This window comes from Streptomyces sp. NPDC007896 (assembly GCF_042959425.1).
Lineage (GTDB): Bacteria > Actinomycetota > Actinomycetes > Streptomycetales > Streptomycetaceae > Streptomyces.
Genome location: NZ_JBIBKX010000015.1, coordinates 113,511 through 228,447 on the forward strand (window position 1 = coordinate 113,511; position 114,937 = coordinate 228,447).

General features: G+C 71.6%; 92 protein-coding genes and 3 pseudogenes (2 of these 95 only partly in view). 48 read left to right on the top strand and 47 right to left on the bottom strand.

The window, feature by feature from the left end; all coding sequences use genetic code 11:
- Positions 1–861, top strand: the 3' portion of a protein-coding gene (locus ACFZDJ_RS38760; protein ID WP_391066149.1) for a DUF6986 family protein. It extends 444 nt beyond the left edge of the window; only the last 861 of its 1,305 coding nucleotides appear in the window; its start codon lies beyond the left edge, outside the window; its stop codon occupies positions 859–861.
- Positions 862–959: 98 nt separating this feature from the next.
- Here ACFZDJ_RS38760 and ACFZDJ_RS38765 read toward each other — a convergent pair whose 3' ends face one another.
- Positions 960–1,640, bottom strand: coding sequence for a hypothetical protein (locus ACFZDJ_RS38765; RefSeq protein ID WP_391066471.1), 681 nt, complete (start codon positions 1,638–1,640; stop codon positions 960–962).
- 255 nt (positions 1,641–1,895) lie between these two features.
- A complete protein-coding gene (locus ACFZDJ_RS38770) occupies positions 1,896–2,960 on the bottom strand; it encodes a LacI family DNA-binding transcriptional regulator (RefSeq protein WP_168489631.1) in 1,065 nt (354 codons plus the stop codon).
- 220 nt (positions 2,961–3,180) lie between these two features.
- Between ACFZDJ_RS38770 and ACFZDJ_RS38775 the strand changes: the two genes are divergently transcribed.
- Entirely contained in the window at positions 3,181–4,140 is a 960-nt protein-coding gene (locus tag ACFZDJ_RS38775; RefSeq protein ID WP_391066152.1) for an ROK family protein, read from the top strand.
- A 233-nt stretch (positions 4,141–4,373) separates the two neighbouring features.
- Here ACFZDJ_RS38775 and ACFZDJ_RS38780 read toward each other — a convergent pair whose 3' ends face one another.
- Positions 4,374–6,404, bottom strand: coding sequence for an NPCBM/NEW2 domain-containing protein (locus ACFZDJ_RS38780; protein ID WP_391066154.1), 2,031 nt, complete (start codon positions 6,402–6,404; stop codon positions 4,374–4,376).
- A gap of 267 nt (positions 6,405–6,671) precedes the next feature.
- Between ACFZDJ_RS38780 and ACFZDJ_RS38785 the strand changes: the two genes are divergently transcribed.
- Genes ACFZDJ_RS38785 through ACFZDJ_RS38795 form a run of 3 tightly spaced genes read left to right on the top strand, consistent with a single transcriptional unit; the run spans position 6,672 to position 9,801 of the window.
- Positions 6,672–7,940, top strand: coding sequence for an ABC transporter substrate-binding protein (locus ACFZDJ_RS38785; protein WP_389606059.1), 1,269 nt, complete (start codon positions 6,672–6,674; stop codon positions 7,938–7,940).
- A 20-nt stretch (positions 7,941–7,960) separates the two neighbouring features.
- Positions 7,961–8,875, top strand: coding sequence for a carbohydrate ABC transporter permease (locus tag ACFZDJ_RS38790; protein WP_168506408.1), 915 nt, complete (start codon positions 7,961–7,963; stop codon positions 8,873–8,875).
- Positions 8,872–9,801: a carbohydrate ABC transporter permease gene (locus ACFZDJ_RS38795; protein WP_384919470.1), complete on the top strand. Its 930-nt coding sequence runs from the start codon at positions 8,872–8,874 to the stop codon at positions 9,799–9,801. Before ACFZDJ_RS38790 ends, ACFZDJ_RS38795 begins: the two co-directional genes overlap by 4 nt.
- Positions 9,802–9,935: 134 nt before the next feature.
- Here ACFZDJ_RS38795 and ACFZDJ_RS38800 read toward each other — a convergent pair whose 3' ends face one another.
- Positions 9,936–10,157 carry a hypothetical protein gene (locus ACFZDJ_RS38800; RefSeq protein ID WP_095856185.1) on the bottom strand — a complete coding sequence of 74 codons (222 nt, stop codon included), beginning with the start codon at positions 10,155–10,157 and terminating at the stop codon, positions 9,936–9,938.
- Positions 10,158–10,273: 116 nt separating this feature from the next.
- Here ACFZDJ_RS38800 and ACFZDJ_RS38805 point away from each other — a divergent pair.
- Positions 10,274–10,483, top strand: a pseudogene (locus tag ACFZDJ_RS38805) (Ku protein); the annotation flags it as partial.
- A 390-nt stretch (positions 10,484–10,873) separates the two neighbouring features.
- Here the strand turns inward: ACFZDJ_RS38805 and ACFZDJ_RS38810 are convergent.
- Positions 10,874–11,329: an excalibur calcium-binding domain-containing protein gene (locus tag ACFZDJ_RS38810; protein ID WP_390931497.1), complete on the bottom strand. Its 456-nt coding sequence runs from the start codon at positions 11,327–11,329 to the stop codon at positions 10,874–10,876.
- Between the two features lie 121 nt (positions 11,330–11,450).
- Here ACFZDJ_RS38810 and ACFZDJ_RS38815 point away from each other — a divergent pair, with 121 nt between their 5' ends.
- Positions 11,451–11,645, top strand: coding sequence for a hypothetical protein (locus ACFZDJ_RS38815; protein ID WP_390931499.1), 195 nt, complete (start codon positions 11,451–11,453; stop codon positions 11,643–11,645).
- 140 nt (positions 11,646–11,785) lie between these two features.
- On the top strand, positions 11,786–12,826 hold the full coding sequence (locus ACFZDJ_RS38820; protein ID WP_384919464.1) for an NUDIX domain-containing protein: 1,041 nt from the start codon (positions 11,786–11,788) through the stop codon (positions 12,824–12,826).
- A 266-nt stretch (positions 12,827–13,092) separates the two neighbouring features.
- On the opposite strand, the gene ACFZDJ_RS38825 is transcribed toward ACFZDJ_RS38820, so the two are convergent.
- A complete protein-coding gene (locus tag ACFZDJ_RS38825) occupies positions 13,093–14,448 on the bottom strand; it encodes a M20/M25/M40 family metallo-hydrolase (RefSeq protein WP_390931501.1) in 1,356 nt (451 codons plus the stop codon).
- A 184-nt stretch (positions 14,449–14,632) separates the two neighbouring features.
- Between ACFZDJ_RS38825 and ACFZDJ_RS38830 the strand changes: the two genes are divergently transcribed.
- Complete coding sequence (locus ACFZDJ_RS38830; RefSeq protein ID WP_390931503.1) at positions 14,633–15,889, top strand: geranylgeranyl reductase family protein; 1,257 nt, start codon at positions 14,633–14,635, stop codon at positions 15,887–15,889.
- Positions 15,890–16,033: 144 nt separating this feature from the next.
- Here ACFZDJ_RS38830 and ACFZDJ_RS38835 read toward each other — a convergent pair whose 3' ends face one another.
- A complete protein-coding gene (locus tag ACFZDJ_RS38835) occupies positions 16,034–16,483 on the bottom strand; it encodes a nitroreductase family deazaflavin-dependent oxidoreductase (protein WP_391066157.1) in 450 nt (149 codons plus the stop codon).
- A 186-nt stretch (positions 16,484–16,669) separates the two neighbouring features.
- Between ACFZDJ_RS38835 and ACFZDJ_RS38840 the strand changes: the two genes are divergently transcribed.
- The 3 genes from ACFZDJ_RS38840 to ACFZDJ_RS38850 all read left to right on the top strand — a co-directional run bounded on the left by ACFZDJ_RS38840 (position 16,670) and on the right by ACFZDJ_RS38850 (position 19,558).
- Positions 16,670–17,407, top strand: a complete 738-nt coding sequence (locus tag ACFZDJ_RS38840; RefSeq protein WP_384919455.1) for a TetR/AcrR family transcriptional regulator — start codon at positions 16,670–16,672, stop codon at positions 17,405–17,407.
- A gap of 113 nt (positions 17,408–17,520) precedes the next feature.
- Positions 17,521–18,792, top strand: a complete 1,272-nt coding sequence (locus ACFZDJ_RS38845) for a histidine kinase (protein ID WP_391066160.1) — start codon at positions 17,521–17,523, stop codon at positions 18,790–18,792.
- 100 nt (positions 18,793–18,892) lie between these two features.
- Positions 18,893–19,558, top strand: coding sequence for a response regulator transcription factor (locus ACFZDJ_RS38850; RefSeq protein ID WP_168506376.1), 666 nt, complete (start codon positions 18,893–18,895; stop codon positions 19,556–19,558).
- Here the strand turns inward: ACFZDJ_RS38850 and ACFZDJ_RS38855 are convergent.
- Positions 19,519–19,797, bottom strand: a complete 279-nt coding sequence (locus tag ACFZDJ_RS38855; RefSeq protein ID WP_101407540.1) for a DUF6332 family protein — start codon at positions 19,795–19,797, stop codon at positions 19,519–19,521. The genes ACFZDJ_RS38850 and ACFZDJ_RS38855 overlap by 40 nt on opposite strands.
- A 123-nt stretch (positions 19,798–19,920) precedes the next feature.
- Positions 19,921–21,444: an MFS transporter gene (locus ACFZDJ_RS38860; RefSeq protein ID WP_390931511.1), complete on the bottom strand. Its 1,524-nt coding sequence runs from the start codon at positions 21,442–21,444 to the stop codon at positions 19,921–19,923.
- A gap of 85 nt (positions 21,445–21,529) precedes the next feature.
- Between ACFZDJ_RS38860 and ACFZDJ_RS38865 the strand changes: the two genes are divergently transcribed.
- Positions 21,530–21,940, top strand: a complete 411-nt coding sequence (locus tag ACFZDJ_RS38865) for a MarR family transcriptional regulator (protein WP_390931513.1) — start codon at positions 21,530–21,532, stop codon at positions 21,938–21,940.
- Positions 21,941–22,051: 111 nt separating this feature from the next.
- On the opposite strand, the gene ACFZDJ_RS38870 is transcribed toward ACFZDJ_RS38865, so the two are convergent.
- Positions 22,052–22,795 carry a maleylpyruvate isomerase family mycothiol-dependent enzyme gene (locus ACFZDJ_RS38870; RefSeq protein ID WP_391066163.1) on the bottom strand — a complete coding sequence of 248 codons (744 nt, stop codon included), beginning with the start codon at positions 22,793–22,795 and terminating at the stop codon, positions 22,052–22,054.
- Between the two features lie 368 nt (positions 22,796–23,163).
- Positions 23,164–24,360 carry an MFS transporter gene (locus tag ACFZDJ_RS38875; RefSeq protein ID WP_391066166.1) on the bottom strand — a complete coding sequence of 399 codons (1,197 nt, stop codon included), beginning with the start codon at positions 24,358–24,360 and terminating at the stop codon, positions 23,164–23,166.
- Between the two features lie 497 nt (positions 24,361–24,857).
- Between ACFZDJ_RS38875 and ACFZDJ_RS38880 the strand changes: the two genes are divergently transcribed.
- Both ACFZDJ_RS38880 and ACFZDJ_RS38885 read left to right on the top strand, forming a co-directional pair.
- Positions 24,858–25,973, top strand: coding sequence for a GNAT family N-acetyltransferase (locus tag ACFZDJ_RS38880; protein ID WP_168506366.1), 1,116 nt, complete (start codon positions 24,858–24,860; stop codon positions 25,971–25,973).
- 251 nt (positions 25,974–26,224) lie between these two features.
- Positions 26,225–27,529: a chloride channel protein gene (locus ACFZDJ_RS38885; protein WP_391066169.1), complete on the top strand. Its 1,305-nt coding sequence runs from the start codon at positions 26,225–26,227 to the stop codon at positions 27,527–27,529.
- Here ACFZDJ_RS38885 and ACFZDJ_RS38890 read toward each other — a convergent pair.
- From ACFZDJ_RS38890 to ACFZDJ_RS38905, 4 genes and pseudogenes are all read right to left on the bottom strand, one after another.
- The gene (locus ACFZDJ_RS38890; protein ID WP_391066173.1) at positions 27,480–29,312 is read right to left on the bottom strand and encodes a glycoside hydrolase family 15 protein; all 1,833 of its coding nucleotides are present in this window, start codon (positions 29,310–29,312) and stop codon (positions 27,480–27,482) included. The two genes, ACFZDJ_RS38885 and ACFZDJ_RS38890, sit on opposite strands and share 50 nt — an antisense overlap.
- 22 nt (positions 29,313–29,334) lie before the next feature.
- Positions 29,335–29,847: pseudogene (locus ACFZDJ_RS38895) on the bottom strand (DUF2252 family protein); the annotation flags it as partial.
- Positions 29,848–30,053: 206 nt separating this feature from the next.
- Positions 30,054–31,646, bottom strand: a complete 1,593-nt coding sequence (locus ACFZDJ_RS38900) for a GMC oxidoreductase (protein WP_391066176.1) — start codon at positions 31,644–31,646, stop codon at positions 30,054–30,056.
- Positions 31,647–31,729: 83 nt separating this feature from the next.
- Positions 31,730–32,623 (bottom strand): YhjD/YihY/BrkB family envelope integrity protein, encoded by an 894-nt coding sequence (locus ACFZDJ_RS38905; RefSeq protein WP_391066179.1) that lies wholly within the window; start codon positions 32,621–32,623, stop codon positions 31,730–31,732.
- Between the two features lie 238 nt (positions 32,624–32,861).
- On the opposite strand from ACFZDJ_RS38905, the gene ACFZDJ_RS38910 reads away from it, so the two are divergent.
- Complete coding sequence (locus ACFZDJ_RS38910) at positions 32,862–33,512, top strand: GAP family protein (RefSeq protein WP_391066183.1); 651 nt, start codon at positions 32,862–32,864, stop codon at positions 33,510–33,512.
- A gap of 60 nt (positions 33,513–33,572) precedes the next feature.
- Here the strand turns inward: ACFZDJ_RS38910 and ACFZDJ_RS38915 are convergent, their stop codons facing one another.
- Positions 33,573–34,505 carry a cyclase family protein gene (locus tag ACFZDJ_RS38915; protein WP_384919409.1) on the bottom strand — a complete coding sequence of 311 codons (933 nt, stop codon included), beginning with the start codon at positions 34,503–34,505 and terminating at the stop codon, positions 33,573–33,575.
- Positions 34,506–34,634: 129 nt separating this feature from the next.
- Here ACFZDJ_RS38915 and ACFZDJ_RS38920 point away from each other — a divergent pair, with 129 nt between their 5' ends.
- Complete coding sequence (locus ACFZDJ_RS38920) at positions 34,635–35,597, top strand: DUF389 domain-containing protein (protein ID WP_391066186.1); 963 nt, start codon at positions 34,635–34,637, stop codon at positions 35,595–35,597.
- On the opposite strand, the gene ACFZDJ_RS38925 is transcribed toward ACFZDJ_RS38920, so the two are convergent.
- Entirely contained in the window at positions 35,581–36,984 is a 1,404-nt protein-coding gene (locus ACFZDJ_RS38925; protein ID WP_390931530.1) for a hypothetical protein, read from the bottom strand. The two genes, ACFZDJ_RS38920 and ACFZDJ_RS38925, sit on opposite strands and share 17 nt — an antisense overlap.
- A 207-nt stretch (positions 36,985–37,191) precedes the next feature.
- Between ACFZDJ_RS38925 and ACFZDJ_RS38930 the strand changes: the two genes are divergently transcribed.
- Complete coding sequence (locus tag ACFZDJ_RS38930) at positions 37,192–37,605, top strand: DUF6325 family protein (RefSeq protein ID WP_168506354.1); 414 nt, start codon at positions 37,192–37,194, stop codon at positions 37,603–37,605.
- A 62-nt stretch (positions 37,606–37,667) separates the two neighbouring features.
- Here ACFZDJ_RS38930 and ACFZDJ_RS38935 read toward each other — a convergent pair whose 3' ends face one another.
- The 5 genes from ACFZDJ_RS38935 to ACFZDJ_RS38955 all read right to left on the bottom strand — a co-directional run bounded on the left by ACFZDJ_RS38935 (position 37,668) and on the right by ACFZDJ_RS38955 (position 42,232).
- Entirely contained in the window at positions 37,668–38,234 is a 567-nt protein-coding gene (locus ACFZDJ_RS38935) for a gluconokinase, GntK/IdnK-type (protein ID WP_391066190.1), read from the bottom strand.
- Entirely contained in the window at positions 38,231–39,280 is a 1,050-nt protein-coding gene (locus tag ACFZDJ_RS38940; protein WP_391066193.1) for a cytochrome d ubiquinol oxidase subunit II, read from the bottom strand. Before ACFZDJ_RS38940 ends, ACFZDJ_RS38935 begins: the two co-directional genes overlap by 4 nt.
- On the bottom strand, positions 39,277–40,665 hold the full coding sequence (locus tag ACFZDJ_RS38945; RefSeq protein WP_391066474.1) for a cytochrome ubiquinol oxidase subunit I: 1,389 nt from the start codon (positions 40,663–40,665) through the stop codon (positions 39,277–39,279). Before ACFZDJ_RS38945 ends, ACFZDJ_RS38940 begins: the two co-directional genes overlap by 4 nt.
- Positions 40,666–40,775: 110 nt before the next feature.
- The gene (locus tag ACFZDJ_RS38950) at positions 40,776–41,615 is read right to left on the bottom strand and encodes an SDR family oxidoreductase (RefSeq protein ID WP_075025575.1); all 840 of its coding nucleotides are present in this window, start codon (positions 41,613–41,615) and stop codon (positions 40,776–40,778) included.
- Between the two features lie 188 nt (positions 41,616–41,803).
- Positions 41,804–42,232: a hypothetical protein gene (locus ACFZDJ_RS38955; protein ID WP_054228772.1), complete on the bottom strand. Its 429-nt coding sequence runs from the start codon at positions 42,230–42,232 to the stop codon at positions 41,804–41,806.
- A gap of 242 nt (positions 42,233–42,474) precedes the next feature.
- On the opposite strand from ACFZDJ_RS38955, the gene ACFZDJ_RS38960 reads away from it, so the two are divergent.
- On the top strand, positions 42,475–42,759 hold the full coding sequence (locus ACFZDJ_RS38960; RefSeq protein ID WP_391066196.1) for an SHOCT domain-containing protein: 285 nt from the start codon (positions 42,475–42,477) through the stop codon (positions 42,757–42,759).
- A 9-nt stretch (positions 42,760–42,768) separates the two neighbouring features.
- Entirely contained in the window at positions 42,769–43,560 is a 792-nt protein-coding gene (locus ACFZDJ_RS38965) for a DUF427 domain-containing protein (protein ID WP_391066199.1), read from the top strand.
- A 15-nt stretch (positions 43,561–43,575) separates the two neighbouring features.
- Here ACFZDJ_RS38965 and ACFZDJ_RS38970 read toward each other — a convergent pair whose 3' ends face one another.
- The 4 genes from ACFZDJ_RS38970 to ACFZDJ_RS38985 all read right to left on the bottom strand — a co-directional run bounded on the left by ACFZDJ_RS38970 (position 43,576) and on the right by ACFZDJ_RS38985 (position 47,650).
- Positions 43,576–44,631 carry an ABC transporter substrate-binding protein gene (locus ACFZDJ_RS38970; protein ID WP_391066201.1) on the bottom strand — a complete coding sequence of 352 codons (1,056 nt, stop codon included), beginning with the start codon at positions 44,629–44,631 and terminating at the stop codon, positions 43,576–43,578.
- Between the two features lie 135 nt (positions 44,632–44,766).
- Positions 44,767–45,855 (bottom strand): ABC transporter substrate-binding protein, encoded by a 1,089-nt coding sequence (locus tag ACFZDJ_RS38975; protein WP_382078295.1) that lies wholly within the window; start codon positions 45,853–45,855, stop codon positions 44,767–44,769.
- A gap of 59 nt (positions 45,856–45,914) precedes the next feature.
- A complete protein-coding gene (locus ACFZDJ_RS38980) occupies positions 45,915–46,793 on the bottom strand; it encodes an ABC transporter permease subunit (RefSeq protein WP_390931542.1) in 879 nt (292 codons plus the stop codon).
- Positions 46,790–47,650, bottom strand: coding sequence for an ABC transporter ATP-binding protein (locus tag ACFZDJ_RS38985; RefSeq protein ID WP_075025582.1), 861 nt, complete (start codon positions 47,648–47,650; stop codon positions 46,790–46,792). Before ACFZDJ_RS38985 ends, ACFZDJ_RS38980 begins: the two co-directional genes overlap by 4 nt.
- 235 nt (positions 47,651–47,885) lie before the next feature.
- Here ACFZDJ_RS38985 and ACFZDJ_RS38990 point away from each other — a divergent pair, with 235 nt between their 5' ends.
- From ACFZDJ_RS38990 to ACFZDJ_RS39035, 10 genes and pseudogenes are all read left to right on the top strand, one after another.
- On the top strand, positions 47,886–49,577 hold the full coding sequence (locus tag ACFZDJ_RS38990) for an ATP-binding protein (RefSeq protein ID WP_391066205.1): 1,692 nt from the start codon (positions 47,886–47,888) through the stop codon (positions 49,575–49,577).
- Positions 49,574–50,263, top strand: a complete 690-nt coding sequence (locus ACFZDJ_RS38995; protein WP_266632505.1) for a response regulator — start codon at positions 49,574–49,576, stop codon at positions 50,261–50,263. The genes ACFZDJ_RS38990 and ACFZDJ_RS38995 overlap by 4 nt, the downstream gene beginning before the upstream one ends.
- 86 nt (positions 50,264–50,349) lie before the next feature.
- Complete coding sequence (locus ACFZDJ_RS39000; RefSeq protein ID WP_391066208.1) at positions 50,350–51,165, top strand: alpha/beta fold hydrolase; 816 nt, start codon at positions 50,350–50,352, stop codon at positions 51,163–51,165.
- 102 nt (positions 51,166–51,267) lie between these two features.
- The gene (locus ACFZDJ_RS39005) at positions 51,268–52,098 is read left to right on the top strand and encodes an alpha/beta fold hydrolase (protein WP_390931549.1); all 831 of its coding nucleotides are present in this window, start codon (positions 51,268–51,270) and stop codon (positions 52,096–52,098) included.
- Between the two features lie 286 nt (positions 52,099–52,384).
- The gene (locus ACFZDJ_RS39010) at positions 52,385–54,109 is read left to right on the top strand and encodes an AMP-binding protein (protein WP_391066211.1); all 1,725 of its coding nucleotides are present in this window, start codon (positions 52,385–52,387) and stop codon (positions 54,107–54,109) included.
- Between the two features lie 227 nt (positions 54,110–54,336).
- Positions 54,337–56,115: pseudogene (locus tag ACFZDJ_RS39015) on the top strand (beta-ketoacyl synthase N-terminal-like domain-containing protein); the annotation flags it as partial.
- Between the two features lie 243 nt (positions 56,116–56,358).
- Positions 56,359–68,760, top strand: coding sequence for an SDR family NAD(P)-dependent oxidoreductase (locus ACFZDJ_RS39020; RefSeq protein WP_391066477.1), 12,402 nt, complete (start codon positions 56,359–56,361; stop codon positions 68,758–68,760).
- An 87-nt stretch (positions 68,761–68,847) separates the two neighbouring features.
- Positions 68,848–71,292 (top strand): thioester reductase domain-containing protein, encoded by a 2,445-nt coding sequence (locus ACFZDJ_RS39025; RefSeq protein ID WP_391066214.1) that lies wholly within the window; start codon positions 68,848–68,850, stop codon positions 71,290–71,292.
- A complete protein-coding gene (locus tag ACFZDJ_RS39030; RefSeq protein WP_391066217.1) occupies positions 71,289–72,425 on the top strand; it encodes an alpha/beta fold hydrolase in 1,137 nt (378 codons plus the stop codon). The genes ACFZDJ_RS39025 and ACFZDJ_RS39030 overlap by 4 nt, the downstream gene beginning before the upstream one ends.
- 64 nt (positions 72,426–72,489) lie before the next feature.
- The gene (locus ACFZDJ_RS39035; protein ID WP_390931560.1) at positions 72,490–73,269 is read left to right on the top strand and encodes an alpha/beta fold hydrolase; all 780 of its coding nucleotides are present in this window, start codon (positions 72,490–72,492) and stop codon (positions 73,267–73,269) included.
- A 116-nt stretch (positions 73,270–73,385) separates the two neighbouring features.
- Here ACFZDJ_RS39035 and ACFZDJ_RS39040 read toward each other — a convergent pair whose 3' ends face one another.
- Positions 73,386–73,601 carry a hypothetical protein gene (locus ACFZDJ_RS39040; protein WP_391066480.1) on the bottom strand — a complete coding sequence of 72 codons (216 nt, stop codon included), beginning with the start codon at positions 73,599–73,601 and terminating at the stop codon, positions 73,386–73,388.
- A gap of 100 nt (positions 73,602–73,701) precedes the next feature.
- The gene (locus ACFZDJ_RS39045) at positions 73,702–74,658 is read right to left on the bottom strand and encodes a glycine betaine ABC transporter substrate-binding protein (protein WP_384913491.1); all 957 of its coding nucleotides are present in this window, start codon (positions 74,656–74,658) and stop codon (positions 73,702–73,704) included.
- 331 nt (positions 74,659–74,989) lie between these two features.
- Here ACFZDJ_RS39045 and ACFZDJ_RS39050 point away from each other — a divergent pair, with 331 nt between their 5' ends.
- The 4 genes from ACFZDJ_RS39050 to ACFZDJ_RS39065 are packed head-to-tail and all read left to right on the top strand — an operon-like array spanning position 74,990 to position 79,392.
- Positions 74,990–77,863 (top strand): ATP-binding protein, encoded by a 2,874-nt coding sequence (locus tag ACFZDJ_RS39050; protein WP_391066221.1) that lies wholly within the window; start codon positions 74,990–74,992, stop codon positions 77,861–77,863.
- Between the two features lie 2 nt (positions 77,864–77,865).
- Positions 77,866–78,339 carry a roadblock/LC7 domain-containing protein gene (locus ACFZDJ_RS39055; protein WP_054228754.1) on the top strand — a complete coding sequence of 158 codons (474 nt, stop codon included), beginning with the start codon at positions 77,866–77,868 and terminating at the stop codon, positions 78,337–78,339.
- Positions 78,340–78,398: 59 nt separating this feature from the next.
- Positions 78,399–78,830: a DUF742 domain-containing protein gene (locus tag ACFZDJ_RS39060; RefSeq protein ID WP_060898551.1), complete on the top strand. Its 432-nt coding sequence runs from the start codon at positions 78,399–78,401 to the stop codon at positions 78,828–78,830.
- Complete coding sequence (locus ACFZDJ_RS39065) at positions 78,781–79,392, top strand: ATP/GTP-binding protein (RefSeq protein WP_054228753.1); 612 nt, start codon at positions 78,781–78,783, stop codon at positions 79,390–79,392. The genes ACFZDJ_RS39060 and ACFZDJ_RS39065 overlap by 50 nt, the downstream gene beginning before the upstream one ends.
- Positions 79,393–79,447: 55 nt before the next feature.
- Here ACFZDJ_RS39065 and ACFZDJ_RS39070 read toward each other — a convergent pair whose 3' ends face one another.
- Genes ACFZDJ_RS39070 through ACFZDJ_RS39080 form a run of 3 tightly spaced genes read right to left on the bottom strand, consistent with a single transcriptional unit; the run spans position 79,448 to position 81,959 of the window.
- Entirely contained in the window at positions 79,448–80,122 is a 675-nt protein-coding gene (locus ACFZDJ_RS39070) for an ABC transporter permease (protein ID WP_075025595.1), read from the bottom strand.
- Complete coding sequence (locus tag ACFZDJ_RS39075) at positions 80,119–80,826, bottom strand: ABC transporter permease (protein ID WP_385383851.1); 708 nt, start codon at positions 80,824–80,826, stop codon at positions 80,119–80,121. The genes ACFZDJ_RS39070 and ACFZDJ_RS39075 overlap by 4 nt, the downstream gene beginning before the upstream one ends.
- The gene (locus ACFZDJ_RS39080; protein ID WP_391066223.1) at positions 80,823–81,959 is read right to left on the bottom strand and encodes an ATP-binding cassette domain-containing protein; all 1,137 of its coding nucleotides are present in this window, start codon (positions 81,957–81,959) and stop codon (positions 80,823–80,825) included. Before ACFZDJ_RS39080 ends, ACFZDJ_RS39075 begins: the two co-directional genes overlap by 4 nt.
- Positions 81,960–82,259: 300 nt before the next feature.
- Between ACFZDJ_RS39080 and ACFZDJ_RS39085 the strand changes: the two genes are divergently transcribed.
- A complete protein-coding gene (locus tag ACFZDJ_RS39085; protein ID WP_391066226.1) occupies positions 82,260–84,350 on the top strand; it encodes a GH92 family glycosyl hydrolase in 2,091 nt (696 codons plus the stop codon).
- A gap of 32 nt (positions 84,351–84,382) precedes the next feature.
- Here ACFZDJ_RS39085 and ACFZDJ_RS39090 read toward each other — a convergent pair whose 3' ends face one another.
- Entirely contained in the window at positions 84,383–85,162 is a 780-nt protein-coding gene (locus ACFZDJ_RS39090) for a DeoR/GlpR family DNA-binding transcription regulator (protein WP_168506312.1), read from the bottom strand.
- A 155-nt stretch (positions 85,163–85,317) separates the two neighbouring features.
- Here ACFZDJ_RS39090 and ACFZDJ_RS39095 point away from each other — a divergent pair, with 155 nt between their 5' ends.
- On the top strand, positions 85,318–86,208 hold the full coding sequence (locus tag ACFZDJ_RS39095) for an SIS domain-containing protein (protein WP_391066229.1): 891 nt from the start codon (positions 85,318–85,320) through the stop codon (positions 86,206–86,208).
- 32 nt (positions 86,209–86,240) lie between these two features.
- Positions 86,241–87,092 carry a ketose-bisphosphate aldolase gene (locus ACFZDJ_RS39100; RefSeq protein WP_390931570.1) on the top strand — a complete coding sequence of 284 codons (852 nt, stop codon included), beginning with the start codon at positions 86,241–86,243 and terminating at the stop codon, positions 87,090–87,092.
- Positions 87,093–87,094: 2 nt separating this feature from the next.
- Here the strand turns inward: ACFZDJ_RS39100 and ACFZDJ_RS39105 are convergent, their stop codons facing one another.
- The gene (locus tag ACFZDJ_RS39105) at positions 87,095–87,376 is read right to left on the bottom strand and encodes a hypothetical protein (RefSeq protein WP_389594093.1); all 282 of its coding nucleotides are present in this window, start codon (positions 87,374–87,376) and stop codon (positions 87,095–87,097) included.
- Positions 87,373–88,206 (bottom strand): phytanoyl-CoA dioxygenase family protein, encoded by an 834-nt coding sequence (locus ACFZDJ_RS39110; RefSeq protein ID WP_391066232.1) that lies wholly within the window; start codon positions 88,204–88,206, stop codon positions 87,373–87,375. Before ACFZDJ_RS39110 ends, ACFZDJ_RS39105 begins: the two co-directional genes overlap by 4 nt.
- Before the next feature lie 71 nt (positions 88,207–88,277).
- Here ACFZDJ_RS39110 and ACFZDJ_RS39115 point away from each other — a divergent pair, with 71 nt between their 5' ends.
- Positions 88,278–89,051, top strand: a complete 774-nt coding sequence (locus ACFZDJ_RS39115) for a helix-turn-helix domain-containing protein (protein ID WP_390931575.1) — start codon at positions 88,278–88,280, stop codon at positions 89,049–89,051.
- Here ACFZDJ_RS39115 and ACFZDJ_RS39120 read toward each other — a convergent pair.
- Positions 89,041–90,186 carry a methyltransferase gene (locus ACFZDJ_RS39120; protein ID WP_390931577.1) on the bottom strand — a complete coding sequence of 382 codons (1,146 nt, stop codon included), beginning with the start codon at positions 90,184–90,186 and terminating at the stop codon, positions 89,041–89,043. The genes ACFZDJ_RS39115 and ACFZDJ_RS39120 overlap by 11 nt on opposite strands.
- 104 nt (positions 90,187–90,290) lie before the next feature.
- On the opposite strand from ACFZDJ_RS39120, the gene ACFZDJ_RS39125 reads away from it, so the two are divergent.
- Both ACFZDJ_RS39125 and ACFZDJ_RS39130 read left to right on the top strand, forming a co-directional pair.
- Positions 90,291–90,992 carry an alpha-ketoglutarate-dependent dioxygenase AlkB gene (locus tag ACFZDJ_RS39125; protein ID WP_391066483.1) on the top strand — a complete coding sequence of 234 codons (702 nt, stop codon included), beginning with the start codon at positions 90,291–90,293 and terminating at the stop codon, positions 90,990–90,992.
- Entirely contained in the window at positions 90,989–92,233 is a 1,245-nt protein-coding gene (locus ACFZDJ_RS39130) for an ROK family protein (RefSeq protein WP_351299784.1), read from the top strand. Before ACFZDJ_RS39125 ends, ACFZDJ_RS39130 begins: the two co-directional genes overlap by 4 nt.
- A gap of 64 nt (positions 92,234–92,297) precedes the next feature.
- Here the strand turns inward: ACFZDJ_RS39130 and ACFZDJ_RS39135 are convergent, their stop codons facing one another.
- From ACFZDJ_RS39135 to ACFZDJ_RS39145, 3 genes are read right to left on the bottom strand one after another with little or no spacing between them, the layout of a single operon-like run.
- The gene (locus tag ACFZDJ_RS39135; RefSeq protein WP_391066234.1) at positions 92,298–93,275 is read right to left on the bottom strand and encodes a phosphotriesterase; all 978 of its coding nucleotides are present in this window, start codon (positions 93,273–93,275) and stop codon (positions 92,298–92,300) included.
- Positions 93,276–93,310: 35 nt separating this feature from the next.
- Complete coding sequence (locus ACFZDJ_RS39140) at positions 93,311–93,895, bottom strand: DUF4865 family protein (RefSeq protein WP_390931580.1); 585 nt, start codon at positions 93,893–93,895, stop codon at positions 93,311–93,313.
- A gap of 22 nt (positions 93,896–93,917) precedes the next feature.
- Positions 93,918–94,514, bottom strand: a complete 597-nt coding sequence (locus ACFZDJ_RS39145) for a TetR family transcriptional regulator C-terminal domain-containing protein (RefSeq protein ID WP_390931581.1) — start codon at positions 94,512–94,514, stop codon at positions 93,918–93,920.
- Positions 94,515–94,706: 192 nt separating this feature from the next.
- On the opposite strand from ACFZDJ_RS39145, the gene ACFZDJ_RS39150 reads away from it, so the two are divergent.
- The 3 genes from ACFZDJ_RS39150 to ACFZDJ_RS39160 are packed head-to-tail and all read left to right on the top strand — an operon-like array spanning position 94,707 to position 98,328.
- On the top strand, positions 94,707–95,015 hold the full coding sequence (locus ACFZDJ_RS39150; RefSeq protein ID WP_168506292.1) for an SHOCT domain-containing protein: 309 nt from the start codon (positions 94,707–94,709) through the stop codon (positions 95,013–95,015).
- Positions 95,012–95,770, top strand: a complete 759-nt coding sequence (locus ACFZDJ_RS39155; RefSeq protein WP_390931584.1) for an ATP-binding cassette domain-containing protein — start codon at positions 95,012–95,014, stop codon at positions 95,768–95,770. Before ACFZDJ_RS39150 ends, ACFZDJ_RS39155 begins: the two co-directional genes overlap by 4 nt.
- Positions 95,767–98,328 (top strand): FtsX-like permease family protein, encoded by a 2,562-nt coding sequence (locus tag ACFZDJ_RS39160; protein WP_391066237.1) that lies wholly within the window; start codon positions 95,767–95,769, stop codon positions 98,326–98,328. The genes ACFZDJ_RS39155 and ACFZDJ_RS39160 overlap by 4 nt, the downstream gene beginning before the upstream one ends.
- Before the next feature lie 26 nt (positions 98,329–98,354).
- On the opposite strand, the gene ACFZDJ_RS39165 is transcribed toward ACFZDJ_RS39160, so the two are convergent.
- A complete protein-coding gene (locus tag ACFZDJ_RS39165; protein ID WP_391066240.1) occupies positions 98,355–98,888 on the bottom strand; it encodes an ATP-binding protein in 534 nt (177 codons plus the stop codon).
- 963 nt (positions 98,889–99,851) lie between these two features.
- On the bottom strand, positions 99,852–100,175 hold the full coding sequence (locus tag ACFZDJ_RS39170; RefSeq protein WP_054228734.1) for a hypothetical protein: 324 nt from the start codon (positions 100,173–100,175) through the stop codon (positions 99,852–99,854).
- A 391-nt stretch (positions 100,176–100,566) separates the two neighbouring features.
- On the opposite strand from ACFZDJ_RS39170, the gene ACFZDJ_RS39175 reads away from it, so the two are divergent.
- Positions 100,567–101,691, top strand: coding sequence for a PLP-dependent cysteine synthase family protein (locus ACFZDJ_RS39175; protein ID WP_095856234.1), 1,125 nt, complete (start codon positions 100,567–100,569; stop codon positions 101,689–101,691).
- An 85-nt stretch (positions 101,692–101,776) separates the two neighbouring features.
- Here the strand turns inward: ACFZDJ_RS39175 and ACFZDJ_RS39180 are convergent, their stop codons facing one another.
- A complete protein-coding gene (locus ACFZDJ_RS39180) occupies positions 101,777–102,256 on the bottom strand; it encodes an SRPBCC family protein (protein WP_384913437.1) in 480 nt (159 codons plus the stop codon).
- A 59-nt stretch (positions 102,257–102,315) separates the two neighbouring features.
- The gene (locus ACFZDJ_RS39185; protein ID WP_384913434.1) at positions 102,316–103,146 is read right to left on the bottom strand and encodes a DeoR/GlpR family DNA-binding transcription regulator; all 831 of its coding nucleotides are present in this window, start codon (positions 103,144–103,146) and stop codon (positions 102,316–102,318) included.
- 280 nt (positions 103,147–103,426) lie between these two features.
- On the opposite strand from ACFZDJ_RS39185, the gene ACFZDJ_RS39190 reads away from it, so the two are divergent.
- Positions 103,427–105,769 carry a hypothetical protein gene (locus ACFZDJ_RS39190; protein WP_391066243.1) on the top strand — a complete coding sequence of 781 codons (2,343 nt, stop codon included), beginning with the start codon at positions 103,427–103,429 and terminating at the stop codon, positions 105,767–105,769.
- 27 nt (positions 105,770–105,796) lie between these two features.
- On the opposite strand, the gene ACFZDJ_RS39195 is transcribed toward ACFZDJ_RS39190, so the two are convergent.
- The 4 genes from ACFZDJ_RS39195 to ACFZDJ_RS39210 all read right to left on the bottom strand — a co-directional run bounded on the left by ACFZDJ_RS39195 (position 105,797) and on the right by ACFZDJ_RS39210 (position 110,494).
- A complete protein-coding gene (locus ACFZDJ_RS39195; protein ID WP_391066246.1) occupies positions 105,797–108,232 on the bottom strand; it encodes a right-handed parallel beta-helix repeat-containing protein in 2,436 nt (811 codons plus the stop codon).
- 158 nt (positions 108,233–108,390) lie between these two features.
- Positions 108,391–108,996: a hypothetical protein gene (locus ACFZDJ_RS39200; protein WP_391066249.1), complete on the bottom strand. Its 606-nt coding sequence runs from the start codon at positions 108,994–108,996 to the stop codon at positions 108,391–108,393.
- Positions 108,997–109,157: 161 nt separating this feature from the next.
- Positions 109,158–109,982, bottom strand: coding sequence for an MOSC domain-containing protein (locus tag ACFZDJ_RS39205; protein WP_384913423.1), 825 nt, complete (start codon positions 109,980–109,982; stop codon positions 109,158–109,160).
- 68 nt (positions 109,983–110,050) lie between these two features.
- Positions 110,051–110,494, bottom strand: a complete 444-nt coding sequence (locus ACFZDJ_RS39210) for a DUF6643 family protein (RefSeq protein ID WP_075025618.1) — start codon at positions 110,492–110,494, stop codon at positions 110,051–110,053.
- A 314-nt stretch (positions 110,495–110,808) separates the two neighbouring features.
- Between ACFZDJ_RS39210 and ACFZDJ_RS39215 the strand changes: the two genes are divergently transcribed.
- Positions 110,809–112,221, top strand: a complete 1,413-nt coding sequence (locus ACFZDJ_RS39215; protein ID WP_390931597.1) for a TerD family protein — start codon at positions 110,809–110,811, stop codon at positions 112,219–112,221.
- Between the two features lie 32 nt (positions 112,222–112,253).
- Here the strand turns inward: ACFZDJ_RS39215 and ACFZDJ_RS39220 are convergent, their stop codons facing one another.
- Complete coding sequence (locus ACFZDJ_RS39220; protein ID WP_390931598.1) at positions 112,254–113,429, bottom strand: glycosyltransferase; 1,176 nt, start codon at positions 113,427–113,429, stop codon at positions 112,254–112,256.
- A 58-nt stretch (positions 113,430–113,487) separates the two neighbouring features.
- Here ACFZDJ_RS39220 and ACFZDJ_RS39225 point away from each other — a divergent pair, with 58 nt between their 5' ends.
- Entirely contained in the window at positions 113,488–114,273 is a 786-nt protein-coding gene (locus tag ACFZDJ_RS39225) for an aspartate/glutamate racemase family protein (protein ID WP_390931600.1), read from the top strand.
- Between the two features lie 139 nt (positions 114,274–114,412).
- A protein-coding gene (locus tag ACFZDJ_RS39230; protein ID WP_168506272.1) for a hypothetical protein crosses the window boundary here: on the top strand, positions 114,413–114,937 show its 5' portion. 21 nt of this gene lie beyond the right edge of the window; 525 of the gene's 546 nt are visible here — the first part of the coding sequence; the start codon lies at positions 114,413–114,415; its stop codon lies off the right edge, out of view.

The following is a 114,937-nucleotide window of genomic DNA, read 5'->3' on the forward strand; positions in this document are numbered from 1 at the left end:
GCCCCGTACATGGGCATCCGCATGAAGTGCATGGAGGCGCCGGTACGAGACCGGGGCATCCGCACGCTCGACATCTTCCTGACCGGCCTGATGGAGTCGGGAGGCCTGCCCGCGGGGCTCGTGCTGACGCTGCCCAAGGTGACGTACGCCGAGCAGGTCACCGCGATGGTCCGGCTCCTGGAGGAGTTCGAGAAGGCGCGCGGTCTGGAGCCCGGCCGCATCGGCTTCGAGATCCAGATCGAGACCAGCCAGTCCATCCTCGCGACCGACGGCACCGCGACCGTCGCCCGGATGATCCAGGCCGCCGAGGGCCGCGCCACCGGACTGCACTACGGCACCTTCGACTACAGCGCCTGCCTCGGCGTCAGCGCCGCCTACCAGGCCAGCGACCACCCGGCCGCCGACCACGCCAAGGCGATCATGCAGGTCGCGGCCGCGGGCACCGGCGTACGCGTCTCGGACGGCTCCACCAACGTCCTGCCGATCGGCCCGACCGAGAAGGTCCACGACGCCTGGCGCCTCCACTACGGCCTCACCCGCCGTGCCCTGGCCCGCGCCTACTACCAGGGATGGGACATGCACCCCGGCCACATCCCGACCCGCTACGCCGCCGTCTTCGCCTTCTACCGCGAGGGCTTCGAACAGGCCGCCGCCCGCCTCGCCCGCTACGCCAGCCACACCGACGGCGACGTCATGGACGAGCCCGCCACCGCCAAGGCCCTCAGCGGCTACCTCCTGCGCGGCCTGGACTGCGGTGCCCTGGACATCGCGGAGGTGGCGAGGGTGACGGGCCTGACGAGGGCCGACCTGGAGGGTTTCGCGGTGCCGAGGCGCGGCGACCTGACCATCTCGGGGAAGTGAAACTCCCTGCTTTCAGGGGCGCGAGGCTGTGACACTGTGCGGCTGCGCCGCGTGGGCGCGACCAGCCACGGACACCCCGCACTCTGACGACGGACCTTCTACGTGTACCTCTCAAGCCCGGAAGCCATGGTGAGCCCCTCCGCGGCCAACAGCTCGGTTCCCCGTGCGCAGAGCGCGGCGTCGCCGCGAGCCCGCGCGCAGAACTCCTCCGGCGTCTCCCCGAAAAGCTCCCGCAGCCGCGCCGACCCGGCGAGCAGCGAGGTGAGCAGCGGGCGCTCGCCGGGGTGCGGGCGAGGTGCTCCGGAGCCGTTGTGGAGCACTCCGCGGCGGTTGACGTACACGTAGGCACCCGGCAGGAGCCCACCGGAGTCCAGCTCGATCCGTAAGTGGGAGGCGGACAGCCACGCCCTGCCGTACGCCCCCTCGGCCACCGGAACGCCCTCACTCGCGTCCACCACCGCGAGCTGCGCCGCGTCCAGCCACGTGAGGAACAACTCACCGACGGCGCCCGGCGCGTGGAACGGCGACGCGGACACGTACCCCATCGCACTCACCTGGGCCGAGACGCCGACGCCGAGGCCGCAGACCCGTGTCTTCACCATCGGGATCGTGCCCGACACCCCGGACTGCGCCATCTTGTGCCGGAGTTGGGCCGGGCAGGCGTTGGAGCCGACCGCGAGGACCGGGACGCGGTCCTTGTACACCCGGCGCGTGAGCGGCAACAGCCGGTCCCCGTCGAGGAGTACGGACTCCTCGGGCCGGGCGCCCGGGTAGCTCAGCGGGTGCTCACGGGGCGCCTCGGCGAGGCCTGGGGCCTGTCGTTTGGATCAGGCCTGGGCCGCGGGGTCTGGCACGCCCATCTGCGGCGTTGTCGTCGGTCGCCATGGCTCCGCCATGACTCCCTCCTCCGCCTTGCAGCTGTACGCACCAGACCCCGCTCACCGGCACCGATCGAGCGCCGTCTCCCGAAACGACCTGATCCAAACGACAGGCCCTAGCGCTTCGAGGGTGCACGGGTCCGGCTCGGCCACGGCTCAGTCCACGGGCGGAAGTTCGCCCGAGCCGCGGGTGATCAGACGGGTCGGGAGTTCGATGCGTTCCGGGGTGATGAGGGTGCCGTCCAGCTGGCGGAAGAGGCGCTCGGCGGCGGTGCGGCCGAGGGCGGCGGCGTCCTGGGCGACGACGGTGACGCCGGGCTCCAGGAGGTCGGCGAGCTCGATGTCGTCGAAGCCGACGAGGGCGACCGGCCGGCCGCGCTCGGCGATGACACGGACGACCGTGACGGTGACGCGGTTGTTGCCGGCGAAGACCGCGGTGACGGGGGAGGGGCCGGACAGCATGTCCTCGGCGGCCTTGCGCACCCGCTGCGGGTCGGTGACGCCCAGGGACATCCAGTCGTCCTCGACGGGTATGCCCGCATCCTCCATGGCCGCCCGGTAGCCGCGCAGCCGCTCGGCGGCGGTGTGGATGCGCGGCATGTCGCCGATGAAGCCGATCCGGCGGTGGCCGTGGGCGATCAGGTGGGCGACGCCGTCACGGGCCCCGCCGAAGCTGTCGGACAGCACCACGTCGGCGTCGATCTGTCCCGCCGGGCGGTCCACGAACACCGTGGCGACGCCCGCCTTGATCTCGGGCTCCAGATAGCGGTGGTCGTCACCGGCCGGGATGATCACCAGCCCGTCCACGCGGCGCGCGCACAGGGCGAGAACCAGCTCCTGTTCGCGGTCCGGGTCCTCGGCGCTGGAGCCGTTGATGAGCAGCGCCCCGTGGGCGCGGGCCACCTCCTCGACCGCGCGGCTGAGGGGGCCGTAGAAGGGGTCGGCGAGGTCCTCCAGGACGAGGCCGATGCTCGCGGTGCGGCCCTTGCGCAGCACCCGGGCGCTGTCGTTGCGGCGGAAGCCGAGCGCGTCGATGGCCTCCTGGACGCGGCGCTCGGTGTCCGGAGTGACTCCGGGCTCACCGTTGACGACCCGCGAGACCGTCTTGAGGCCCACCCCGGCTCGTGCCGCCACGTCCTTCATGGTCGGACGGTTGCCGTAGCGGTTCTCGGATCGGCGGGCGGTCTCTGCCACGATGCGCTGTCCTGTCCTGTCGTCCATGGTTCCCGTCGTCCACGCGGCGGTCCCTGTCGGCCACGGGTCCTGTTGTCCACGGGGGTGCGTCGGTCCATGGGGTTGTATGAGGATGTGGCGTCGAGCATAGAGCCTGGACAACGTTGTCAGATGCGGGAGACACTGTCCACCGCATTCTCCGGCCTGCGCCCCCCATCGCGAGACCGGTCTGCCCCTTTCACCAGGTTCACCGGGAGAACTGACACTGATGCACACCGACCTCGTGGCCGCGCTCGACATCGGCGGCACCAAGATCGCCGGAGCGCTGGTGGACGGCCGCGGCCGCATTCTTCTGCGCGCGCAGCGCGCGACGCCCGCGCAGGAGGACGGCGACACCGTGATGGGGGCCGTCGAGGAGGTGCTCGGCGAGCTGACCGGGTCACCGCTGTGGAGCCGGGCGGGGACCGTCGGCATCGGCAGCGCGGGGCCGGTGGACGCCTCCGCGGGCACGGTGAGTCCGGTGAACGTGGCGGGCTGGCGTGACTACCCGCTCGTCGAGCGGGTCCGTGCGGCGACCGGGGGCCTGCCGGTCGAGCTGATCGGCGACGGGGTGGCCATCACGGCCGCCGAGCACTGGCAGGGTGCGGCGCGCGGCCATGACAACGCCCTGTGCATGGTGGTCTCGACGGGTGTCGGGGGTGGGCTGGTCCTGAACGGTCAGCTCCACCCCGGTCCCACGGGCAACGCGGGCCACATCGGGCACATCAGCGTGGACCTCGACGGTGACCCCTGCCCGTGCGGTTCGCGCGGTTGCGTGGAGCGCATCGCGAGCGGTCCGAACATCGCGCGGCGGGCGCTGGAGGGCGGCTGGCGGCCGGGGCCCGACGGTGACACCTCGGCCGCCGCGGTGGCCGCCGCCGCGCGCGAGGGCGACCCGGTGGCGGTGGCCTCGTTCGAACGCGCGGCGAAGGCGCTGGCGGCGGGCATCGCGGCGACCGCGACCCTCGTCGAGATCGACATCGCCGTCATCGGCGGGGGAGTGGGCAAGGCCGGGGAGGTGCTCTTCGAGCCGCTCCGCAAGGCGCTGGCCGACTACGCCACCCTGTCCTTCGTACAGCGGCTGACCGTGGCGCCCGCGCTGATGGGCACGGACGCCGGTCTCGTCGGCGCGGCGGCGGCCGCGCTCAGCAGGCAGCCGAGCACGACCGCGGAGCGGGTCGCGGGCTGAGCGCCGCCTTGAGCCGCGGTTCGCGTGTCCGGGCCGGGTGTGCCGACCGGTGGTGCGAGTGATCCGCCGGGGGCGAGTGGAGCGCGGTCGCGGCTCGAGCCGGTGACCGGGCTCGTGGTCCGGGTCCGACGCCCCCAGCGGGAGCTTCCTGGGGCAGTCCCCCGGCCAGGTCGGCTCGGCCGGGTCGCCGCCCGCTGCCGAGCCGGAGGCGGACCCCCGGCCCGGCGCACGGATCAGCAGGTCAGTCGGGCGTCCGCCCAGTCCGCGTGGTCCGAGTCGACGCCGTCGCCGCCGTCGGTGACGACGAGGCGAACCACCTGGGCGCCGGTCACGTCGGCCGAGACCGGCTGGGCCGGCATGGCGTTGGTGAGGACCCCGGTCGAGGCGACCTTCGTGCCATCCGCCCAGATCTCGAACGCGACGGTGCCCTTGGCGCCCTTCTCGTCGTCGACGCCGACATCCGCGGTGACGGTCCGGCACCGCTTGCCGGTGTAGTACTCGACGGCGCTCGGAGCGTGCGCACCGAGTCCCTTGGCGTATACGACTCCGCCGAGAGTGATCGGATGACCGTCGCCCGCGGCGCTCTCCCCGTTGCTGGTGTTGCGCTCAACAGGGCCGAATCCATTGGCCGTCGACAGCCACGGCAGGTCGCCGAGATAGGAGACGCCCGAAGGGGGAGCGACGACGATCGACACCGTGAGCGGGAGCACGCTCTCGGCGCGTATGCCGGTCGGTGAGCGGTACGTGGCCTTGAGCGTCAGGTCGTACGATCCCGTGGCCGTGCCCTCGGGCGCGGTGACCCGCCACTTCGTACGCAGGGAGTGTCCCGTGCGTACCGTGCCCGCCGTGGCCGGTGAGGTGGCCGCGACCTTCCAGCCCGTCGGGCCGCTCAGCGCCACCGAGACGCGCCGCGCGGGCGTACGGCCGAGGTCGGTCACCGCCGACGTCAGGGAGACCGGCTTGCCCGACTCCACCAACGGGCTCCCGTCCAGGCCGAGTTCGACGGCGGGCGGGTTCTTGGCCCAGTGGCGGTCGGCCGAGACGCGGACGAGGACCGTGCCGTGCGCGGGGACGGTCGCGGAGACGGCGCCGGCGGTGTTGTAGCTCCGGTGCTGCCACAGGTCGCGCAGGGTGTAGCCGTGGGCGGCCGGCAGTCCCACGGCGGCCGCGGTCGTGGCGATGTGCTGGGGGCTGCCGGTCTCGTTGAACAGTGCCACCGTCCGGCTGCCGTCCTTCATCTCCTTGGCGACGACCCAGCGTCCGCCCTCGGAGGAGAGCACGGTGCCCTGCTTGCCCAGTGGGTCCTGGTCGACCGCGATGACTTCCTTGTTGTCGAGGATGTCGAAGGTGGCGGGCGACGCCTTGCGCAGATCCGAGCCGATGAGCAGCGGAGCCGCCATGACCGACCACATCGAGAAGTGCGAGCGGTACTCGGTGTCGGTCATGCCGCCGTTGCCGACCTCCAGCATGTCCGGGTCGTTCCAGTGACCGGGACCCGCGTGCGGGGCGAGGGGCAGGTTCTGCTTGAGGATCGACAGCATCGAGCCCCAGCTGTCGTTGATGTCACCGGTCGTTCGCCACAGATGTCCGACGTCCGAGGCCCACTCCCAGGGCTTGTTCTCGCCCCATTCGCAGAGGCTGTAGACGATGGGCCGTCCCGTCGCCTTCAGCGCGTCCCGCATGGTCGTGTAGCGCAGCTTGGCGTCCACGCCCTGGTTGTTGCAGTTGTCGTACTTGAGGTAGTCGACGCCCCAGTCCGCGAACTGCCGGGCGTCGCTGTACTCGTGGCCGAGGGCGCCCGGGAACCCGACGCTGTCGCACGTCTTCGTGCCCGCGCTGGTGTAGATGCCGAGCTTGAGTCCCTTGGCGTGGATGTAGTCGGCGACCGCCTTGATCCCGTTCGGGAAGCGCACGGGGTCGGGCACCAGCTTGCCGTCGGCGTCCCGGGACGGCAGGGCCCAGCAGTCGTCCAGATTGACGTACTGGTACCCGGCGTCTTTGAGCCCCTTCTCCACGAAGAGGTCCGCGATCCCCTTGACCATGCTCTCGTTGAACTCGGCCCGGCAGTGCGTGGAGTTCCAGTTGTTGAAACCCATCGGAGGGGTGAGCGCGAGGCCGTCCGCCAGGGCGGGGGACGCGGGGGCTTCGGTGGGGGCGGGGGCGGCCAGAGCCTCCGGGGCGGTCGGACCGGTCGTACACAACAGGGCCGTCGCGAGTGCTCCGACCACTCTTCGGCGGGTTGTGCGGGTGGGAAGGTGACGCATCGTTACGTTCCTCCGAACTCGCGAAAGATAGGATGACTGCATGTCCGCGACAAGGGTGCGCGCTTACGGTAGGACCTGTCCAACTCTGTTGGAAGAGAAGTGGTAACGGTTGTTCGATATCTCGTCGGAACCCTTGACGAGTCTCCGACATGGGAGTGAGATCCAAGCCTCGCGTTCGGTTGTGTTGGGTGGCACCCCGAGGAGGGGGACATGGCACAGTCATCGTTGAAGGGGATCGTCGTGCCCGAAGGCTCGTCAGGTCATCGGATGTCCCGGCGAAATCTCTTGCGTGGTGCGGCCGTCGGGGCCGGCGCGCTCACGCTCCCCGCCCTGCTGTCCGCCTGCGGCAACGGACCGGGCGGAAACAAGAACGAAGTCACCGTGGGGTCCAACGCCTCGGACCCGGTCCCCAAGAAGGCGTACGCGGCGGCCTTCTCGGCGTACGAGAAGAAGTCCGGCAAGAAGGTCAAGGTCAACACCAAGGACCACAACGACTTCCAGGAGAACATCAACCGCTATCTCCAGGGCACGCCCGACGACGTCTTCATGTGGTTCGCGGGGTATCGCATGCAGTACTTCGCGGAGAAGGGGCTCCTGCACGAGATCAGCGACGTCTGGAGCGGTTTCACCGGCTTCTCCGACGCCCTGAAGGAGCAGTCCACCCACTCCGGCAAGCAGTACTTCGTGCCGTACTACTACTATCCGTGGGCCGTTTTCCACCGCAAGAGCCTCTTCCAGTCCAAGGGCTACCAACAGCCCAAGACCTGGGACGACTTCATCGCGCTGGCCAAGCAGATGTCGAAGGACGGGACGCCCGTCGCCTTCTGTGACAAGGACGGCTGGCCCGCGATGGGCACTTTCGACTACATCAACATGCGCCTGAACGGATACGACTTCCACAAGTCCCTGATGGCCGGCACGGAGGCATGGACCGACGCCAAGGTGAAGAAGGTCTTCGACACCTGGCGCGAGGTCATGCCCTACTACCAGAAGGGCGCCCTCGGCCGGACCTGGGAGGAGGCCGGGCAGAGTCTGCAGCAGCGCAAGACGGGGATGGCGGTCTTCGGAATGCCGCACCCGGGCACCCAGTTCCCCGAGAACGAACGCGACGACATCGACTTCTTCGCCTTCCCCGAGATCGACCCGCAGTACGCGCAGGACGCCGTGGAAGCACCCATCGACGGCTTCCTGGTCGCCAAGAAGTCGAAGAACCTCGACGGCGCCAAGGCCCTTCTGAAATGGCTGGGCACCCCCACCGCCGAGAACACCTACCTCGCCCTCGACCCCAACAACGTGGCCGTCAACGACGGCGCCGACACCACCAAGTACAGCGCCCTGCAGAAGAAGTCGGCCCAGCTCGTCTCGGGCGCCAAGCAGATCTCGCAGTTCATGGACCGCGACACCCGTCCGGACTTCGCCTCGACCGTGATGATCAAGGCGATCCAGGACTTCATCGGCAACCCGAAGGACGTAGACGGTCTCTGCAACAGCATCGAACGACAGAAGAAGACCATCTTCTCGTCGCCCGTCGGCTGATCACTGGGGGAAGACGTTCCGTGGCGCTCAACATCCCACGGCGCACCGGACGGCGGAGGCTGCGGCGGTTCTCCCGCCGCGACGCCGTCGTCCTCGGCGTGCTCCTCGGCATACCCGTCCTGCTCGACATCGTCATCGTCTGGGGCCCGACCCTCGCGTCCATCGGGCTCTCCTTCACCTCCTGGGACGGCGTCGGCGACATCCACTGGGTGGGCGGCGACAACTACAAGAACGTGTTCGAGAACTACCCGGCGTTCTGGCCCGCCGTCCGGCACAACGTCCTGTGGCTGCTCTTCCTCGGCCTGATCGCCACCCCGTTCGGACTGTTCCTCGCGGTGCTCATCGACCGCGGAGTGCGCTTCAGCCGCTTCTACCAGTCCGTCATCTACCTGCCGGTCGTGCTCTCGCTCGCCATCGTCGGCTTCATCGCCCAGCTGATCCTCGGCACCGACCAGGGCGTGGTCAACACGATCCTCAACAACCACGAGAACCCGATCGACTGGCTCGGTGACGCGCACCTCAACATCTGGATGATGATGATCGCGGCGAGCTGGCGGCACACGGGTTACGTCATGATCCTCTACCTCGCCGGACTCAAGTCCGTCGACCCGCAGCTGAAGGAAGCCGCCGCGATCGACGGCGCGAACGCCCGCCAGACCTTCTTCCGCGTCGTCTTCCCGACCCTGCGCCCGGTCAACGTGATCGTCGGTGTCATCACCGTCATCGAGGCGCTGCGCGCGTTCGACATCGTCTACGCAGTCAACAAGGGCCGCAACGGCCTGGAACTGCTCTCCGTCCTGATCACCGACAACATCATCGGGGAAGCCAGCCGCATCGGATTCGGCTCCGCCATCGCGGTCGTCCTGCTCACCGTCTCCCTGGGGTTCATCGTGACGTTCCTGGTCCAAGAGCTGCGAGGTGCGCGCGAACGATGACCGCCGACATCCGCGCCGGCGCCCCCGTGCGCCCGGCACCCGCTCCGGAGCCGACGCCCGCTCCCCGCCGGAGGCCGCGCCCCGGCCGCTTCGGCGTCCACATCTTCCTGATGGGCGTCTCGCTCGCCTTCCTCGCGCCGCTCCTGCTCGCCGTCTACGCCTCGCTGCGCCCGTACGAGGAGACGGCGCAGAACGGCTACTTCTCCTTCCCGAAACACCTGTCCTTCGAGTACTACCGTCGCGCCTACAGCGAATCCGGCATGGGCAAGTACTTCACCAACACCCTGCTCATCGCCGTGCCCGCCGTCCTGGTGACCCTCTTCCTCGCCTCGTTCGTCGCCTTCGCCGTGTCCCGGCTGAGGCTGCGCGGGGGCCTCGTCCTGCTGATGTTCTTCACCGCGGGCAACCTGCTGCCCCAGCAGGTCATCGTCACCCCGCTGTACGTCCTGTTCAACAAGATCCCGCTGCCGTGGTGGATGTCCGACTCGCTGACGATGTACGACTCCTACTGGGCCGTCATCATCGTCAACATCGGCTTCCAGATGGGCTTCTGCGTCTTCGTGCTGGCCAATTTCATGCGGACGCTGCCGCAGGAGATCCTCGAGGCCGCCATCGTCGACGGCGCGGGTGTGTGGACCCAGTTCTGGCGCATCACCCTCCCGCTGTGCCGCCCCGCCCTCGCGGCCCTCGGCACCCTCGAGTTCACCTGGGTCTACAACGACTTCCTCTGGGCCCTGATCTTCATCTCCAACCCCGACAAGCTCCCGATCACGTCATCCCTCAACAACCTCCGCGGCCAGTTCTTCACCGACTACAACCTGCTGGCCGCGGGCTCCGTCCTCGTCGCCCTCCCCACGATCCTGGTCTTCCTGCTCCTGCAACGGCACTTCGTCGCGGGTCTGACACTGGGGTCCACCAAGGGCTAGGCCCTGACCTGCGGATTTACGGGGTGTCAGGTAGACACTGGCGCCCCGTTGACGCGACCGGAGATCCAGGGAGACCGGTACGGCCTTTCCGAGCAGCCGGGTGAGGGTCGACGGTGTTCGCCGCGTCACACTCGTCACGTCGGTGGCGACCATGCTTCAGGCCCGCCGCCGTGCCACTCGATCACCCTTGAGTTGGCTACATCGACCTCGTCGATCCCTTCCAGCCCGGCGTAGCGGAGGAAGGCGGCCAGGTCGCGCAGTGAGTGTGCGGTGAGCAGTTCTCCGTTGACGCGCACCTGTCGGCTGCCGTCGGTCGGGGATGGTGGGTACACAATCACGTGCAGCTCTCCGGACATGGTTTCAGGCTCACCCGGCTGGCCCGGATGCGCATCCGGACCGCTGGATCAGAGCGCCTCGCACGACGCGTGCCGGACGGCGTGGGCGCTCGTGGGCTGCCTTCTCGGGGCACGTCGTGGAGGTCTGTCACGCCCCGAACGTCTGGTCGGGTGCCATATCGTTTTCCCTGGTCACGGTGCCGATTCAGGTTGTGGGCGCCACCGCGGATCACTCGGTCCACTTCCACCAAGTCCACCTCGACGACATGGCCCGCGTCCGCGTCCGGAAGCACTGCGAGCTCGATGAGCGCGAAGTCACCCAGGGAGAGATTGGGAAGCGCTACGAGTGACCAAGGGCAGACCATGGCCCACCCACCCGGACCCGCACACCATGATCGCTCAGGAAGCCGCGGGTGCGGGTATCCCCGTCGCAGCGGGTCACTGGGTCGGGTCCGAGCCCAGCCGTGCAGCACAGCCACAGTTGCCCGTCCTGACCGCTTTCGTCCGCATCGTTGCCGTGGCATCGCGGGACGAGCAACGTAGTGGCCGGGCCGAGTGGATCATCCGTGTGCTGGTGGCTCGTCGGCGTAGCCAGCCGCGTTGTCAGTGGCCGCCCCTAGCATTGTCGTCAACATCCCAACGATCCAGTCGGGTTGTTGCTGATGCCCCGCCCGGAACAGCGCCCGGTGCGGGGCTCGCTGCTGTCGGAACTCCCGGACACTCAGCTGATCCGCGCGTCACTCGCAGCCGACGCCGTCCCCGTCACGGTCGAGATGGCGGCCGTAGCCGGGGTCTCCGACGTGGACGGGCGCGGCGCCCGCCGCTCGGGCCGCGGCGCAGTTCTCGTAGTACACGGAGCCCCCGCCGCTGTCGTCGCTGCCGCCACCGCCCGCGACGGCGGGCTGCGCGGTGACCGTCGCGCGCACGGTCTTCGTGCTCCGCACGGTCACGGTGGCGGCGGGCGTCGCCGTGACCGTCTCCGTGGCGGTCCGCGTCGCGGTCGCCGTGGCGGTGACGGTGGTGGTCGGACCGGGCTTCGCCGCGGCGGACTCGGTGGTGTCCCCGCCGCTGTTGCCGATGCCGACGCCGATGAAGAGGGCCACGGCCAGCGCGGGCAGTACGTAGCGCTTGCGGGCCCAGCCCGGGGCGGTGCGGGCCGATCCGGCGGGTGGTGCCGTGTACGGGTTGGTCATGTCGTCCCCCTGAGGTGTTTCGAGTGGGATGACGGTAGTGCTCCTGATGTGTCCGAAGGGGAGGAGTGGGAGTTGTGTGACCGACCCGTGACTCCTCGTCGTGTTCGGAGTTGAACCGGGCATGAAGAAGCGCAGCATGCTGGCCATCGCCTCCCTCGCCACCGGGTTCGTCGTCGCGGCGATCACCCCGTCCCACGCCGTCGACGGCGAGTCCCCGGGCGACCTGCCCGTCAAGGACACGCTCAGCAGCCTCGACCACACGCTCAGCAGCGAGAGCCTGGCCGTGGACGACACCGCGCTCGGCCAGAACGGCTGAGGCGCGGGGACGGACACGCGGCGCCGGTGCTCCCCGGGACGGGGCACCGGCGCCGCGCCGTCGGCTCCCTCATCTGCGGCTGGTTTCCGTGGCAGGGTGAAGCGGGCAAGCCTCAGGGGGCCAACAGAAGAGGGGGAACCGTGATCGTCTGGATCAACGGTGCGTTCGGTGCGGGGAAGACGACCACCGCACGGGAACTGATCGACCTGATCCCGAACAGCACGCTCTTCGACCCCGAGGTGATCGGCGGCGAGCTCGCGCACCTGCTGCCCGCCAAACGCCTCGCCGAGGTCGGCGACTTCCAGGACCTGCCGATCTGGCGGCGCCTGGTGGTCGACACCGCGGCCGCCCTGCTCGCGGAGCTCGGCGGCGTTCTCGTGGTTCCCATGACCCTGCTGCGCCAGGAGTACCGTGACGAGATCTTCGGCGGCCTCGCCTCGCGCCGGATCGAAGTACGCCACGTGCTCCTCGCCCCGGCGGAAACGATCCTGCGGGCGCGCATAGCCGGCCGGGAGATACCCGAGGACCTCCCCGACGGCGAGATACGGGTGCGCCAGTGGTCCTACGACCACATCGAGCCCTATCGCGCGGCGCTCGCCTCCTGGCTCACCGCCGACGCCCACCCCGTCGACACCAGCGCCCTCACCCCGCACGACACCGCACTGCGCGTCGCGGAAGCCGTACGCACCGGTGACGCGTCCGCGTGCGACATCGTGCAGACGCCCGAACCCACCTCCGAGACCCTCGCCGCCGGAGTCCTCCTCTTCGACGAGGAGGACCGGGTGCTGCTCGTCGACCCCACCTACAAGGCGGGCTGGGAGTTTCCCGGCGGTGTCGTCGAACCGGGGGAGGCTCCCGCGCGCGCGGGCATGCGCGAGGTCGCCGAGGAGACCGGCATACGGCTCGAGGACGTACCCGCTCTGCTGGTGGTGGACTGGGAGCCGCCCGCACCCCCCGGCTACGGCGGTCTGCGCCTCCTCTTCGACGGCGGCCGCCTCGACTCCGACGAGGCACACCGGCTGCTGCTCCCCGGCCCCGAACTGCGCGCCTGGCGCTTCGTCACCGAGCGGGAGGCGGCGGACCTGCTGCCACCGGTGCGCTATGAGCGGCTGCGCTGGGCCCTGCGGGCGCGGGAGCGCGGCGCCGCACTCTACCTGGAGGCCGGTATCCCACTCGGCTGACGTCGATGCCGGGCCACCCCTTGGCCGACGTCGATGGTGTACAGCCAGGGGGTGATCCGGCGCCGATGGTCAACGGCGCCCGGAGCGGCGGCCGTTGAGCGTACCCGGCGACTGGCCGTGCGCGAACGCGAACGTCTCGGCGCGTAACGCGCCGGTCGCTTCAGGGCCGTTCACCGGGCCGAGCTACCGCCCCGGCGCGCGGAGAGGGCCCATGCCGTGTGGCGAGGACCCTCTCCGCTCGTGCGCTCGTGCTCGTGGCCGGGTGGTCAGCTCGCCGCGTACTTCTGGAGGAACAGGGCCTCCGTGACCGAGAGACGCTCCAACTCGTCGGGGGAGACGCTCTCGTTCACGGCGTGGATCTGCGCCTTCGGCTCGCTCAGGCCGATGAGGAGGATCTCCGCGTCCGGGTAGAGCGAGGCGAGGGTGTTGCACAGCGGGATGGAGCCGCCCTGGCCCGCGGACTGCATCTCCTCGCCCGGGTAGGCGACCGCCATCGCCTCGGCCATCGCCGTGTACGCCGGGCTGGAGGTGTCGGCACGGAACGGCTGGCCCTGGCCGATCTGCTCGCTGCTCACCCGCGCGCCCCACGGCGTGTGCGCCTCCAGATGGGCCTGCAGGAGCTTGGAGGCCTCGGCCGCGTCGACGCCCGGCGGCACCCGCAGGCTCACCAGCGCCCGCGCGCCCGCCTGCACGGACGGGGTGGCGCCGACGACCGGCGGGCAGTCGATGCCGAGCACGGTGACGGCCGGACGCGCCCAGATGCGGTCGGCGACCGTGCCCGAACCGGTCAGCTCGACCCCGTCCAGCACCTTGGCGTCCTTGCGGAACGCCTCCTCCTCGTACTGCAGCCCCTCCCAGCGCGCGTCCCCGGTCAGCCCGTCGATCGTCGTCGAACCGTCCTCGGCGCGCAGCGAGTCCAGTACGCGGATCAGCGCGCCCAGCGCGTCGGGCGCCGCCCCGCCGAACTGGCCCGAGTGCAGGTTGCCTTCCAGCGTGTCGATCTGAACGCGTACGAGCGTCATCCCGCGCAGGGTCGAGGTGACCGTCGGCAGACCCAGCCGGAAGTTGCCGACGTCGCCGATGACGATGGTGTCGGCGGTCAGCAACTCCGGGTGCTCCTCGGCGTACCGCTCCAGACCGCCCGTACCCTGCTCCTCCGAACCCTCGACGATCACCTTGACGCCCACCGGAACGCCACCGTTCGCCTTCAGTGCGCGCAGCGCGAGCAGGTGCATGATGAACCCGCCCTTGCAGTCGGCGGCGCCGCGCCCGTACCAGCGGCCGTCGCGCTCCGTCAGCTCGAACGGCGGGGTCGTCCAGGCCGCCTCGTCCAGCGGCGGCTGCACGTCGTAGTGCGCGTACAGCAACACGGTCTTGGCGCCCTCGGGCCCGGGCAGGAAGCCGTAGACCGACTGTGTGCCGTCGGGGGTGTCCAGCAGCGCCACGTCCTGGAAGCCCTCGGCGCGCAGCGCGTCGGCGACCCAGTTCGCGGCGCCCTCGCTCTCACTCCTGGGGAACTGGTCGAAGTCCGCCACCGACTTGAAGGCCACCAGCTCGGTGAGCTCCGCCTGCGCCCTGGGCATGAGCGAGGTGACGGTCTCGGCGACCGGATTCGACGACATGGGCACGCTCCTTGTAGGTGCGACGTTGTACTTCTGTGTACAAGTGATCGGGTGGTGCGTACGCGCGTCCTGGTGTGCAGGGCGCATACGCCCCCGATCCTCCCACAGTGGCCTGCGGCGATGCCCGCCGTAGGATGCTCGGGACAGGTGCGGCAGACGGCTGGACTGGGAGCAGTAGACCATCGTGAGCAGCGAGAACTCTTCGGCGGACGACGAACAGCGGGTGTGGGACGTCGTCGTGGTCGGCGCGGGGCCGGCGGGCGCCTCGGCCGCCTATGCGGCAGCGGTCGCGGGACGCAGCGTCCTGCTGCTGGAGAAGGCGGAGCTGCCCCGCTACAAGACGTGTGGGGGCGGCATCATCGGCCCCTCGCGCGACGCCCTGCCACCCGGCTTCGAGCTACCGTTCCAGGACCGGGTGCACGCGGTCACGTTCTCGCTCGACGGCAAGTTCACCCGCACCCGGCGCTCCAAGCAGATGCTGTTCGGGCTCATCAACCGGCCCGAGTTCGACCAGCAGCTCGTCGAGCACGCCCAGAAGGCGGGCGCCGAGCTGCGTACGGGCGTCACGGTCTCGCGGGTCGAACAGCACGGGTCCGCCGTGCCCGACCGGCGCACCGTCGCCGTCGTCCTCCAGGGCGGCGAGACCGTGCTGGCGCGGGCGGTGGTCGGCGCGGACGGCAGCGCCAGCCGCATAGGGGCGCACGTCGGGGTCAAGCTCGACCAGGTCGACCTCGGCCTGGAGGCGGAGATCCCGGTGCCGGAGACCGTCGCCGAGGACTGGCAGGGACGGGTCCTGATCGACTGGGGCCCCATGCCGGGCAGTTACGGCTGGGTGTTCCCCAAGGGGGACACGCTCACCGTCGGCGTGATCTCCGCGCGCGGCGAAGGCGCCGCCACCAAGCGGTACTTGGAGGACTTCATCGCCCGGCTCGGACTCGCCGGCTTCGAGCCGAGCATCTCCTCCGGGCACCTGACGCGCTGCCGCGCCGACGACTCCCCGCTGTCGCGAGGGCGCGTGCTGGTCTGCGGCGACGCGGCGGGGCTGCTCGAACCCTGGACCCGTGAGGGCATCTCCTTCGCGCTGCGCTCCGGGCGGCTCGCGGGGGAGTGGGCGGTACGGGTCGCCGAGGCGCACGACGCGGTGGACACCCGGCGCCAAGCGCTCAACTACGCCTTCGCCATCAAGGCGGGCCTCGGCGTCGAGATGGCCGTCGGCAAGAGCATGCTCGCGGCCTTCGAGCGCCGGCCGGGCATGCTCCACGCGGCGATCACCAGCTTCCGGCCCGCCTGGAAGGCGTTCGCCGGGATCACCCGCGGTTCGACCACGCTGGGCGAGATGGTGCGCTCCCACCCGATGGCCGGGCGTGCCCTGTCCGCGCTCGACCGGCGATCGGCCGCCGTCGCACCGACGGCCGCCGAGGGCACTCCGACCACGGAGTGACCGTCGGCCGCGGAGCCGTGCCGGTGCCGGTGTAGGTGTCCGTGAACTGATCGGTGGTCGGTGGTCGCGGAGCCGTGTCCGTGCGGTGACCGTGACCGTGGAGTGGCCGGTGGCTGACGGGGGTGCCCGTCGGCTCCTGGCCGGTCAGCTCGTGACCGTGATCCGGAAGACCGGGTGGTCGGGGGCGATGCGCCGCAGCTCCTCGGGGGACGAGTCGGGGCCGACGCCACCGAAGAAGACACCGACCTCCGCCATCCAGCGCTTGAGGTAGGCACGCAGCAGCGGAACCTTGTCGTCGTCGCCGACCTCGGTTGCGGTGAACGTGTCCACCTTCTTGCCGAGGCGCAGCTCGCCACCGCCCGCGGCCCGCATGTTGTGCGTCCACTGGACGTGGCCACGCGGGGCGACCAAGTACTGCTGCCCGTCCACGGTGAGCAGATTGACCGGGGTGGTGCGCCACTCGCCGCTCTTGCGGCCGCGGACGGCCAGGACCCGGGAGCCCCAGATGCTGAGACCGCGGCGGGTGATGAACGCGACACAGCGGTTGAAGACGTTGACGGTGAACCAGCCGGGCTTCTGGACGTGCGTGGACATGATGACCCCCATCGGTTGCGAGAGCGCCGCTCTCTGAGTGGGAGCGCCGCTCTCTTTTGTGAGCACTGCTCTCGCTTGAGAGCAGTCTGCATGAGATCGGTGATCCAAAGCAAGAGCGGTGCTCTCATTCGTGTGCGCCGCTCTCGTTTGTGTGCACTGCTCTGAAAACGTGGCACACTTTCCCGCATGAGTACCGCACGCGGAGCACGCGCCCGAGCCAGGATCGAGGTCACCGCGGCCATCAAGGACGAGGCGCGCAGACAGCTTGCCGCGGAGGGCGCGGCCAAGCTCTCGCTCAGAGCCGTCGCCCGCGAGCTCGGCATGGTCTCCTCCGCGCTCTACCGCTACTTCCCCAGCCGCGACGACCTGCTGACCGCGCTCATCATCGACGCCTACGACTCCCTCGGCGAGAGCGCGGAGGCGGCGCACGCGCAGGTCTCGGGCGCCGGGCCGCGCGAGCGCTGGATCGCGGTGTGCGTGGCGGCGCGCCGCTGGGCCCTGGCGCAGCCGCACGAGTACGCGCTCATCTACGGTTCGCCCGTGCCCGGTTACGCCGCGCCGGACACGACCATCCCGGCGGCCTCCCGCGTGGGGCTGCTGCTGGTCGGCATCGTGCGTGACGCCTATCGGGGCAAGGGGGTGGCCCGCACCCCGCTGTCGCCCGAGCTGAAGGCCGAGGCGCAGCGGATGGCCGCCGACCTCGCCCCCGACCTGCCGCCCGAGGCGGTGGCGGGGCTCGTCGCCGCCTGGGCCCAGCTCTTCGGGCTGATCGGGTTCGAACTCTTCGGCCAGTTCAACCGGCTCGTGGAGGACCGTGAGCCGTTCTTCCGGCACGCGGTGGACCAACTCGCCCACGGCGTGGGCCTGGTGTACCCCGAGCCGACCGGGACCCCGGGCAAGAGGAACGGCGCGGCCGGCCCCTGACGGCGACCGGGTGGTACTCAGTGGAGAGACCGGGTGGTACTCCGTGGGGAGTACGCGTGATCACCTCGTCCGGCTGACGCCCCCGGCGGCCCGTGCCGTCTAGCGTGACCGTCATGGAAGAGCAGCGAATCCCCAGGTCCCCGGTGTGGGGCGGGGTACCGCCATGGTGGCGGCACGGGCCGCCGGGGTGGCACCGATGGAGCGACGAGGCCGACGGCGGGCACGGCGGCCACGGTGGCCGCGGTGACCGGTGGCCGTGGCGTTCCACTCTGCTGCTGACCGTCTTCGTGCTGGGCGGCTCCCAGTTCGCGGCGCACGTCCAGGACGGCGAACGCACCCCCCTGGACCTCTTCGCGAGGGCGCTGCTGATCCTCGGCACCGGCCTGCTGCTGTGGCGGCAGCGGTACCCGGTGTTCGTCGCCTTCGGCACGGCCGCGGCGGCGCTGGTCTATCTGGGCGCCGGATATCCGTACGGGCCCGTCTTCGTCACCGTGGCCGTCGGCTGCTTCGCCGCGGTCGTCGCGGGGCACCGCTGGGCCGCCTGGACGGCCGTCGGCATGCTGTGGGTCGGCCATCTGCTGGTGGGGCACTGGCTCTACCGCCGGCTCCCGCCCGCGGGGGACCGGGCCGGCTCCTGGAACCAGGAACTCGGCTTCATCACATGGGGTGTGGTGATCTTGGTGGCGTCGGAGCTGGCCCGGATACGCCGTGAGCAGTGGGCCCGCGACCGCGCCGAACGCGCGCGGGCCGCCGCCCGGCGCGCCGACGAGGAGCGGTTGCGGATCGCCCGTGAACTGCACGACGTCCTCGCCCACAGCATCTCCGTGATCAACGTCCAGGCGGGCGTCGGCCTCGCGCTTCTCGACTCCGACCCGGAACAGGCGCGTACGGCGCTCACGACCATCAAGGAGGCCAGCAAGGAGGCGCTCGGCGAGGTCCGCCAGGTGCTCGACACGCTCCGTACGCCGGGGGAGGCGCCGCGCGCGCCGGCGCCGGGGCTCGACCGGCTCCCCGAGCTCGTCGAACAGGCGGCGAGCGCGGGTCTGACGGTCGAGATCGAGAAACCCGGCGGCGTTCCGAAGCTTCCGCCGGGTACCGACCTCGCCGCGTTCCGTATCGTCCAGGAGGCGCTCACCAATGTCGTACGGCACTCGGGGTCGCGGCACGCGCGCGTGCGGCTCGAATCCGCGCAGGGCACGCTGCGGCTGCGGATCGACGACGACGGGCCCGCGACCGGCACCGACGCGGGCGGCAGCGGCAATGGGCTGGCCGGCATGCGGGAGCGGGCCGTCGCCCTCGGTGGCACGATCGAGTCGGGCCCGCGCGACGACGGAGGCTTCCGGGTGCTGGCCGTGCTCCCGCTGAGGGTCGAGGAGGACCGGTGAACGGTGAAGGCGAGCCGGTGAACGGTGAAGGAGAGCCGGGAACGGCGCAGGGGGAGTGGTGGTCGGTGAAGGGGGACCAGTGGTCGGCGAAGGAGGACCGGTGATCCGCGTCCTGCTCGCCGACGACCAGTCACTGGTCAGGGCGGGCTTCAAGGCACTGCTCGACGCACAGCCGGACCTTGAGGTGGCCGGTGAGGCGGCGGACGGCGAGGAGGCGGTGCGCAAGGTGCGCGAACTGCGCCCCGACGTCGTCCTGATGGACATCCGCATGCCGCTGCTCGACGGCCTCGCCGCGACCCGCCGTCTCACCGACGACCCGGACCTGAAGGACGTGAAGGTGGTCATGCTCACCACCTTCGAGCTCGACGAGTACGTCTTCGAGGCGATCCGCTCCGGTGCCTCCGGCTTCCTCGTCAAGGACACCGAGCCGGACGAACTCCTGCGCGCGGTAAGGGCGGTGGTCGGCGGCGACGCACTGCTGTCACCGGGCGTGACGCGCCGTCTGATCGCGGAGTTCGCGGCCCGCTCCAAGGAGCCCGCGGCCGCGGAGTCGCTCGTCCGGCTCACCGAGCGGGAGCGGGAGGTGATGGCGCTGGTCGGCATCGGACTGTCCAACGACGAGATCGCGCGGCGTCTGGTCGTCAGCCCGCTCACGGCCAAGACCCATGTCAGCCGGACCATGGTGAAGCTCGGCGCCCGTGACCGGGCTCAACTGGTGGTGCTGGCCTATGAGTCGGGGTTGGTACGGCCGGGGTGGCTCGGGTGAGTGCCGGCCGCGCGGCCGAAGCGGACGAGCACCGTGACCACGCGTACCGCGAAGAGCGCGGTGGCCAGCAGTACCCCCGCGGTGATCAGCACCTTCTCGACGGGGAGCGGGAGATGGAAGAGCAGCGCGGGGCCGGATACGGCGCCGAGCGCCAGGCCCGCCGCGAAGGTCGCGCTGAGGAGCGCGTACCCGATCTCGACCGTCATCGCGTCCCGCTGCTCCTGCGTGCGTCTCCCCATGGTGCGAGTCTGTCACGACGGCGTGCCCGGCGGGCAAGGGGCTGCCTGCCGGGCGCGTCGGGTCGAGGTGTCGGGTCGAAGTAGCGGGCCTACGCGGTGAGTTGAGGCCACCGGCGAACCGGATCAGTCGCTGATCGCCACCCGCTCCTCGGCGTCGTCCCGTACGAAGTCCTCCCGTACAGAGTCCTCCCGTACGGAGTCCTTCTCCGCGGACCGTGCGACCACGACGGTCTGCCTCGGTTGCCGGGTCCGCAGCCCCGGCAGCGTGATCAGCAGCCCCGCCACGGCGATCCCCGTCACCACGATCAGACCGGGCCGGTAGCTGTCGAGGACGGCCTGCGGCGAGGAACCCGCCGAGGAGTTCGCGGTCACGACGGCTGTCACCACGGCCAGGAACAGGGCGCCGCCCACCTGGACGGAGGTGTTGAGCAGACCTGAGACCATGCCCTGCTCGTGGTCGTCGACACCGTTGGTGGCCTGGATGTTGAGCGAGGGGAAGATCAGCGCGCAGGCCGCGCCGATCAGCAGCATGGTCGGCAGGATCACGGCCGCGTACACCGGGTCGAGGCTGATGCGCAGGAACAGCGCGTAGCCGACGACCATCAGCACGAAGCCGACCGCGATGAGCCGCGGGGTTCCGAAGCGGTCGACGACGGCGCCGACCTTCGTGGAGGAGAGCGCGACCAGCGCCCCGGCGGGCAGGAAGGCGAGCGCGGTGTGGAGGGCCGACCAGCCGAGCAGCGACTGCATGTACAGCGTCACCAGGAACTGGAATCCGACATACGAGCCGAAGAACGCCATCGCGCCGAGCTGGGCGCGGATCTGACTGCCGGAGCGGAGCACGCCGAGCCGGATCAGCGGCCCCGCCGAGCGCCGCTCGACACGGACGAAGACGGTGAGCAGGACGGCCACGGCGAGGAAGGACAGGAGGGTACGGGTCGAGGCCCAGCCGACCTCGGGGGCCTGGACGACGGTGAACACCAGCAGCAGCATCGACGCCGTGCCGAGGACGGCGCCGGGGATGTCGTAGCCGTTGTGGTCCTTTTCGCGTTCGCTGCGCGGAAGGAGCTTGAGGCCGACGAGCAGGGCGAGCAGCGCGATGGGCGCGGGCAGCAGCATGGTCAGGCGCCAACTGGCCTCGGTGAGCAGGCCGGACAGCACGAGGCCCATCGAGAAGCCGGTGGCCGCGCAGGTGGTGTAGATCGACAGGGCGCGGTTGCGCAGGGGGCCCTCGGCGAAGGTCGTGGTGATGATCGACAGGCCCGCCGGGGCGGTGAACGCCGCGCTCAGGCCCTTGATGAAGCGGCTGGCGATCAGCAGCGGGCCCGAGTCGACGAGCCCGCCGAGCAGCGAGGCGAGCGCGAAGACGCCCAGGGCCACCAGGAAGACCTGGCGGCGGCCCAGCAGGTCGGCGGTGCGGCCGCCGAGGAGGAGCAGTCCGCCGTAGCCCAGGATGTAGCCGCTGACGATCCATTGCAGCGTCGAGGTGGAGAGGTCCAGTTCGGAGCCGATGGACGGCAGGGCGACGCCGACCATCGACACGTCGAGCGCGTCCAGGAACATCGCGGCGCAGAGCACCAGCAGGGTGCCCCACAGCCGCGGGGTCCAGCGTCCCTCGGTGGTGGGGGTGGTGAGCGGAGAGGTCATGCGGGAGACAGTACATGCGCATGCATCGAATGCAAATGCATTTAATTCCGATGCAACAAACTCGATTCTTTGCTACGGTGCGACCATGGCGGCGAAGAAGGCCGAGCAGGTGCTCGTGGACCAGTGGCGTGACATCCTCGCGGTGCATGCGCGCACCCTGTGCGAGCTCGACCGCGAGCTGCACCGACACGGCCTGGGCGCAAGCGACTTCGAGGTGCTGGACGTGCTGGCCGGGGGCGCCGCGTCCGGCGGTGACCGCTCCTACCGCGTTCAGGAGATCTCCGACCGCGTCCATCTGAGCCAGAGCGCCCTGTCCCGGCTGATCGCCCGCCTGGAGAAGGACGGTCTCGTGACGCGCGGCATGTGCCCGGAGGACCGGCGCGGGGTGTCCGTCTGCCTCACCCCGAAGGGGCGAACGCTCCATGGCGAGGTGCTGCCGGTGCAGCGGGCGGTGCTGACGCGGATGCTGGCGGGCGGGACGGCCACCGGCGACTGACATCGCAGCCCGCAGCCCGCAGCCCGCAGTCCGCAGCCCGAGGAACGCGGAACGGAACGCAGACTGCGGAACGCCACCGAACGCGGCCCGAACCGGTCGGTCCCGGATGCCTCAGCCCCAGGTGATGCCGGACTTCTCCCGCCACAGCGCGGCGAGCGAGGCGTCACCGGTCATGTCCGGGAACGGCAGCCGGTTCCACAGCGCCAGATAGAGCCCCGCCGCGGGCCCCGCCATCTCGCAGTCGACGTCCCCGCCGGCCCCCGCGCCCCACTCGCTGACCGGCGGCTCGGGCGACAGCCGTACGGTCCACACCGCGTCCACGTCGGTGGCGCGCACCCGCAGCACACGGGGTGTCGGGGTGCGCACCTCGCTCCTGGGGCGTCCGTGGAAGCCGCGCAGCAACTCGTCGATCCCGTCCACCGCGAAGCCCCGAGTCACCGTGCCCGGCGTCTCGCCGAGCGCCGACTGCGCGTCGACCCGGTGCACGGTCGTCTCGTGCGCCTGCCGCCGCGCCCAGAAGGCGAGTGGCGAGGGTGCGGGCAGAAAGCTCCAGCAGGCCAGGTCGGGCGGAGCGGCCGCGAGCGTGTCGACCAGGCGGCGGTGGCCGTCCCTGAACCAGGCCAGCAGTTCGGCGGCGTCCAGCTCGGGCAGGCCGCCGTCCGGGTGATACGCGGCGTACCTCTCGGCGACGAACGCCGTCGCCCACCGGTGCACCATGCCCGTATGCCGCACCAGATCCCGCACCTGCCACCCCGGGCAGGTCGCCACCTTGGCATCGGGCCCCGCCCGCTCGGCCGCCGCGGCGAGCGACCGGCCCTCCTGGTCCAGGGTCTCCACGAACTCCGGAATCTCCATGCGGCGAGTGTGCCGGACGGGGTGGGCTCCGGGGGCCGCGGACGCGTATCGCGTCACATCGCGGCCCGTCATCCCGCCGGCGGCGGGAAATGAGAAGCCCCGGCTGGACGGGGGAGACCAGCCGGGGCGGCATGTGGTGGCCGAGGAGGGCGGTCGCCTCGCGGCGGAACGCTCCATGGGGCTTCAGCCGGACGATCGTCCCCATGTGCTGTAGGTGAGACCCGGGGACACTGTCCCCTCCGCAGCCACGTACTGATCAACGGCCGATCCCCCTGGGTTGTTCCCGCCCGATCCCGTCGCCCGCTGTGAGGTGGGGCACGCCCGACTGGTCCGCGGGGACATCCGCCAGGGTCAGAGGCGACGAGTCGTCAGCTCACGGCCGCCCGGCGCGTCCCGAACCCGATGAGCGCGGCCAGCGCCGCCAGTACCGTCACGCTGGTGAGGGCGATGGGCAGCGAGAACCAGTCGGCCATGAACCCGATCGCGGGCGGTCCCAGGAGCATGCCGCCGTAGCCGAGCGTCGAGGCGATGGCGACACCGCCGGGGCCGGCGAGGGAGCCCGCGCGTTCGACGGCGACGGGGAAGATGTTGGCGAGTCCGAGCCCTGTGATCGCGAAGCCGAGCAGGGCCGCCCACACGGAGGGGGCGAGCGCGCCGAGCAGCATGCCGGTGGCGGCAGTGGCGCCGCCGCCCACCAGCGTCCGTGTGCGGCCCAGCCGTTCCAGCAGCGTCGTACCGCCGGCCCGGCCGATGGTCATGGCGAGCGCGAAGCAGGAGTAGCCGGCGGCCGCGACACCCGGGTGGGCCCGCAGGTCCTGTTCCAGGTGGAGGGCTCCCCAGTCGGCCAGGGCACCCTCGCCGTACGCGGTGCACAGGGCGATCAGGCCGAAGACGAACACCAGCCCTCGGGTGCGCGCGTCGAGGCGACGCGGGGCGCGCTCCTCGTGCGACTGTCCGCGCTCCGGGGGCGCCGGAGGCTCGTGGCTCAGCAGGGTGCGTCCGGCGAGGGCGGTCACCAGCAGGCCGATCACGGTGAGCGCGAGCAGGTGCCGGGTGGGGGACAGGGAACCCGCCACCAGTGCGCCGAGCCCCGCGCCGATCATGCCGCCCAGGCTGAACGCCGCGTGGAAACTCGGCATGACCGGCCGCCGCAGCGCGGCCACCAGATCGACGGCGGCACTGTTCATGGCGACGTTGATACCGCCGTACGCCGCTCCGAACACCAGCAGTACCAGCCCCAGCGCGACCACCGAGTGCGTCAGCGGGGGCAGGGCCACGCTCAGTGCCAGCAGGATGCCGCAGACAACGGTCACCGGATGGCTGCCGAAGCGGCGGCACAGCCGGCCGGTGAGCGTCATCGTGATCACCGCTCCGGCGGAGACGCCGAGCAACGCGAGTCCCAGGGTGCTCGCCGAGGCGCCGGTCTGCTCCTTGATGGCCGGGATGCGGACGACCCAGCCCGCGAAGACGAAGCCGTCGAGGGCGAAGAAGGCGGTGATGGCGACACGCAGGCGGGTGAGGTCGTCGGGGCCCCGCACGGCACTGCGCGACCGGGATTTGTTCATTAGCGGCACAAAGTCAGCGTAGGTGGCGGGCGGGGGTGGGGCAAGGTGCCTGTCGCGCCGAGCCGGTGATCGCGGCGGGATCACGGTGTTCCGCTGGGGCGACGAGGCCTGCGCCGGGGTGCGGCGCGTGGTGTCGCTCGGCCGGGCGGGCGGTATGCCACCGGGCCTCTCCCGCGACGGCTTCCACCCCTGCGGCGCCTCATGCGCCGGGTGAACGACGAGTGGATCGGCCTCCCATCCGCGGTGGGGACCGGGGCACCGGACGGCCTGGTGGGGACCGGGCAAGCCAATTCCCACTCTTCCGTTACGACAGACACCCTTGACAGCTTGCGTACTGATTCGCGACGTTTGAGCCTCGCGGAACAGTTCGAGACGCGTCATGGGGGAATGGGGGGCGGTCGGCCGTGCGATCGATGAACAACGATCCTCACGCCTTAGGGGTCCGCGCTGCGAACGAACGTCCCTCGCGGAGCCCGCGGAAGGGCGGTTGATCTGAGGTGGAGATCACGATCCACAGACCGGAGGAACTGAGCGGTTCGCTCCTCCTGGCCTGGCACCGGGTGATGGACGAGTCGCCCGACTACGCCAACCCGTTCCTGGCCCCGGAGTTCGCGGCGGGGATCGACAGGTACCGAGGCGGGGCGCACGTGGCCGTCCTCCACGAGAGAGGGGAGCCCGTCGGCTTCTTCCCGTACGAGCGAAACTCCCTGGGCGTCGGCCGGGCCATCGGCCTCGGTCTCTCCGACTGCCAGGCCCTGGTGCACCGCCCCGGGGTCACCTGGGACACGCAGGAACTGCTGCGGGCCTGCGGGCTGTCCGTCTTCGAGTTCGACCACCTCGTCGAGGAGCAGAAACCCTTCGGCAGACATGTCACCGGGACGTTCGCCTCACCGGTGATAGACCTGAAGGTCGGCGAGGGCACCTACGCCGAGTGGTTGCGCGGCGCCTACCCGGGACTGGCCAAGACGACGCTGAAGAAGGAACGCCGCCTGGGACGCGACCTGGGCGAGATGCGGTTCGTCTACGACGAGCGCGACCCGCGGGTGCTGCGCACGCTCATGCGCTGGAAGTCCGCCCAGTACCGCAGGACGGGACGGATGGACCGGTTCGCGCGGCCCTGGATCGTGGACCTGGTGGACCATCTCTTCCGGGTCCGCGAGGAGCACTTCAACGGCGTGCTGTCCGTGGTGTACGCCGGCGACCGGCCGGTGGCCGCACACTTCGGACCGACCTCGCGCACGCTGTTCGCGGCCTGGTTCACCGCGTACGACCCCGAACTCCGCTACTACTCGCCCGGGTTGATCATGCACCTCCGGATGGCCGAGGCCGCCGGGCGGGAGGGCGTGCGGCTCATGGACCTGGGCCGTGGCGACAAGGAGTGGAAGGACTGGCTCAAGACCCGGGAGCTGCGCGTGGGCGAAGGGTTCGCCACCCGCCCCCACCCGATGGCGACGGCGCACCGGCTCTGGCGCAGGCCGGTGCGGGGCCTGCGCAACACGGTCCTGGCCCATCCCAGGCTGCGCGATCCGGCCGATCGGCTGCTGAAGACGGTCGGCACGCTGCGCACCTCGGGCCGGCCGGACTCCGGTGCGGCGGGCCCCCGCGCCCGCTGAGCCGCCTTCTTCACCGGCGGTCCGGGTGGCCGTGCGGCATCGGTGGCATCGGTGGGCGCGTCCACCCGGAGGGTTTCCGGGTGGTGTCGCGTGGCTCGGAGTGGCGTGGACGGCGTGGTGGGTAGTCTCGCGCTCCGACCGGCGCCACCGCTCCGAGCGGACCCAGGAGAAGACCCATCACCGAGCCGAAGCCCGCACAGGCGGAGCCTGCCCCGGGAGACCTGCCCCGGGAGGCCGACCAGCTGAGGGACATGCTGCGGCAGCCCGCGTACCGGCGGACGTTGCTGTTCTGCGGCCTGATCGGGATCCCGGTGTCGCTGGTCGCGTTCTGGTTCCTCGTCCTGCTGCACGAGTTGGAACACCTGATCTGGGTGGACTGGCCGCACCGTCTCGGGTGGTCGAATCCGTCGTGGTGGTGGCCGTTGCCCCTGGCTCTGGTGTCGGGTGCGCTCGTCGCTCTGGTCGTCCTGCGGTTTCCCGGCAGGGGCGGGCACATTCCGGCGGGGGGCCTGCAGGCCGGAGGCGCGTCGAAGGCCGCCGTTCCCGGCGTGGTTCTCGCCGCGCTGGCCGGCCTGCCGCTGGGAGCCGTGCTCGGGCCCGAGGCGCCCCTGATCGCCCTGGGCGGCGGTCTGGCGCTGATGTTCCGGGATCTCGTACGCGTTCCCGCGACCGAGGCGAACACGGCGTTGTTCGGTGCCGCGGGCGCCGCGTCGGCCATCTCCGTGATCTTCGGAAGTCCGCTGGTGGCGGCCGTGCTCCTGATGGAGGTGTCCGGAGTGGGCGGGCCGCAGTTGTTCGCGGTGATGCTCCCCGTCCTGCTGGCCGGCGGAATCGGCGCCATCGTGTTCACCGGCTTCGGAGACTGGACCGGACTGAAGACCGGGAGCCTGGAGATCGGACTGCCCGCGCCCTCCGTCCTCGACGCCGGGGACGTGGTGTGGTCGGTGCTCATGGCGGTCGTCATCGGGGCGGCCATCCACTGGATCATCACGGGTGGACGGATCGCGGCGCGCCTCGTGGTCGCGCGCCCGATGCGCAACACGGTGCTCTGCGCACTCGGCGCGGCCGTCTGCGCGGCGCTCTACGCGGTCCTCACCGGCCGTTCGCCGTCCGACGTCGCCCTGTCGGGCCAGTCCATCCTGGGGCAGCTCGCCACCGACCCGCACGCCTGGTCGGTCGGCAGCCTCGTGGCGGTCCTGGTGTTCAAGGGCGTCGCGTACGCGCTCTGCCTGGGAAGCCTGCGCGGCGGCCCGGTCTTTCCCGCGCTGTTTCTGGGGGGCGCGATGGGCGCCCTGCTCGCGCCGCTGCCGGGGCTCGGCGTCGTGCCGGGCGTGGCGGCGGGCATGGCGGCCTCGTCCGCCGCCGCGCTCCGGCTGCCGGTCAGCTGTGTGGTGCTCGTCGTGCTGATGGTGGGCAACTCGGGAACGGTGCCGGTGATCGTGCTCGCCGCCGTGGTGTCCTTCGTGACCACCGAACTGCTGCCGCAGGGGCCGGGAGTCCCGGCGTTCAGCGATGGAGCGCGTCGAGCGCCTCGTCCAGCGTCGTCGCGGCCATGATCAGCGAGAGATGGGTGAAGGCCTGTGGGAAGTTGCCGAGTTGCTCCCCGCTGGGGCCGATCTCCTCGGCGAACAGGCCGACGTGGTTCGCGTACGTCTGCATCTTCTCGAAGGCATAGCGGGCCTGGGGAAGGCGCCCCGCGCGGGCGAGGGCGTCGACGTACAGGAAGGTGCACAGACTGAAGGTCCCTTCGGAGCCGCGCAGTCCGTCGGGCGAGGCCCCGGGGTCGTAGCGGTAGACCAGGCTGTCGGAGACGAGTACGCGGTCCATGGCGTCGAGGGTGTTGAGCCAGCCGGGGCTCCGGGGGGCCAGGAATCCGACCCGGGGGACGAGCAGCAGGGAGGCGTCCAGGACGTCGCCGCCGTAGTACTGGACGAGGGCCTGCTCCTTGTCGTTCCAGCCGCGTTCCATGACCTGTTCGAGGATCGCGTCCCGGGCCCGGGTCCAGCGCTCGGTGTCGGCCGGCCTGCTGAACTCGCGCGCCAGCTTCAGGCCGCGGTCGAACGCGGCCCAGCACATCACTCGGCTGTAGGTGAAGTCCTTGCGTCCGCCCCGGGTCTCCCAGATGCCCTCGTCGGGCCGGTCCCAGGAGTCGGCGAGCCAGTCGAGGGTTGCGGCGAGGCTCTTCCAGCCGTGGTAGCCCGCCTGTTCGCCGACCTGGCGGCCCTCGGCCAGGGCGTAGAGGGCCTCGCCGTAGATGTCGAGTTGCAGTTGGCCGGCGGCGGCGTTGCCGGCCCGGACCGGGTAGGAGCCGCGGTAGCCCTCGAAGTGCTCCAGGATCTCCTCCGTCAGATGGGGGTCGCCGTCGACCCGGTACATGATCTGGAGGGGTTCGTCGTCGGGGCCCTCGCGGGCGCCCAGGCGGTCGCCCAGCCAGCGGGTGAAGCGGGTCGCCTCCTCCACGAAGCCGAGGTCGAGCAGGGCCCGCACCGAGAGGGAGCCGTCCCGCACCCAGGTGTACCGGTAGTCCCAGTTGCGCTCGCCGCCGACCTGCTCGGGCAGTCCCATGGTGGCGGCGGCGACCGGGGCGCCCGTGGGGGCGTACGTGAGGAGCTTGAGGGTGATCGCGGAGCGGTGGACCATGTCCGTCCAACGGCCGTGGTAGCGCGAGGTGCGCACCCACTTCTGCCAGAAGTCGATGTTCTCCCAGAGATCTTCGGTGATCCCGTCGACCGTGGGGGGCGGTGGCTCCTCTCCGTCCGGCGCGCAGACGGTGAACACCACGACCGCCGCCTCCCCGGCGTTGAGGGTGATGGCGCCTCGGACGTCCTGCCCGTCCCGTTCGAGCGGGATGCTGCCCTGGAGGTAGGCGGTCGTCCCGGGAGCCCGGAACGTCGCCGTCTCCTGCACCGGTCTGTCGTGCGTCAGGTCGAGTTCGTGGGCGGCCCGCGCGTAGTCGAACCGCGGCCGGCATTCGAGTACGAAGCGCACGGTGCCGCGCACCGAGCGGACGACCCGCACCAGGCTGTGCCGGTCGGTCGCCGTCGGGCCCGGCTGGACCGGCATGTGGTCGACGATCTCGCCGACTCCGTCGGGCGACATGAAGCGGGTCACCACGACGGCGGTGTCCGGGTAGTAGAGCTGTCGCCAGGTGCCTTCGGGGTGTTCGGGCGCGAGGAGGAAGTAGCCGCCGCCGTCGTGGTCGAGCAGCGCGGCGAAGATGCTCGGTGAGTCGAAGCGCGGTGCCGCGAACCAGTCGATCACTCCCTGGGACGAGACCAGAGCCGCGGTCTGAAGGTCCCCGACGAGCCCGTGGTCGGCGATGGGCGGATAGCGATCCATGCTGCTCTCCTTGTCAGGCGTGTCAGGCGGTTTCCGCCTTGACCCGCCCGGAACGGACGGCGTCGACGAGTGCCCGGTGGTCCTGCTCGTTCTGGTCGGCATAGCGCTCGGCGAACGTCACCAGCGCCCGGTCGAAGACCTCGCCGCCGCCCAGGTAGGCGGCGATGGCGATCCGGTCCCCCGACCTCGCGTGCGCGCGGGCCAGCGTGGCACCGCACAGTTCACCGAAGGCCCGCATCCCGTCCGGCACCATCGACTCGGGCTCGGCGATGCCCTTCCAGTCACGCAACTGCCGTACATAGAAGTCCCGTCGGCCGCCGTCGATGCCGTCAGCCCGAGCCCAGCCGAGGAAGATGTCGCTGGTGGCCTGCATGAGCCGCTGACCGTAGACCACGCGCTCGCCCTGCGTCGGGCAGCCACTCGTCCCGGCGAACGGCGCGAGTACCGACTCGTCGGCCTCCTTGGCCTGCAGGAGCAGCGGGTCCTGGTCGTCGCGGCCGAGCAGCAGAACGATCCAGCAGCGGGTGCCCACGGTCATCCTCCCGTAGCGGATCGGTACGAGCTCGGGCAACCGGGTCGCGGACTGCGCCTCGATGACGTCCACGGGGTCGGGCCGCTTCTGAGCGGGAGCGAACTCGGCGTGGCTGGAGCGGGGTACGGCGGCCCGGGCGGCCTTGCCGGTCTTGGCCCGCTCGCGGGGCGTGCGGTGCGGGACGACGCCGTCGGCCGGGTGGCGTGAGGTCATCGCAGTCGGTCCGCGATGCGATCACCGACACGCAGGGCGTTGGCGATGGCCGTCAGCGACGGATTGACCGCTCCGATGCTCGGGAAGAAGCTCGTGTCGACGACGTACAGGTTGTCGAGGTCGTGGGCCTTGCAGTCGACGTCGAGGGCGGAGTCGGCGGGGTCGCGGCCGAAGCGGACGGTGCCCGCCTGATGCGCCGTGGCGCCGATGGGCATGCCCTTGTGCAGGTAGATGCTCCGCGACAGGAGATGGTGTTCGTGCATGCCCAAGTGGCTGAGCATGCCCTGCAGTTTGTGCCGCAGGTGGTTCAGTCCGGCGATGTTGTTCTTCTCGTCCAGGGCCAGGTGGATGCCGCCGTCCCGGTCCAGAGTGACGCGGTTGTCGGGGGTGGGCAGGTCCTCTCCGCACAGCCAGAAGTCGACCGCGTGATGGGCCAGTACCTCGAAGGGCATGTCGGGAGAGACGGCCCCGGCCCAGCGGGGCGCCTCGCCGTGGATCTGTTCGGAGTCGGACTTGCCGAGCATCTGGATGCCGCCGAGGGGATACTCCCAGTCGTCGGATCCCAGGTACCAGTCGTGCAGGGCCAGGGTCTTCTGGAACCTGGTGTCGTTCGGTTCCTTGGACACGGCCATCAGGGCGAGGTTGTTGTGCCGCATGTAGTGCCGGCCCACGACATCCGAGCTGTTGGCCAGCCCCCGCGGATGCCGGTCGTTCGCCGAACGCAACAGCAGGACGGCGGAGTTGACGGCGCCGCAGGCGACGACCACGATGTCCGCGCTGAACTCCACGGTCGAGCCTTCGCCGCCCCCGTCCCCGGCCGTCGCGACGACCGAGGTGACGCTGCGGCCGGTCGCGTCCGTCTCCAGGCGCCGTACGTCCGCGTGGGTGACCATCTCGACGTTGTCGTGTTCCAGGGCGGGGTCGACACAGATCACCTGTGCGTCGGACTTCGCGCCGACCAGGCAGGGGAAGCCGTCGACACGGTCGCAGCGGATGCAGGCGCTGGTGTGCGTGGCCCGGCCCCGGTCGTCCTGGGTGAGGTTCACTCCGATCGGGAGGTGGAAGGGGTGCAGCCCCTGCTTCTCCAGGTCGTGGCTGAGCTGCTGGATGCGCGGCTCGTGCTGGACCGGCGGATACGCGAACTGGGCGCTGGTGGGACCCTCGGTCGGATCCTCGCCGTGCCGGCCGTGCACGAGGTAGAGATGCTCGGCCTGGGTGTAGTACGGCTCCAGTTCCTCGTAGCTCAGTGGCCAGGCGGGGGAGATGCCGTCGTGGTGGCGTAGCTCGCCGAAGTCCTCGGGGCGCAGACGGAAGAGCGCGGCGCCGTAGAACTTGGTGTTGCCGCCCACGTAGTAATTGACCTCGGGCGGGAACTGGTTTCCGTGTTTGTCGAACCAGAATTCCGGCGCGCGGTATTTCCCTTTGACGAAGACGGCGGTGGAATCCCAGTTGTCGCGTTCACGAGGAAGATAGTCCCCGCGTTCGAGAAGGAGGATCCGTTTCCCGGTGGCCGCCAGACGGTGGGCTATCGTGCCACCGCCCGCACCGGTGCCGACAACGATGACGGCGTAGTGCTGTGCGTCGGTCATGCAGGCCACCGTCCCCACTGCCCGCCGTGGGCATCTGTCCCAAAACCCAAGGTATCCCTGGGGGATATTTACGGCGAGTTGGACTATTCGGGTGAGCCGAGGCGCCGGGACACCGCGGGTTCCCGGGCGATGACCGCGCCGGCGGTGATCCCGGCGGCGATGACGACACAGAGCCCGATCAGCCATGACAACACCGTGAAGACCGCACCCAGCGACCCGTAGCGGTCCAGGCTGCGGTTGAGCGCGCTGGGCACGTACAGCTTGGCGACCACCGTCAGCGTGGTCATGGCCACCCCGGTCAGGAGCGAACCGGGCAGCAGGGGCAGCCAGGGGACGCGCGCGGCGAGCAGCAGGTGCTGGGTCCACCACCAGACGCCCACCTGGGCGACCAGCAGGAGCGGCACGCCCAGCCACGCTCCCGCGCCGAATCCGGTGCGCAGCGGTCCCTGCAGGGCGAGGATGAACAGCCAGACCGCGATCCACACGAGCCATCTCCAGGCGGCGATCCGCGGGCTCGCGCTCGGCAGCCGCCAGGCGCGTTGGCACAGGCGCTGCATCGCCCGGCTGCACGCGGTGGCGGAGAGCAGCACCATCAGTGAGCCGACCACCCCGACGCTCTGCTGAAGGTCCGCGGGATTGGCCTGGAAGATCTTCTTCAGCTCCTGTTCGGAGGAGCCGTTGATACCGAAGACGTCGTGCAGCGAGGAGACGAACTCGCTGCGCACTGCATGCGGGGCGAAGGAGGCGACAACGAAGAGCAGCGGAACGGCCGTCAGGAAGACCTGGGCCGCCAACCGGGTCGCGGAGTCGAGCAGGTTCACCGCGATCAGGTGCGAGGTGAGGCGGGTGACCACCGGGAAGCGCTCCTCGGTGGTGCCGCGCAGCCGCCGTAGCCGCGCCCCCAGCTCCGCCGCCCGCCCGCGCAGGCGGCTCGTCCTGCTGTCGGTGGGCGAGCCGGATCCTCTGACTGCGCGCATTCCGCTCCCCGGGTCGGGACTGGGCTCCACGCCCCGAGGCGTGACCACGCCACCAGGGTGCCGTCCCGGGCGGCCGCCCGCCTGCGGCGCGAGCGCCGTTGCGCCGTACGGGGGAGAGGCCGCCCGAGGAGTTCCGGACGGCGGCGCTGAATTGTGGGTGCGGGCGGCAGCGGTGACGATGGGGCCATGCGCGCATCCGGCGCCGCCCCGAGCCTCACGCGGCCGTGCGGGGGCAGCGATGGTCCTTGACCTGGTCCTCATCGGTCTGGCGATCGCCGTGAACCCGTTCTCCGTCACCGCGTTCGTGCTGGTGCTGTCCGCGCGGGGCGGGATCTGGAACGGGCTGGCCTTCGTCCTCACCTGGCTGGCCAGTTTCGTCGCGATCATCGCCGTGGTGCTGCTCATGACCGGCGGGAAACCGCCGCCGCCCAAGTCGGCGCCCTCCACGGCCGCCCTGGCCGCCAAACTGGCCATCGGCGTCGGTCTCGTCTGGTACGGGGAGCGCACCCGCCGCAGGAGGGGCAGGCGGCACAAGTCCCCCGGGATGATGTCCCGGCTCGACCGGATGTCCCCGTGGACGGCGGCCGGGCTGGCGCTGTTCCTCCAGCCCTGGGGGCTGGTGGCCGCCGGAGCCGCCACCGTGGTGGAGGCGGACCTCTCCCACGCCGCCTCGTACGCGGCGCTGATGGGCTACTGCCTGCTGGCCAGCTCCAGCCTGCTGGCCATGGAGATCTACGCGACTTTCGCCCCCGACTCGTCCCGCGTACGGCTCGGGCGGCTGCGGACGTGGCTGGAGGGCCATCAGGACCAGGCGATCGTGACGGTATGCCTGCTGCTGGGGCTGTGGCTCGTGGGCAAGAGCATCTACCAGCTGACCAACTCGGCCTGACCGGCCATCACGGGACCGCCCAGGGGACGCCGTCACAGGATCGCCGGGGGGACGACCGCCTCACAGGATCGCCAGGGGATTGACGGGCGAGCCGGTGGCCGCGGGCAGCCGGAGCGGGGCGATCACGCACAGGAACGACCAGCGGCCTTCCCGCGCGCAGATCGGCGCGAGGTCCTCGAACCGCAGATAGTCGAGCAGATGCAGCCCCATGGCGTGGACGGCGAGCACATGCACCGGGAACGCGACCCCTCGCACCGCGCTCGGGGCCGTGTCGTTGTTGCCGTCACTGCCGAGTACCGCCACCTCCCGGTCGGCCACGAACTCCATCGCCGTCGGATGGAGTCCGGCACGGGCGGCGGCCACGTCCCAGGGGCCCAGCTCCTCGCGGCGACGGCGGTGTCCGACCCGTACGAGCAGGATGTCACCGCGGCCGACCCGCAGCCCCTGCCGGGTCTCGGCGGCGGTCAGGTCCTCGGCGGTCACATTCGATCCGGGTTCGAGCCAGGAGACGCCGTGCACCCGGGGTATGTCGAGGAGGACCCCGCGTCCGACGATGCCGTCACGGGCCAGCTCGACGGACAGGACGCTCGCGCCCTCCGGCGACAGCGCGTCCGCAGCCGGTATTCCGCCGTGCAGCGTGCCGTCGTAGATGACATGGCACAGCGCGTCGAGGTGACTGTCCACATCGCCGTGCACGTTCATGGCGAAGCGGTCCCGCGCGAAGTCCAGGCCCTCCGGGACCGGTTCGCCGCCGGCCGGAGCGGTGAGCCGGTGCTCGGCCGGATCGGCGTCGTCGGGTTCGACACGGGTCTCCACGGGGGCGGCGAGCGACACCGTGCGTCCCGAGCGCACCTCGCGGACGGCCGCCAGCACCTGTTCCGCGGTGATCGTGTCCAGGGCGCCCCGGCGCGTGCTGCCGCCGGAGGCCATGCCGCGCAGTTGGCGGTAGAGCGACCGGAACTCGGCCTCGCTCAGCTCGTCGGGCATCGGCATGTCACCAGCCTCCGACAGAAGCCGGATTCCGGCACGCCGAGTTGCCGGGGGCAGACACCGCCGCGTTAATGAAGGAGCGACCTGTCCACGTCACAAGCCGGCGCACCGCACCGGAACGCGGAGGTCCGGATGGACATGATTCATGTCCGCGCGGTGTGCCCGCCGGATCTCACGCAACGCACCATGGCCCTGCTGGGCGACGAGCCGTGCGCCTTGAACCTGGTCCTCCAGACGGGCAGCGTACGCAACCCCGACGGTGACGCCATCGAGTGCGACGTCCTGACCGGGGCCGCGAACGAGGTGTTGCGCGGCCTGCGGGAGCTGGGCCTGGAGCGCCACGGCTCCATCGTCCTCGATCCGGTGGACACGGTGTTCTCGGAACACGCCGCGAGGACCGGGGCCGAGCAACTCGGGGCCCTGCCGAGCGCACCGGTGTGGGCGCAGGTGGAGGCGCGGATCCGGGCCGAGGGCAGATACCCCCCGAGCTTCTACCTCTTTCTGGTCATCGCCGGGCTCATCGGCGCGGTGGGCATCATCACCAACTCCCAGATCCTCATCGTCGCGGCCATGGTGGTCGGACCCGAGTACGGGGCCATCACCAGCGTCGCCCTCGCGATCGACCGCGGCTCCCGGCCGAGAATCCGGCAGGGCCTGTCGGCCCTGCTGGTGGGCTTCGTACTGGCCGTTGCCGCGACCTTCCTCTTCTCGCTGCTCGTCCGGGGCTTCGGGCTCCAGCCGAGGGCCTTCGAACTGGGTGTCAGGCCCGTCTCGAATCTGATCAACACCCCCAACTTCTTCTCGGCCGTGGTGGCGGTGCTGGCCGGCGTCGTCGGCATCGTCTCGCTGGCCGAGGCCCGGACCAGCGCACTCCTCGGCGTCTTCATCTCGGTGACCACCATTCCGGCCGGGGCCGACATCGGGGTCTCGTGCGCGTTCGGCAGCTGGGACGAGGCCTGGGGGTCGCTGCTCCAACTCCTGCTCAACATCGTCGTACTGATCCTGGTCGGGACCGGCGCGCTCAAGTGCCAGCGGGCGATCTGGCGGCGGGTGGGCGAACGCCGGCACCGGCGCGAGGTCAGGCGGACGGCGTAGGAGCGGACGGCGCCGGAGGGGACGGCGTCGAAGCGGCCGTGGTCGAGGGAGCCCCGGTGTCCAGGAACTCGCGGATCGCGAAGGCGACCAGCACGATCACCACGGTCCACACGACGACCCACGTGGTCGGGTAGCTCCAGGTGAACAGCACGATCGCGGCGACCAACAGGATCGCGACGCCGATCCACCGCTTGAAGCGGTGCACGAACCGGCCGACCGGACCCAGCGGGAGCCCCGCCGACACGGCGACGTCACGCAGGGCGCCGATGCCCCTGCGACAGCCCGTACGGATGAGGACGGCGATCCGGGACGGCCCGACGAGGAAGGCGCCGGCGGCCGTCACGAGCGCGAGCGCGCCGACCGCGCGTACACCGGCGCGCAGGAACCTGACCAGCGAGTCGAACACCGTGGCGGCGGCGTCCTCGGACGCCCCGACGGGCAGATGGTCGAGGTAGATCGCCCGTGCGAGGGCCAGGACGATGCCGAGCACGACCATGGCGGCGAACACCCCGAGTGCGGCCCCGATCAGGGCCCGGCGACGGTTGGCGGCCAGATACACGCCCACGGCGGCGATCAGCACGGCGATGACGGGGAGCCAGCCGCCGATGATGTCCAGCACCCTCAGATACGTCTTGATCTTGCCGACGTCCTTCGACGCGAACACCACGAAGTCCGTGTGGATGGCCGGAATCCGAGCGGCCGGCTTGAAGCCGGCGCTGACCAGTCGGTCCTTGACCTGGGCCACGATCGGCGCCACGTCGATGGTGACCTGACCGTTCTTGGCGGCCACCGCGCCGGTGGCGTTGCCCGTGAGGGCTTTGTCCAGCGCGCTGTGGGCCCGGCGGTTCGCGTCCACCCAGACGGTCTCGAAGGCCTTGCTGGAGACCACCCGCTGCACGGTGTCGGCGACCAGACTCTTCAGACCGCTGGTGATCGGGCCGCCCAGGTCGCCGAGGAGCGTGGCGACCCTCGGCGGGGCACCCTTCTCCGCCGCCGCCTGCTCCAGATCCTTGACCAGCGCGTCCACGTCGATCTGCGCCAGGACCGCGGTGGTGACCCGGTTGGTGACCGCCTTCTGCACATCCGGATCGCTCGCCAGCGGTCCCACGGTGGCGACATAGCGGTCCGTGTCCCGGACGATGCTGTTCGCCCAGACCGCGACGACGGCCAGCAGCGACAGCAGCGAGGCGAGGAGAATCAGCAGGACCGAGCCCGTCGAGCGGAGCCAGTGGTGCCGCGCGGCACCCGCCGGCCCACCGCTCTCCAGAGCGCTCACCCGGTGCCGCAGCTCGTCCAGCTCGTTGCGCTCCCGCGCCGAGAGCCGCTGCTCGCCGGACGGTTCTGGGGTCTTGTCGTCCGGGTCCGGTGGAGGCGGGCTGCTCGTCATGATTACAGCAGAGGGGTACGGATCCGATCCCGCGACCCGGACCGGCCCGGCGGGTGAAGGTCACACCGAGGTGCGGTGCCTTCCGTCCGATGCTGCAATGGAATCCGGGGCCCGTGGATGCGCAGGCATTCGGGGACAGGGGGAATTCCAAGACCATCCAGGGGTGAAGCCGTGAGCGATTCTTCCGTGAGTGATGAATTCGCTGAAATGGGCCCTATCGATTACATAGTCGTCGAGTTTCCCGGCAACCGTATGACCGGCGAAGGCCTTCCCCTGCTGGTCGACCTGGTGGACCGCGGCCTCATCCGGATCCTCGATCTGATGTTTGTCAGAAAGGACGAGGACGGATCCGTGGTCGGCCTGGAGATCGCCGACCTCACCGGCGACGGAGCCCTCGACCTCGCCGTCTTCGAGGGTGCCTCCTCCGGCCTGCTGGGCGAGGACGACATCGAGGAGGCGGCCAGTGTCTTGGAGCCCGGCAACTCCGCCGGAATCCTGGTCTACGAGAACCTGTGGGCCGCCCCCTTCGCCACCGCCCTGCGCCGCGGTGGTGCGCAGATGGTGGCCTCCGGGCGCATCCCGGTGCCGGCCGTGCTCGCGGCGCTGGACGCGACGGAGTAGCACACGGCCGCCGCCCGCGCGTTCGGGAGACATCGCCGCCGTACCTGTGAGCGCCTGATCCGTCAGGGGCCCGGGCGCTCGGCGCAGTGCTCGACGGCGGCCCGCACCCGGGCGATGTTCGTCGGAAGGGCGGCCGTGGCATCCAGGGTCAGACCCGGCTCGTCCGGCTCCAGCGGCTCCAGCGTCTCGAACTGCGAGTCGACCAGCCGGGCGGGCATGAAGTGGCCGGTGCGCCGGGACACGCGGTCCCGGGCCGTCGCCCGGTCCAGGGCGAGGTACAGGTACCGCAACGCCGGCCCCCCGGCCTCCCGGAACTCGTCACGATAGGCGCGCTTGAGGGCCGAACAGGCGACGACCAGTCCCTCGCGGGCCTCGGCGGAGCGACGGATGCGGTCGGAGAGGGCACGCAGCCAGGGCGCGCGGTCGGCGTCGTCCAGGGCGTGGCCCGCGGTCATCTTCGCGATGTTCGCCGCGGGGTGGAAGTCGTCGCCCTCGACGAACGCCAGGCCGAGCTTCACGGCGATCGCTTGGCCGAAGGTGGTCTTCCCGGAACCCGACACGCCCAGGACCACTATGATCGGCGGCCTTTCCCCGTCCCCTTCGCCGCGTCCGGCGCCGCCCCCTGTCACGGGTTCTCGGGTTCCCGGCCCGGTGCCGTCTGCCGCAGGTCCCCCTCGGTGAGGGGCTGGAGGGCCCCGCGGGTGTCCAGCCGGTAGAGCAGGACGAGCGGCGGCCCGACGAGCACCACCGCGATGACCGTGACCAGCATCAGCCAGCGCAGCGTCGTCGACGCGCCGGCCGCCTGGGACACGGTCAGTGAGGTGGGGATGAGATAGGGCCGCTGGGCCAGTCCCCAGGCCACGACGACGAGGGCCACGCTGCCGATCGCGGTGACCCTCGCCCATCCCGTCGCGACGTGGTACAGCAGCCAGGCGGTGGTCAACGCGCAGACGACGGCGATGAACACGAGGACGAGACCGGTTCCGCCGGTGAGCCCGTCGTGGACGTAGGGCGCGTCGTCGTGGGTCACGGCGAGGCCGACGATCCCCAGCACGGCGAGGACGACGAGACTGCACCAGGCCCGCAGCCGGAAGTAGCCGACGAGGTCGGGGGCGTCGAAGCGGCGGGCGTCGGCGGTCAGGAACACCGCGCCGAGGAAGGCGGTCGCGGCGACGGTGAGCAGCCCGGCGATCACGGAGGTCCCGTTGGACCAGGCGTCGGCGGACGCCTGCGTGCCGGGAGCCGCCCGGCCCGTGGCGATCCCGCCGACCGCCGCGCCGAGGAAGAAGGGGGTCAGCAGCGAGGAGACGGCGAAGGCGGCGCCGTAGACCCTGCGCCGGGCGAGGCGCCGCGTGGGCTTGCGCAGGGCGAAGCCGGCACCGCGCAGGACGAGTCCCACCGCCGCGAGTGCCAGCGGGAGCCACATGGCGGAGAAGACCGTCTGGAACAGGACCGGGAACCCGGTCCACATGATGACCAGGACGAAGATCAGCCAGACGTTGTTGGTCTCCCACACGGGTTCCATGGCGTGGTCGATGAGCCACCTGGGGCGCTTGCCGCGTTCGGCGCCGCCCGCGACGAGGTCCCAGAATCCGGCGCCGTAGTCCGTGCCACCGGCACACGCGTAGGCGGCCACCGCGGCCAGCAGCACCCAGGCGACGACGTCCTCGATCATTCGTCTCCCCTGTCCCCGCTCGCGGTGGTCGACAACGGGCGGGGCCCATAAGGAGTGTCGCTCTCCAGGTCCTCGGCGGCGGCATCCGCGGACGCGCCCTCGTCGGCCAGCCGCCAGCGGTGGCTCATCTTCACAAGGAGGGTCAGGAAGGAACCGAGGACGAGGACGTAGACCACCACGACGATGCCGAACATCGTCCACAGGGACGCGGCGCGGGTGCCCGTGACCGCCTCCGAGACCCGCATGTTCTGGTAGACGATCCAGGGCTGTCGGCCCACCTCGGTCGTGATCCAGCCGCACTCCACGGTCAGCAGACAGGCGGCGCCGGCGAGGGCGGCACACCGGAAGAACCAGGGTGACCGGGGCAGTTCATGACGCCGCAGCCGGCACCAGCCGTACCAGAGCGCGAGCAGCACGAGCAGGCTTCCGACGGTCACCATGATGTCGAACGCCCAGTGGGCGATCGTGGCCTGAATCACCGTCGGGCGGTCGCTCGCCGGGACGGATGTCAGTCCGGTCACCTCGGTGGACGATCTGAATCCGGCAAGGATCGAGTCCAGTTGGGGGATCTTGATCCCGCCGGAGACCGACCCGTCGGCATGCAGACGTCCGAAGAGGTACTCCGGTACGTGGGTGTCGGTCTTCCACACGAGTTCGGTGGCCGCGAACTTCACGGGCTGTTTGTGGAAGACGGAGCGGGCGATGGAGTCCCCGAGCACGAACTGGACGGGGGTGAGGATCGCGGCGACGGTGAACGGCACCGTGAAGCCGAGCCGGTGGTAGCGGTCCCGGCGGCCGCGCAGCAGACCGACCGCGTACACCCCGGCGACGACGTATCCGGCGGTCAGGACCACGCCGACCACGAAGTGCCAGTACTCGGGGCCGAACATCGGTGTGAAGACCGCCTGCCGCACATTGACGTTCACCGGCTTGCCGGACGCGTCGAGAGTGAAGCCGCGCGGGGTGTTCATCCAGGCGTTCGCGGCCACGATGCCGAACGCCCCCATCAGGGCGGCCAGCGGCAGGGGCAGGCCGAGCCAGAAGTGCGTCCACGGCTTGAGCCGGCGCCAGCCGTACAGGTAGATGGCGATGAGGATCGCCTCGAGGAAGAACGCCCAGGCCTCGATCCCGAAGCCGAGGCCGAAGACATCGCCCCACCGGCCCATCATCCCCGGCCACAGCAGACCGAACTCGAAGGACAGCACGGTGCCCGTCACGATGCCGATCGCGAACTGCACGGCCATGACCGCCGACCAGCGCCGTGCGAGCAACAGGGCGACGGCGTCGCCCTTGCGCAGCCCGCGGTAGTGCATCAGGAGCGTGATGGCGGGCAGGGCCACACCGAAGGGTACGAGCAGGATGTGGGAGGCCAGGGTGAAGGCCATCAGCTCCCGGGCGGGGAGGAGTTGTGGTGGACCGTCCGCGAGAAGGTGGCCGACTGCGCTGTTCACATGACCTCGGTGGTTCGTGCGGGATGGCTGAGGGGCCCTGCGCTTCAGCCGCCGGTGGCGAATCCGGGGAACAACGTCATTCCGCCGTCCACGTAGATCGTGGTGCCCACGACGTAGTCGAAGAGGTCGGACGCGAGCGCGGCCACCGCGTTCGCGATGTCGTCCGGGTCGCCCACGCGGCGGTAGGGGATGAGCCGGAGGAGGTCGGCCTCGGCCTCGGGGGTGTCCCAGGCGTCGCGGTTGATGGGCGTGCGAATCGCGCCCGGAGCGACGGCGTTCACCCGGATCCCCTGCGGCGCGAGCTCCTGGGCGAGGGTCGCCATGAGCATCTGCACCCCGCCCTTGGACGACGCGTAGTTCACATGGCCCGCCCACGGGATGATCTGGTGGACCGAACTCATGCAGATGATCTTCCCGGCCGAACGGGAGACCTCGGGGACGACGCCCCGCCGCAGGAACTCCTTGGTCGCTTCTCGGGCGCACAGGAACTGTCCGGTCAGATTGACGTCCAGCACCTTCTGCCACTGGGCCATGGTCATCTCGGTGACGGGAGCGTCGCGCTGGAGCCCGGCGTTCGCCACCATGACGTCGATGGTCCCGAACTCCTCGACCATCCGGGACACCATGTCGACGACCTGGTCCTCCTGCGACACGTCCGCCTCGTGCGCGTAGGCGCGCACCCCGAAGCCCTCGATCTCGCGCACGACCTCTTCCGCGGCGTCCCGCCCGGACACGTAGTTCACCACCACGTCGGCGCCCACCCGGCCGAGGCCGATGGCCGTGGCCTTGCCGATCCCGGAATTCGCGCCCGTCACCAGCGCCTTCTGCCCCTTGAGGAGAGGGAAGGCAAGGGGTTGGCGACCGTCACTGCCGCTGGTTTCCACTCGTGTCTCCCGGTGGGTGCCGACGCGGATCATCGGGGGAATCCGCTTTTCGGAGGAATTCGCACCACAACGAAAACACTGGTGAGTCGGGACGGCTCGTCGGCACGTCCGCTGTCAGCCGGTCGGGGGGCCGACCCGGACTGAACGGCCCAATGCACCGGCGGGGTCGCCCGGGACGGCGCGCTCGGCTACTCGGTGCGGGGCTGCCGGCTGATTCCGACGCACAGCGCCCAGATGACGAAGGCGTCCACGGCGATCAGCACGATGGCCCAGACGGGGTAGTACGGCAGCCACATGAAGTTGGCGATCATCGACAGGCCTGCCAGGGTGATTCCGACCACGCGTGCCCACATCGCTCCGGTGAACAGGGCGGCGCCGGCGAGGACGACCAGGACGCCGAGGGAGAGGTGGATCCAGCCCCAACTCGTCAGATTGAAGTTGTAGGCGTAGTTGCGGGTGAGGACGAAGACGTCGTCCTCGGCGATGGCGGAGATTCCCTCGAATATCGCCATCACTCCGCCGAAGATCATCATGACTGCGGCGAAGGCGGTCCAGCTGGACGCCCACGGTCCGCCGCTCCCGGTCTCGTGTCGCTGGTGCATTCCAGTCGTGGTCATATCGAGCTCCTCCCACGTAGACCTCACCACTGACCTGTGACCGGTCGGTGGTCCACATTTCAGCTTGCCATGAGAGTCACCTACCGGCAGAACGGCAGAATTCCCGGGAGGCGGCGCCGATGCCGATGTGCGGGGGAATCCGTGCGGTGCTCCAATGGGGGTGCCCGATGCGCCGAGAATTGCCCGTCGGTCAAGGGAGCGTGTCTATTCGCAGGCCGCTTTTTTCCAGAAAGGAAACCGCCGTGCCAGGTCTCCTTCGCGGGGTCGCCCGCACAGCCGTGGTGGCCGGTACCGCGACCGCCGTGTCGAACCGTGTGTCACGCCGTCAGCAGGGGCGATGGGCTCAGCAGGAGTACCAGGAGGCCCCGCCGCAGCCCGCGCCCGCCGCGCCGCCCCCGCCGCCCGCCCCGTCGGCCGACGACATGAGCAGCAGGATCGATCAGCTGAAGCAACTCGGTGATCTCAAGGCCCAGGGCGTCCTGACCGAGGCCGAATTCGAGGAGCAGAAGCGCAGGATCCTTGGGTAGTGAGGGTCCATGAACCTCACCACTCCGGAAGGCCTTCTGTGGGAGCCCAGTGAGCGCTGGGTACGCGGGCGCAAGGGCGAGGTCACGGTCGTCGACAGCCGGCACCCCGTCCTCGTATGGGAGCCCGAAGTGCCCGTTCCGCTGTACGCGTTCCCGCGTGAGGAGGTCCGCGCGGACCTGCTCCGCCCGGCGAAGAACCCCCGGACCGGCGCACACAGCGGATCGCGGATCTTCTACGACCTCGAAGTGGACGGCGAACTGCTGGAGAACGCGGCCTGGACGTTCCCCGCCGAAGACCTGGCCGGCCACATCGCCTTCGAGTGGTTCTGCCGCAGCGGCCGGGGACTCGACCACTGGTACGAGGAGGAGGAAGAGATCTTCGTCCATCCCCGTGATCCGCACAAACGGGTGGACGCCCTCTCCAGCAGCCGCCACGTCGTCATCGAGATCGACGGCACGGTGGTCGCCGACACCCGCCGGCCGGTGCTGCTCTTCGAGACCGGCCTGCCGACGCGGTACTACATCCCGCGTGAGGACGTCCGCCTCGGCCTGTTCGTCCCCAGCGACCTCAGCACGGGGTGCCCCTACAAGGGCACCGCCGAGTACTGGTCGTGGCGGGGCGGCGGCAACATCCCCGCGAACCTCGTGTGGAGCTACCCGGAGCCACTGCCCGCGGTGGGCGCCGTCAAAGGCCTCCTCGCCTTCTACAACGAAGCGGTCGACATCACCGTGGACGGGGAACGCCTGGAGCGCCCCGTCACCCCGTTCACCTCGACACTCTCGGCGCGACCGGCGACGTGACGGCGGCGCGGGCCGCTACTCGGCCTTGTTGACGAAGTCGTCGGTGTAGGTCTTGGACAGGTCGACGGCGTGCCCCTTGACCGTCGGGTCGAAGGCGGAGAGGACCTTGTAGACGGTCTCGGGACCGTCGGCGGGCATCAGACCGTCGGGGGAGTACATGCCCTTCTCGTTCTGGAGCGCCTTGGCGTAAACGGCCTTGCCGACGCCCGCGTAGTAGTCGGCCGGCATCCTGTCGGCGATCTCGGCGGCGGAGTGGGCCTGGATCCACCTGAGCGTCTCGACGTAGACGTTGACCAGCTTCTGCACCACCTCCGGGTTCTTCTGGACGTACCCGGTGGTGAGGTAGACACAGGAGGCCGGGTAGGTGCCGCCGAGCGTGGCCTTCGCGCCCGCCGTCGTGCGCATGTCGACCAGCGGCTTGGCCAGCTTCCTCTGCTCCAGCAGCGAGACGGTCGGCTCGGTGGTCATACCGGCGTCGATCTGCTTGTTCTGCATCGCCGCCACGAAGGTGGAGCCCGCGCCGACGGCGACCGACGTGGCGCTGCCCGCCTTGACGCCGTTCTTCTCCTCCAGGTACTGGGTGAGGAAGTTGGTGGAGGAGCCGAGGCCGGTCACGCCCAGGCGCCTGCCGCCGAAGTCCGCCGGGCTCTTGACGCTGCCCGTCTCGTCGGTGCGGACCATCTCGACCTCGCCGGGGGCACGGAGCAGTTGCACGACGGACTCGGTGGACTTGCCCTTGGACCGCAGGTCGACGGTGTGGTCGTAGAAACCGACCACCGCGTCCACCTGTCCGGAGATCATGGCGGTCTCGGCCTCGACCCCGTCCGGCTCGTCGTAGAACCGCACATCCAGGCCCTGCGCCTTGTAGTAGCCGAGCTCCCGGGCGAGCGTCACCGGCAGATAGATCTGCTTGTCGAGGCCGCCGGTCATGATCCGCACCGTGGGCGTGCCGTCTCCGTTCCCGGACGCGACCGCGGCGCTGGAGCTGCCCCCTCCGCTGCAGGCGGGCACGGCCAGTGCGAGGGCGACGCAGGCGGCTTTGGCGAGCAAGGACGTGGTGACCGGCTTCATCACTGGTCTCCTTCGCGAGCGGGTGGGCGGGGACATGCGGGCGTGGCGCAGAAGGTACCCGCCCGAGGGCTCGTGCTCACGGCCCGGGGCCGCCCAGGTGGCAGGCATCTGGGCGGCCCCGTGATCGGCGAAGGCTCAGCCGTTCGGACCCGCCGGGGTCGTGGTGGTCTTGAAGCCCTCGGTCTTGTTGGCCTTGATGGCGAAGTCGTTGGTGAACGTCGTGGCGAGGTTCACCTTCGAGGTCGCATGGCCGACCAGTTCCTCGGTCGCCAGGACGGTCTTCGGGCCGCCGGCCGGCATGATGCCGTCCGGGAGGAACTGGCCCTTGTCCTGGGTCAGGGCCGAGATGTAGTCGGCCTTGGTGACCAGCTGGTTCTGCACGTACGACTGCGGGAGCTTGTTCGCGATGTCGGTCGCGCTGTGGGTGTTGATCCAGTGCATGGTGGCGACGAGCGCGTTGACCACCCTCTGCACCGCATCCTTGTGCGAGTTCACCCAGTCGGTACGGGCGATGACACTCGCGGCCGGCCAGGCGCCGCCCATCGCGGCCTTGGCGCCCGCCGTGGTGGCCAGGTCGATCGCGGAGGAGCCGACGCCCTTCTTCTGGATGGCGGCGACCGTCGGCTGTGTCGTCATGACGCAGGCGGCCTTGCCGTTCTGCAGCGCGGCGACGGCGGTGGAGCCCGCGCCGACCGCGATCCGGCTGAGGTCCTTGGTCTTGAGGCCCTTCTGCGCGGCGAGGAACTGGGTGAGGGTGTCGGTGCCCGAGCCCAGGTCGGTGACGCCGAGCGTCTTGCCCTTGAAGTCGGCGGCAGACTTGACGCCGCTCTTCGTGGTGCACATCTCCCGCTCGCCCGGGGCACCGGAGAGCTGGACGACGTCCTCGACCGCCTTGCCCTTCACCTGGAAGTCGATCGTGTGGTTGTACCAGGCGCCTGACATGTCCACCTGCCCCGAGGCCATGGCGTCCTCGGCGCCGACGCCGCCGTCCTGCTCGGTGCTCAGCTCGACGTTGACGCCGTACTTCTTGTAGAAGCCGAGCTGCTGGGCGAGCTGGTACGGCAGGTAGATCTGCTTGTCGAGGCCGCCGGCCATGAGCTTGACGGTCGGCGTGGAGCCGGAACCGCCGCTCGCGGCGGACGAGTTGCTGGAACAGGCACTGACGGCGCCGAGGGCGAGAACGGTGAGGACGGACGCGGCGACGGCGACGGGTCGTCTGGACATGGCTGATCACATTCCTTTGCTGAGGGTTCTGAGATGAAGTGGGGGGAAGCGCGGGGGAGTCAGAGGGAGTTCGCCTCGGACGGGGCCGGCGGGCGCCAGGACAGCAGCCGGTGCTCGAGCTTGCCGATCAGCCACTCGGCGCCGAGCACGATGACCGAGATGACGAGCATCGTCGCGAACACGCCGTTGGGGTCGAAGTTGTTCTGCGCGGTCTTGATGACCAGGCCGAGCCCGCTCTGCGCGCCGAGCACCTCGCCGACGAGCGCGCCGACGATGGCGAAGCCGAAGGCGCTGTGCAGGCTGGCGATGATCCAGGTGAGCGCGGACGGCACGATGACGTGCCGGATGATCTGCAACTGCGAGGCGCCGAGCACCTTGGCGTTGGCGAGGATGTTGCGGTCCACCTCACGGACGCCCTGGAAGGCGTTGAAGAAGACGATGAAGAACACCAGCACCGCGGCGAGCAGGATCTTCGGCAGCACACCGATGCCGAACGCGACGATGAAGATCGAGCCGAGGACGATCCGGGGGATCGCGTTCACCATCTTGATGTAGGGGCCGAGCACGTCCGCGAGGAAGCGGCTCTGGCCCAGCGCGACACCGAAGACCACTCCGGTGACGGCGCCGAGGGCGAAGCCGACGAGGGCCTCCTGGATCGTTGTCCAGATGTTCGAGTAGAAGGACCCGAACTCGGTGCCGTGCCGGAAGAGGTCGACCAGCCGCTTGGCGATGCCCGACGGCTGCCCGAAGAAGAACGGGTCGACGATCCCCCAGGTGGTGAACGCCTGCCAGCCGCCGATGACGAAGGCCGCGAGGCCGATACGGCCCGCCCACACCAGCGCGGTGCGCCGCCGGGCGGCCCGCTTCGCGGTGGCCGCGACCGAGGACGGTGCGCCGTCCTTGACCGGCGGGGCGGAAACTGCGGACGTCGTGCTCATGCCGTACCTCCTGCGGTGCGTGCGTAGGCGCGCTCCACCTCCTCGCGCAGCGTTTCCCAGATCTGGTGCTGAAGTTCGATGAAGCGGGGCTGGAAGCGGATCTCCTGGACCGCGCCGCGCGGGCGGGGCAGGTCGATGTCGAAGACCGCCTTGACCGATCCGGGGCTGGACGTCATGACGACGACCCGGTCGGCGAGCGCCACGGCCTCGTCGAGGTCGTGGGTGATGAAGATGACCGACGGACGGATCTGCTCCCACAGGCCGAGCAGCTCGGTCGACATGATCGCCTTGGTCTGCACGTCCAGGGCGCCGAACGGCTCGTCCATGATCAGGATCTTCGGTTCGTTGATCAGCGCCGCGGCCATCGCCACGCGCTTGCGCATACCGCCGGAGAGCTGGTGCGGGTAGCGGTCCTCGAACCCGGACAGGCCCACCCGGCGCAGCCAGTCGCGCGCCGAGACCTGGGCCTTCTGCTTGGGGACGCCGCGGAAGACCGGGCCCATCAGCACATTGCCGAGGACGGTCTTCCAGGGCAGCAGCGCGTCGGTCTGGAACATGAAGCTGACGCCGTCGGTGACACCGTCCACCTCACGGCCGCCGACCTTGACCGAGCCCTCGCTGGGCCGGTCCAGCCCGGAGACCATGCTCAGGGTCGTCGACTTGCCGCAGCCCGTCGGGCCCACCACCGCACAGAACTGGCCAGGCTCCACGGTGAACGAAACGTCCTGCAGCGCCGTGAACACCTCACCCGCGGGAGTCAGAAATCGTTTGGTGAGCCCTGAAATCTCGACTCGCGCGCTGTCCTGGCCGCTTTTGTCGGCGACCGTGCTCAACGCGGCATCGTTTCGCGAAGCCATCTGAGGTCGTCTCCTTCCTAACCTCGGGGTCGAGGAAGGCAGACGCTAGAGGCCGCCCCGTATTACGTCGCTGTTTCAGACGTATCTCGCGTTAGTTGTGTTAACCGGGGTTCTGCACGTTCTGCTCAGCGGGCCAGGGGTGGGCAGGATGTCCCTGGTGGGGCACAATCACGCCACCACGGGTTACGGCGAAGGGGCCGGGCCCGGCAGCAAGACAAGGGCGAAGGCACCTGTGATGCCCATCCGAATCCGGATCGGCCGCGCCAGGAAGGGAAGGCTCTCCGCGCGGATTCTGGCCAACCAGCTGGTCATCCTGGCCCTGTCCGGATCCATCGGTTTCGTACTGTTCGCGTTCGCTCAGCGGGCCGAGATCGACCGCTCCTACGAGCAGCGGGCGCTGGCCATCGCACAGACCACGGCCGCCGAGCCGCAGATCCAGCAGGCCATGGAGTACGGCGGTGGCGGCGACATCGTGCAGACCGTGGCCGAACGGATCCGGATCGCGTCGAAGGCGTCGTACGTGGTCGTGATCGATCTGCACGGCATCCGCCACTCGCACCCCGACCCGGCACTGATCGGCGAACCGGTGGGCGATCCGATCGCGGTGCTCGACGGCCATCCCCACGTCGGCTCCGACCAGGGCGCGACCGGGCGGTCCGCCAACGGCAAGGCTCCGCTGAAGGGGCCCACCGGCACGCTGGTCGGCGAGGTGTCGGTCGGTATCCCGGAACGCGACGTGCTCGGCGAGCTGTGGCGGGAGCTGCCCACCTTCGGCCTGTATGCCACGATCGCCACCGCGCTCGGCTCGGCGGCCGCGTTCCTGCTGGCCAGACGCCTGAAGCGGACAACGTTCGGGCTGGAGCTGGAGGAGATCGCCGGCCTGCTGCAGGACCGGGAGGCGATGCTGCACGGCATCAGGGAGGGCGTGGTCGCCTTCGACCCCGAGGGCCGGGTCACCGTCATCAACGACGAGGCCCGCCATCTGCTCGGTCTGGGCACGGCACTGGGCAGCCGGCTGGACGAACTCCTGCCCGAGGGTCGGCTGCGCCGGGCCCTGGACGGCAGCCTCACCGGGACCGACATCACGGTCCTCACCGACGACCACTGCCTCGCCGTCAACCGGATGCCGGTGACGCTGCACGGCCGCGCGCTGGGAGCGGTGGTCACCGTGCGTGACCGTACCGAACTGGTCGGACTGCTCAGGGAGCTGGACTCGGTGCGCGGGCTGACGGACGCGCTGCGGGCCCAGCAGCACGAGTTCACCAACCGGATGCACACCCTGGCCGGGCTGCTGGACGTGGGGGAGTACGAGTCCGCGTACGAGTACGCCGTCGAGCTGGCCGGAGCCGACCAGGAGCTGACCGAGTCGGTGCGCGAGCACATCGGCAACGCCCTGATGGTGGGTCTGATCGTGGCCAAGACGACGGTCGCCGCCGAGCGCGGCGTACGGATCGTGCTGGGCGAGGACTCCGCGCTCGGCGAGCAGCCGCCGCATCTGCACCGGCTGCTGACCATCGTCGGCAACCTGCTGGAGAACGCCCTCGACGCCGCGGTCGGCGGACCGGCCCCGGCGGGCGGCCGGGAGGTGCGGCTCACGGTCGTCGAGGCCACCACGGAGGTACTGGTGCGGGTGGCCGACACCGGACCTGGCATCCCGCCGGGCGCGGCCGAGTCCATCTTCGAGGACGGCTGGTCGACCCGGCCGGACCGTGGCACCGCCCGGCGCGGCCTCGGACTGGCCCTGGTCCACCGGCTGGTCCAGCGGCACGGCGGCACCATCACGGTCAGCGAGGGGCCCGGGGCGGTCTTCACCGTGACGCTGCCCCTGCCGGACGTCGCGCCCGCGCCGCAGGGCGCACTGTTCACGACGGCCCCGCTGGTACCGGCGGGCGCCCTGGCCGCGGCCGATGGAGGGGAGCGCTGGTGATACGGACCCTGGTGGTGGACGACGACTTCCGGGTGAACGGACTCCACTGCACATACGTGGCCCGCGTCGAGGGCTTCGAGGTCGTCGGCCAGGTGGCGAACGTGGCCGAGGCGCTGGACGCCGTCCACACGCTCCACCCGGAACTGCTGCTCCTCGACATCTTCCTGCCCGACGGCAGCGGCCTCGACGTGCTGCGACAGCTGACCGGCGACGCGGGTGGCGCCCGCCCCGACGCCATCGTGATCACGGCCGACCGGGACATCACCTCCGTACGGACCGCGATGAAGCTCGGAGCCGTCGGATACCTCGTCAAGCCCTTCGGCGCCGACGCCCTGGCCGAGCGGCTCGCCGCCTACCGCGCGCTCCAGCACCGGGTGGACGTCCTGGGTCCGGAGGCGGAGACCGACCAGGCCGACGTGGACGCCCTGTTCAGCGTCGTCCGCCCCACCGCCCTGCCCGCCGTACCGGCCAAGGGCCACTCCGCGCCGACCCTCGCCCTGCTCCACGAGGCGGTCCGCACCGCCCGCCGGGACGTGTCGGCGGCCGAGGCGGCGGAACTCACCGGCGTCTCCCGCGCCACGGCCCAGCGCTACCTGTCCTACCTCGTCCGGGAGGGCATGGTCCGACTGGAGCTCCGCTACGGCGCGACCGGCCGTCCCGAACACCGCTACCGCACCGTGTCCTGACATCGCGACCGGTGCCTGCGGAGCACACTGAAGGCATGCTCGCGGCGGGCCGCTCCCGCCCCGCCCTCCACCCACAGGAGTCACGCATGCCCCTGCTGCGTACAGGCGACCTGGACCTCTACCACCAGGTCGTCGGAGAGGGCGACCCACTCGTCCTCGTCCACGGTTCGTGGAGCGACCACACCTCGTGGCAGCCCGCGATCGAGGCCGACCTCCGTGCGTCGTTCCGGGTGGTCACCTATGACCGCCGTGGTCACGGGAAGAGCGAAGCGGGGCCGGGCCCGGGCACCCGCCGACAGGACGAGGACGACCTCGAGGCCCTGATCGAGCGGCTCGGACCCGCGCCCGCGCACGTGGCGGGCAGTTCCTTCGGCGGGTCGATCGCACTGGGGCTCGCGGCGCGCCGGCCGGAGTTGTTCCGCAGCATCACGGTCCACGAGCCCCCGCTCATCGCGATCGTGGCCGACGATCCGGACGCGCCGGGACAACTGCGCCCGACGCAAGCCTCGATGGACGCCGTGCTCGCCCATCTCCGCAAGGGCGAGCACCGGCAGGGCGCACGGCAGTTCGTGGAGGAGGTCGCCATGGGACCCGGCACCTGGGACCGGCTGCCCGCCGCCGTGCGCGAGACGTTCGTGCACAACGCGCCCACCTGGCTGGACGAACAGTCCGACCCCGACTGGGCGGAGATCGATACCGACGCCCTCGCCCGGTGCGCCGCACCGGTACTGCTCAGCGCAGGCACCCAGAGCCCGGTGTGGTGGGCGACGATCCTCGACCGGCTGGCCGCGGCCCTGCCACGGGCGCGGCGGCAGACCGTCGAAGGGGCGGGACACATTCCCCACGTCACCCATCCGCGGCGGTACGCCGCCGCCCTCACCCGCTTCGTCCGGGCGTCCTGAGGCGCGGGCCCCGCCGCTCGTCGCTACTGTCGGAAGTGATCGCCGCTCGCTCTTTGCTCCTGGTTCCCCGACCGGGCGGCGGAGCGAAGGAGGCAGGGTGTCGTGACCGTGATCTCCCTGAAGTCCGCCCAGGTGCGGGAAGGCCTCACGCTGCCCTACGCCGAGGCCGGCTACCCCAGTGGGACACCGGTCGTCTTCGTGCACGGGCTCGGTGACTCCTGGTGGGCCTTCGAGCCCCTCCTCAGACGCCTTCCGGCCGCCCTGCGCGGTTACGCGCCCACCCAGCGCGGCCATGGCGACGCCGACCGCCCTCCCGAGGGCTACACGCCCGAGGACTACGCCGCCGACCTCGTCGCCTTCCTGGACGCCGTCGCCATCGACCGCGCTGTGCTCGTCGCGTCCTCGAGCGGCGGAGTGGCCGCCCGGATGGTCGCGGGCAGCCACCCCGACCGGATCGCGGGGCTGGTGCTGATCGGTGTTCCCGGCACGCTTGAGGACAAGTCGGCGGTGACCGGGATGCGGGAGGCCGTCGAGGGGCTCTGCGACCCCGTACCCCGGGAGTTCGTCGAGGAGTTCGTCTCCGGCGCGGTGGACCGGCCCGTCGCCAGGGGCCTCGTCGAGACGATGATCGAGGAAAACCTCAAGGTCCCCGCGTACGTCTGGCAGGAGACCCTGCGCGGACTGCTCGACACCGATCTGCGCGCGACCCTCGCGGGCATCCTGGTGCCCACCCTCGTCATCTGGGGTGACCAGGACGACCTGCTGCCCCGCGGCGACCAGCAGACCATCCTGGACGCCATCCACGGTTCACGCCTGATCGCCTACGAGGGCGCCGGGCACGACGTCCACTGGGAGCAGCCCGACCGCGTGGTCGCCGACCTCGCCGCCTTCGTCGCGCACCTCGAACACCCCGCGACTCCCGGCCCGTCATGAAGGCGTGCAGGACCGCCGATTGGCCAGATTGGCCAGTTACTCATTGAATACCCGCGGTTACATCCACCTGGCCGACAAGACTTGCTATCGTGTTACTCGTTGGTAGCAAGCCGAACGAGGGTCACGAGGGGCCGGCGTATGCATCGCCGCTGCTCCTCGGGCGGGTTGGTCGAGACGGACTGTCCGGCAAGGGGGCTGGGCGGCCACGGCGCCTGCGCATACGCACCCCGCGGCCTTCGAACTCCAGTTTTCTCGCTCACTCATTCGAACAGGTGAGACTCCTCATATGGCTCGTTCCCTGGTCGACTTACTGACCACGCATGCCTCGCAACAGCCGGAGCGGACGGCATACCGCTACCTCGTCACGGGCGACTGCGACGGAGAGATCCAGGACATCTCGTACGGACGTCTGGCCCGTCGGTCCCGAGCCGTCGCCGCCTGGCTGCAGGAACGCGGTCTGGCCGGATCCCGCGCACTGCTGCTGTACCCGCCCGGCCTGGAGTTCATCTCCGGCTACCTGGGCTGTCTTTCGGCCGGGGTCGTCGCCGTGCCGGGCGTTCCCCCGCAGGGGCGGTCGCAGAACCACCGCGCCCTGACCCGCATGAAGCGCCTGATCGCCGACGCGGACGCCAAGGTGATCCTGGGCGGCCGCGAGGTGCTCGCCACCCTGGCCGCCCAGGGGGAGCACCTGCCCGAACTGGACGCGATCACCTGCGTCGCCACCGAGGACATACCCGACGAGGCGGCCGACTCCTGGCGCGAACCCGACCTCACCGACGACTCGGTCGCCTTCCTCCAGTACACCTCCGGCTCCACCTCCGCCCCGCGCGGCGTGATGGTGACGCACGGGAACCTGCTGGACAACCAGCGGGCGATCACCGAGCGGATGGGCCACACCCCGGACACGCTCGCGGAGTACGACCACGAACTGTTCGTCAGCTGGCTGCCCGTGTACCACGACATGGGCCTCATCGGCCCGGTCCTGAACACCGTCCACCTCGGCGCCACCGCCACGCTCTTCTCGCCCCTGCACTTCCTCCAGCGGCCCGCGCGCTGGCTGACCGCCCTCAGCCGCTACCGCCCGCACACCAGCGGCGGCCCCAACTTCGCCTACGAGCTGTGCCTCAAGCACGCCACCCCCGAACTCCTCGACGGACTCGACCTCGCCCGGTGGAAGGTCGCCTTCAACGGCGCCGAACCGGTACGGGCCGCCACCCTGCGGCGCTTCACCGAGACCTTCGCCCCGGCCGGCTTCCGGCATGAAGCCCTGTACCCGTGCTACGGCCTCGCCGAAGCCACGCTCATCGTCACCGGCGGCTCGGCCGACACCCCGCCCACCCTCGCCGCGGCCCCCGGGTCAAGTCCGCACGCGGGCGCGGCCGACGCGGCCGCCGTCGGCTCCGGGCGGCCGATCCCCGGTACGACCGTGGTGATCGCAGACCCCGAGCGGCGGGAGGAGTTGCCCGAGGGGGAGGTCGGCGAGATCTGGGTGAGCGGCGCGAGCGTCGCCAAGGGTTACTGGCGCAACGCCCTCGCCACCCGCGAGACCTTCCGGGCCACGCTGCAGGACCGTCCGGACCGTTTCCTGCGGACCGGCGACCTCGGATTCCTGCGCGAGGGCGAACTGTTCGTCACCGGCCGCCTCAAGGACCTGATGGTCATCGACGGACGCAACCACTACCCGCAGGACCTGGAGCTGTCCGCCGAGATGTCCCACGGCGCGCTCCGGCCGGGCTGCACCGCCGCGTTCTCCGTGGACGGCGGTGCCGAGGGCGAACAGCCCGTCATCGTCGCCGAGACGGCCCCGGACGCGGCGGCCGACTCCGAGCGGATCACCGAGGTGATCCGCAGCGCGATCGGCGAGGCCCACGGCCTCGCGGTGCGTGACGTCGTGCTGGTCCACCCCGGCACCATCCCCAAGACGTCCAGCGGGAAGATCCAGCGCCACGCCTCCCGGGCGGCGTACCTCGCCGACGCCCTCGCGGTGGTCGGCGCGCCCGCCGCGAGATGAGGTAGACGAGGTCACCCCCCCGTCGGCGCGGACACCCGCGCCGACGGGCACCCCGGTCGTACCGGCCGTACACCAGGGGTTCCTCAGTCGCGCGCCGGTGCCTCCGCCGTCCACCGGTCGCCGTCCACCGGTCGCCGTACCCGTCGTACGGAATCCGTCTGAACCCGAGTTCACGAGGACACCTTTCCCCGATGCCTGCGAGCGAGTCCCCGAAGCAGTTCCCCGAGATGTCCGTCACGACCTCCGAGGACGTGCGGGCCTGGCTGGCGTCGGCCGTCGCCGAGGCGGCCGGGCTCGCCCCGTCGGCTGTCGACCCCCAGCGGCCGATCGCCGAATTCGGCCTGGGATCACGCCAGTTGGTGACCCTGGCCGCGGAGCTCTCCGGCCGGATCGGCCGCCCCGTGGAGCCGTCCCTCGTCTTCGACCACCCCACCATCGCGGCGCTCGCCGCGGCGGTCCTCGGCGAAGGGCCCGTCGGTGCGGCGGCGCCGGTGCCGGCGGCCGCGCCCCTACGCGGCGACGAGGACATCGCCGTCATCTCCATGGGCTGCCGCTACCCCGGCGGCGCCGACGACCCCGAGGCGCTGTGGCGGCTGCTCGCCTCGGGCGAGGACGCCATCACCGAGGTGCCCGCGGGCCGTTGGGACACCCGGGGCCTTTACGACCCCGACCCGGAGGCCCCCGGCAAGGCGTACACCCTGCGCGGCGGCTTCCTCTGCGACATCGACCGTTTCGACGCGCCCTTCTTCGGGATCTCACCGCGCGAGGCCGCGGCCATGGACCCCCAGCAGCGGCTGCTGCTCGCGACCGCCTGGGAGACGATCGAGCGCGCCGGGATCGTCCCGGACACGCTGAACGGCAGCTCCACGGGCGTCTACATCGGGCTGTACGACAGCGGCTACCTGGCCTCGGCCGCGCTCGGCCGGCTCGACGGGCACGTGGGCACCGGCTCCGCGTCCAGCGTGGCCTCCGGACGCATCGCCTACACCCTCGGCCTCCAGGGCCCGGCGGTCACCGTCGACACCGCCTGCTCCTCCTCCCTCGTCGCGCTGCACCTGGCCGCGCGGGCGCTGGCGAGCGGCGAGTGCGACCTCGCGCTGGCGGGCGGCGCGACGCTCCTTGTCACCCCGCGCGGACACGTCGAGTTCAGCCGGCTGCGCGGGCTGTCGCCGACCGGGCGGTGCAGCCCGTTCTCGACCGACGCGGACGGCGTGGTGTGGGCCGAGGGCTGCGGTCTGGTGCTGCTCAAGCGGCTCGCGGACGCGCGCCGCGACGGCGACCGGGTCCTGGCCGTCGTCAAGGGGTCGGCCATCAACCAGGACGGCCGCAGCCAGGGCCTGAGCGCCCCGAGCGGCCCGGCGCAGGAACGGGTGGTGCGCGCCGCCCTCGACGCGGCAGGACTCCGCCCGGACGACCTGGACCACGTCGAGGCGCACGGCACGGGTACCCGGCTCGGCGACCCCATCGAGGGCCGGGCGCTCGCCGCCGTCTTCGGGCCGGGGCGCCCGGCCGACCGGCCGCTCGGCGTCGGCTCCCTCAAGTCCCACATCGGTCACACCCAGGCCGCGGCCGGCATCGGCGGCGTCATCAAGACGGTCCTGGCCCTCGGCCACGAACTGTTCCCGGCCTCGCTGCACGCCGACACCCCGACCGAGCACGTCGACTGGGCGGGCGGCGGCCTGCGGGTGCACAGCGGAGCCCGGGCTTGGCCGCGGGGCGGCGACCGGGTGCGGCGGGCCGGGGTGAGCGCGTTCGGGATCAGCGGTACGAACGCGCACGTGGTGCTGGAGGAGGCGCCGCGGGACCTGGTACGGCCGGCCACCGGGACACCCCCGGCGGAGTTCCCCGGCGCGGCCCTCTTCCCGCTCTCCGCCCGTACCCTCCCCGCCCTCCGGGGCCAGGCCGCCCGCCTCCTCGAAGCGCTCGACGAACAGCCGCGGCCGTCGCTGCCCGGCGTGGCCGCGACGCTGGCCCACCACCGCACGCACTTCGAACACCGGGCCGTCGTGCGGGCGGCCGACCGCGACGACCTGCTGACCGCCCTGCGCGCACTCGCGGAGGGCCGAACCGACAGCGGCACCGACGGCCGAACCGACAGCGGCACCGACGGCCGAACCGACAGCGGCACCGACGGCGGTACCGCCATCGGTACCGACAGCGGTAGCGATACGGTCGTCGGACACCAACAGGCCATTCCCACAGGCAAGTTGGCCTTCGTCTTCCCCGGCCAGGGCTCCCAGTGGACCGGCATGGCCCGCGATCTGCTCGACCGCGACCCGGTGTTCGCGGACGAACTCGACCGCTGCGACGCCGCCCTGCGCCCCTTCACCACCTGGTCGGTGGCCGCCGTGCTGCGCGGTGCCGCGGGCGCCCCGCCCCTGGACCGCGTGGACGTCGTGCAGCCGGTCCTGTTCGCCGTGATGGTGTCTTTGGCCGCGGTGTGGCGGGCCCGGGGCGTACGGCCGGACGCCGTGATCGGGCACAGCCAGGGCGAGGTGGCCGCGGCCTGCGTCGCGGGCGCGCTCAGCCTGAGCGACGCCGCCGCGGTGGTCGCGCTGCGCAGTCAGGCCCTGACCGGGCTGTCGGGCACCGGCACCATGGCCGTCGTCGCCCTCCCGCACACCGAGGTCGAGGACCGCCTCGCCGACCTCGACGGACGGGTCTCGGTCGCCGCCGTGAACAGTGGCCGCTCGACGGTGATCGCCGGTGACGTCGAGCCGCTGGAGGCCCTGCTCGCCGACCTGGACCGCGAACAGGTCTTCGCCCGCCGCCTCGACGTCGACTACGCCTCCCACAGCCCCCGGGTCGAGCCGGTCCGCGCGACGGTCCTCGACGAACTCGACGGCGTCACCACCTGCCCGACCTCCGTCACCTGGTACTCCACCGTCACCGGCGAGCCGGTCACCGAGGAGATGGAGGCCGACTACTGGTACACCAATCTGCGTGAACCCGTCCGCTTCGCAGCCACCGTGGAGCGCATGGCGGCCGACGGCTACCGCTGGTTCGTCGAACTCGGCCCCCACCCCTCCCTCGTCACCGCCCTGCACACCATCGCCGAGGACTCCGGCCACGAGAACCTGGTCGCCGTCGGCTCGCTGCGCCGCGACGAGGACGGACCCGCCTGCCTGGACCGGTCCGCCGCCGAACTCCACGTCCACGGGCGGCGGATCGACTGGCGCCGGCTGGTCCCCGACACCGCCCCCGTCGACCTGCCGACATACGCCTGGGACCCGCGGCGCCACTGGATCGAGCCCGAGTCCGCCACCGGTGCCCCCGGTTTCCTCGACCGTGCCGCGCACCCCCTGCTCGGCATCCAGCTCCAGTCGCCGGACGAGACCCGCTGGACCTTCCGGGGCGAGTGGTCCAAGGACACCGCCGACTGGCTGCCCGACCACACCGTGTTCGGCCGGACCGTCGTCTCCGGCACCACCCTGATGGAACTGTGCCGCGCCGCGCTCGCCGTGGCCTGCCCGGACGACCCGGACGACCTCACCGACCTGCTCCTCCTCAGCCCTCTCACCCTCCCCGGCTCCGGAACGGTCGAGGTGTCCGTCGAGGTGGTCACCGCCGGTCCCGTACCGGAGATCACCGTGCACAGCCGCCCGCGCGCCCAAGAGGCCACGGGCTGGACCCTGCACGCCACCGCGTCAGCGTCCGCGCCTGTCGCGCCGACGGCGGATCGGCCCCCGGTGTGGCCGGAGGCGGCCGAACCGGCCTGGACCCCGGGGACGTACGAGCGGCTCGCCGAGCTGGGCCTCGGCTACGGCCCGGCCTTCCAGGGCGTACGGTCGGCGGTCACCACCGGCGACGGTGAACTGCTCGCCCGGCTCTCGCTGCCGCCCACGGCCCGCGACGCGGCCGAGCCGTACCCCCTCCACCCCGCCCTGCTGGACGCCGCGCTGCATGTGGTCGCCGGGATCGACGCGTCCGAGGGCCGGGTGCTGCTCCCGGTCGCGGTGGGCCGGTGCGTCCTGCCGCCCGGTGGCGCGAGGGACCTCACCGCGGCCGTACGACGCACGGGCGGCTCCGACACGGACCTCACCCTGGACATCACGCTGTGGGACGCCGACGGTCTCCCGGCCGGTCGTCTGGAGGGCGTACGACTGCGGGCCGCGGACCCGGCGGACCTGAACGGCGCCTCGGAGAACGCCCGGCACCTGTACGAGGTGGTCTGGACGGCCGTACCCGAACAGCCCGCCGAGGCGCCGGGCACCGAGTGGGCCGTGGTCGGCGACCCCTCGGACCCGGAGGTCGCCGGGGCCCTGCGCGGCCTCGCGGCGGCGGGGATCCACGTCCGGAGCGGGACGGGCGACGCAGACGTGAGCGGGACGGGCGGCGCCGACGTGCTCGTACGGTTCTGGCCGCGCGCGGCGACGGACGCCGAACCGGCCGCCGCGGCACAGGAGTCGGCGGCCGCGGCCCTGGCCGAACTGCGTGCCCTGATCGCCCTCCCGCAGGACGAGACACCTGCCCGGACCGTGTGGGTGACGCGCGGTGCGGTCGGGGCCGTCGACGAGGACACCGTGCCCGGCCTCGCCCAGTCCGTGCTGTGGGGGCTCGCCCGCAGCGCCCGCGCCGAGCACCCGGACCTCGGCCTGACCCTCCTCGACCTCGAGGACTCCGACCCGGCCGATCCGCTCCTGACCGCCGCCACCCACGCCGAGGAGCCCGAACTCGCCTCCCGCGCGGGCGCTCTGCTCGCACCGCGGCTCGTCCGAGTCCGCAGCCGGGACGTGCCGCGGATACCGGCGGGGGACCAGTACGAGCTGACCGGCCTTCCGGCGAACCCGGCCCTGCGCGCGGTGGCGCCCCGGGAGGGCCTGGCTCCCGGGCAGGTGAGGATCCGGGTGCACGCGGCCGCCCTGCCCGGCGCCCCCGGCGACGAGACGCCGCGCGCCGGTGTGCTCACCGAGGTCGGCACCGACGTCGAAGCTCTTGCCCCCGGCCTGCGGGTCACCGTCCTCTCCGACACCCCGCTCGGCTCCGAGCTGATCGCCGACGCGGGGACGGTCGAAGTGCTGCCCGACGACCTGCCGTTCACGGCCGCGGCCGCCGGACCGGACCGCCCCCGGCACCCCCAGGTCCTGCCCGTCACCGCCGCGCACGAGGCGATACGGCGGCGGAACGCGACCGGCACCCCGGTCGTCCTCGACCTGGTCGGCCGCCCCACCCTCGTACCCACCGACGGCACGGTGCTGATCACCGGAGGTCTCGGTGCCGTCGGACGGCACATCGCCCGGCTCCTCGCCGAACACGGCGTTCCGCGACTACTCCTGACGTCGCGTCATGGACCCGATGATCCGCGCGCCGCCGACGTCACCGCCGAACTGACCGCGCTCGGCGCCGAGGCCGAGGTCGCGGCCTGCGACGTCGCGGACGCGGCGGCCCTGGCCGAGCTGCTCGGGCGTATCGGCGAGGAGTCGCCGCTGCGCGGTGTCGTGCACTGCGCCGGAGTCCTGGCCGACGGGGTGGTCGCCGAGCTGACGCCCGAACGGCTCGCACAGGTACTGCGCCCCAAGGTCGACGGCGCCGCCCACCTGCACCGGCTCACCGCCGACACGCGACTCGACCTGTTCCTGCTGGTCTCCTCGGCCGCCGGAGTCGTCGGCAACGCGGGCCAGGGCAACTACGCGGCGGCCAACGTCTTCCTGGACCAACTCGCCCACCACCGGCGGGCCCTGGGCCTGCCCGGCGTCTCCCTCTCCTTCGGTGCCTGGGTGGGCGAGGGTCTCGCCGCCGCACACGCCGACCTGGACCGGATGGCCCGTCTAGGCCACCGCGCCCTCACCCCCGACCAGGGCCGCGAACTCGTCGAACTCGCCCTGCGACAGGGCGCCCCGCACCTGGTCGCCTGGGCCCTGGACCTGCCACGCCTGCGCGAGACCGCGGCCACCACGGGCGGCGGTACTGCGGCGGTGTGGCGCTCGCTGCTGCCCGCGCCCCGCACCGGCCGAAGCGGCGGCGAGAGTCTCGCCGACCGCCTGGCCCGGCTGCCCGAGGCCGAACGCGCCGAACGCGTCCTGGCCCTGGTCCGCGAGGAGGTCTCGCGCGCCCTCGGCCTGCGCTCGACGGAGTCCGTCCGCCCCGACCAGCCGCTGCGCGAACTCGGCATGGACTCGGTGACGGCGGTCGAACTCCGCAACCGCATCGGCGCCCGGATCGGTGCCAGGCTCCCGGCCACGTTGCTGTTCGACCACCCCACCGCGGCCCGGCTCGCCGCGCATCTGCTGTCCACCGCCCTCGCGACGGGCGACCGCACCACTCCCGCCACGCGCCCCACGCGCGCCACGGCCCCGACCTCCGACGAACCGGTGGCCCTGGTCGCCATGGCCTGCCGGCTGCCCGGCGGTGTGAGCGATCCGGAAGGCCTGTGGAGCCTGGTCGCGGAGGGGCGCGACGCGGTGGGCCCCTTCCCGGCCGAACGCTGGGACGCGGCGGCGCTGTACGACCCCGACCCGGACGCCCTCGGCAAGTCCTACGCCCGTGAGGGCGGCTTCCTGAACCACGACGATCTGGAGTCCTTCGACGCGGGCTTCTTCGGGATCACCCCGAAGGAAGCGGCCGCGATGGACCCGCAGCAACGGCTGCTGATGGAGACGGCGTGGGAGGCGCTGGAGCGCGCCGGAATCGTGCCCGCCGAACTCGCGGGCAGCACCACCGGTGTGTACGTCGGCATGTTCGGCAGCGACTACCTGGCGGGGTCCCGCCTCGACCAACTGGACGGATACGTCGGTACGGGCTCGGCGCTGAGCGTGGCCTCGGGGCGGCTCGCCTACACGCTGGGACTGGGCGGCCCCGCGCTGACGGTGGACACGGCCTGCTCCTCGTCGCTGGTGGCACTGCACCTGGCGGCGCAGGCGTTGCGGTCCAAAGAGTGCGACCTCGCCCTCGCCGGTGGCGTGACGGTGATGGTGACGCCGGGAACCTTCGTGGAGTTCAGCCGACTGCGGGGCCTGTCCCCGACCGGCCGCTGCCGCTCCTTCTCCGACGACGCCGACGGCGCCATCTGGGCCGAGGGCGCCGGCATGGTCGTACTGAAGCGACTGAGCGACGCCCGGCGCGACGGTGACGAGGTGCTGGCCGTGCTGCGCGGCACGGCCGTCAACCAGGACGGCCGCAGCCAGGGGCTGTCCGCGCCGAACGGTCCGGCGCAGGAACAGGTGATCCGGCGGGCACTGGAGCTGTCCGGGCTGGAGCCCGCCGACATCGACTACGTGGAGGCGCACGGCACGGGCACCACGCTGGGCGACCCGATCGAGGCGAACGCCCTGGCGGAGGTCTTCGGTGACTCACGCCCGCGGGACCGCCCCCTGTACCTGGGCTCGCTCAAGTCCAACATCGGTCACGCGCAGGCCGCTTCGGGTGTGATCGGGCTCGTCAAGGTGGTGCAGTCGCTGCGCCACCGGACCCTGCCGCGCACCCTGCACGCCGACACGCCCAGCAGACACGTCGACTGGGAGAACAGCGGGCTGCGGCTGGTGCGGGACACGGCGGCCTGGCCGTCGTCGCCCGGCCGGACACGACGCGCCGGAGTGAGCGCCTTCGGGATCAGCGGGACCAACGCGCATGTGATCGTGGAGGAGGCCCCGCCGGTCGAGAAGGCGGATCGCAAGGACGAAGTCCCGCCGGGGAAGCGGCTGTTCGTGCTGTCGGGGCGCAGCGATGCCGCCCTGCGGGGGCAGGCCGCGCGACTGGCGACCCACCTGACCAAGGAGGCCGGCGAGGACATCGCTCTCCTCGATGTCGCCCACACCCTGGCCCGGCACCGCAGCCACTTCGAACGACGCGCGGCCCTCGTCGCGGGTGACCGGGACGAACTGCTGCTACGGCTCGGCGCGTTGGCGAGCGGGCGGGCGCCCCTGGCCGCGCCCCGCGACGACGGGACGGGCAAGGTGGCCTTCGTCTTCGCCGGGCACGGCGGTCAATGGCCGGGCATGGGTGTCGAGTTGATGGCCGGTTCGGAGGCGTTCCGCGAGGAGATGGCCCGCATCGATGAGGCCGTTCGCCGGCAGGTCGGCTGGTCGGTGCTCAACGTGCTGCGGGCGCCGGAGGAGTTCGCCCCGCTCGGCCGCACGGAGTTCCTGCAACCGGTGCTGTTCGCGGTCAACGCCTCACTGGCCGCCGCCTGGCGCGCGCTCGGCGTCCGCCCGGACGCCGTCGTCGGGCACAGTCTGGGCGAGATCGCCGCCGCGTACAGCGCGGGCGCCCTCACCCTGGACGAGGCCGTGACCGTGGTGACCGGGCGCGGGCAGGCGGTCGTACCGCTGGCGGGCAAGGGCGGCATGCTGTCCCTGGAACTGCCGCCCGCGCGGGTGGCGGAACTGCTCGCGCCGTTCGCGGGCCGGCTGTTCGTCGCGGCGGTCAACAGCGCGCGGTCCACGGCCGTCTCCGGCGAGGCCGACGCGCTGGCCGAGCTGCGCCACCGCCTCGACGAGCAGGGCATCACCGCACGCCCGCTGTCGACACCGTTCGCCTCGCACACCCCCTTGATGGACCCGATCCGTGCGGAGCTGCTCGACCGTTTCTCCGGCGTCAGGGGCGCCCGGACACCGACCCCGCTGTACTCGGCGGTGCTGGCCGAACCCGTCCCCGGCGACCGGCTGGACGCCGACTACTGGTACGCCAACGTCAGGGAGCCGGTCCGCTTCGCGGACACGATCCGACGGATGCTGGACGACGGCTACCGCTACTTCGTCGAGCTGAGCCCGCACCCCTCGCTCACCTCGTCGATCGAGGCGGTGGCGGCGGAGGCAGGGATCGACGCGGTCGGCGTCGGCTCGCTGCGCCGGCAGAGCGACGGACACGACGTACTGCTGCGCGGGCTGGGAGAGTTGTACACGGCCGGGCACACGCCCGACTGGCCGGCGCTGTTCCCGCAGGGCCACCGGGCCGACCTGCCGACCTACGCCTTCGCCCGCGAACGCCACTGGCTCGCGCCCGCCCCGGCCACCGCCTCGGCCGGCGGATCACCGCTGCTCGGCACGCACCTGGAGGCCAGCGACGAACCCGACCGGCATCTCTTCCAGGCGGACATCGACCTCGACGACAGCCGCTTCGCCTATCTCACCGACCACCGGGTCACCGGCGAAGTCTGGCTGCCCGGCGCCGCCTTCCTCGACATGGCCCTGGAGGCCGCGTCCGCGCTGCGGGGCGGAGGCGAAGTGCGGCTGGCCGACGTCAGGTTCGTACAGCCGCTGTCGCTGGACGTGGACCGGCCCGTACGGCTGCAACTGGTCGTGCGGCCCGCCGAGGACGGCTTGCGGGACTTCACCATCGCCTCGACACCCGCCGGTGGCCATGGCGTGCCGTGGAAGCGGCACGTCAGCGGACGCCTCGCGGTCACCGCGGAAGCCGCCGCCGATGACGACGAGCGGCTCGACACCGTGCGCGAACGGTGTGACGAGCAGGTCGATCTGTCGGCCGTCTACGCCGGGCTCGCGGCCCTGGGCATCGACTACGGCCCCGCCTTCCGGGGGCTGGAGGAGGGCCGCCGTACGGACGTGGCCGCCCTCGGCCGTCTGGCCCGGACGCCCGCCGCCGGTCATCTGCTGCATCCCGCCGTCCTCGACGCGGCCTTCCACACGGCCGCCCTGCCGGGCGGCGCGCCCGAGGGCCGGGCGTTCGTGCCCGCGGCCGTCGGGCGGCTGAGGTTCACCGGACTGCGCACGGCGCCCGTGTGGGCGACCTGCCGACTGCGTTCCGTGGACGGCGACACCGCGACCGTGGACCTGCGGCTGTGGGACGAGAGAGAGCAACTGGTACTGGAAGCAAGCGATTTCGAGCTGGCCGCACTGTCTCCGCTGGACGGCGCGCTCTTCGAGACCCAATGGCAGCCGCGCCCGGCCGCGCAGCAGCAGCCCGCCGAGGGCAGTTGGCTGATCCTGGCGGACGACACGGGCGTCGCGGCCGAACTGGGCGAGCGGCTCGGCTCGACCGTGCCGCGGGTGATCGCCCGCAGGGGTGAGTCGTTCGGGGTCGAGGGACCCGGTCGTTACGTACTCGACCCCGCAGATCCGCGGCACCTGGCCCGCCTCCTGGACGAGGCCTTCCCCGACGGGCCGCCCGAGCGGGTGGTCCAGCTGTCCGCGCTCGACGCCCCGGCGATCACGGATGCCGGTACGGCCGAGGAGGCGGCCCGGCTGTGCTGCCTGAGCACGCTGCACCTGGTACGGGCGCTGGCGGACCGGCCGCGGGGCCGGACCCCCCGCCTGTTCGTCGTCGCACGGGGCAGCCAGGCCGCCGGTGACAGCAGGTGGGTGACGCACCCTCAGCAGGCCCTCGCCTGGGGCTTCGGCCTCGCGGTGGCGCAGGAGTACCCGGAGCTGTCGGCCACCCTGATCGACCTGCCGCCCACCGACGGTGTCGACGCCCTGTGGACACAACTGCGGCACGCGGACGACGAACGGCTCGTCGCGCTGCGGGAGTCGGGCCGACTGGTCCCGCGCCTGGCCCGCACCCGTCCCGACGACGGCGGCAACGGTGAGGTCACCCCCGACGGGGTGTATCTGATCACCGGCGGTCTGGGCGGCCTCGGCCGAGTCGTCGCCGAACGACTGGTCCGCCGCGGCGCCCGCCGACTGGCCCTGATGAGCCGGGGCGAGCCCGACGCGCACACCGCGAGCTGGATCAAGGGTCTGGAAGAGCACGGGGCCACCGTGCACCTCGCCCGCGCCGACGTGGCCGACCGCGAGGAACTGACGGCAGCCCTGGACGCCGTACGACGGGAAGCGGGGCCGATCGCCGGAGTCGTCCACGCGGCCGGTGTCCTCGACGACGCGACGGTGGCGAACCTGACCGACGAGCGCGTCCTGCGCGTACTCGCCCCCAAGGTCCTCGGCACCACGCTGCTCACCGAACTGATCCCGGAGGCCGAGAGCCTCGTCCTGTTCGCCTCGGCGGCCGGTCTCCTCGGCTCCGCGGGGCAGAGCCCGTACGCGGCGGCGAACGCCTTCCTCGACGCCTGGGCGCACCACCTCTCGCGCGCCGACCGCCGGGCGCTGAGCCTGGACTGGGGCGCCTGGGCGGGCGTGGGCATGGTCGCCGAGTCCGGCACCCGGGCCGCCGGGACCAGCAGGTCCGGTCTGCTCGCGTTCTCCCCGCAGGACGGCGGTGAACTCCTCGAACGGGTGCTGGCCACCTCCCGCCGCCAACTCGCCCCCCTCGCCCTGGACTGGGAGACCCTCGCGCTCGACCCGGACGCGGCCCGCGCCCGCCCGATCCTCGGCGACCTGATCACCGTACCGACCGGCGGTGGCGACGCGGACGACCTCGTCGCGCGGGTGTTCACGGCGACGACGGAACGGGACCGCGCGGACCGCCTCGAAGCGTATGTACGGGCCCGGGTCGGCCAGGTCTCCGAAGGCACGGTGGACGTCTCGGCGACCACGGCCCTGAAGGAACTCGGCCTGGACTCCCTCATGCTCGTCCGGCTGCGCAACGCCTTCGCCCGCGAGCTGGGCGCCGAACTCCCCGCCGCCACCGTGTTCTCCGCCTCCGACATCCGCGGCCTGGCCCGGGCGCTCGGCGAGGCGCTGCCCGAACGGGACACGGTCGCGCGGGCCGGGGAACGGCGGTCCGAGGCGCGGCGGCCCGTGGCCGCCGTCGAGGTGCCCGAGAGCGAACTGCGGCCAGCGACCCGCGATGTCGTACGACTGCTGCGCAGCGCCCGGCCGGGCATGCCGGACGCGGCCCATGCCGTCGGCCTGGCCTTCCGGCTCACCACGCCCACCACCCGCGAGGCGCTCACCGACATCCTCACCCGCCTCGCCGGACGGCACGCCGCACTGCGCACCGCGATCGTGACCGGTGCTGGTGCTGGTGCTGGTGCTGGTGCTGGTGCTGGTGCGGGTGCGGGTGGTGAACACGCGCGGTTGCTACGGGTGGACCGGGAGGTCGCACGGCCGGTGCTGCGCTGGACGGACGTGCCCGCAGACGGCGCACTCGACGCGGCCGACCGACTGCGCCTGCTGCTGGAACCGCGGTTCGACCTGGCGAACCCTCCGTTGTGGCGGTTCGAGCTGCTCGACGCCGGTGCCCGGGGCCAGTTCCTGGCGTTCGGCGCGCACCACGCGGTGAGCGATCTGCAGTCGCTGCTGCTCGTGGCGGGGGAACTCGACGCCGAACTGTCCGGCACCTCGCTCGGCGACGCCGTCACCAACCGGGACATCGACCTCCTGATCGAGGCGCAACAGACGGACGACACCCCCGACGAGGGCGCGACAGCATGGCGCGAGGCCTTCCAGGGCAGTGCCCGACTCGACCTGACGCTCGCCCGGCCCCGCCCGGCGACGCGCTCGTACCGGGCCGGCAGCGTGAGCGTGACGATCCCCGACGGGCTCATGGAACGGGTGTCGACCGCCGCGAGCGGGCTCGCCATCACGCCCGCCGCCTTCTGCCTCGGCACGCTGACCGTGCTGCTGGCCAGGATGCGGCAGAGGGAACGTTTCGTTCTCGCCGTGCCCGTCGACACCCGCATCCACGCCGACGCGTACGACGCGGTGGGCTTCTTCGGAGTGCCGGTGCCGTTCCCGGCCGAGGCCGGAGCGGGCGAACGGATCGAGCGGGTGCTGCGCCGCACCGACGGCCGCCTCGACCGGGTCCTCGCGAAGGGCGCCATGTTCTCGGACGTGCTGTCGACCCTCGCCCGACAGGGGCTGCACCGGGCGAACGCGCCGCTGGTGGAGGTGTACTTCAACTACGTACGCTCTTCGGCGGGCCGCCTCGCCCACCTGGAGGTCCTGCCCGCCGGGACGGGGTACTCCGACCTCGACCTGATGATCACCATGACCCCCGACGCGGGCCGGATCCGGCTCGACCACAACCTCGACATCCTGGACGCGGCGACCTCCGTCGAGCTGGGGGAGGACTTCCTGCGGCTGCTCGCGGAGGCGGCGGACGATCCGACGGCGGCGGTCCGTTCGACGCCGGGTACGGCGGCCGAGGCGACCCCGGCGGTCCGTTCGACGCCGGGTACGACGGCCGAGGCGACCCCGGCGGTCCGTACGACGACGGGCACGGCGGTGGAGGTGCCCGAGGCGGCGACCGAGGACGCCCGTCGCTCCCCGCGCCGGTCGCTCGCCCTCGCCGCCACCTTCGCCCTCGGAAATCTGCCCCCGCTGTGCGAGGCCGCGGTCGAGGAGGGCACGCGGGACGGCGGCCTGACAGTCGCGGAAGCCCCGTACCACCAGGTGCTCGCCGCCCTGCGCGACCCCTCCGGCGTCTTCGCGGACCCCACCGCGGCGGTGGGCGTGGCGCTGCTGCGGGCGGCGGACCTGGAACGGTTCGGCCCGGTGGACGACGCGCTGCTCGCCGAGTTGCGTACCGCGTTCCCGGCCGCGCTGCGGGCCCTGTCCGAACGGACCCGCAAGCCGCTGATCGTCGGCTTCCTTCCGTCCGCCCACGCGCAGGACCGCTTCGCACGGTGGGAGCGCGAGATCGCCGACGAACTGGCCGAGGTGCCCGGCATCGCGGTGCTCCGACCCGACGACTGGACCCGGCGCCACGCCGTCGCCGAACGCTTCGACGAGCGGACCGAGCGGATCGCCCACCTCCCCTTCACCCCGCGGTTCCAGGCGGCGGTGGCGCTTTGCCTCGCCGATGTCGTACGTGCGGTACGGCGCCCCGCGCCCAAGGTGATCGCGGTGGACGGCGACGAGACGCTGTGGGGTGGAGTGGCCGGGGAGATCGGCCCGGAGGCGGTGGACCTGACAGGACCACGTGCGCTGCTCGCACGCCGGCTCCTTCAGTGGCGTGCGGCGGGCGCGCTGTTGGCACTGGTCAGCAACAACGACGAGGACACGGTACGGGCCGTACTGGACCGCCCGGACAGTCTGCTCAAGGCCGAACACTTCAGCGTGCTCTCCGCGACCTGGGGCCCGAAGTCCGGTCGGCTCGCCGAGGCGGCCCGGGCGCTCGGCCTCGGCCCGGACAGCTTCCTGTTCCTGGACGACAACCCGGTCGAGATCGCCGGAGTGCGGTCCGCGCTGCCGGAGGTGCTGTCGGTGACGTGCCCGCCGTCGGCCGGACTGAGCGCATTCCTGGGCAGGTTGTGGCCGCTCGTCCCGGCCGCGGCGACGGCCGAGGACGCGTTGCGGGCGCGGTTCTACGAACAGGAGCGGGACCGGGACGCCGTGCGCGCGCAGGCCGGATTCGAGGAGTTCCTCGCCCAGTTGGAACTCGGGGTCGACATCCGGGCCCTGTCCGAGGCCGACGTCGAGCGGGCCGAACAACTCGTCCGCCGTACCAACCAGTTCACTCTGCGGGCCCGGTCCGCCGACGGGGACGATCTCGGGCGGTGGCGGGAGCGCGGTGAGGTGTGGACGGCCGCGGCCCGGGACCGGTTCGGCGACTACGGCCAGATCGGGCTGCTCGCCCTCCGTGCGGACGGCGACCAACTCGACGTACTGGCCTGGCTGATGAGCTGCCGGGCGCTCGGCCGGGGAGTCGAGGAACGGCTGTTGCGGTGGCTGGCCGACCGAGCCGACGAGCTGGGCTGCGTCAAGGTCCGGATGACGGCGGAGCGCACCGCGCGCAACGTACCGGCCCGGCGGCTGCTGGCCGCGCTCGGTGGCGGAGAGCAGGAAGACGAACGCCTGGAGACCGTGGTCACGCCGGAACACCTGCGGGCCTTCCGGTCCTGGAGGCGGGGGTGAACCGGCGGCACCGACGGGTGAAAGCGGTGGCAGTGGTGGCAGTGGTGGCAGTGAGCGAAAGGACAAGTCACGGGGTGAAGGACTCTCATGCGTGAGATGAACGAGGGCGCGTCGGCGTACGCCGGACAGCGGGCGACGGCCGAGGCGATCGAGCGGGGTGATGGCGGCGGGCTGAGCGTGGACGCCCTGCTGGCGAAGGTGAGGACGGCCGCGGCGCCCGTGCCGACCGGTTCCGACGGGGGCGTTGCGGCGGCAGCGGTTCCGGACGTGGTCCCGGACGTGAAGGGTCTGGCGGCCGCCGTCGCCGCCGTGGCGGGCCGTCACCTGCCCGAGGGGCATCTGTCGCCCGACGCCGACTTCTTCGACGCCGGGGGCACCTCGGTGGGCGCGGTGGAACTCGTCGCGGCGCTGGAGGACGAGCTGGGCATGGAGATCGCCCTCGACGACGTCTTCGCCGACGCCCGCCCGACCAGCCTCGCCCACCGCTGGCTGTCCACCGCACACACCACGGCCACCCTCTCGGCACCGACCACCTCGGAAACGCGGACGTCCGAGGCGGCTCGCACCCTCCCCGTCCCGGCCCCCCGCACCCTCCCCGTCCCGGCCCCCCGCACCGTCCCCGTCCCGGCCCCCCGCACCGTCCCCGTCCCGGCCCCCCGCACCGTCCCCGCGGTGCCCGTCACCCCCGCCCCGTACTCCAGGGCCCGGCCCGAGGACCTCGACCAGATCCTGGCCGACCTGGCGCTCGCCGACCGGCTGCCCTGGACCGGTGACCCCGAGCCGCTGCCGCCCCGTCGGATCCTGCTGACCGGCGCCACCGGCTTCCTCGGCAGCCATATGCTCCTCGACCTGCTGCGGCACAGCGACGCCCATGTCCACTGCCTGGTCCGCGCCGCCGACGAGGAGGCGGCCCTCGGGCGGCTCGGTGAGGCGCTCAAGAGGTACGAGCTGCCCTGGTCGTCGGAGGTCCGCCGCCGGGTGACCGTGCTCCCCGGCGACATCAGGCGCCCGCACCTGGGCCTGTCCGACGAACTGTGGACCACGCTCACCCACGAGCTGGACAGCGTCGTCGGCGTGGCGGCGGCCGTGGACTTCCTGCGCGGCTACCAGTCGCTGCGGCAGAGCAACGTCATCGGCTCGCTGACCCTCGCCGAACTCGCGGCGACCGGCCGGCCGAAGCCGCTGCACCACATCTCCTCCATCGCGGTCTTCAACGAGGTCGGCATCACCGCGATGGGCGAGGACGACCCGCTCGCCCACGTCGACCGCCTCGTCGCGGGCTACGACCAGACGAAGTGGGCGGCGGAGGTCGCCCTGCGAAGGGCCCGCGACCACGGCCTGATCGTCACTGCCCTGCGCCCAGGCGGCATCGGCGGCCACACCAGGACCGGCGCCTACAACCCGCAGGACCTCAGCAGCGGTCTCCTCTCGGCCTTCGGCCGCTTCCGCACGGTCCCCGCCTTCAACCACCTGAACGCGGCTCCGGTGGACTGGGTGAGCCGGGTCGCGGTCGGCGTCGTCTGCGAACCCGACGCGTGGGGCTACGACTACAACCTGACCGGCGTATCCAACACCCTCGACGACGTCGTACGGGACATGGCACTCGGCGGGATGCACGTACGCGTACAGGACTGGGACGAGTGGCGGACCGATGCCCTGGCCCGGCTGGAAGCCGAACCGGTGCCCGAACTGGGCTTCCTCACCAGGGTGTTGCAGAGCCCCACCGCGCTCAGACTGTGCGAGGCGACCCTGAAGGGTCCGGCGGCGACCGCCGAGCGCACCGCCACGCTCGTCGAGGCGCTCGGGTTGCGGCCCGCCGCCCGCTACGACGCCCAGGCCCAGCTGAGGACGTTCGAGCGGCTCGCCCAGGACGGGTTGGCCCGGCTGCCGCACAAGGACGACCAGCCCTACCTGTGGTTCTCCGAGACGACCGAGGGTGGTGTCGGTCCGGTCGGAGCCCCCGCCGACACTCCTTGCTCGATGGCGCTCACCCTCTCCCTCGCGAGCATGTACCAGCTGGTGAAGGAGCGCCGGGTCGATGTCACCGGCGAGTTGACGTGCGCGGCGGTGCATCGCGAACCGCTGGTCGTCGAGCGCGGCGACGTCTGGATCCGGCCCGAGGAGGGCATCCCGCAGCGGCACGGTATGCGCCACCGGCTCCTCAGCTACCGGCTGGCGCTGCGTGACGCGGACGGCGGCCGCTGGTGGCTGGAGGGCCACAAGTACGCCCGTGCCCGTCGTGACGTGTGGCGCCAGACCCGGGCACTCACCGTCGAGATCGGCCGCGAGGGCGCACCGGCGGCTTTGGCGGGCGAACTCGTCGTGCCCGCCGACACCTATCTGCGCGACCAGGTCGACGGCATCAAGGTCGACCCGCGCCTGACCAGCCAGGAGAAGCGGGCCGCCAAGCTGACCTGGCTCGCCTGGTTCGGCCTGGAGATGGGCCGCGGTCTGCTCGGCCCCTTCGCCCGGGCCGCCGCCGACCTCCTCGACCTGCGCCGCACCCCGACCCCCTCGGAGCACCACCGATGATCCTCCGGAGCACCGACTCCCGCACCAGGCCGACGCTCCGCAAGGTCAGGAGCACCACGACCCTGCGTCCCCTCCACCACCGCCTCGACCCGGCGCGGGTCGAGGAGATCCCCCTCCGTGCCGACGACGGCGTACGCCTCGGCCTGACCCGCGTCGACAGCGGCGACACGGACCGCCCCGCCGTGCTGCTCCTGCACGGGCACACCGCGTCCGCCGACATGTTCCTGCTGCCCGAGACCCGCAACCTGGTCGACGTCCTGCTCGACGACGGCTACGAGCCCTGGCTGCTCGACTGGCGGGGCAGCTGCCGCCTGCCGTACAACGAGACCGGCCAGAGGTACACGTACGACGACGTCGCCCTGTACGACATCCCCGCGGCCGTCTCCCAGATCCGTCGCCGCGTCGGCGACCGGCCGCTGTTCGTGATCGCCCACTGCGTCGGCTCCCTCACGCTGTCGCTCAGCATGACGGCCGGGCTGGTCCCGGGCCTCGCGGGGGTGGTGTCCCAGGGAGTGTTCCTGACGCCGAAGCTCGCGGGCCGCACCTCGCTGCGCATGTCGCTGGCGGGGGAGCTGCTCAGGTCCCGCATCGATCACATACCGGTCGACATCCGCAAGGCCGGCCTGTGGTCGAAGTACACCCCTTTGTTCGCCCTCGCCTCCCGCGGGGCGAGCTGCCCGGATCCGACCTGCCAGATCCTGCACAACTCGGCGTGGGGGACGGGCGCCTCGCTGTTCGTGCACGAGCACCTGTCCGAGGCCACCCACCACCGGCTCGCCGAGCTGCTGGGCCCCGCCCCGCTGTGGATCCTGCCGCATCTGCGCCGCATCGAGCTGGCCCGCACCGTGGTGCGCTGGCACGACGGCGATCACCGCTACCGGGCGCTGCCGCAGAACGCGCTGGACGCGGCGGCCCGTATCGACACCCCCGTCCTGCTGCTCGCCGGCAGCGAGAACGGCCTGTGGCTCGACTCCCAGAGGCTCTGTCACGACGTACTCGCCCGCAGACAGCCGCAGTTGGACGTCGCGTACACCGAGATTCCCGGCTACGGCCATCTGGACACGTTCCTCGGCAAGGGCGCCGCCCTCGACGTGTTCGGACACATCCTCGAATTCCTCGGCGAACGACGGTGACGGCGGCCCGGGCGGCCGGTTACCGTACCCGTCAGTAACCGGACCGCACCGCAGGAGGCCACCCATGCCGCAGCTCGAAGTCGACGGCGCCAGACTGACGTACGACGACGAGGGCCCCCGCGACGGTGCGGGCGCGCCCCTGGTGTTCATCCACGGCTGGACCGCCAACCGGCACCGCTGGGACCACCAACTGGCGCACTTCTCCGCCACGCGGCGGGTCATACGTGTCGATCTGCGCGGCCACGGCGAGAGCGACGGGTCGGGACGGCGGAGCATCGGGGAGCTGGCCGGGGACGTCCTCGCCGTCCTCGATCACCTGAAGGTCGACCGGTTCGTCCCCGTCGGTCACTCGATGGGCGGGATGATCGCCCAGACCCTGACGCTGGGCCACCCCGAGCGGATCGAGCGCATGGTCCTGGTGAACTCGATCAGCCGGATGACGTACAGCCGGGGGAGGGGCCTGCTGATGGCGGTGTCCACGCGGGTGCCGTTCAAGCTGTTCGTCGCCGCCAACATCCAGCGGGCCTTCGCCCCCGGCTACCCGCGCGAGGAGATCAAGGAGTACATCCGGACCTCCGCGAACACACCGCGGGAGGTGGTCATGACCTGCTACGGCGCGATGCGGTCCTTCGACGTCCTCGACCGGGTCGGGGAGATCCGTGTCCCCACCCTCATGATCCACGGCTACTACGACATCCAGCTGCCCGTCTCCCAGATGCTGCGGATGGCGAAGGCGTACCCGGACGCGGAGGTGCGCATCCTGGACGCCGGCCACGAACTCCCGGTGGAGAAGCCCGAGGAACTCACCTCGACCATCGACCGGTTCCTGACCGAGCGCCCCTGAGGCGCCCGCGAGCCTACGAGGTTGCCTCAGGACCTGTCCGGCCGAGCGACCGGCAGCGGGCGTCGGGCGACCTCGTGGGCTTCCTCGGGGGGCAGGCCCAGCATGCGCAGGATGAGTTAGGCCATCTCCTCGTCGGTGCCGGGGCCCGACTGCTCGGACTTGGCGGACGACTTCAGCTGGAGCAGCCCGAGGAGGGAGCCGCCGACGGCGCTGAGGGCGACGAGGGGACTGTCCACCTGGAAGCGGCCGGAGGCGTTGCCCTTCTCGATGTCCCGCAGGGCGCGGGGGCCCAGGCCGAAATCGGCGTGGATGCGGGGGAGGCCGCCGGTGATCTCGCGACGGACGGGCGAGCCGTCGTGCCGCGGTGACCCCGCGGCACGGCAAAGGCCGGAGCGGCGGACTCCCGCTCCGGCCTGCGCACCTGCGTCAGAACTACAGGCCGGCCGTCGACAGCCAGCTCTTGGCCACGTCCAGCGGGTCCTTGTTGTCGTTCTGCACCTGGGCGTTGAGCTTGACCAGGGTGTCCGTGTCGAGCTTCGCCGATACGGCGTTGAGCGCGGAAACTCCGGCGGCGGAAAGACCGCTCTTGTAGGCCAGCGGCGTCACGTTCTCAAAACCGAAGAGATTCTTCGGGTCTTGAAGGACCACGAACTTGTTCTTGGTGATTCCGGGGTCGGTCGTGAAAATATCTGCGGCCTGAATGTTGTTGCCCTTGAGGGCCGCCACGGTCAACGGTCCACCCGCGTCCAGCGCCTTGAACGACTTGAATTCGAGGCCGTATTCGGACTTGAGGCCCACCAATCCCTGCTTGCGCGTCTGGAACTCCGGCGAACCCCCGATGACCACGTCCTTGGCCGAGGCGGAGAGGTCGGCGATCGTCGACGAGGTCGTGAGCTTGTACTTCTTGGCGGTCGCCTCGTTGACCGCGATCGCGTCCTTGTCCTCCGCCTTGGAGGGCTCGAGCAGGGTCAGCTTGGCATCGAGCGCGGCCGTGATGGCCTTGCTGGTGTCCTCGACCGTGGTCGGGGCCGCCTTGGCGTTCAGATAGGCCAGCAGCGCGCCGTTGTACTCGGGCAGGACGGTGATCGTGCCGTTCTTGATCAGACCGTAGGTGGTCTCGCGGCTGCCGATGTTCAACTTGTAACTGACCTTGATGCCCTTGGCCTTCAGGGCCTCGCCGTAGATGTCGGCGAGCAGGATGCTCTCGGGGAAGTTGTTGGAGCCGACCACGACCGTGCCGCCCTTGGCGGTGTCGCCCTTCAGCGGGTCCTTGCTGTCGGAGTTGTCGGAGGAACCGCAGCCCGTGAGGGCGGCCGCAGCCACAACCAGCAGGGATACAGCGTACGTTGCGGTCGTTCTGGTGCTTCTGGCGTGAGTCACGTTGGTCATCCAGACTTGTGCATGGGCGGTCGGCGGCCGGAAGGCATGGCGTGATGACGATCCAATCGAGCCCAGTAACGCACCGTCAAGACACGAATAGATCACCGATGGAGATCACACGGCTTCGCCGCGTGGGCGCAACCTGACCGAAACGTGCGCGAATCCGACGTATCGTCATGTCAGCTTTTGGTTGATCATGGCCGTACTCTTGCGGCAGCCGCTAATGTTGGCCGAGTCGGGGGACCTGGTTCCACTTGCTCGGCCCGAGCGTGCTGGCTTGACCCAGTCCACGCAGCCCGGGCTGCGGGCTTCCAATTGGGAATGAAGTCAAGGAGGTTTGGTGCCCGCGCACAGGAAAGCCGCCCGGGGGCCGCAGACCACGGCTCCCCGAATAGGCCGGACGCCTTCCCTCCTGGACCGTTGGCCTTTCCGCAGGAAACTCAACGTCCTGGTGATTGTCCCGCTCGCCGTTGTTTCGGCGATGATCGCCTATGTCGTGTACGCCGAGATCGACTCGGCCCGTTCCGCCGCCTCCACCGCCCAGCTCGTGCGGGACAGTGCGCAGGTCACCAAGCTCATCGACGGCGTACAGACCGAGCACCGGCAGGCGCTCCTCGTCTCCCTGCGCTACGAGGCCGCCCGCTCCGGCGACAAGGCGCCGGGCACCTCCGCCTTCCTCCAGGCGCAGCAGAAGGTCGCCGCCCAGGCGGAGGCCGTGCGGTCCACCTACGGGGACCGGCTGCCCGACGCCGAGGCCCAGGCGCTCAAGGAGCTGGAGGGCCTCGACAGCCTCCGCAAGACCATCGAAGAGGGCCCGATCCCCGCCGACAACATCGACCCGGCGTACGGATCGGTCATCGAGGGCCTCATCAACGGCCTCGGGCTCGGTCAGTCGGGCGGCGAGTCCTCGGAGTCCGCGGGCAATCTGCTGGACGCGCTGCTGCGCGCCGACACCGCCCACGCGTCCTTCGAGACCAGCGTGTTCGCGGCCCGGACCCGGGACCCCAACGCGCTCATCGAGTACACCGGCGCCGTGGGCGACTACGAGCAGTACACCTACCAGGCCGAGCGTTTCACCCGGTTCGCCAGCCAGGAACAGGGCGCCCAGCTCGCCGCGATCGAGCACAGCCCGTACCAGAGCGTCGTCGCCCAGCACTACGCCGCGCTGCAGGTCGACCCCAGCGGTCTGGTCGCGGGGAACGCCTCGCAGCTGCGCGCCGCGCTCGACGACGCCCTGGCCGCCGACCCGACGTACCAGCGTCAGGCGGAGAACCGGCTGAAGATCACCGAGTCGCTCATCCACCAGATCGCCGCCGACACCCAGAAGGCGTCCAGCGACGCCTGGTGGCAGGTGCTGTGGCTGGTGGCCGCCAACCTCGCCGCCTTCGCGGCCTGGATCCTGTTCTCCGTGCTGGTGCGCCGCTCCGTGGTGCGGACCGTGCGGAGCCTCACCGAGGCGGCCCAGCACGTGGCCGACGCGGCCGAGACCGAGCTCGCCCGGGTCGCCGACGACGACGCCGACGACGCGAGCCCGCCGCGCCTGGAAGCCGTACCCGTGCCGGTCCGCGACGAACTCGGCGAACTCGCCGAAGCCTTCAACCAGGTGCAGGTCACCGCGACCGCCCTGCTGGAGCGCCAGGTCATCAGCCGCCGCAACATCGCCGAGATGTTCGGCAACGTCGGCCACCGCGTCAGCAACCTGACCGCTCGTCAGCTCGCGCTGATCGACTCGGTGGAGCGCGGCGAGACCGACCCGGAGGTACTGGACCGGCTCTACCGCATCGACCACATCGCGGTACGCCTCCAGCGCAACGCCGACAGCCTGATGCTGCTCGCCGGCATCCGCGAGACGGGCCTCAACACCGGGCCCATGCGGCTCAGCAACATCGTCCGCGCCGCGCTCGGCCAGATCGAGGGCTACCAGCGGGTCACCCCGCACGCCGAGGGCGATGTCACCGTCGCCCCCGACATCGTCGGCGACCTCACGCTGATGCTCGCCGAACTGCTGGAGAACGCGGTGACGTTCTCCCCGGCGTCCAGCAGCGTCGAAGTCGTCCTGCGGCCCCGGCACGGCTCCGGCGGCGGCGCCTTGATCGAGATCATCGACCACGGACTCGGGATGAGCGCCGAGCGGCTGGAGGAGGAGAACGCCCGCCTGATCCGCCGCGAACGGCTCGACCTGGCCCCGACCGAGGTCCTCGGCCTCTTCGTGGTCGGCGGTCTGTCCCGGCGCTGGGGCATCGAGGTCGTCCTGACCCGCACCCCGGGCGGCGGCGTCACCGTCACCGTCGCGGTGCCCGGCTCCCAACTGCTGCTCGCCGACCCCACGGGGGCCGCGGCCAGGGCCCCGCACATCCTGCCGCCGCCACGCCGCTCCGGCGGGACCGAACCGCGCCCCGCGGCGGTCGACCCGGAACCCGGCCCCTCGTCCCTGCCCCGCAGGATCCCCGCGCGCGGCCGGGGAGCGGACGGCCACACGGGCCGTCAGGAACCGACGGGCGACGGCGCCATGGGCGGCTATGCCGGTGCCTCCAGGCCCAGGCCGGGCGGCACACCGGGCACCACGCCTGCGGGGGCGAGGCAGCCCGCGGAGCGCGAGACAGCGCGACGAGGCACGCCTCAGGACGCGGTCGGCGGCCCGGGTCACCAGCGTGGCACCGGCACCGGCATGGAGAGCGGACACGGCCGGCCGTCGCGCGCCGCGGGCAGCGGCATCGACAGCGGGCTCGTGCAGAGGTCACGCGGCGCGAGCACCGGCCCGGGGAGTGCGGCGGGGCAGCCGCCGCGCGGCCCGAACACCGGCACGAGCGGCGGGCTCGGCCAGCCGCCCCGCGGCGCGAACACCGCGCGCGGCTCCGGCACGGCCCCGTCGATACCCGGCAGCGCCCCGGCGCGACCGGGCGAGGGCGGCCCCAGTCCGCTCAGGCGGCGGGTGCGCGGTGCGACCCTGCAGGCCACCACCGCCTCGACCCGGCTGCCCAAACAGACCATCACCAACCCACGGCCGCCCGCCTGGCAGACCGCCGACGCGGAAGCGGCACGATCCGAGATCGACGAGTTCGAGGAAGCCGTCCTGCGGGCCGAGCGCGAGAGCGCGACAGAGGTCCGTGGTACCGGCTTCGGGTCGGCCCGTTCAGGGGGCCGTCCCGACACCTCTGGCGATTCCAGCACAGAGAACAACAGACCCTCATTCCCGGAAGGCATGAGCAAGTGACCATGTGGACAGGTGGACCGGAGTCCGCAGCCGTGGAACAGGCGACGGACGTGAAGGCCGCCGCTGCCGACTTCAATTGGCTGCTCAATCGTTTCGCCACCGAGACCGCCGGCGTCGTCGACGTGATCGGGGTCTCCTCCGACGGTCTGTTGATCGCGGTGTCCCAACTGCGCGGCAAGGCGGACTCGGAGCGGCTCGCGGCCATCGTCTCCGGGATCACCAGCCTCGCCATGGGCGCGTCCGGCAACTACGGCCTCGGCGGGCTCAACAAGGTCATCATCGACCTCGAGGAAGGGCACGTCCTGGTGTCCGCGCTCGGCGCGGGCGCCGTGCTCGGCGTGGTCGCCTCCAAGGAGGCGAAGCTCGGGAACATCGCGTACGAGATGACCCTCTTCGCCAACCGCGCCGGTGCCGCTCTGAGCCCGCAACTGGTCATGGAGCTCAAGAACACCGTGGGGATCGCGCCGACCGGTTGACGGTCGGCGGGGGCGTCACGAAGGCCGGGACGACCCGCGAGGTGAAGGGTGAGGACGAGATGACGGCCGGCGAGCCATCAGCCGCCGACGACGACGCATGGGGAGCGGAGCACCCCCCGTCGATCGTCAGGCCATTCCTGCTGACCGCGGGGCGGATCGCCGGCGGTGACAGTCTGGTGCCGACGATTCCGATCGAGACGCAGGTCGTCGCGACGGATCTCGGTCTGGCCACGCTGGACGCCTTCGTCTTCGACCAGCACCGCGACATCATCACGGTCTGCCGCCAGCCGCAGTCACTGGCAGAGATCGCGGCGAAACTGCGGATGCATTTGAATGTGATCAGGGTGCTCGCCGACGATCTGCGCGCCGACGGTCAACTGGCCTTGTACGCACCGCAGGCCGAATCCGCCCGCGACGCCACCGTATTGCGAAGGGTTATCGATGGTCTCCGAGCTATCCCCGACTCCCGGGGCGCGATCCGTGAGCGCTGACACCGAGGGTCCCCGGCCGCCGATGCCGGTGAAGATGGTGATCGCGGGCGGCTTCGGCGTGGGCAAGACCACCACCGTGGGTGCCATCTCCGAAATCGAGCCGCTCACCACCGAGGCGTCCATCACCTCGGTCGCCGCGGGCATCGACGACCTCTCCCACACCCCGGAGAAGATGACGACCACCGTCGCCATGGACTTCGGCTGTGTCACGCTCGACCCGACCCTGAAGCTCTATCTGTTCGGCACCCCCGGCCAGGAGCGCTTCGGGTTCATGTGGGACGACCTGGTCGAGGGTGCCCTCGGCGGGCTCGTCATCGTCGACACCCGCCGGCTCGACGACTGCTACGCGGCCGTCGACTACTTCGAGCATCGCGAGATCCCCTTCGCGGTGGCCGTCAACGCCTTCGACGGCAAGGTCGAACACGACCTGAACGACGTACGGTGGGCCCTCGACGTCGGCGACCACGTGCCGCTCACCGTGTTCGACGCCCGTGAGCGCGGGTCCGTACGGGACGCGCTCCTCGTCGTCCTCGAACACGCCCTGGCGACCGCGCAGCAGTGAACGAAGGAAAGAGGGGGGACGGGCCTTGTGGCTCGTCCCCCCTCTTTCCTTTTCCTCAGGCCGTACGGCGCCTGCGTACCCCCGGGGACACCGCCACCCGGGCAATGGCCCAGAACAGCACCAGCACGAGCAGCGCGAGGATCGCGGTGAGGGCCGCGCCGCCCACCACCTTCTCGTAGTTGCGCTGGTAGAGGCCGTCCAGGATGTAACGGCCGACCCCGCCGAGGCTCACATAGGCCGCGATGGTCGCCGTGGACACGATTTGGATCGCCGCCGAACGCAGACCGCTGAGGATCAGCGGCAGCGCCGCCGGCACCTCGACCTGGAACAGGACCTTCCCCTCCGGCATGCCCATTCCGCGGGCGGCGTCGACGGGGGAGGGATCCAGGGTGCGGATCGCCTCGTACGTGGTGATGAGGATCGGCGGGACCGCCAGCACCACGAGCGGGATCATCACGGGCACGATGCCGAGGCCGAGCCAGACGAACATCAGCACCAGCAGCCCGAAGGTGGGCAGCGCCCGGGCACCCGCCGACACGAAGGCCAGCGCGTTGCCGCCGCGGCCGGTGTGTCCGGTGACCAGGCCGATGGGCAGGCCGACGGCCGCGGCGATCGCGAGCGCCCCGGCGGTGTACTGGAGGTGTTCCCACACACGCTGCGGGATGCCGTCGTACCCGTGCCAGTGGGAGCCGTCGGAGAAGAAGGACTGGATGAAGTTGAGTACGTTCACGAGACGCTCTCCGGTGTGCGGGCGGCGCCCGCGATCGTGGACGTACGGCGTGCGGCCTTGCGGCCGGAGGTCGGCTGCCAGGGGGTGAGCACGCGGCGCAGCAGGACGAGCACGGCGTCGACCAGCACCGCGAGAACGGCGGTGGTGACCACCGAGTTCACGGCGAGGAGAGGGCGGTGGTAGAGCATGGCGGTGGTGAGCAGGTTGCCGAGCGCCCCCTGGTTGCCGATCAGCGAGCCGACGCTGACCAGACTGATGCTGGACGCGGTCGCCACGCGCAGCCCGGCCATGATCGCGGGTACGGCGATGGGCAGTTGGACCTGGAGGTAGCGCCGCAGCGAACCGATGCCCATCGCCGCGGCGGCGGCGTTCGTCTCCTCGGGGACCGAGCGGACGCCGTCGACGACCGCCGGGACGAGAACCACCAGACTGTAGAGGGTCAGCGGGATCATCACGGTGGTCTTGCTCAGCCCGGTGTAGTCGATGAGCACCACGAAGAAGGCGATCGACGGGATCGCGTACAGCACCGTGGTGATCCAGAGGACCGGCGGATAGATCCAGTTGACGCGGACGCACAGCAGGCCGATCGGCAGCGCCAGCAGAAGGCCGACGAGAACCGGGACCAGCGCCTCCTGCATGTGCGTGGAGATCAGGCCGAAATAGCTGCTCTGCAGGTCGCTCGGGATGTCGAAGAAGCCGTTCATCGCGCGGCCTTCACCGTGGAGACACCCTCGGAGTCCGCGGCGCGGCGCTGCCTGGCCGCGCGGATCGCCGCGGCGACCGTCTCCTGACCGGCGAGCCCCAGCACGCGTCCCGCCCCGTCCACGGCGACCGCCTGACCGGTGGGCGAGAGCACCGCCCGGTCCAGCGCGACCCGCAGCGAGTCCTTGCCGACCTCGAAGGCCTGCCCGTACGGCTCCAGTGCCTGGACGTCACCGGCCCACACCGTCAGGTCGGCCCAGCCCAGCGGCTTTCCGTCCGCGTCGGTGACCAGGACCGGCCCCGCGCCGCCCGACTTCCCGGCGAGCTGCTGCCAGTCGCTGCCGACCGGGAAGACCTGGGAGCGGTCGAGTGCGAGGTCGCGGGTGGACAGGAACGACAGCCCGCGGATGCCCCGGTCGCCGCCGAGGAACTCCTCCACGAACGCGTCGGCGGGCGCCGACAGCAGCTCGTCGGGGGCGGCGAACTGGGCGAGCTTGCCACCGGTGCGCAGTACGGCGACACGGTCGCCGATCGTGATGGCCTCGTCCATGTCGTGGGTGACGAACACGATGGCCTTGCCCAGTTCGCCCTGGATGCGCAGCAACTCCTCCTGCAGACCACGCCGGACGACCGGGTCGACGGCGGAGAACGGCTCGTCCATCAGCAGGATCGGCGGGTCGGCGGCGAGTGCGCGGGCGACACCGACGCGCTGCTGCTGGCCGCCGGAGAGCTGGTAGGGGTAGCGGCGGGCCATGGCCGGGTCCAGGCCCACCCGTTCCATCAGTTCCGCCGCGCGGGCGCGGGCGCGCTGCTTGGACCAGCCGAGCAGCCGCGGCACCGTGGCGATGTTGTCGAGGATCGTGCGGTGCTGGAAGAGTCCCGCGTTCTGGATGACGTAACCCATGGACTGGCGCAGGGCGTTGACCGGCTTGCGGAGGATGTCCTCGCCGTTGACGCGGATCGTGCCGCTGCTGGGCTCGATCATGCGGTTGATCATCCGCAGTGTGGTGGTCTTGCCGCACCCCGAAGGCCCGACGAGCACGGTGATCGAGTGGTTCGGTATCTGGAGGGACAGGCGATCGACGGCCACCGTGCCGTCGGCATATCGCTTGCTGACATCTTCGATGGCTATCAAGCGTCGAAACCCTTCGGGAACGGCTGTGATCGGACGTGACCGGATCACATGCACGAGGCTGCGTAGTCTAGCCAGTTGGCGCGTGTGTTCGGGCACCGCGGGCTGGCCGGTTGTGGAGGGTGCGCAGGTGGAGGCCGTCGCGTCGCACGAGCCGGTCGGGTGAGAGCGGGCGCTCCGCCGTGCGGGTGATCTCCGGGCGTGGCGGCGCGGGAGCGACGGCATCCCCGGGGAGACTGTCGCCCTCATGCCCTGCCGCCCCGGGGACAGGGCCTGTCCCCGCCACAGCCCGGAGAGACTCACTTGCGATTCCCCTTCCGCCGGGCCGCGCTGGCCGGCGCCGCCGTGCTCCTCGTGTCGTCCGCCCCGGCCGCACCAGCCGCCGCCAACGACACGGTGGCCGACCCGGCCCAGTACGTGAACCCCTTCGTCGGTACCGCGCCCGGAGGAGCCGATTTCGGCCACGGCGGTGGTGCCGGAAACACCTTCCCCGGCGCGACCGCGCCGCTCGGCGGGGTGCAGTGGAGCCCGGACACGGTGACCTACCAGCACGGCGGGTACGCGTACGGGGACAACCGGATCAGAGGGTTCAGCCTCACCCACATCTCCGGGGCCGGCTGCAGGGACTACGGCAATGTGCCCTTCATGCCGATGCTCGCCGGCGACACCAGTGGACGGGCGACCTTCTCGCACGCCAACGAGCTGGCGACACCCGGAAGCTACCGGGTCGTCTTCGACAACGGCATCGGCAGCGAACTCACCGCCACCCAGCGCTCCGGCATCGCCCGCTTCACCTACCCGGCCACCGACGACCGCCCCGCCGCGCTGAGCGTCGACGCGGGCAAGGCGTTCAACGCGGCGACCGGAACGGTCGACATCGGCACCGACACCCTGTCCGGGTTCACCGACAGCGGCGGCTTCTGCAAGTCCGCCAACCGCTACCGGCTCTACTTCCACGCCGTGTTCGACCACCCCTTCGCCCACGTCGTCCACCCCGACGGCAGACCGGGCGCCGCGCAGGTCTCCTTCGGACCCGACGTACGCACGGTGACCGTCCGCGTCGGCGTCTCCTTCGTCAGCGTCGACGGCGCCCGCGGGAACATCGCCGCCGAGCAGCACACGGACCCGTACGACCAGATCCGGCGGGCCGCCCGCGACCGGTGGAACGACTGGCTCGGCCGCATCAGTGTCGGCGGCGGCACCGACACCCAGCGCCGGGTCTTCTACACCGCCCTGTACCACTCGCTCCTGCACCCCAGTGCCTTCAGCGACGCCGACGGCCGCTATCCCGGCATGGACGGCCGCATCCACACCACCCCCGCGGGACACGTCCAGTACGCGAACTTCTCCGGCTGGGACGTCTACCGCTCCCAGGTCCAGCTGCTCGCCCTGCTGGCCCCGCACGAAGCCTCCGACATCGCGCAGTCCGTCCTCAACCAGGGCGTCCAGGCCGGCTACTTCGACCGGTGGACCCTCGCCAACGGCGGCACCGGCGTCATGGTCGGCGACCCGCTGCCCGTCATCGCCTCCGCCGTCTACGCCTTCGGCGCCACCGACTTCGACGCCCGCGGCCTGCTGCGCGCTGCCATGGCGGGCCGCAACGACGGGCGCCAGCGGCCCGGACACGCGCAGTACGACTCCCTCGGCTACATCCCCGCCGGCACCAAGGGAGTGTGGGGCCCGGCGGCCACCACCCTCGAATACGCCGTCTGCGACTACGCGTTGGCCCAGCTCGCCCACCGTCTGGGCGACACCTCCGCCTACGACACCCTGCTGAAGGCCTCCGGGAACTGGCGCAACCTCTTCAATCCCGCCACCGGCTACCTCCAGCCGCGCGCTGCCGACGGCACCTGGCCGGCCTTCACCCCCGCGCAGACGAAGGAGTACGTCGAGGGGAACGCCGCCCAGTACACCTGGATGGTCCCGCACGACCTGCCCGGGCTCTTCACCCTGATGGGCGGGAACGCCGCCGTCACCGCCCGCCTCGACACCTTCTTCACCCAGCTCAACGCGGGCGGCACCCAGCCCTACGCCTACCTCGGCAACGAGCCGTCGTTCGACACCCCCTGGGCGTACGACTTCGCGGGCCGCCCCGACCGCGCCCGCGACACCGTCCGCCGCGCCCTGACCACCCTGTTCAGCGACCGCCCGGACGGCCTCGTCGGCAACGACGACCTCGGCGCGATGTCCTCCTGGGTCGTGTGGGCGAGCCTCGGCATGTACCCGCAAGCCGCCGGCACCGGGCAACTCGCCCTGGCCGACCCGGCCTTCCCCAGCGTCGTCGTGCACCGCCCGGGCGGCCCCAGGACGGTGCTCGTCGCGCCCGACGCCTCCGCCACCAGCCGCGACGTCCGCACGCTCACGGTCACTGCGCCGCACCGAAAGGGTTCGTGAAACCGGCGTCGAGCCGGCGGGGCTCGGGACCGTCAGACGGCGACGACCTCGACCCCTGCCTCCGTGAACCGCCGCACGGTCTCCTCGTCCACCGCCGAGTCGGTGACCAGTGTGTCCACCGACTCGGCCGCGCAGATCCGGGCGAAGGCACGCCGGCCCAGCTTGCTGGAGTCGGCGGCGACGATCACACGCTCGGCGCGCTCGCACAGCAGCCGGTTGATCGCCGCCTCGGCCTCGTCGTGGGCGGCCGCCCCGTGCGTCACGTCGAAGGCGACCACGCCCAGCACGGCGACGTCCATGGTGATCTGGCTGAGCACACCGTCCGCGAGCGGCCCGACCAGCTCGTACGACTGCGGGCGGGCCACCCCGCCGGTCAGCACGATCTTGAACTGGGGCCGCACGGCCAGTTCGCCCGCGATGTTGAGCGCGTTCGTCACCACGGTCAGCGCGGGCGACCCCGAGGCGAGATCAGGGCGTACCGCCAGTGCGCGGGCCACCTCGGTGGTGGTCGTGCCGCCGGTCAGGCCCACCGCCTCGCCGGGCGCGACGAGATCGGCCACCGCCTTCGCGATGCGCTGTTTCTCCGAGGCGTGCCGGGCGGTCTTGTAGCGCAGCGGCAGTTCGTACGACACGCCGTGGACGACCGCGCCGCCCCGGGTGCGTACGAGCATTTGCTGCTCGGCGAGCTGGTCGAAGTCGCGCCGGATCGTGGCGGGCGACACCTCCAGCTCGGCCGCGGCCTGTTCGACCTCCAGTCGGCCCCGCTCCACGAGCAGTTCCAGCAGCGCCTTCCAGCGGGCGTCGCGCGACATCCGCACACTCCGTTCCTCGATCCTTCGCGACCCTAGCGCACCCCCGGCATACCGCATTCCCTGGCATTTCCGACGTCGAAATGCTTGATTGTGCTCGAAAGTCGGCCTTAACTTGCACTATCTTGCATGGAGGACGTCAGTAGGAGGGGTACGGCATGACCCATGTCGAGCACGAGCTGAACAGCCAGCCCGAGTGCTGGATCCGCGCCGCCGAGCAGGCCAAGGCGCACGGTGGCGCACTGCCGGAAGCGGGGGAGCGGGTCGCGATCGTGGGCTGCGGAACCTCCTTCTTCATGGCGCAGGCCGCCGCCGCTCTGCGTGAAGGGTCCGGGCAGGGCGAGACGGACGCCTTCGCCGCCTCGGAGTTCCCAGGCAGCCGCTCCTACGACCATGTGGTCGCCCTCACCCGCTCCGGCACCACCACCGAGGTGCTCGAACTCCTCGGGCGGCTGCGCGGGCGTACCAGGACGACCGCGATCACCGCCGACCCCGCGACCCCCGTGACGGACCTCGCGGACGAGCTCGTCGTACTCGACTTCGCGGACGAACGCTCCGTGGTGCAGACCCGGTTCGCGACCACCGCGCTCACCCTGCTCCGCGCCCACCTCGGACTGCACACCGACGCCGTCGTCGCCGACGCGCGCACCGCGCTCGCGACCCCGCTGCCCGAAGGGCTGGTCGACTGCGCCCAGTTCACCTTCCTCGGCCGCGGCTGGACCGTCGGGCTCGCCAACGAGGCCGGGCTCAAGATGCGTGAAGCCTCCCTGGCCTGGACCGAGGCGTACCCGGCGATGGAGTACCGGCACGGGCCCATCAGCATCACCACCGCCGGCACGGCCACCTGGATGCTCGGCGAGGCCCCCGAAGGGCTGGCCGAGCAGGTACGGGCCACGGGGGGACGGTGGGTGGCAGGTGAACTCGACCCGCTCGCCGAGCTCGTCCGCGCCCAGCGGCTCGCGGTCGCCGTCGCCGCGGCCCGCGGACTCGACCCCGACCGGCCGCGCCACCTCACCCGCTCGGTCGTCCTCGCCCCGTCGGCCCGCTGAGCCGGCGGGCCGCGCACCCAGAAGGAGAAGTTGTGCCACTCGCAGCCACCGGTGACCTGGTCACCGCCGCGGCCGGGGCGCGGACCGCCGTCGCCGCGTTCAACATCATCACCCTGGAGCATGTCGAGGCCGTCATCGCGGGCGCCGAGTCCGTGGCCGCCCCCGTCGTCCTCCAGGTCAGCGAGAACGCCGTGAAGTTCCGCTACGGACGGCTGCTGCCCCTGGCCCGCGCCGCCGCCGCGGCCGCCGAACGTGCCTCGGTGCCCGTCGCGCTGCATCTCGACCACGTCGAGAGCGACGAACTGCTCCGCCAGGCGGCCGCCGCCGGATTCAGCTCGGTGATGTACGACGCGGCCCGGCTGCCGTACGAGGAGAACCTCGCCGCCACCCGGGCCGCCGCCGACTGGGCACACGCCCAAGGCCTGTGGATCGAGGCCGAGTTGGGGGCGGTGGGCGGCAAGAACGGTGAGCCGGCGCTCGACGCGCACGCGCCCGGCGCCCGCACCGACCCCGCCGAGGCCCGTGCCTTCGTGGCCGACTCCGGCGTCGACGCCCTGGCCGTCGCGATCGGCAGCTCGCACGCGATGACCACCCGCACCGCCGCCCTCGACCACGACCGCCTCAAGCGGCTGGCCGCGGCGCTCGGCGTGCCGCTCGTCCTGCACGGTTCCTCCGGAGTGCCGGACGACGAACTGACCGCGGCCGTCGCGGGCGGCATCGCCAAGGTCAACGTCGGCACCGCCCTGAACATCGCGATGACCGGCGCCATCCGGGAGTTCCTCGCCGCCCACCCCGAAGCCGTCGACTCCCGCAAGTACCTCAGCGTGGGGCGGGAGGCGATGGCGGGGACGGTGGCGCGCCTGATCCGTGTACTGAGCGCCTGACCTCAGCGGCCCCCGACGTCGACCAGCTTCTCGAAGAAGAACTCGTGCTTGAGGAACGACACGTCGTACTCGCCCCCGGGATACGGCGGGATCAGCTGCGCCGCCTGGAACAGCCGCCAGCCGTCCTTCAGGGCGTCCACACCCGACGCGTACGGCGGCTCGTCGCTGTCCCCGGTCGTGGGGGACGTGCGGCCGGTGCCGTCGTAGACCGACCAGCCCACCACCTCCGCGTCCAGGGCGGAGGTGGCCAGGTAGAGGACCAGAACCTGCTGACGGACACTCATACGGCTTCCCTCTGAGGGCGGTTGGAGACCCGGGTCACCCAGTGGTCCAGGTCGAAGGAGTCGTCCCCGGTGAGCGCGCGCCACAGCAGGACCCGGTGGTAGATCTCGAGGCGGCCGGTGGCGGGCTCGTACCAGGGGAACATCGTGGAGAGTTCCCCGGCGACCCGCGGGTCGCCGAGATCCGAGGTGTCCCACAGCCGCCGCTGCCGCACGGTCGGATTGAAGCGGATCTTGAACATATAGCGGACCACGTCGCTGTCGTTGCGCCGCCCGCCGTGCCACAGGCCATGGTGCACAAACACCACGGTCCCCGCCGGGCAGACCAGCCGGCTCTGCCCGCGCAGATTCTGGTAGCGCCCGGTGTCCGACTCGTTGGTCCGCCGCAGATGGCTGCCCGGCACGCTGAGCGTGCCGCCCATGTCGAGGGTGACGTCCTGCGGGTAGTACATCAGCTGCACGTCGAAGGCGTCGGTGCGCACATCGATGATCGCGTCACCGTGCAGCGGCTGCGCCCGGCCCTCGCGCGGTTCGCGGATGTGGACGAAGTGGTGGTCGACGGCGGGGCCGGGCCCGACGAGGCTCCGCAGGGCCCCGGCCACGGCGGGGAGTTCCAGCAGCCGACGGACGAAGGAACCCGCCGGGTAGGCGGCCGGCACGGAGCTGCCGTAGGGCACCTCGGGCACGCCTGCGCGCAGCACCTCCATGCCCTCGGCGTTCATCTCCGGCGGCACGACGGCGTCCAGCCGCAGCGAGCCGTGGGCCACGAAGTGCGCCATCCGGACCGAACTCAGGAGTGGGGTGCCCGTGGTGTGCTCCAGCGTGTTGGTCATGCGACTCAACGTAGGATCGGCGCCGCCGACGGCGCGTTGGCGCGGCTCACCACTGCTGGTAGTTTTTCACCATGCGGGAGACGGAACTGCACCTCGGCGAGCCGCCCGCCGTCGTCAACATCGGCGTCGGCGTGCACGGCGTGGCGAGCCGCACGGACGTCTTCCGGCTGCCGGAGCTGTGGCAACTGCACCTCTACCAGTACGACGCCGAGCTGACCGTCGACGGCACCGCGCACACCATCCGCCCCGGCAGCGTGAGCCTCGTACCGCCCGGCACCACGGTCCGCTACCGCTACCAGGGCCGCTCCGAACATCTCTACGCCCATCTGCGCATCGCCCCCGCCGGACCGCCCCGCGCCGTCCCCGTGACGCAGGACGCGGGACCCGAATTCCCCATCCTCTCCAGCCTGTTGCTGAACGCGATCGCGGCGGTCCCCGGGGCACCCGAGCACACCCGGGCCGAGATCTGGACCGCGCTGTGGCGTATCGCCCGGCTCACCCCGCCCACCGTCACGAGCCGCGGCCCGCACCCGGCGGTCGGCACGGCCATCGCCCACATCGAGGCCCGGCTGGCGGCGCCGCTCACCATCCCGGAGATCGCCCGCGCCGCCGGGATCTCCCACAACCACCTCACCCGGCTCTTCCGCGCCGAGACCGGCACCACGGTCGTGGCCTACATCCGCCACCGCAGACTTCAGCGCGCCCACCATCTGCTGCGGGCCTCGACGCTCTCCATCCCGGCGGTCGCCGCCTCCGTCGGCATCCCCGACCTGCAGGCCTTCAACAAGGCGTGCCGCCGCGAACTCGGTGCCTCGCCCCGCGTGCTGCGCGGGGCTACTTCTTGACGGCCCTCAGGACGACGAACTTCGCGTCGCTCGCGACGAGTTCACTGTTGCCGAAGAGGCGGCGCAGCTTCAGGTGGTAGCCGAGATGGCGGTTCCCGATGACCCACAGCTCGCCGCCCGGCCGCAGCGCGCGCCGCGCCCCCGAGAACATCCGCCAGGCCGTGGTGTCCGTCGTCGCCTGGTGCGAGTGGAACGGCGGATTGTTCAGGACGAGGTCCACGCTCCCGGCGGGGACGTCCGCGAGTCCGTCGCCCACGCGGAACTCCGCACCCACGCCGTCGGTATTCTCCCGGTACGTCTCCTCGGCCGAGGCGACCGCCTGGTACGACTCGTCCACGAACAGCACCTCCGCCTCCGGGTTGGCCAGCGCCATCGCCGTACCGACGACTCCGTTGCCGCAGCCCAGGTCGACGATCCGCTCGGGGCCCCGGCTGCGCGGCAGGTGCTGGAGGAGGAAGCGGGTGCCGATGTCGAGACGGTCGGCGCAGAACACGCCGGCGTGGTTGACGACGGTACGGCCGGAAACCGGTCCGATGTCGTCGGGGAGCCGGTAGCTGTACGGCCAGGGGTTGGCGGCGCGGGCGATCCCGGGGTACGGGGTGCAGAAGATCAGCCGGGCCTTCTTCTCGGCCAGCGAGGTCCGGGTCGGGCCGAGGATCCGCTCGAAGAGGTGCAGCGTCGAGGTGTGGATCTCCTTGACCATGCCCGTGCCCACGACGACGGTCCCCTCGTGCACGCCGGGCGCCAGCCGGTGCAGCTGGTCCTCCAGCAGGGCGAGGCTCCTCGGCACCCGGACGAGGAGCACGTCGATGCGGTCGGGGGGCGTGTCCTGGGTGGTCAGCAGCCGTACCGCGGCCGCCTCGACCCCGTTGCGGGCCAGGTTCGCCCGGGTCGCCTCCTGCGCGAGGAAGGAGTCGGTGATCTGCGTCGGCCGGTGCGCCGACAGCGCCGTGGCGAGCGCTCCCCAGCGGTCGCCGACCACCACGACCGACCCGGACAGCGGCGTTCCGCTCTCCGCGAGGTGCCGCAGCAGATAGGTGTCGGAGGCGTCCCAGGCACGGAGCTGGTCGCGGGGGTCCTCGGGGAAGCGGGCCAGCGCGTACTCGGCCCAGGGCGCGGTCATCCGGTCGTTCATCGTGGGTCAAGGCTAGCCGAGCCGCAGCTCAGCCAGGTCCGGGCCGGGTCTTGATCAAGTGCGGGCACGGGACGGGCGGGGTGCGCGAGGATGGTGGCATGTCCATGGATGAGGAGCTGTTCCCCCGGAGCCGGGCGGAGATCGCGCCGGGCGCGGTGCATCTGCCGGACTGGCTGGACCCGGTTGCCCAGCGGGAGCTTCTCGATGCCTGCCGTGCGTGGGCCCGCCCTCCGGCCGGGCTGCGTACGGTGCGCACACCCGGCGGCGGCACGATGACCTCACGGCAGGTGTGCCTGGGCTGGCACTGGTACCCGTACCGGTACGCGCGCACGGTCGCCGACGGTGACGGCGCCCCGGTGAAGCCCTTCCCCGCCTGGCTGGACGAGCTCGGCCGCCGCGCGGTCGCGGACACCCTGGGCCCCGAGGCCGCCACCGCCCCGTACGACATCGCACTGATCAACTTCTACGACGCCGACGCCCGTATGGGCATGCACCGCGACAGCGACGAGAAGTCCGACGCGCCTGTGGTGTCGCTGAGCCTCGGCGACACCTGTGTCTTCCGCTTCGGGAACACCGAGTCGCGCTCGCGCCCGTACACGGATGTCGAACTGCGCAGCGGAGACCTGTTCGTGTTCGGCGGGGCCTCCCGGCTCGCCTACCACGGGGTTCCCCGAGTGCACGCCGATACGGCGCCGCCCGAACTGGGCCTGACCGGCCGTCTGAACGTGACGCTACGGGTGAGTGGCTTCCAGGTGCCTTCGGGCGGGGCACCGTACGAGCGGATCATGGGAGACTCGCCCTCATGAACGGCAAGGCGGGCCCCCGGACGGCGGGGGAAGGGAACACGCGGACACGGCTGGACCGGGGGCGCGGGGCGCTCGGACCCGCGCTGGAACTCGTGCACACCGGACGTGCGCCGACGCGTGCCGTACTCACCGCCGAGCTGGGCGTCACCCGGGCGACCGCGGGCGCGGTGGCCGCGGAGCTGGAGGCGCTGGGGCTGATCCGGGTCGACGCGCGGCCCGGCGCGGCGGCCGGTTCGCAGGGACGGCCCTCGCACCGCCTGGAGGTCGCCGAGGACGGTCCTGTCGCGCTGGCCGCTCAGGTGCACGCCGACGGGTTCCGCGCCGCACTGGTCGGGCTCGGCGGCCGGATCGTCGCCACCGCGCCCAGCTGCGAGACCGTCGACGCCGACCCCGCGAAGGTGCTGGGCGCCGTCGTCGAGACCGGCGCGGAGCTGCTCCGTGAGACCGGGCGGCGCTGTGTGGGCGCCGGACTCGCCGTACCGTCCGCCGTCGCCGAGCCGGACGGGCTCGCCCTCAACCCCCTCCACCTCGCCTGGCCCGCGGGCGCCCCCGTTCGCCGGATCTTCGCCGAGCGGGTGCGAGCGGCGGGCATCGAGGGCCCGGCGTTCGCCGCGAACGACATCAACCTCGCCGCCCTCGCGGAGCATCGCCACGGCGCCGGGCGCGGCGCCCGCGACCTGCTGTGCGTGGCCACCGGGCACCGGGGCGTCGGCGGCGCGCTCGTACTCGACGGGCGGCTGCACACGGGCAGCTCGGGTCTCGCCCTCGAAGTCGGCCACCTCACCGTCAACCCCGAGGGCCGCCCCTGCTACTGCGGCAGTCGCGGCTGCCTCGACGTCGAGGCGGACCCCCTGGCGTTCCTCACGGCGGCGGGCCGCGACCCCGGCCCCGAGGTGTCCCTCCTCCAGCAGGCCAACGACCTGATCCGCACCCGGTACGACCAGGACCCCTCCGTCCGCACGGCCACCGAGGCGCTGATCGACCGGCTCGGCCTCGGCCTCGCCGGACTGGTCAACATCCTCAACCCCGACCGGATCATCCTCGGCGGCCTGCACCGCACCCTCCTCGACGCGGACCCCGACCGCCTGCGCGCCGTCGTCGCCGACCGCAGCCTGTGGGGCCAGAGCGGCGGCGTACCGATCCTCGCCTGCACCCTGGACCACAACACCCTGGTAGGTGCTGCGGAGTTGGCCTGGCAGCCGGTCCTGGACGACCCCCCGGCGGCGCTGGCCCGCACCTGAGGTCGAACCCGGTCGCACCCGAGGCCGGACCTGATACGAGGCCGTCGAGGCGGTAGCGGCCCTCTCACGTCCTTGGTGTGCCCAGGTCCCACAGGGCCTGGGCGGCGTCCGGCAGCCGGGGCGGACGGGGTGATGTACCGCGCCACTCCACGGCGAGCGCCCGGCCGGGGTTCTCCGTGAAGACGCGCTCCACGAGTTCCGCACCCAGAGCCAGTGCGAGCCGCGGGCGCACCCGGCGCAGCAGATACGGCATCCCGGGGCCGCCGTTGACCGAGCGCGCCGCGGCGGTCGTCGTGTCGGCGCCGAGGAGCAGGCGGTGGCCGAAACCGGCGTCGGCCAGGGCGCGTACGGCGTCGGGCATGCGCCAGTCGGTGGCGTGGTTCGCGCGGGAAGGGCCGTCGAAGGCGAGGTAGGCGCCCGCCTCGGCGGCCTGACGCTGCACCACGAGGTCCGGGGAGCGGTTGAGGTGGCCCAGGATCACCCGGTGCGGCGGCACCTCCAACTCGCCGCACAGCAGGTCGAGTACGTCGAGCGCGGCCGTGCCCAGCTCCAGGTGCACGGCGATCGGCGCGCCCGTGGCGTGGTGCGCCTCGGCCGCCGACGTCATCGTCCAGCGGGCGTGCGCGTCGAGCGCGTGGAAGCCGCCCGCGACCTTGACGAGTCCGGCCCGGACCCCGGACGTGCCGATGCCCGAGGTGAGCTCGGAGACGAAGACGTCGGTCAGCCTGCCGCGCAGTTCGGAGAGTGACTCCGGTGTGTAGTGGACCGCTTGGTGCAGGCCCGTAGCGGCGACCACATGGACGCCGGTGTCACGGGAGAGCAGCGGCAGGTCCGCGGCGCGCCGGCCCAGCCCGTACGGCGTCCACTGCACCACGCTCCCGCCGCCCTGCTCGCGGAACGCGGCCAGTTCGGCCCGCGCGGCGGACGCGTCGCGCAGTTCCTGGCCGGGGAGCGCGGGACTGCCGAAGAAGAGGTGGTCATGGGCGTCGCACACCCCTAGGCGCTCGGGCGGCACGTCCCCGAGGACCGTACGGACCCTCACGGGGACGGCGACACCGAGGCTCGTGGGGGCAGGGCTCACCACTGCCGGCCCCGGGGCAGCAGGTCGCGCCCGGGCGCCGACACATGCAGCACCTGGAAGACCTCGCCGGGTGCCTTGGGCGTGTCGTGGTCCCAGAGAGAGAAGTGGACCAGCTCCCAGTGGCGCGGGTCGACGGCGGCGGCCGCGCACACCGCGCCGTCGAGCGAGGCCAGCCGCTCCGCCTCCGCCGCGGCCTCCGCCATCACCTCGGCCAGGTCGGCGCCCTCCGGTGCGGGCTGCCGTCGCCGCACCGCGACCTGGGCCGGTACACCGGTGGCGCCGCCCTCCTCGTACGCGAGGCCCGTCCAGTTCTGCACCACCGGGCGCCCGAAGTCATTGACGAGCCCCTGGAAGGCACCGCCCCACAGGAAGGAGTTCATGCCTTCGACGGTGTTCCAGAGGTAGAAGGGCGCGTACTGGTTGACCGGCGAGCCGTGCACCCCGCGCTCACGCATCAGATACGTCTTGAAACCGAGCCCCGCCCAGTCGTCGAGGAGGTGCCCGATGCGGGAGACCCGGGCGCGGATGATCCCCATGTCGTAGTCGGCGGGGAACGTCAGTTCGTACTGCATCGCGTGCATCGCATGCCTCCTTGAGGGGCCTTCAGGCCTTCAGGCCTTCAGTCCTTCGGCCGAGGTCCCGACGGGTGGGGGAGAGCAGGGCGAGCAGTCCGCGGACGGCCGTGTCGAAGGCGGCCGGGGATCCGGAGGCGCGCGCGAGCACATAGCCCCCCTGGATGGTCGCGAGGATCGTCGCGGCGATCTCCTCGGCGTCCACTGATGGCGCGAACTGCCCCTGTTCCTTGCCCTCTTCGATGATGTGGGCCAGTCGTTCGCGCAGCCAGTCGATCGTCTCGTCGACGGGGGCGCGCAGCTCCGCACTGGCGATCACGTCCGGGTCCATCGTCAGCCGACCGACCGGACAGCCGCGCAGGACGTCTCGCTCCCGGCGCAGATACGCCTCGACGCGCTCGTACGGCGAACCGGGCGTGCTCAGTACGTCCTCGGCGGTAGCCCGAAGTTCCTCGGCGGTGCGTCGGATCGCGGCGAGGGCGAGATCGGGCTTGCCCTTGAAGTGGTGGTACATGCTGCCCTGTCCGGCGCCCGCGTGCTCCTGGATCGCCTTGGGACTGGTGCCCACGTAACCGCGCTCCCACAACAGCTCGCGCGTGGACTCGATCAGCCGCTCCGGAGTGCTCATGAACTCACTGTACATACTAGTAGGTACAGAATCGAGGGCAGGAGGAGCGGGCCGAGGAAGCAGGCGGTGGCGCCCCGCGTACTCCCGCGGAGGTACGGGAACGGCCGCTGGCGGTACGACGACTCGGACCCCCTCCCGGAGCGAGTCTCGACGCATCGCAACAGCTCCCACCCACCTAGGAGATGACCCGAGATGCAGACTCTGGCGAACTGGGACGGCGGCCCCGGCCCGTGGATCCTGTTCTTCCCGCTGATCTGGGCGGCCGTCGTGATCGCCGTCGTGACGGTCCTGCGCCGCACCGTGGGACGCGGGCGCCGCGGACCGTGGCGCGCCATGGGCGACTTCGGCCCGCTCCGGGACTCCCGCCCGACGGGCGACTCGCCGATCGCGCTGCTCGGCCGCCGCTTCGCCACCGGCGAGATCGACGAGGACGAGTACTGGCGCCGGCTCTCCGTCCTGGACGAGCAGTTCGGCCGCCCGGGCAAGGGAGAAGCGGCATGACGACCGCCACCACGACGCGTCATGCCGCGGGTGTCACCGACGCCGTCAAGGTGTACGGCAGCGGCGACACCGCCGTCAGGGCCCTGGACGGGGTGAGCGTCGGGTTCCCGGCCGGACGCTTCACCGCGATCATGGGCCCCTCGGGCTCCGGCAAGTCCACCCTGATGCACTGCGCGGCGGGCCTGGACACGCTCACCTCGGGCGCCGCGTTCATCGGCGACACCCCACTGAGCACGCTGGACGACCGCCGCCTCACCCTGCTGCGCCGCGACCGTGTCGGCTTCGTCTTCCAGGCGTTCAACCTGATCCCGACGCTGACCGTCGCCGAGAACATCACGCTGCCCCTGGACCTCGCAGGGACGAAGGGCTCCCGCGAGTGGATCGACGCGCTCGTCGACGTCGTCGGCCTGCGCGACCGGCTCCACCACCGCCCCGCCGAACTCTCCGGCGGACAGCAGCAACGCGTCGCCGTGGCCCGCGCGTTCGCCGGCCGTCCCGACGTCGTCTTCGCCGACGAACCCACCGGCAACCTCGACTCCCGCTCCGGCGAAGAGGTCCTGAACCTCCTCGGGCGCGCGGTGCACCGGATGGACCGTACCGTCGTCATGGTCACCCATGACCCGGTGGCGGCCGCCCACGCCGACGAGGTCGTCTTCCTCGCCGACGGACGCCTTGTGGACCGGATGGAGTCCCCGACGGCCGACAAGGTCCTCGACCGGATGAAGGCGTTCGACGGTAAAGGCGCGCGGTCGTGAACGCCTCCGTGCGCCTGAGCGTGTCCTCCCTGCGCGCCCACAAACGCCGCTTCGCCGGTACGTTCCTTGCGGTGCTCCTCGGTGTCGCCTTCCTGGCCGGAACGCTGGTCATGGGCGACACACTGCGGGCGAGCTTCAGCGCGTTGTTCGGCGACGCCACGAAGGGCACCGACGCCGTCGTCCGCAGCGCCGACGCCATCACGACGCCCGGTGAGAGCCAGGGTGTGCGCCAACCGGTCGACACCGCCCTGGTGCGGACCGTCGAGCGGGTTCCCGGCGTCGCGGCCGCCGCCCCCGACATCCAGGGCGCGGGCCAGCTCGTCGGCAGCGACGGCAAGCCCGTCGGCGGCCAGGGCCCGCCCACCCTCGCCGGCAACTGGATCACCGACCCGAAGCTCAACCCGTACCAACTCGCCGCGGGCCACGCCCCGTCGAAGTCCGGCGAGGTCGTCGTCAACCGGGGCGCCGCGAAGAAGGGCGGCCTGAAGATCGGCGACACGACCACCCTGCGCACCCCCGATCCCGTCAAGGTGACGATCGTGGGTCTCGCGACCTTCGGCGGCGAGGACGGCATGGCGCAGGTGACGTTCACCGGGATGACGCAGGCCGACGCCGAGAAGTACCTCACCGCGAAGCCCGGCGAGGCGGCGAACATCCGGGTGCGGGCCGGCCCCGGGGTCGGTCAGACCGAACTCGTCGCGGACCTGACTCCCGTCCTGCCCAAGGGAGTCGAGGCGATCACCGGCCAGGAGTCGGCGCGGGAGAACACCGACATGATCTCCAGCCAGTTCCTGAACATCTTCACCACCTTCCTGCTCGTCTTCTCCGGCATCGCGCTGCTGGTCGCGACCTTCTCCATCCACAACACCTTCGCGATCGTCGTCGCCCAACGCACCCGCGAGAACGCCCTGTTGCGCGCCCTGGGCGCCTCCCGCCGCCAGGTCACCGCCTCGTCCCTGGTCGAGGCGAGCGTGGTCGCGGTGACCGCGTCGGCCGTCGGTCTCGCGGGCGGCATCGGGATCGCTGCCGGGCTGCAGGCGCTGTTCCCGGCCATCGGGTTTCCCTTCCCCCAGGGCGACTTGGTGATCAGCGGCCTGTCCATGCTGCTGCCGCTCGCGGTCGGCATCGTGGTCTGCCTCGGCTCCGCGCTGCTGCCCGCCGTGCGAGCCGGACGCACCGCGCCGCTGGCCGCCCTGCGCGAGACGGCCGTCGACCGGTCCGGAGCCTCACGGGGGCGGGCGATCACGGGTGCGGCGCTGGCCGTACTGGCGGTGGGCGCCACCCTGACCGGCGTACTGGTGAGCCGGTCGCTGTGGCTCGCGGGCCTCGGTGCCGTTCTCGCCCTCGCCGCCTTCGTGGTCCTCGGGCCCGTGGCGTCGTCGGCCGCCGTACGAGCCCTCGGCGCCCCCCTCGACACGCTGCGCGGTGTCACCGGCGGCCTGGCCCGGCGCAACGCGCTGCGCAACCCGAAGCGGACCGCCGCCACCGCGAGCGCGCTGATGATCGGCGTCGCCGTCGTCTCGCTGTTCACGGTCTTCGGCGCCTCGCTGAAGGCCACCATGGACCAGACGGTCTCCCGGTCCTTCGCGGGTGACGTCGCCGTCAGCACTCCGTCCTTCGGCGCGGGCGGCAGCGGGCTCAGCCCCAAGCTGGCTCCCGCGATCGCGCGGCAGCCGGCCGTCGAGTACGCGGTCGGCCTCGGCCGCGGGGTCGCCCAAGTCGACGGCAAGGGGCGGGCGCTGACCGTCACCGACCCGGTCGCACTCGGCAAGGTGTTCGATCTCGGTGACGTACGCGGCTCCCTCGACCACCTGGGCACCGACGGCATCGCGCTCACCCGGAAGGAGGCCGACGCACAGCACCTCACGACCGGTGACACCGCCCGGCTCACCTTCACCGACGGCGAACGGGAGAACTTCACGGTCCGCGCGGTCTACGGCCGCTCCGAACTCGCCGGCGACTACGTCATCACCCGCGCCGCCTGGGCCCCGCACCGCACCCAGGACTCCGACTCGCTCGTCGCCGTCACCTTCAAGAGCGGTGTCAGTGCGGCCGACGGCAAGGCGGCGGTCGAGAAGGTCGCCGCGCAGTACGGCAGTCCCGAGGTGCAGACCCGCGACGAGTACGCGCAGTCCTCGGCCGGCGGCATCGACATGATGCTGACCCTGGTCTACGCGCTGCTCGCACTCGCGGTGCTCATCGCCCTGCTCGGCATCGCCAACACGCTCACCCTCGCGATCCACGAGCGCACCCGTGAACTCGGTCTGCTGCGGGCGGTCGGGCAGACCCGGGCGCAACTGCGCGCCATGGTCCGCTGGGAGTCGGTCCTCGTCGCCGCCTTCGGAACGGCGGGTGGACTCGCCCTCGGTGCCTTCCTGGGCTGGGTGCTCGTCGAGGCCTCCGACGGCGCGTCGGACAGCGCCTTCGCCTTCGCGATCCCGCCCGTGCGGCTCGTCGTGGTGGCGCTCGTGGGCCTCGCGGCGGGAGCCCTCGCGGGACTGCGCCCGGCCCGGCGGGCAGCACGACTGGACGTGCTGCGCGCCATCGCCACCGAATGACGTACGAGACGGGGGTCACCGCCCGGTCAGCCGGCAACGGCGGACCGGGCGGGAGCGTGTTCGGGCCGGCGTTCGTCGAGGGGGGCGAGCGGGTCGACGGCGTGTCGGCGCGTGGTCTCGCGAGTCGGTTCGTACGGCGCGAGCACGGGCTCCGCCACCGCGGGCGAGGTCGTCGGCAGGGTGAACCACACGACCTTGCCCGACTCGCCGTCCGGACGCACGCCCCAGCTCTCGCTCACCGCGGCGATCATCGCGAGACCGCGTCCGCAGGTGGCCGTGGGGTCCACGTCCTGTACCTCGGGCAGGCGGGGGTCGTGGTCGTGCACCGAGACCGTGAGCCGGTCGAGCAGCAGCTCGATCTCCACGGTGCACACCTTGTCCGGCTGGGCGTGCCGGTGGACGTTGGTCAGCAGCTCGGTCACTCCGAGCGCGGCCCGGTCTATCAAGGGGTCCTGATGCCAGTAGCGCAACTGCGCAGAAAGGATTCTGCGGACCTGGCCGATCCGCGACGGCAGGGCTTGGAGCTCCACCGTGCAATGCCTGCTTGGCTGGCTGATCACGGCTGCGACTCCCCGAATTGAGGTCCGGAAGAAGACGGAGATCGGATCCAGCAGAGTGGCTGAGTGGAACGGCCGCCTGCTGTGGTGACCGGCGGGCTGCTTCGTAGCGTTATCGCCGGTAAACCCAGAGTGATGATGTGAGAACAGCGTGACTCAGGGGGTGCGGTCCTGCAACTCGCGGTGCGGTCCACTCCGACCCGAGCCGTCGCGGGGCGGGGGTCTTGCCTGAGCGGCGGCGTCCGGCGGCCCGGGGTTCATCGTTCACCGCCGCGGGCCGTGGGCGGATCGCTGACGCGCCGGCCGTCACCGACCGCGAGCGCGGGTCGCCGTGTCGAGGGCGCCGATCCGGGATCGGGTTCCTCTCGGCCGCGGCCGACCGAGGCCCCCGGCACCGCCCCTGGCGGGACGCGCCCCGGAGTCTCCACCTCGGACCACGCCCGGCCACAAGCCGGCCAGGGCTTGGTCACCGACCGCCGTCGACTGCGAGCGGGTGGCTCCCACGCCAGGTCCCACGCCAGGTCCCACGTCGGATTTCGCCGGAGGTGAGTTCGGGGTGTGCCTTCGGTTCTCGTCGACGGAGGGGGCGCGAGCGTGGGGCTCCCGGTCCGGGGATCGCCGGCTGCGAGCCCAGGCCTTGCCGGACGGCTGTGGTCGGCTGTGGTGCGGGCGTTCGTGCCGGACGTCGACGGTGGGACGTCCGAGGCTTGCCCGGCCGCCGTCGCCGGTTGCGGGCCGGATCTGCTCGGGCAGGCGACCGGGGGGTGCGGACCCGGGTCCCGCGCGCCGACCGCCGCGGGCCGCGAGCGTCGCTGGTCGCGCGCTCGGGGGTGCCCTGCGGGCGGCCGTTGGCCGGGGGCCGAAGGCCTGCGCGTAGGGCATCGCCGGTCGCGAGTCGTGGGTGCCTGTGTCGGCCCTTGCCGGTGGCGAACCGAAGGCTCCCGTGTCGGTTGCCGCGCGGCCGACTCAGCCGTTGCGCCCCGCCGCCCTGCGAACCGCCTCTATGAACCGGCGCGCGGAGGGCGGCCCCGGCTTGCCCGGCGCGGGGTCGTGCTCGCCGAGCGTGAGTGAATAGCGGGTGCCGTTGACGTCGGCCAACGCGCGGTCCTCGGGCGCGAACCACGGCTTCGACGCCCGCACCGCCTGCACCGGCGCACTGTCTATCTCGCTGCCGTAACTCGTCAGCAACTCCAGCCTGCCGTCGCTGATCCGGACCTGTCCGGCCCGGGTGAGCGACCGCAGCCTCTTCCCGATCCGCACGCCCGTGGCCGTGAACTCCGGCTCCGCCATGATGCTCCGCCCCCTTGTGCGCGTCGGCTGTGCTCTGTCCCGCGTCGCTGCGTTCCGCGCCCCGGCCCCGGATCCCGCGCGGGTCGTGCTCCGGTGTGCGCGACCGCTCCGGGGTGTCATCCCGCGCGGCGCGGTCGGACGCGGACCGCGTCCCCTGCGGTGCAGTCTGCCCGCAGGCAGCGGCGAGCACCAGTGCGCACGACGAGGTGACGGCGGGGACGGGAGCACTCGCCCGGGTGCGCCCCCGTCGCTTCGGACACCCCTGCTCCAGGGGTGCCTTTGAGGTGCTCAAAGGAGTGTTTATGCAGGTGAGAAGCGTGCGCAAGGTGTTTATGATCGAGGCGTCCGACCATCTGAACCGGCGTCGGCGCGATGCGTAAGGAGCCCCGCCGTGAGCACCCCTCAGCAGATCCGGACCGGCGAAACCCTCGACGTCGACCACAGCGACGCGCGATACCGGACCTGGCTCAAAGAAGCCGTCCGCAAGGTCCAGGCCGACGCGAACCGCTCGGCGGACACCCACCTGCTGCGCTTCCCGCTGCCCGAGGCGTGGGGTATCGATCTCTACCTCAAGGACGAGTCGACCCACCCCACCGGCAGCCTCAAGCACCGCCTCGCCCGCTCACTCTTCCTGTACGGGCTCTGCAATGGCTGGATCCGGCCGGGCCGACCGGTGATCGAGGCGTCCAGCGGCTCGACCGCGGTCTCCGAGGCGTACTTCGCGAAGCTGATCGGCGTGCCCTTCATCGCGGTCATGCCGCGCACCACCAGCGCCGAGAAGTGCCGTCTGATCGAGTTCCACGGCGGGCAGTGCCACTTCGTGGACGACTCCCGCAGGATGTACGAGGAGTCCGCCGCCCTCGCGGTCGAGACCGGCGGCCACTACATGGACCAGTTCACCTACGCGGAACGGGCCACGGACTGGCGCGGCAACAACAACATCGCCGAATCCATCTTCCGCCAGCTGGAGTTGGAGCGTTTCCCGGAGCCCGCGTGGATCGTCGCCACGGCCGGCACCGGCGGCACCTCGGCGACCCTCGCGCGCTACGTCCACTACATGCAGGCCGACACCCGCATCTGCGTCGCCGACCCGGAGAACTCGTGTTTCTTCGAGGGCTGGACCACCGGCGATCCGGACGTCACCTGCGACTGCGGCTCACGTATCGAGGGCATCGGCAGGCCCCGTATGGAGCCGAGCTTCGTGCCGGGCGCGATCGACCGGATGATGAAGGTGCCGGACGCCGCGAGCGTGGCGGCCGTACGGGCACTGGAACAGGCCATCGGCCGCAAGGCGGGCGGCTCGACCGGCACCGGGCTGTGGAGCGCGCTGAAGATCGTCGCCGAGATGGTGACCGAGGGGCGCAAGGGGAGCGTGGTGACGCTGCTCTGCGACCCGGGGGACCGCTATCTCGACAAGTACTACTCGGACGCGTGGCTGGCCGAACAGGGGCTGGACATCGCGCCCTACACCGCGGCGATCGCGGCCCTGCTCCAGACGGGCGTCTGGCCGGACTGACCGTTGGGACGCGGCTCACGGGGCGCGTCCACGGGCGGATCTCGCCGCCGAGCGTGTGTCGACGTCAGCCCTCGGTCCAGCGCCGTCACGCGTGTGTCGACGTCAGCCGTCGGTCCAGCGCCGTCACCGCCTGGCGGAACGCGCGGCCAAGCCCCGCCCGGCCCAGCTTCAGGGCCAGCCGGAACGGGGCCGCGCCGTCGGCGGCGAAGGTCCACTGGACGCGGGTGCCCTTCCCGGCCGGAGTCAGCCGCCACTCCTCGAGCAGGGCCCGGGGTCCGGGCGCGTTCGTGACGTCCACCCGGTACGCGTACACCTCGGGGGCCTCGGCCACGAGGACCGTCTCCTGGAAGCGCGTACCGCCCCGGAGCCGGACCTCCCGCCCGGCGCCGTCCCCGGTCGGCCGGGCGAGTGTCACCGCCGAGAACCACTCGCTCCAGCCGGGCACGTCCTCGGCCAGCGCGCGGAAGACCACCTCGGGAGGGGCCGCCACCTCGCGGGCGAACACCAGACGCAGGGGAGCGGTCTCGGCGAAGTCGAGTTCCACCGGGCGCAGACGGCGTGCCATGGACGAAACCCCCACCTGGGATCGGAGCCGCGGGCAGCGTCACCCTAGCTGGCGGACCGTCAGATGTCTGTACCGTCCTCGGGCTCTCCGGCCACCACCAGGCGCCGCAGATGCTCGGAGACCTCCGCCCGTGCCTCGGCCGGCAGCCCGGCGTCGGTGACCAGCGTGTCGACCTGGTCCAGCGCGGCGAACGAACTCAGCCCCACCGTGCCCCACTTGGTGTGGTCGGCGACCACGACGACCCGCCGTGCGGACTGCACCAGCCGCCGGTTGGTCTCGGCCTCCGCCAGGTTCGGCGTCGACAGGCCCGCCTCGACCGATATCCCGTGCACCCCGAGGAACAGCACGTCGAAGTGGAGCGCCGCGATGGCCTGGTCGGCCACGGGACCGACCAGCGAGTCGGACGGGGTGCGCACCCCGCCCGTCAGCACGACCGTGGCCGCGCCCTGCCGCTGGCCGGAGAGGCGCTGCGCCGAGTGGAAGACATCGGCGACCCGCACCGAGTTGGTGACCACGGTCAGGTCCGCCACGTCAAGGAGCTGATGGGCCAGCGCGTACGTCGTCGTACCGCCCGAGAGCGCGATCGCCGTGCCCGGCGCGACCAACTCGGCGGCGGCCCGCGCGATGTCCTCCTTGGCGGTCAGTTCCAGACCCGACTTGGCCTCGAAACCCGGCTCGTGCGTACTCGCCTCGACCAGCGGCACCGCGCCGCCGTGCACCTTCTCCACCACGCCCTGGCGGGCGAGCGCGTCGAGGTCACGACGGACCGTCATGTCGGAGACGCCGAGCTTGCGGGTCAGCTCGTTCACCCGGACGCCGCCCCGGCGCCGTACCTCGTCGAGAATCAGGGCGCGACGCTGCTCCGCGAGAAGGTTCTGATTCTCACTCACGTCCGCTCCGATCCTCGCGCCACAAGCTGCCCGCCACTCCGTCCGAACCCACTCCCACGTGGACATTCTCCTTGTCCTAGGCCTGGAGGACGACCCATCCTCGCACGGGCCACCGACACGTGCGCCACTCCCCGCAAGGACACCGCGTCCCGCCCGTCGCGTCACTGTCACACGTATCGGGGAGATTCCGTGACCACAGGTGCGCGCGCACCCCTGAACGGAGATCCTTGTGCCTGCACATGACACATGCCAGACGCGCGCACGGGGGAAGTGCAGAAAAGTGGAACGTGCACGGGAACACGCCTCGGCGGGAGAGCTCAGCGGCCCCGCACAGCGGCCCGAAGCGGCCGATACCGCCCTCGAACTCCTGGTCCACGGAGTCGGCGGCACCACGCCCGAGGAGATGCTCGACGATCCGCGGACGGTCCGGATCAGCGGCGACGACACCGCGGCCGTGTACCGGCGCGTCGACGACGCCGACGCGGAGCGGCGCCCCGACGACTACCGGGGCAAACCGGTCCCCGAGGCCTATGTGTGGTGCAACCTCACCTCCGGCAACGGCACCCGGGCCCTGTGGCTGTTGCTGCTGCCCTTCATGGTCGTCAACCTCGCGCACTGGATGCGTCCCGCCACCCGCGGCCGCACCCGGACGGTCCGCCTGTACGGCCTGCTCGTCCGGCTCGCCGGGCTCACCCTCACCGTGCGGCTGGTCGCCGCGGCCTGCGAGGTCGCCCTCGACCTGACCGCCTGGCAGTGCGCGGGCACCCGCGCGTGCGCCGAGGCGCACTCCTGGCTGGACTTCCTCTCCCCGGACCTGTCCGACAACGGCTGGTGGAGCCGGCCCGGCCGCCGCCTGGCCCTGGCGGGCCTGGTGCCCGCGGGTCTCACCTGCCTGCTCTGGTACCTCTCGCACCGCACCTGGAGCGCGTACGAGTCCCAGCAGCCCGTGTCCCGCAGGCCCGAGCCCGCCGAGGAGACCGGTCGCACCGGGCTCGGCAGGCCCGGCTTCTGGTACGGGCGCCGTCTGGTGGCCCGGCTGCGCGCCGCGCACACCGCGGCGGGACTCCTCACCGTGACCGCCGCCGTCGGCGGCCCCGCGGCCCGCTTCGACCGGGAGACCGGGGGACCCGCCGTGCTCGGGTTCCTCGGCCTGCTGCTGTACGCGTCGCTCGTCGTGGGCGCCGTCGTGGTGCTGTGGGTGGTCTGCCGGCGCGGGCGCAGCGAACACCGGCTGGACCAGGAACTGGACGCCACCCTGGTGCGTCTGCTGCCCCTGGGCTCGATCGTCCTGTTCGCCCTGACCCTGCTGTACGCCGGATGGTCACGGCCCGGCTGGCACTCGACGGGGCGGCTGCCGGGCGACGCGACCTTCGGAGGCCTCGCCCTCGCCCAGGGGGTGCTCGTCATCGCGCTCGGCGTGGTGGCCCGCGTTCTGTACCGCACCCGGCCCGACCCGCGCACCGCCCTGCGTGGTCTGGCCGGACCCGCCGTCGCGATGCTGGCCTGCGCCCTGGGCGGCGTGATGTCCGGCGGAGTCGCCCAGCGCGTCGCCGACTGGCTGGACGGCACGCGCGGCTCGCTGCCCGGCCCGCCCGTCCTGCTGACCTGGCAGGCGTCCGTGATCCCGCCGACGCTCCTCGTGCTCCTCGGCCTGTGCGGCCGACTGGCCCTGCGCACCTGGCGGCTGCGCGGTCTCGAGGCGCGCGAGGTGGAACTCGACTACCGGGGCGAGGCCAAGGACACCACCCGCACCGGCCGTATCGCGAGCACACGCGCGATGGCCGCCCTCACCGACCGGGCGCCCCTCATGGTCGGCGTGATCTCGTTCGTGACCCTGCTCCTCGGCGCCGGAGCCCTCGTGGGCGTGCTGGCCACCGGTGACGCCCCGGCGGAGGCCGCGCGAGGGTCGTACGCCTTAGTCCGAGGCGCCGCCGAAACCGCGCAGGCGCTCGGGTCCTGGCTGATCGGCCTCGGCTTCATACTTCTCGTCACCTCGGGGCGGCGCGCCTACAAGGACCCGGCGGCCCGCCGCACCATCGGCATCCTCTGGGACGTCGGCACCTTCTGGCCGCGCGCCGCCCACCCCTTCGCGCCGCCCTGCTACGCCGAGCGTGCCGTGCCCGACCTGACGTGGCGCATGGTCACCTGGACCCGCGCCACCGGCGGGCGCCTGGTGCTCTCCGGGCACTCCCAGGGCAGTGTGCTGGCCGCCGCCGCGGCCTGGCAGCTGAAACCCTCCGTACGCAGGCGGGTCGCGCTGCTCACCTACGGCTCACCCCTGGAACGGCTCTACGGGCGCTGGTTCCCGGCCCACTTCGGCCCGGCCGCCCTCACCTCCCTGCACCGGGAGGTCGACTGCTGGCGCAACCTGTACCGCCTCACCGACCCCATCGGCGGCCCCGTACGGCTGCCCGGCGACTGCGGCCCCCAGGTCGACCGCGCGCCCCTGAAGGACCCGCTCGCCTACGGACGCACCCAGGAGCATCCGCTGCCCGCGCCGATCCTCGGACACGGGGACTACCAGGCGGACCCGGCCTTCGCCGAGGAACGCGAACGGCTGCTGGCGCGGCTGCGGCCGGAGGCGGTGCCGGGCCCCCGCCCCGACGGCGACTCCACGACCTGAGGGCGACGGCCCGTCCACGGGCGGGGCTCAGGGCAGCTCCGGCAGGTCCTCCGGGTAGAGCAGCGTGAGGTCGTCCGTGCTCGGCTCCTCGAGCTGGGCGACCCGCCCCGCGTGCCGCTCGACCATCGCCTCGAAGGTCTGCCGCGCGGTGCGGCCGTTGCCGAACGCCGGGCCCTTGGGGATGGCCGTGAAGTACTTCAGCAGCGCCTCGGGCGCGCCGGGCGCCAGGCTGTACTCGTGCTCCTCGGCCTGCTGCTCCACGATCCGCAGCAGTTCCTCGGGGATGTAGTCGCTGAAGGTGATGGTCCGTGAGAAGCGGGACGCCACACCGGGGTTGACGGTGAGGAAGCGCTCCATCTCGGCCGTGTAGCCCGCGACGATCACGACGACCGCGTCCCGGTGGTCCTCCATCAGCTTCACGAGCGTGTCGATGGCCTCACGGCCGAAGTCGCGGCCAGAGTCCTCCGGCGACAGCGCGTACGCCTCGTCGATGAACAGGACACCGCCGCGCGCCCGGTCGAACGCCTCCTGGGTACGGATCGCGGTGGAGCCGATGTGCTCGCCCACCAGGTCGACGCGGGACACCTCGACCAGGTGCCCCTGCTCCAGGACCCCGAGCGAGGCCAGGATCTCCCCGTACAGCCGGGCGACCGTCGTCTTGCCGGTGCCGGGGGAGCCGGTGAAGACCAGGTGGCGGCGGGCGGAGGCCGCCTTGAGGCCCGCCTGCTGTCTGCGACGGCCCACCTCGATCATGTCGGTGAGGGCGCGCACCTCGCGTTTGACGCTCTCCAGGCCCACCAGCCCGTCGAGTTCACCGAGGACGACCTTCGATGTACGCGCCGGCTGCGCGGGCTCGGGCTCCGAGGCGGTGACGAGCGGTTCCTGCTCGGTGGCGCGCTGGCCCGGGATCGCGCCGAGCAGGCCCGTGGACGGGTTGGACGTCTGGACGGCCGTCTCGTGCGCCGGGGGGCGCACTCCGGCGCTCTCGTCGCTCGTGCAGTCCTCGACGACCGGGCCGCCGCCCGGGGTGTTGCCGCCGTCGGCGAACTCGTAACCCCCGCGTGCACAGCGCTCCGTACGGCACTTCTTCAGCGTCGCCCGACAGCCGTCGATGACATGGAAGCCGTAGCCCCCGCTGCCCGTCACCCGGCAGTTGTGGAAGCTGCCGCGGCCACCCGCCGACACGTAGAAACCGGCCTCCGCGGGGGACTCGACCGTGCAGCGCTCGATGGTGGGGTCGGCGCCCTTGGTGACGATCACGCCGGTCTGGGTGCCGTCCACGGTGCAGCCGGACAGGGTGCCGCCGCTTCCGTGGTCACGGAACCAGGCGCCCGTCGCGGCGTCGCGGATGCGGCAGTCGTCGAGCTGCGCGGTCGCGCCGTCGCTCACCGAGACGGCGGTGTTGCGCACTTGGGAGAGGTCGCTGTCGACGACGTCCACGCGTGAACCGCGGTCGAGGACGAACAGGGCGTCGGGCACGTCGTGCACCCGGCAGGACTCGAGCACCGCGGTCGCGCCGTCGCTGACCCACACCGCGGGGTAGTCACCCGTGCTGTCGAAGATCTCGCACTGGTTGGCGTCCACGCGTGTGCCCGGGTCCCAGACCGACAGGCCGTTGCGCCCGAACTGCCGGACGGTGGTGCGGGTCAGGGTGAGGACCGAGCGGGAACGCAGGTCCACCGCGTTCTCGGGGATGTCGTGGATGCGGCAGTCGGCGAGCGTGAGTACGGCGTCCGTGTCCAGCGTGACGCCGTCCGACGTCGTGCGGTGCACATCGCAGTCGGTGAGATGGGCCGCGGCGCGCGCGGTGATCTGTACACCGGAGCCCTTGACCTCGTACACCTCGCAGCCGACCGCCTCCAGCGAGGAGTTCTCGCCGGTCACCGACAGGCCCGCGCCGGAGGCGTGGTGCACCCGGCAGCGCTCCAGACGGGGATGCGCGCCACCGCGGACCACGATGCCGGACTGTCCGGCCGCGACGACCTCGCACTCCTCGAACACGCCACCGCCGCCGTCGAGTACGGCGATGCCGATGCCCGCCGGATTGTCGACCGTGCAGCGCCGCACGGTCGGACGGGCGCCGCCGCGCACCTCGATGCCGGCCGCGGAGCGCGTGACGATCCGCATGTCGAGAAGCTCCGGGGTGCCCTCCTCGACGAGCAGCGCGGGCGCCGCCGAGTCCTGGCCCTCCACGTGCAGGTCCTGGACCACGGCTGAGGCGCGCACGGTCAGCGGCACTCCGTCCACCGGCGCGATGCGCACGGAGCCGGGGGAGCCCTCGGGACCGCGCAGCGTCACCGCGCGCTGGACCACGAGATTCTCCCGGTAGGTGCCGGGTGCGACGGTGAGCACGTCCCCGTCGGCCGCGGCCTCCAGGGCGGCGGCCAGCGATGCGTACTCTCCTGTGCGGCGCCGCCACCGCGAGGTGCCGGTGTGCGTCACCTGGACCGTGCCCTGTGCCATGGCGCTGTCGTGCCCCCACCTCGTCGTACGCGGGTCCTGCGAGGCCGTGCTGAAACCCCGTCGCGATCAAGAACAGCTTCTCACGACGGCGCCGAACGATTCGGTCGGTCCACCGTAGCGTGCGCGGGCACGGTGGGTTGACCGGAGCCGGAAGGCGGTCAGCTGCCGGTGCCCGTCCTGCCCCAGTCCGGACCCGCCCTGTCCCATGCCTGATCCCAACGGGCGTACCGGCGAAGGGTCATGCGCCACACGATCAGACGTCTGCCGCTGTCGAGGAGCCCGGCGGTGAGCAGGGCCGCGCCGATACCCGCCAGCACGGCGTGCGTCGTCGCGGTGGCCGAATCCAGCGGGCGGGCGACCATGTCACCGTGCGCGTCCGTCCAGAGCGTGAAGTGGTCGCCCTTGTGCGGTGATTTGAGGGCGGCTATCACCTTGCCGTGATGCGGCGTGCCGTCCGGAGCGATCCAGTCGGCGAGCACACGGCTGTGCGGATCCTGCGCCGACGAGGCCTCGGGATCGGGGTCCAGCGGGGCCCGGTCCGCCTTGCCGACCACGGTGGCCGTCACCTCGTGGCGGGCCAGGTGCTGGTCCCGAACGGCCTGTTGGAGGGCGTCCTGCGCCGTCGCTCCGGTGAGGGCGCCGAGCAGGGGCGCGAGAGCGAGGATCAGCAGGACGGCCAGGAGGGCCAGCCACGCCTCGACCAGATCGGTCGTGCGGCGCAGCGGATTGTGCCGCCAACGCCAGAGTCCGCCGATAACTCGCACCGTCCCGCACCCCCTTTCGCCTCCGTGATAACCCCCGGCGGAGCCGTTCATAGGCGAGCCCCGGGAAAGAGAGAGCGAAATCACCCTTCCCACGGGTCTTTCATGAACTTCTCACGCAGTCTCAACGACCGTGCCCGGGGCCCGGGTTCCCCGCGGGCGGGTCATTCGAGGACCGTGACCGGATCGCCGATCCGCACCGTGCCGGGGGACTCCGGCACCAGGTTCTGTCCGAAGACGAGCTGGGAGCCGAAGCGACGGTGGCGTCCGAGCGTGCGCAGCGGCTCCTTGCCGCGCCGGGCGGTGTCCTGGTCGGTGGTGGTCACGACGCAGCGGCCGCACATCTTGGGCACCCGGAAGCCGACCTCGCCGATGGCGATCCGCCGCCAGCCGTCCTCGGCCCACGCCGTCGTGCCCGCCACCACCACGTTCGGCCGGAAACGGTTCATCGGCAGGGGGCCTTCGTCTGCGTGGTCGCCCCGTGCGATCAAGGAGTTGAGCGCGTCCAGGGAGGCGAGGGTGGTGACCAGCAGGGGGTAGCCGTCGGCGAAGCTGACGGTCTCGCCCGGACGTGCGTAGTCCGGGTCCACGGGCCTGCGTGTGGCGGGATCGTCCATGTGGAGGAGACGGACCTCGGTCCCCAGATAGTCACTGCACCAGGCGTGCGCGCCCGCGTCGGCGAGGACCGCCTCCACCTTGTCGCCGAAGAGGTCCAGCGGCGTCGTGCCGGCCGGCCGGGGCACGAGGACGGTCAGCGGCTCACGGCCGGGCGCGGACAGACGTATGCCGCCGCCGGGCAGCAGCTCGGCGGCGGCCAGTGCCAGCCGTGGTTGCTGACGCTGGGTGACGACCTTTCCCCCGTCGTCGATCAGTACCCAGCGCCGGTCTCCGGCCAGCCCCCAGGGCTCCACGACGGCCTCCCGGAGCGAGAGAGCCCGGAAGGCCTTGACCGGATGGACATGGATCGAGTGCAGCTCCGCATTCCCCATGACTCCATCGTGCCAGCGGGCACCGACATTCCGGTCCGAACGCCGTGGTGCCCGCGTACCTCAGCCTCTCAGTACCCGCGGTACTGCTGGTTGTTGTACGGGTCCTGGTACGGAGCCGGGGCGGGGCGGGGAGCCGCGGGGCGCATCGCCTCGTAGCCGGTGCCGGCCGCCATCGGGCGCTGCGGCTGCTGCTGGGGTCCCGGGTAGCCGCGCGGGGCGCCGGCCTGCTGCGGGATGTACGGCGCCGGGGCCTGCTGCAGCGGTGCGGGCTGCTGGGCCTGCGGGTAGCCGCCGTACATGGGGGCCTGCTGCGAGGGCCCGGCGGGCAGGGCGGGAAGCGCCGAGGGGAGCGCGGGAAGGTAGCTGCTGCCCGTGTCGTAGGCGGCGGGAACCCGGATCGGGGCGATCTGGGGAGTGCCCCGCTCGGCGACCAGGGAGTCGTAGATCGGGGTGTCCGGGAAGGACGGCGCGGAGTAGTAACCGCCGCCATAGGTGGAGCGGGGGGAGGTCATGGCACATAAGTTAAGCCCACGATGTGCTGGTTGGGGAGACCGATAAGAGGGTTGTTTTTCGTGTCGGCAGTGACGCGGGATCCCCAATGCGAGCGAACTCGGCAAAAAAGGGCGTCAAACCGGGTTCAGATCGTGTAAAGGCCGAGTTCCGAGGGGGTTACCGGTGGTTGGCCAGCAGTCTTCGAAGCCCCTCGTGCGATCTTCCGCGGCACCTCACAGGAGTTCTCCGCCTCGGGGGAATAGGTTGGTCGGGAAAAGGCCCGAGGGACGGCCCGAGGCGCGGCCTGGCGCGGTGACACGTGATGGGGGCGGACATGACAATGCCTAAAGGTTCGAATGTTCCTGTGCCGACGCGTGCGTTGCGCGTCGAAATGGGGTGGCGTTCGGGGCCCGGGGTGCCCGACGCGGATGCCTCCGCACTGTTGCTGGTCTCCGGAAAGGTCCGCTCCGACGGCGACTTCGTGTTCTACAACCAGCCGGCACACCCCTCCGGCGCCGTGCGGCACGAGGGCAAGCGGGGCGACGGCGGTCAGGTGACCGACACACTGTTCGTCGACCTCGCGCGCGTGGAGGGCGCGATCGAGACCGTGGTGCTGGCCGCCTCCGCGGACGGCGGCACCTTCGGGCAGGTGCCCGGTCTGTACATCCGCGTGCTCGACGCGGGGCAGGGCACGGAGATCGCGCGCTTCGACAGCAAGGACGCGACCGTCGAGACCGCCTTCGTGCTCGGCGAGTTCTACCGGCGGCAGGGTGCCTGGAAGTTCCGCGCGGTCGGACAGGGCTACAGCAGCGGACTGGAAGGGCTGGCGAAGGACTACGGAATCACGGTGGACGAGCCGCAGCACGCGCCGCCCCCGCCCGCCCCGCCCGCCACCGCGCGGATCGCCCCCGTACCCCATGCCCCCGCATCGCCTGGGTCCACACCCCCCGCCGCCGTGCCGCCCGCGCCCGGTACACGTGTGGCCGGTCCGCCACCGGTCGGGCCGCCGGTGAACATGCCCCCGCCGGTCGCCCCGCCCGTCACCGCCCCGCCCGTCACCGTGTCGCCCCCCACCATGGCTCCGCCGCCCGCCCGGCCCGGGGCCCCGGTCCGCCTCTCCAAGGTCACGCTCACCAAGGAGGCGCCCTCGGTCTCGCTGACCAAGCAGGGCGGCACGTCCGGCGCCATGCGCGTCAACCTCAACTGGCAGGTCCGCAAGCAGTTCTCGGGGTGGGGCAGCAAGCGGGGCCGGGCCGTCGCGGCGCACAGCGACCTCGATCTCGACCTCTGCGCCCTGTACGAGCTCTCCGACGGCCGCAAGGGAGTCGTCCAGGCGCTCGGCAACGCCTTCGGGGCGCTGCACCAACCGCCGTACATCCACCTCGACGGCGACGACCGCACCGGTGCCGTGGCGAGCGGCGAGAACCTCACCGTCAACCTCGACCACAAGCAGAGCTTCCGGCGCATCCTCATCTTCGTCACCATCTACGAAGGGGCGCGTTCGTTCGCCGACCTGCACGCCACGGTCACCCTGCAACCGCTGAACGGTGCCCCCGTCGACTTCTCGCTCGACGAGTGCACCGTGCCCTCGACGGTCTGTGCCCTGGCCCTCATCACCAACAACGGCGGCGACCTGATCGTCCAGCGTGAAGCCCGCTACCTCGTCCCCGAGCGCGGCGTGAGCCCGCAGCGCACGGTGGACCGCGTCTACGGGTGGGGCATGAACTGGACCCCCGGCAGGAAGTGACCCACAGGAAACGATGCGCGGGAAGTGACCGGTCAGCGCTCGTCGAGCGCGGTGTCCGGGCGCGCGTAGGTGCGGCCCTTCCAGGCCGCGCCGCGCCCCCTGTAGTGCTGCACCGCTGAATCGACCGTCATGAGGAGGTACAGGAACGCGGTCACCGGCAGGGACGCGGCGAGCCACAGGGGCTGCCGGTAGTAGCGCAGCATCGGCACATACGTCGCCGTCATCAGCAGCCACGCGAGCCCTCCGGCCGCCGCGATCCCCGTATGCCCGGAGAAGAGACCTGTGAAGAGGGCGACCGGCGGTACCAGGTACACCACGGCGAGGCCGAGGACCGTACCGAGGAGCAGCAGCGGGTTGTGCCGCAGCTGGGCGTACGCGCTGCGCGAGACCATGCGCCACAGGTCGTGCAGCCGGGGATAGGGACGCACGCTGTCGACCCGCTCGGCCAGCCCCAGCCAGATGTGGCCCCCGCTCCCCTTGACCGCCCTCGCGAGCGCCACGTCGTCGATGACGGCGTGCCGGATGGCGTCCGGGATTAGCGCCCGCTCCGCGGCGTCCGCGCGCAGCAGTACGCAGCCGCCCGCCGCGGCCGCCGTCCGTGAGCCCTTCACCGCGATCCACCGGAAGGGATAGAGCTGTGCGAAGAAGTAGACGAAGGCGGGGACGACGAGCCGCTCCCACCCGCTTTCCACCCGCAGCCGGGCCATCTGCGAGACCAGGTCGAAGCCACCGGTGCGCGCCGCGGCGACCAGCGTCCGCAGGCTGTCCGGCGCGTGCGCGATGTCCGCGTCCGTCAGCAGCAGGTATTCGGGGCCACGCGCGCGTGCCAGTCCGATGCCGTGACGCACGGCCCAGAGCTTGCCGGTCCAGCCCGCGGGCGGTTCCCCGGGCGAGCCGACGGTGAGCGGCAGCCCGCCGTGCGTACGGGCCAGTTCGCGGGCCAGCTCCCCGGTGCCGTCCGAGCTGCCGTCGTCGACGAGGAAGACCTCGGCCCGCCCCGGATAGTCCTGGGCGAGCAGCGAGGGCAGGCTCTCGGGCAGCACGGCGGCCTCGTCGCGTGCCGGTACGACGATGCAGACGGACGGCCAGTCGTCCGGTTCCCGACGCGGGGGCAGCCGCAGATCCGTACGCCAGAAGAAGCCCTGGCCGAGCAGCAGCCACAGCCAGGCGGCCAGTGATCCCACGGTGATCCACGCGACGGCACTCACCCGCCGCAGTCTGCCCCACCCCGGGGGTCCGCCGAGGCGGATCGTCTATGGTGACCGGGTGAAGATCGCGCTCATGGACTCCGGAATCGGACTGCTCGCTGCTGCCGCCGCGGTACGTCGACTGCGGCCCGACGCCGATCTCGTGCTCTCCTCGGACCCCGGCAGCATGCCCTGGGGACCGCGTACGCCCGAGGATGTGACCGCCCGCGCCCTCGCCGTCGCCGAGGCCGCCGCGCAGCACCGTCCCGACGCCCTGATCGTCGCCTGCAACACCGCCTCCGTACGAGCCCTGCCGGCGCTGCGGGCCCTGCTGGAGCCGCAGGTGCCCGTCATCGGCACGGTCCCGGCGATCAAGCCGGCCGCGGCCGGTGGGGGACCCGTCGCGATCTGGGCCACGCCCGCCACCACCGGCAGCCCCTATCAGCGCGGACTCATCGGCGAGTTCGCCGACGGGGTGTCCGTGACCGAAGTGGCCTGCCCCGGGCTCGCCGACGCCGTGGAGCACGGTGACCAGGAGGGCATCGACGCCGCGATCGCCGCGGCGGCCGAGCGCACCCCCGGCGATGTAAGGGCCGTTGTCCTGGGCTGCACCCATTACGAGCTGGTCGCCGAGCGCATCCGTACGGCCGTGCGGCAGCCCGGCCTCCCGCCGCTCGCGCTGCATGGCTCCGCCGGGGCGGTCGCCGCGCAGGCACTGCGCAGGATCGGCGAGCTCCCGGACCCGGCGGCCCCCGCCGAGGGCTCCCTCACCGTGCTCCTCAGCGGCAGCGAGGGCGGTCTGTCGACGACCGCGCTGGCGTACGAGGAAGGCCGCCTTCTTCAGGCGGTCGTCCCCGCCCGCTGAGCCTGTCGCCGGGCGGAGGCCTCCGAACGGGGACCGCCCGTCACCGCCCGAGCGCCCTGCGTGCGCCGCGCGCCCACCCGGAGCAGCGACCCTCCGCGACCCGGTGCCCGCGGTGCGGAACCTGAGTAGTCTCGTAAACATGAGGGACCATTCCCGCGGCGAAAACTTCTCGCACCCTGATGTCTGGACCGGGCGTGCGACCAATCGCGTCCAGTGGCTGCCCGCCATAGGCGGGGCCGCCTGTATCGCGCTGGGCGTCGAACTGGCCGTCGACTCGACGTGGACGTCGGGTGTCGCGGCGCTCGCCATGTCCGTCGTCGGATGCATCGCGGCGGGACTGCTCATCATGTTCGGCACGCTCGCCTTCGTGCACGTCGCCGTGAAGGTCGACAAGGACTGCCTCGAGGTGCGCTGCGGCCACATCGGTCTGCCCCGCCGACGTATTCCGCTCTCGAGCGTCGTCGGCGCCGACTTCGCCCCCCGGGTCACCCCGCGCCAGTGGGGCGGCTGGGGCTATCGCTGGCGTCCCGACAAGGGCACCGCGGTCATCGTCCGGCGCGGCGAGGGCGTGGTGCTCAGGCTCGGCGACGGACACACGTTCACCATCACGGTGGACAACGCGGAGGCGATGGTCCGGATCATCCGGGACCGGCTGCGACCGGCC

Excerpts from the sequence above, each read along its gene's own strand:
- ACFZDJ_RS38770 (WP_168489631.1), bottom strand. The coding sequence starts at position 2,960 with ATGGACGACAGGACAGGACAGCGCATCGTGGCAGAGACCGCCCGCCGA.
- ACFZDJ_RS38775 (WP_391066152.1), top strand. The coding sequence starts at position 3,181 with ATGCACACCGACCTCGTGGCCGCGCTCGACATCGGCGGCACCAAGATC.
- ACFZDJ_RS38780 (WP_391066154.1), bottom strand. The coding sequence starts at position 6,404 with ATGCGTCACCTTCCCACCCGCACAACCCGCCGAAGAGTGGTCGGAGCA.
- ACFZDJ_RS38785 (WP_389606059.1), top strand. The coding sequence starts at position 6,672 with ATGTCCCGGCGAAATCTCTTGCGTGGTGCGGCCGTCGGGGCCGGCGCG.
- ACFZDJ_RS38795 (WP_384919470.1), top strand. The coding sequence starts at position 8,872 with ATGACCGCCGACATCCGCGCCGGCGCCCCCGTGCGCCCGGCACCCGCT.
- ACFZDJ_RS38800 (WP_095856185.1), bottom strand. The coding sequence starts at position 10,157 with ATGTCCGGAGAGCTGCACGTGATTGTGTACCCACCATCCCCGACCGAC.
- ACFZDJ_RS38810 (WP_390931497.1), bottom strand. The coding sequence starts at position 11,329 with ATGACCAACCCGTACACGGCACCACCCGCCGGATCGGCCCGCACCGCC.
- ACFZDJ_RS38815 (WP_390931499.1), top strand. The coding sequence starts at position 11,451 with ATGAAGAAGCGCAGCATGCTGGCCATCGCCTCCCTCGCCACCGGGTTC.
- ACFZDJ_RS38825 (WP_390931501.1), bottom strand. The coding sequence starts at position 14,448 with ATGTCGTCGAATCCGGTCGCCGAGACCGTCACCTCGCTCATGCCCAGG.
- ACFZDJ_RS38835 (WP_391066157.1), bottom strand. The coding sequence starts at position 16,483 with ATGTCCACGCACGTCCAGAAGCCCGGCTGGTTCACCGTCAACGTCTTC.
- ACFZDJ_RS38840 (WP_384919455.1), top strand. The coding sequence starts at position 16,670 with ATGAGTACCGCACGCGGAGCACGCGCCCGAGCCAGGATCGAGGTCACC.
- ACFZDJ_RS38845 (WP_391066160.1), top strand. The coding sequence starts at position 17,521 with ATGGAAGAGCAGCGAATCCCCAGGTCCCCGGTGTGGGGCGGGGTACCG.
- ACFZDJ_RS38855 (WP_101407540.1), bottom strand. The coding sequence starts at position 19,797 with ATGGGGAGACGCACGCAGGAGCAGCGGGACGCGATGACGGTCGAGATC.
- ACFZDJ_RS38860 (WP_390931511.1), bottom strand. The coding sequence starts at position 21,444 with ATGACCTCTCCGCTCACCACCCCCACCACCGAGGGACGCTGGACCCCG.
- ACFZDJ_RS38865 (WP_390931513.1), top strand. The coding sequence starts at position 21,530 with ATGGCGGCGAAGAAGGCCGAGCAGGTGCTCGTGGACCAGTGGCGTGAC.
- ACFZDJ_RS38870 (WP_391066163.1), bottom strand. The coding sequence starts at position 22,795 with ATGGAGATTCCGGAGTTCGTGGAGACCCTGGACCAGGAGGGCCGGTCG.
- ACFZDJ_RS38875 (WP_391066166.1), bottom strand. The coding sequence starts at position 24,360 with ATGAACAAATCCCGGTCGCGCAGTGCCGTGCGGGGCCCCGACGACCTC.
- ACFZDJ_RS38885 (WP_391066169.1), top strand. The coding sequence starts at position 26,225 with ATGCTGCGGCAGCCCGCGTACCGGCGGACGTTGCTGTTCTGCGGCCTG.
- ACFZDJ_RS38890 (WP_391066173.1), bottom strand. The coding sequence starts at position 29,312 with ATGGATCGCTATCCGCCCATCGCCGACCACGGGCTCGTCGGGGACCTT.
- ACFZDJ_RS38900 (WP_391066176.1), bottom strand. The coding sequence starts at position 31,646 with ATGACCGACGCACAGCACTACGCCGTCATCGTTGTCGGCACCGGTGCG.
- ACFZDJ_RS38905 (WP_391066179.1), bottom strand. The coding sequence starts at position 32,623 with ATGCGCGCAGTCAGAGGATCCGGCTCGCCCACCGACAGCAGGACGAGC.
- ACFZDJ_RS38910 (WP_391066183.1), top strand. The coding sequence starts at position 32,862 with ATGGTCCTTGACCTGGTCCTCATCGGTCTGGCGATCGCCGTGAACCCG.
- ACFZDJ_RS38915 (WP_384919409.1), bottom strand. The coding sequence starts at position 34,505 with ATGCCGATGCCCGACGAGCTGAGCGAGGCCGAGTTCCGGTCGCTCTAC.
- ACFZDJ_RS38920 (WP_391066186.1), top strand. The coding sequence starts at position 34,635 with ATGGACATGATTCATGTCCGCGCGGTGTGCCCGCCGGATCTCACGCAA.
- ACFZDJ_RS38925 (WP_390931530.1), bottom strand. The coding sequence starts at position 36,984 with ATGACGAGCAGCCCGCCTCCACCGGACCCGGACGACAAGACCCCAGAA.
- ACFZDJ_RS38930 (WP_168506354.1), top strand. The coding sequence starts at position 37,192 with ATGGGCCCTATCGATTACATAGTCGTCGAGTTTCCCGGCAACCGTATG.
- ACFZDJ_RS38940 (WP_391066193.1), bottom strand. The coding sequence starts at position 39,280 with ATGATCGAGGACGTCGTCGCCTGGGTGCTGCTGGCCGCGGTGGCCGCC.
- ACFZDJ_RS38945 (WP_391066474.1), bottom strand. The coding sequence starts at position 40,665 with ATGGCCTTCACCCTGGCCTCCCACATCCTGCTCGTACCCTTCGGTGTG.
- ACFZDJ_RS38955 (WP_054228772.1), bottom strand. The coding sequence starts at position 42,232 with ATGACCACGACTGGAATGCACCAGCGACACGAGACCGGGAGCGGCGGA.
- ACFZDJ_RS38965 (WP_391066199.1), top strand. The coding sequence starts at position 42,769 with ATGAACCTCACCACTCCGGAAGGCCTTCTGTGGGAGCCCAGTGAGCGC.
- ACFZDJ_RS38970 (WP_391066201.1), bottom strand. The coding sequence starts at position 44,631 with ATGAAGCCGGTCACCACGTCCTTGCTCGCCAAAGCCGCCTGCGTCGCC.
- ACFZDJ_RS38975 (WP_382078295.1), bottom strand. The coding sequence starts at position 45,855 with ATGTCCAGACGACCCGTCGCCGTCGCCGCGTCCGTCCTCACCGTTCTC.
- ACFZDJ_RS38980 (WP_390931542.1), bottom strand. The coding sequence starts at position 46,793 with ATGAGCACGACGTCCGCAGTTTCCGCCCCGCCGGTCAAGGACGGCGCA.
- ACFZDJ_RS38985 (WP_075025582.1), bottom strand. The coding sequence starts at position 47,650 with ATGGCTTCGCGAAACGATGCCGCGTTGAGCACGGTCGCCGACAAAAGC.
- ACFZDJ_RS38990 (WP_391066205.1), top strand. The coding sequence starts at position 47,886 with ATGCCCATCCGAATCCGGATCGGCCGCGCCAGGAAGGGAAGGCTCTCC.
- ACFZDJ_RS39000 (WP_391066208.1), top strand. The coding sequence starts at position 50,350 with ATGCCCCTGCTGCGTACAGGCGACCTGGACCTCTACCACCAGGTCGTC.
- ACFZDJ_RS39010 (WP_391066211.1), top strand. The coding sequence starts at position 52,385 with ATGGCTCGTTCCCTGGTCGACTTACTGACCACGCATGCCTCGCAACAG.
- ACFZDJ_RS39020 (WP_391066477.1), top strand. The coding sequence starts at position 56,359 with ATGGCCCGCGATCTGCTCGACCGCGACCCGGTGTTCGCGGACGAACTC.
- ACFZDJ_RS39025 (WP_391066214.1), top strand. The coding sequence starts at position 68,848 with ATGCGTGAGATGAACGAGGGCGCGTCGGCGTACGCCGGACAGCGGGCG.
- ACFZDJ_RS39030 (WP_391066217.1), top strand. The coding sequence starts at position 71,289 with ATGATCCTCCGGAGCACCGACTCCCGCACCAGGCCGACGCTCCGCAAG.
- ACFZDJ_RS39035 (WP_390931560.1), top strand. The coding sequence starts at position 72,490 with ATGCCGCAGCTCGAAGTCGACGGCGCCAGACTGACGTACGACGACGAG.
- ACFZDJ_RS39045 (WP_384913491.1), bottom strand. The coding sequence starts at position 74,658 with ATGACCAACGTGACTCACGCCAGAAGCACCAGAACGACCGCAACGTAC.
- ACFZDJ_RS39055 (WP_054228754.1), top strand. The coding sequence starts at position 77,866 with ATGTGGACAGGTGGACCGGAGTCCGCAGCCGTGGAACAGGCGACGGAC.
- ACFZDJ_RS39060 (WP_060898551.1), top strand. The coding sequence starts at position 78,399 with ATGACGGCCGGCGAGCCATCAGCCGCCGACGACGACGCATGGGGAGCG.
- ACFZDJ_RS39065 (WP_054228753.1), top strand. The coding sequence starts at position 78,781 with ATGGTCTCCGAGCTATCCCCGACTCCCGGGGCGCGATCCGTGAGCGCT.
- ACFZDJ_RS39075 (WP_385383851.1), bottom strand. The coding sequence starts at position 80,826 with ATGAACGGCTTCTTCGACATCCCGAGCGACCTGCAGAGCAGCTATTTC.
- ACFZDJ_RS39090 (WP_168506312.1), bottom strand. The coding sequence starts at position 85,162 with ATGTCGCGCGACGCCCGCTGGAAGGCGCTGCTGGAACTGCTCGTGGAG.
- ACFZDJ_RS39095 (WP_391066229.1), top strand. The coding sequence starts at position 85,318 with ATGACCCATGTCGAGCACGAGCTGAACAGCCAGCCCGAGTGCTGGATC.
- ACFZDJ_RS39105 (WP_389594093.1), bottom strand. The coding sequence starts at position 87,376 with ATGAGTGTCCGTCAGCAGGTTCTGGTCCTCTACCTGGCCACCTCCGCC.
- ACFZDJ_RS39110 (WP_391066232.1), bottom strand. The coding sequence starts at position 88,206 with ATGACCAACACGCTGGAGCACACCACGGGCACCCCACTCCTGAGTTCG.
- ACFZDJ_RS39115 (WP_390931575.1), top strand. The coding sequence starts at position 88,278 with ATGCGGGAGACGGAACTGCACCTCGGCGAGCCGCCCGCCGTCGTCAAC.
- ACFZDJ_RS39120 (WP_390931577.1), bottom strand. The coding sequence starts at position 90,186 with ATGAACGACCGGATGACCGCGCCCTGGGCCGAGTACGCGCTGGCCCGC.
- ACFZDJ_RS39125 (WP_391066483.1), top strand. The coding sequence starts at position 90,291 with ATGGATGAGGAGCTGTTCCCCCGGAGCCGGGCGGAGATCGCGCCGGGC.
- ACFZDJ_RS39130 (WP_351299784.1), top strand. The coding sequence starts at position 90,989 with ATGAACGGCAAGGCGGGCCCCCGGACGGCGGGGGAAGGGAACACGCGG.
- ACFZDJ_RS39140 (WP_390931580.1), bottom strand. The coding sequence starts at position 93,895 with ATGCACGCGATGCAGTACGAACTGACGTTCCCCGCCGACTACGACATG.
- ACFZDJ_RS39145 (WP_390931581.1), bottom strand. The coding sequence starts at position 94,514 with ATGAGCACTCCGGAGCGGCTGATCGAGTCCACGCGCGAGCTGTTGTGG.
- ACFZDJ_RS39150 (WP_168506292.1), top strand. The coding sequence starts at position 94,707 with ATGCAGACTCTGGCGAACTGGGACGGCGGCCCCGGCCCGTGGATCCTG.
- ACFZDJ_RS39155 (WP_390931584.1), top strand. The coding sequence starts at position 95,012 with ATGACGACCGCCACCACGACGCGTCATGCCGCGGGTGTCACCGACGCC.
- ACFZDJ_RS39170 (WP_054228734.1), bottom strand. The coding sequence starts at position 100,175 with ATGGCGGAGCCGGAGTTCACGGCCACGGGCGTGCGGATCGGGAAGAGG.
- ACFZDJ_RS39180 (WP_384913437.1), bottom strand. The coding sequence starts at position 102,256 with ATGGCACGCCGTCTGCGCCCGGTGGAACTCGACTTCGCCGAGACCGCT.
- ACFZDJ_RS39195 (WP_391066246.1), bottom strand. The coding sequence starts at position 108,232 with ATGGCACAGGGCACGGTCCAGGTGACGCACACCGGCACCTCGCGGTGG.
- ACFZDJ_RS39205 (WP_384913423.1), bottom strand. The coding sequence starts at position 109,982 with ATGGGGAATGCGGAGCTGCACTCGATCCATGTCCATCCGGTCAAGGCC.
- ACFZDJ_RS39210 (WP_075025618.1), bottom strand. The coding sequence starts at position 110,494 with ATGACCTCCCCCCGCTCCACCTATGGCGGCGGTTACTACTCCGCGCCG.
- ACFZDJ_RS39215 (WP_390931597.1), top strand. The coding sequence starts at position 110,809 with ATGACAATGCCTAAAGGTTCGAATGTTCCTGTGCCGACGCGTGCGTTG.